The 115,343-nt window shown below is 65.0% G+C and carries 99 protein-coding genes, 1 tRNA gene and 5 pseudogenes (2 of these 105 only partly in view); 55 read left to right on the top strand and 50 right to left on the bottom strand.

The annotated features are described in order from the left end of the window. The 3 genes from G6N68_RS20520 to G6N68_RS20510 form a co-directional block, all read left to right on the top strand. On the top strand, positions 1 to 750 hold the 3' portion of the coding sequence (locus G6N68_RS20520) for a DEAD/DEAH box helicase (protein WP_069421593.1). Its footprint begins 978 nt before the window's first position; only the last 750 of its 1,728 coding nucleotides appear in the window; its start codon lies off the left edge, out of view; the stop codon is at positions 748 to 750. Continuing rightward, the gene (locus G6N68_RS20515; RefSeq protein ID WP_163716236.1) at positions 747 to 1,889 is read left to right on the top strand and encodes an acyltransferase family protein; all 1,143 of its coding nucleotides are present in this window, start codon (positions 747 to 749) and stop codon (positions 1,887 to 1,889) included. Before G6N68_RS20520 ends, G6N68_RS20515 begins: the two co-directional genes overlap by 4 nt. 62 nt (positions 1,890 to 1,951) lie before the next feature. After that, the gene (locus tag G6N68_RS20510; protein WP_069421581.1) at positions 1,952 to 2,659 is read left to right on the top strand and encodes a siderophore-interacting protein; all 708 of its coding nucleotides are present in this window, start codon (positions 1,952 to 1,954) and stop codon (positions 2,657 to 2,659) included. Between the two features lie 11 nt (positions 2,660 to 2,670). On the opposite strand, the gene G6N68_RS20505 is transcribed toward G6N68_RS20510, so the two are convergent. Together G6N68_RS20505 and G6N68_RS20500 are read right to left on the bottom strand one after the other, a co-directional pair. Then, positions 2,671 to 3,276 (bottom strand): TetR/AcrR family transcriptional regulator, encoded by a 606-nt coding sequence (locus tag G6N68_RS20505; protein WP_069421580.1) that lies wholly within the window; start codon positions 3,274 to 3,276, stop codon positions 2,671 to 2,673. Continuing rightward, on the bottom strand, positions 3,276 to 4,523 hold the full coding sequence (locus tag G6N68_RS20500; RefSeq protein WP_163716234.1) for a cytochrome P450: 1,248 nt from the start codon (positions 4,521 to 4,523) through the stop codon (positions 3,276 to 3,278). The genes G6N68_RS20505 and G6N68_RS20500 overlap by 1 nt, the downstream gene beginning before the upstream one ends. A 144-nt stretch (positions 4,524 to 4,667) precedes the next feature. Here G6N68_RS20500 and G6N68_RS20495 point away from each other — a divergent pair, with 144 nt between their 5' ends. Next, complete coding sequence (locus G6N68_RS20495) at positions 4,668 to 5,093, top strand: cellulose-binding domain-containing protein (RefSeq protein ID WP_069421578.1); 426 nt, start codon at positions 4,668 to 4,670, stop codon at positions 5,091 to 5,093. A gap of 321 nt (positions 5,094 to 5,414) precedes the next feature. On the opposite strand, the gene G6N68_RS20490 is transcribed toward G6N68_RS20495, so the two are convergent. Beyond that, on the bottom strand, positions 5,415 to 6,782 hold the full coding sequence (locus G6N68_RS20490) for an FAD-binding oxidoreductase (protein ID WP_163716232.1): 1,368 nt from the start codon (positions 6,780 to 6,782) through the stop codon (positions 5,415 to 5,417). A gap of 10 nt (positions 6,783 to 6,792) precedes the next feature. Beyond that, a complete protein-coding gene (gene tap / locus G6N68_RS20485) occupies positions 6,793 to 8,052 on the bottom strand; it encodes a multidrug efflux MFS transporter Tap (RefSeq protein ID WP_163716230.1) in 1,260 nt (419 codons plus the stop codon). A gap of 60 nt (positions 8,053 to 8,112) precedes the next feature. Between tap and G6N68_RS20480 the strand changes: the two genes are divergently transcribed. The 3 genes from G6N68_RS20480 to G6N68_RS20470 are packed head-to-tail and all read left to right on the top strand — an operon-like array spanning position 8,113 to position 11,154. Beyond that, complete coding sequence (locus tag G6N68_RS20480) at positions 8,113 to 8,940, top strand: uracil-DNA glycosylase (RefSeq protein ID WP_163716227.1); 828 nt, start codon at positions 8,113 to 8,115, stop codon at positions 8,938 to 8,940. Next, on the top strand, positions 8,937 to 10,070 hold the full coding sequence (locus G6N68_RS20475) for an FAD-binding protein (RefSeq protein ID WP_163716224.1): 1,134 nt from the start codon (positions 8,937 to 8,939) through the stop codon (positions 10,068 to 10,070). Before G6N68_RS20480 ends, G6N68_RS20475 begins: the two co-directional genes overlap by 4 nt. A 52-nt stretch (positions 10,071 to 10,122) precedes the next feature. Next, on the top strand, positions 10,123 to 11,154 hold the full coding sequence (locus G6N68_RS20470) for an LLM class flavin-dependent oxidoreductase (protein WP_163718830.1): 1,032 nt from the start codon (positions 10,123 to 10,125) through the stop codon (positions 11,152 to 11,154). Here the strand turns inward: G6N68_RS20470 and G6N68_RS20465 are convergent. Together G6N68_RS20465 and G6N68_RS20460 are read right to left on the bottom strand one after the other, a co-directional pair. Next, on the bottom strand, positions 11,151 to 15,119 hold the full coding sequence (locus G6N68_RS20465; protein WP_163716221.1) for a diguanylate cyclase domain-containing protein: 3,969 nt from the start codon (positions 15,117 to 15,119) through the stop codon (positions 11,151 to 11,153). The genes G6N68_RS20470 and G6N68_RS20465 overlap by 4 nt on opposite strands. A 105-nt stretch (positions 15,120 to 15,224) precedes the next feature. Continuing rightward, on the bottom strand, positions 15,225 to 15,668 hold the full coding sequence (locus tag G6N68_RS20460) for an HIT family protein (protein WP_163716218.1): 444 nt from the start codon (positions 15,666 to 15,668) through the stop codon (positions 15,225 to 15,227). 83 nt (positions 15,669 to 15,751) lie between these two features. Between G6N68_RS20460 and G6N68_RS20455 the strand changes: the two genes are divergently transcribed. Beyond that, a complete protein-coding gene (locus G6N68_RS20455) occupies positions 15,752 to 17,143 on the top strand; it encodes an amidase (RefSeq protein ID WP_163716215.1) in 1,392 nt (463 codons plus the stop codon). Here G6N68_RS20455 and G6N68_RS20450 read toward each other — a convergent pair. Then, a complete protein-coding gene (locus tag G6N68_RS20450; protein WP_163716212.1) occupies positions 17,138 to 17,638 on the bottom strand; it encodes a DNA-deoxyinosine glycosylase in 501 nt (166 codons plus the stop codon). The two genes, G6N68_RS20455 and G6N68_RS20450, sit on opposite strands and share 6 nt — an antisense overlap. A gap of 39 nt (positions 17,639 to 17,677) precedes the next feature. Between G6N68_RS20450 and G6N68_RS20445 the strand changes: the two genes are divergently transcribed. Continuing rightward, positions 17,678 to 18,799 (top strand): adenylate/guanylate cyclase domain-containing protein, encoded by a 1,122-nt coding sequence (locus G6N68_RS20445; protein ID WP_163716208.1) that lies wholly within the window; start codon positions 17,678 to 17,680, stop codon positions 18,797 to 18,799. Positions 18,800 to 19,100: 301 nt separating this feature from the next. After that, entirely contained in the window at positions 19,101 to 19,721 is a 621-nt protein-coding gene (gene abmR, locus G6N68_RS20440; RefSeq protein ID WP_163716206.1) for an ATP-binding transcription factor AbmR, read from the top strand. 6 nt (positions 19,722 to 19,727) lie between these two features. Here the strand turns inward: abmR and G6N68_RS20435 are convergent, their stop codons facing one another. Then, positions 19,728 to 21,764 carry a serine/threonine-protein kinase PknH/PknJ gene (locus G6N68_RS20435; RefSeq protein WP_163716203.1) on the bottom strand — a complete coding sequence of 679 codons (2,037 nt, stop codon included), beginning with the start codon at positions 21,762 to 21,764 and terminating at the stop codon, positions 19,728 to 19,730. 279 nt (positions 21,765 to 22,043) lie between these two features. Here G6N68_RS20435 and G6N68_RS20430 point away from each other — a divergent pair, with 279 nt between their 5' ends. Then, a complete protein-coding gene (locus G6N68_RS20430; RefSeq protein WP_163706424.1) occupies positions 22,044 to 22,274 on the top strand; it encodes a hypothetical protein in 231 nt (76 codons plus the stop codon). A 6-nt stretch (positions 22,275 to 22,280) separates the two neighbouring features. Here the strand turns inward: G6N68_RS20430 and G6N68_RS20425 are convergent, their stop codons facing one another. The 13 genes from G6N68_RS20425 to G6N68_RS20365 form a co-directional block, all read right to left on the bottom strand. Continuing rightward, a complete protein-coding gene (locus G6N68_RS20425) occupies positions 22,281 to 22,649 on the bottom strand; it encodes a DUF4189 domain-containing protein (RefSeq protein ID WP_163716198.1) in 369 nt (122 codons plus the stop codon). 86 nt (positions 22,650 to 22,735) lie between these two features. Beyond that, complete coding sequence (locus tag G6N68_RS31000) at positions 22,736 to 24,562, bottom strand: LppX_LprAFG lipoprotein (protein WP_163716195.1); 1,827 nt, start codon at positions 24,560 to 24,562, stop codon at positions 22,736 to 22,738. A gap of 157 nt (positions 24,563 to 24,719) precedes the next feature. Next, complete coding sequence (locus G6N68_RS20415) at positions 24,720 to 27,125, bottom strand: FHA domain-containing protein (RefSeq protein WP_163716192.1); 2,406 nt, start codon at positions 27,123 to 27,125, stop codon at positions 24,720 to 24,722. A 68-nt stretch (positions 27,126 to 27,193) separates the two neighbouring features. Further along, entirely contained in the window at positions 27,194 to 29,119 is a 1,926-nt protein-coding gene (locus G6N68_RS20410) for a serine/threonine-protein kinase (RefSeq protein WP_163716189.1), read from the bottom strand. A gap of 321 nt (positions 29,120 to 29,440) precedes the next feature. Next, the gene (locus G6N68_RS20405) at positions 29,441 to 31,267 is read right to left on the bottom strand and encodes a serine/threonine-protein kinase (protein ID WP_163716186.1); all 1,827 of its coding nucleotides are present in this window, start codon (positions 31,265 to 31,267) and stop codon (positions 29,441 to 29,443) included. A 240-nt stretch (positions 31,268 to 31,507) separates the two neighbouring features. After that, on the bottom strand, positions 31,508 to 32,668 hold the full coding sequence (embR, locus tag G6N68_RS20400) for an ATPase/transcriptional regulator EmbR (RefSeq protein ID WP_163716183.1): 1,161 nt from the start codon (positions 32,666 to 32,668) through the stop codon (positions 31,508 to 31,510). 244 nt (positions 32,669 to 32,912) lie between these two features. Then, entirely contained in the window at positions 32,913 to 33,620 is a 708-nt protein-coding gene (locus G6N68_RS20395; protein ID WP_163716180.1) for a C39 family peptidase, read from the bottom strand. 165 nt (positions 33,621 to 33,785) lie between these two features. Further along, positions 33,786 to 34,496, bottom strand: coding sequence for a C39 family peptidase (locus tag G6N68_RS20390; protein ID WP_163716177.1), 711 nt, complete (start codon positions 34,494 to 34,496; stop codon positions 33,786 to 33,788). A 311-nt stretch (positions 34,497 to 34,807) separates the two neighbouring features. After that, the gene (locus tag G6N68_RS20385) at positions 34,808 to 35,209 is read right to left on the bottom strand and encodes a DUF4189 domain-containing protein (RefSeq protein ID WP_240355539.1); all 402 of its coding nucleotides are present in this window, start codon (positions 35,207 to 35,209) and stop codon (positions 34,808 to 34,810) included. 54 nt (positions 35,210 to 35,263) lie between these two features. Beyond that, positions 35,264 to 35,986 carry an LppX_LprAFG lipoprotein gene (locus G6N68_RS20380; RefSeq protein WP_163716174.1) on the bottom strand — a complete coding sequence of 241 codons (723 nt, stop codon included), beginning with the start codon at positions 35,984 to 35,986 and terminating at the stop codon, positions 35,264 to 35,266. Between the two features lie 111 nt (positions 35,987 to 36,097). Beyond that, positions 36,098 to 36,427: a DUF732 domain-containing protein gene (locus G6N68_RS20375; RefSeq protein ID WP_163716171.1), complete on the bottom strand. Its 330-nt coding sequence runs from the start codon at positions 36,425 to 36,427 to the stop codon at positions 36,098 to 36,100. Positions 36,428 to 36,530: 103 nt separating this feature from the next. After that, a complete protein-coding gene (locus tag G6N68_RS20370; RefSeq protein WP_163716168.1) occupies positions 36,531 to 38,465 on the bottom strand; it encodes an ABC transporter ATP-binding protein in 1,935 nt (644 codons plus the stop codon). Further along, positions 38,462 to 40,201, bottom strand: a complete 1,740-nt coding sequence (locus tag G6N68_RS20365; RefSeq protein ID WP_163716165.1) for an ABC transporter ATP-binding protein — start codon at positions 40,199 to 40,201, stop codon at positions 38,462 to 38,464. Before G6N68_RS20365 ends, G6N68_RS20370 begins: the two co-directional genes overlap by 4 nt. A 152-nt stretch (positions 40,202 to 40,353) precedes the next feature. On the opposite strand from G6N68_RS20365, the gene G6N68_RS20360 reads away from it, so the two are divergent. Together G6N68_RS20360 and G6N68_RS20355 are read left to right on the top strand one after the other, a co-directional pair. Continuing rightward, entirely contained in the window at positions 40,354 to 40,920 is a 567-nt protein-coding gene (locus tag G6N68_RS20360; RefSeq protein ID WP_163716162.1) for a DUF3558 domain-containing protein, read from the top strand. A gap of 8 nt (positions 40,921 to 40,928) precedes the next feature. Further along, the gene (locus G6N68_RS20355; protein WP_163718828.1) at positions 40,929 to 41,462 is read left to right on the top strand and encodes a DUF3558 domain-containing protein; all 534 of its coding nucleotides are present in this window, start codon (positions 40,929 to 40,931) and stop codon (positions 41,460 to 41,462) included. Between the two features lie 68 nt (positions 41,463 to 41,530). On the opposite strand, the gene G6N68_RS20350 is transcribed toward G6N68_RS20355, so the two are convergent. Together G6N68_RS20350 and G6N68_RS20345 are read right to left on the bottom strand one after the other, a co-directional pair. Then, entirely contained in the window at positions 41,531 to 42,043 is a 513-nt protein-coding gene (locus G6N68_RS20350; RefSeq protein WP_205351396.1) for a SixA phosphatase family protein, read from the bottom strand. Positions 42,044 to 42,105: 62 nt separating this feature from the next. After that, complete coding sequence (locus G6N68_RS20345; protein WP_163716160.1) at positions 42,106 to 43,476, bottom strand: HNH endonuclease signature motif containing protein; 1,371 nt, start codon at positions 43,474 to 43,476, stop codon at positions 42,106 to 42,108. Positions 43,477 to 43,601: 125 nt separating this feature from the next. Between G6N68_RS20345 and G6N68_RS20340 the strand changes: the two genes are divergently transcribed. The 4 genes from G6N68_RS20340 (at position 43,602) to G6N68_RS20325 (ending at position 50,441) form a co-directional block, all read left to right on the top strand. Further along, the gene (locus tag G6N68_RS20340; RefSeq protein WP_163716155.1) at positions 43,602 to 44,765 is read left to right on the top strand and encodes a metallophosphoesterase family protein; all 1,164 of its coding nucleotides are present in this window, start codon (positions 43,602 to 43,604) and stop codon (positions 44,763 to 44,765) included. Continuing rightward, positions 44,762 to 47,392 (top strand): AAA family ATPase, encoded by a 2,631-nt coding sequence (locus G6N68_RS20335; RefSeq protein ID WP_163716153.1) that lies wholly within the window; start codon positions 44,762 to 44,764, stop codon positions 47,390 to 47,392. The genes G6N68_RS20340 and G6N68_RS20335 overlap by 4 nt, the downstream gene beginning before the upstream one ends. A 25-nt stretch (positions 47,393 to 47,417) precedes the next feature. Further along, positions 47,418 to 49,007 carry a GMC family oxidoreductase gene (locus tag G6N68_RS20330; protein ID WP_163716150.1) on the top strand — a complete coding sequence of 530 codons (1,590 nt, stop codon included), beginning with the start codon at positions 47,418 to 47,420 and terminating at the stop codon, positions 49,005 to 49,007. Between the two features lie 120 nt (positions 49,008 to 49,127). Then, positions 49,128 to 50,441 carry an alpha/beta hydrolase gene (locus G6N68_RS20325; protein WP_163716148.1) on the top strand — a complete coding sequence of 438 codons (1,314 nt, stop codon included), beginning with the start codon at positions 49,128 to 49,130 and terminating at the stop codon, positions 50,439 to 50,441. Here the strand turns inward: G6N68_RS20325 and G6N68_RS20320 are convergent. From G6N68_RS20320 to G6N68_RS20305, 4 genes are all read right to left on the bottom strand, one after another. Next, positions 50,428 to 52,074 carry an ABC transporter family substrate-binding protein gene (locus G6N68_RS20320; RefSeq protein ID WP_240355538.1) on the bottom strand — a complete coding sequence of 549 codons (1,647 nt, stop codon included), beginning with the start codon at positions 52,072 to 52,074 and terminating at the stop codon, positions 50,428 to 50,430. The two genes, G6N68_RS20325 and G6N68_RS20320, sit on opposite strands and share 14 nt — an antisense overlap. A gap of 61 nt (positions 52,075 to 52,135) precedes the next feature. Continuing rightward, positions 52,136 to 53,983, bottom strand: coding sequence for a dipeptide ABC transporter ATP-binding protein (locus G6N68_RS20315; RefSeq protein ID WP_163716145.1), 1,848 nt, complete (start codon positions 53,981 to 53,983; stop codon positions 52,136 to 52,138). Continuing rightward, on the bottom strand, positions 53,980 to 54,891 hold the full coding sequence (locus tag G6N68_RS20310) for an ABC transporter permease (RefSeq protein WP_163716142.1): 912 nt from the start codon (positions 54,889 to 54,891) through the stop codon (positions 53,980 to 53,982). The genes G6N68_RS20315 and G6N68_RS20310 overlap by 4 nt, the downstream gene beginning before the upstream one ends. Then, positions 54,888 to 55,865: an ABC transporter permease gene (locus G6N68_RS20305; protein ID WP_163716140.1), complete on the bottom strand. Its 978-nt coding sequence runs from the start codon at positions 55,863 to 55,865 to the stop codon at positions 54,888 to 54,890. The genes G6N68_RS20310 and G6N68_RS20305 overlap by 4 nt, the downstream gene beginning before the upstream one ends. A 182-nt stretch (positions 55,866 to 56,047) precedes the next feature. Between G6N68_RS20305 and G6N68_RS20300 the strand changes: the two genes are divergently transcribed. Beyond that, on the top strand, positions 56,048 to 56,548 hold the full coding sequence (locus G6N68_RS20300) for a beta-class carbonic anhydrase (RefSeq protein WP_163716137.1): 501 nt from the start codon (positions 56,048 to 56,050) through the stop codon (positions 56,546 to 56,548). A 43-nt stretch (positions 56,549 to 56,591) separates the two neighbouring features. On the opposite strand, the gene G6N68_RS20295 is transcribed toward G6N68_RS20300, so the two are convergent. Beyond that, entirely contained in the window at positions 56,592 to 57,023 is a 432-nt protein-coding gene (locus tag G6N68_RS20295) for a PaaI family thioesterase (protein ID WP_163716134.1), read from the bottom strand. A gap of 136 nt (positions 57,024 to 57,159) precedes the next feature. On the opposite strand from G6N68_RS20295, the gene cysD reads away from it, so the two are divergent. From cysD to G6N68_RS20270, 5 genes and pseudogenes are all read left to right on the top strand, one after another. Next, positions 57,160 to 58,089: a sulfate adenylyltransferase subunit CysD gene (cysD, locus tag G6N68_RS20290; protein ID WP_163716131.1), complete on the top strand. Its 930-nt coding sequence runs from the start codon at positions 57,160 to 57,162 to the stop codon at positions 58,087 to 58,089. Beyond that, positions 58,089 to 59,942, top strand: coding sequence for an adenylyl-sulfate kinase (cysC, locus tag G6N68_RS20285; protein ID WP_163716128.1), 1,854 nt, complete (start codon positions 58,089 to 58,091; stop codon positions 59,940 to 59,942). The genes cysD and cysC overlap by 1 nt, the downstream gene beginning before the upstream one ends. Further along, entirely contained in the window at positions 59,939 to 60,667 is a 729-nt protein-coding gene (locus G6N68_RS20280; RefSeq protein WP_069418840.1) for a 3'(2'),5'-bisphosphate nucleotidase CysQ, read from the top strand. Before cysC ends, G6N68_RS20280 begins: the two co-directional genes overlap by 4 nt. 17 nt (positions 60,668 to 60,684) lie before the next feature. Continuing rightward, the gene (locus G6N68_RS20275; RefSeq protein WP_069418839.1) at positions 60,685 to 61,164 is read left to right on the top strand and encodes an Rrf2 family transcriptional regulator; all 480 of its coding nucleotides are present in this window, start codon (positions 60,685 to 60,687) and stop codon (positions 61,162 to 61,164) included. A gap of 169 nt (positions 61,165 to 61,333) precedes the next feature. Further along, positions 61,334 to 62,007: pseudogene (locus G6N68_RS20270) on the top strand (IS1634 family transposase); the annotation flags it as partial. Positions 62,008 to 62,063: 56 nt separating this feature from the next. On the opposite strand, the pseudogene G6N68_RS20265 reads toward G6N68_RS20270, so the two are convergent. Then, a pseudogene (locus G6N68_RS20265) lies at positions 62,064 to 63,418 on the bottom strand (IS256 family transposase). A gap of 48 nt (positions 63,419 to 63,466) precedes the next feature. Between G6N68_RS20265 and G6N68_RS20260 the strand changes: the two are divergent. Beyond that, positions 63,467 to 64,532, top strand: a pseudogene (locus G6N68_RS20260) (IS1634 family transposase); the annotation flags it as partial. Positions 64,533 to 64,597: 65 nt separating this feature from the next. Here G6N68_RS20260 and G6N68_RS31845 read toward each other — a convergent pair. Together G6N68_RS31845 and G6N68_RS20250 are read right to left on the bottom strand one after the other, a co-directional pair. Beyond that, positions 64,598 to 64,684, bottom strand: a pseudogene (locus G6N68_RS31845) (VOC family protein); the annotation flags it as partial. Between the two features lie 64 nt (positions 64,685 to 64,748). After that, on the bottom strand, positions 64,749 to 65,162 hold the full coding sequence (locus tag G6N68_RS20250; protein ID WP_163716124.1) for a VOC family protein: 414 nt from the start codon (positions 65,160 to 65,162) through the stop codon (positions 64,749 to 64,751). A gap of 37 nt (positions 65,163 to 65,199) precedes the next feature. Between G6N68_RS20250 and G6N68_RS20245 the strand changes: the two genes are divergently transcribed. After that, positions 65,200 to 66,078, top strand: coding sequence for an LLM class flavin-dependent oxidoreductase (locus G6N68_RS20245; RefSeq protein ID WP_163718825.1), 879 nt, complete (start codon positions 65,200 to 65,202; stop codon positions 66,076 to 66,078). On the opposite strand, the gene G6N68_RS20240 is transcribed toward G6N68_RS20245, so the two are convergent. Together G6N68_RS20240 and G6N68_RS20235 are read right to left on the bottom strand one after the other, a co-directional pair. After that, complete coding sequence (locus G6N68_RS20240; RefSeq protein WP_163716121.1) at positions 66,043 to 66,960, bottom strand: alpha/beta fold hydrolase; 918 nt, start codon at positions 66,958 to 66,960, stop codon at positions 66,043 to 66,045. The two genes, G6N68_RS20245 and G6N68_RS20240, sit on opposite strands and share 36 nt — an antisense overlap. Then, positions 66,957 to 68,486 carry a flavin-containing monooxygenase gene (locus tag G6N68_RS20235; RefSeq protein WP_163716118.1) on the bottom strand — a complete coding sequence of 510 codons (1,530 nt, stop codon included), beginning with the start codon at positions 68,484 to 68,486 and terminating at the stop codon, positions 66,957 to 66,959. Before G6N68_RS20235 ends, G6N68_RS20240 begins: the two co-directional genes overlap by 4 nt. Before the next feature lie 133 nt (positions 68,487 to 68,619). Here G6N68_RS20235 and G6N68_RS20230 point away from each other — a divergent pair, with 133 nt between their 5' ends. Genes G6N68_RS20230 through G6N68_RS20215 form a run of 4 tightly spaced genes read left to right on the top strand, consistent with a single transcriptional unit; the run spans position 68,620 to position 71,505 of the window. Further along, positions 68,620 to 69,843: a PucR family transcriptional regulator gene (locus tag G6N68_RS20230; protein WP_069418867.1), complete on the top strand. Its 1,224-nt coding sequence runs from the start codon at positions 68,620 to 68,622 to the stop codon at positions 69,841 to 69,843. Positions 69,844 to 69,875: 32 nt separating this feature from the next. After that, complete coding sequence (locus G6N68_RS20225) at positions 69,876 to 70,412, top strand: NUDIX domain-containing protein (RefSeq protein WP_163716115.1); 537 nt, start codon at positions 69,876 to 69,878, stop codon at positions 70,410 to 70,412. A 30-nt stretch (positions 70,413 to 70,442) separates the two neighbouring features. Then, positions 70,443 to 70,973: a DUF447 domain-containing protein gene (locus tag G6N68_RS20220; RefSeq protein WP_163716112.1), complete on the top strand. Its 531-nt coding sequence runs from the start codon at positions 70,443 to 70,445 to the stop codon at positions 70,971 to 70,973. A 34-nt stretch (positions 70,974 to 71,007) separates the two neighbouring features. Beyond that, complete coding sequence (locus tag G6N68_RS20215) at positions 71,008 to 71,505, top strand: Rv2253 family sensor-like surface protein (protein WP_460688046.1); 498 nt, start codon at positions 71,008 to 71,010, stop codon at positions 71,503 to 71,505. Positions 71,506 to 71,530: 25 nt separating this feature from the next. Here G6N68_RS20215 and G6N68_RS20210 read toward each other — a convergent pair whose 3' ends face one another. The 3 genes from G6N68_RS20210 to G6N68_RS20200 form a co-directional block, all read right to left on the bottom strand. Then, positions 71,531 to 72,739, bottom strand: a complete 1,209-nt coding sequence (locus tag G6N68_RS20210) for a PE family protein (RefSeq protein WP_163716109.1) — start codon at positions 72,737 to 72,739, stop codon at positions 71,531 to 71,533. A 134-nt stretch (positions 72,740 to 72,873) separates the two neighbouring features. Further along, on the bottom strand, positions 72,874 to 73,554 hold the full coding sequence (locus G6N68_RS20205) for a thioesterase II family protein (protein ID WP_069418831.1): 681 nt from the start codon (positions 73,552 to 73,554) through the stop codon (positions 72,874 to 72,876). Between the two features lie 169 nt (positions 73,555 to 73,723). Further along, positions 73,724 to 74,062 carry a DUF732 domain-containing protein gene (locus G6N68_RS20200; protein WP_069418830.1) on the bottom strand — a complete coding sequence of 113 codons (339 nt, stop codon included), beginning with the start codon at positions 74,060 to 74,062 and terminating at the stop codon, positions 73,724 to 73,726. Between the two features lie 158 nt (positions 74,063 to 74,220). Here G6N68_RS20200 and G6N68_RS20195 point away from each other — a divergent pair, with 158 nt between their 5' ends. After that, positions 74,221 to 75,048 carry an alpha/beta hydrolase gene (locus tag G6N68_RS20195; RefSeq protein ID WP_240355537.1) on the top strand — a complete coding sequence of 276 codons (828 nt, stop codon included), beginning with the start codon at positions 74,221 to 74,223 and terminating at the stop codon, positions 75,046 to 75,048. Here G6N68_RS20195 and G6N68_RS20190 read toward each other — a convergent pair. From G6N68_RS20190 to G6N68_RS20170, 5 genes are all read right to left on the bottom strand, one after another. Beyond that, positions 75,034 to 75,882 carry an alpha/beta fold hydrolase gene (locus tag G6N68_RS20190; RefSeq protein ID WP_163716105.1) on the bottom strand — a complete coding sequence of 283 codons (849 nt, stop codon included), beginning with the start codon at positions 75,880 to 75,882 and terminating at the stop codon, positions 75,034 to 75,036. The genes G6N68_RS20195 and G6N68_RS20190 overlap by 15 nt on opposite strands. Continuing rightward, positions 75,879 to 76,616, bottom strand: a complete 738-nt coding sequence (locus G6N68_RS20185; RefSeq protein WP_163716102.1) for a DUF998 domain-containing protein — start codon at positions 76,614 to 76,616, stop codon at positions 75,879 to 75,881. The genes G6N68_RS20190 and G6N68_RS20185 overlap by 4 nt, the downstream gene beginning before the upstream one ends. Before the next feature lie 45 nt (positions 76,617 to 76,661). Then, a complete protein-coding gene (locus G6N68_RS20180) occupies positions 76,662 to 77,657 on the bottom strand; it encodes an alpha/beta fold hydrolase (RefSeq protein ID WP_163716099.1) in 996 nt (331 codons plus the stop codon). 140 nt (positions 77,658 to 77,797) lie between these two features. Continuing rightward, the gene (locus tag G6N68_RS20175) at positions 77,798 to 78,154 is read right to left on the bottom strand and encodes a hypothetical protein (RefSeq protein WP_069418826.1); all 357 of its coding nucleotides are present in this window, start codon (positions 78,152 to 78,154) and stop codon (positions 77,798 to 77,800) included. Between the two features lie 367 nt (positions 78,155 to 78,521). Next, a complete protein-coding gene (locus G6N68_RS20170) occupies positions 78,522 to 79,046 on the bottom strand; it encodes a PE family protein (RefSeq protein ID WP_069418825.1) in 525 nt (174 codons plus the stop codon). A 404-nt stretch (positions 79,047 to 79,450) separates the two neighbouring features. Between G6N68_RS20170 and G6N68_RS20165 the strand changes: the two genes are divergently transcribed. Both G6N68_RS20165 and G6N68_RS20160 read left to right on the top strand, forming a co-directional pair. After that, on the top strand, positions 79,451 to 80,632 hold the full coding sequence (locus G6N68_RS20165) for a glycosyltransferase family 4 protein (RefSeq protein ID WP_163716096.1): 1,182 nt from the start codon (positions 79,451 to 79,453) through the stop codon (positions 80,630 to 80,632). After that, positions 80,629 to 82,755, top strand: a complete 2,127-nt coding sequence (locus tag G6N68_RS20160; RefSeq protein ID WP_163716093.1) for an amylo-alpha-1,6-glucosidase — start codon at positions 80,629 to 80,631, stop codon at positions 82,753 to 82,755. The genes G6N68_RS20165 and G6N68_RS20160 overlap by 4 nt, the downstream gene beginning before the upstream one ends. Before the next feature lie 38 nt (positions 82,756 to 82,793). Here G6N68_RS20160 and sodN read toward each other — a convergent pair whose 3' ends face one another. Then, positions 82,794 to 83,198, bottom strand: coding sequence for a superoxide dismutase, Ni (gene sodN / locus G6N68_RS20155; protein WP_069418823.1), 405 nt, complete (start codon positions 83,196 to 83,198; stop codon positions 82,794 to 82,796). A gap of 195 nt (positions 83,199 to 83,393) precedes the next feature. On the opposite strand from sodN, the gene G6N68_RS30235 reads away from it, so the two are divergent. Continuing rightward, a complete protein-coding gene (locus G6N68_RS30235) occupies positions 83,394 to 83,780 on the top strand; it encodes a S26 family signal peptidase (protein WP_232007246.1) in 387 nt (128 codons plus the stop codon). A gap of 20 nt (positions 83,781 to 83,800) precedes the next feature. Here G6N68_RS30235 and G6N68_RS20145 read toward each other — a convergent pair whose 3' ends face one another. From G6N68_RS20145 to G6N68_RS20125, 5 genes are read right to left on the bottom strand one after another with little or no spacing between them, the layout of a single operon-like run. Continuing rightward, positions 83,801 to 84,604, bottom strand: a complete 804-nt coding sequence (locus G6N68_RS20145; RefSeq protein ID WP_163716090.1) for an SDR family NAD(P)-dependent oxidoreductase — start codon at positions 84,602 to 84,604, stop codon at positions 83,801 to 83,803. Positions 84,605 to 84,614: 10 nt separating this feature from the next. Continuing rightward, positions 84,615 to 85,376 carry an SDR family NAD(P)-dependent oxidoreductase gene (locus G6N68_RS20140; protein WP_163716087.1) on the bottom strand — a complete coding sequence of 254 codons (762 nt, stop codon included), beginning with the start codon at positions 85,374 to 85,376 and terminating at the stop codon, positions 84,615 to 84,617. Positions 85,377 to 85,410: 34 nt separating this feature from the next. Further along, a complete protein-coding gene (locus G6N68_RS20135; protein WP_163716084.1) occupies positions 85,411 to 86,823 on the bottom strand; it encodes a phytoene desaturase family protein in 1,413 nt (470 codons plus the stop codon). After that, entirely contained in the window at positions 86,820 to 88,598 is a 1,779-nt protein-coding gene (locus G6N68_RS20130; RefSeq protein WP_163716081.1) for a DUF3556 domain-containing protein, read from the bottom strand. Before G6N68_RS20130 ends, G6N68_RS20135 begins: the two co-directional genes overlap by 4 nt. A 44-nt stretch (positions 88,599 to 88,642) precedes the next feature. Continuing rightward, positions 88,643 to 90,106: a class I adenylate-forming enzyme family protein gene (locus G6N68_RS20125; protein ID WP_069418818.1), complete on the bottom strand. Its 1,464-nt coding sequence runs from the start codon at positions 90,104 to 90,106 to the stop codon at positions 88,643 to 88,645. Between the two features lie 125 nt (positions 90,107 to 90,231). Between G6N68_RS20125 and G6N68_RS20120 the strand changes: the two are divergent. After that, a pseudogene (locus tag G6N68_RS20120) lies at positions 90,232 to 91,480 on the top strand (PucR family transcriptional regulator). Between the two features lie 118 nt (positions 91,481 to 91,598). Here G6N68_RS20120 and G6N68_RS20115 read toward each other — a convergent pair. Then, complete coding sequence (locus G6N68_RS20115; protein WP_139805082.1) at positions 91,599 to 91,985, bottom strand: hypothetical protein; 387 nt, start codon at positions 91,983 to 91,985, stop codon at positions 91,599 to 91,601. Positions 91,986 to 92,093: 108 nt separating this feature from the next. Continuing rightward, positions 92,094 to 92,414 (bottom strand): hypothetical protein, encoded by a 321-nt coding sequence (locus G6N68_RS20110; RefSeq protein WP_139805081.1) that lies wholly within the window; start codon positions 92,412 to 92,414, stop codon positions 92,094 to 92,096. Positions 92,415 to 92,620: 206 nt separating this feature from the next. On the opposite strand from G6N68_RS20110, the gene G6N68_RS20105 reads away from it, so the two are divergent. The 4 genes from G6N68_RS20105 (at position 92,621) to G6N68_RS20090 (ending at position 96,654) form a co-directional block, all read left to right on the top strand. Continuing rightward, the gene (locus G6N68_RS20105; RefSeq protein ID WP_069418861.1) at positions 92,621 to 93,181 is read left to right on the top strand and encodes a hypothetical protein; all 561 of its coding nucleotides are present in this window, start codon (positions 92,621 to 92,623) and stop codon (positions 93,179 to 93,181) included. A 21-nt stretch (positions 93,182 to 93,202) separates the two neighbouring features. Then, positions 93,203 to 94,519 (top strand): Dyp-type peroxidase, encoded by a 1,317-nt coding sequence (locus tag G6N68_RS20100; RefSeq protein ID WP_069418815.1) that lies wholly within the window; start codon positions 93,203 to 93,205, stop codon positions 94,517 to 94,519. A 15-nt stretch (positions 94,520 to 94,534) separates the two neighbouring features. After that, positions 94,535 to 95,551, top strand: a complete 1,017-nt coding sequence (locus G6N68_RS20095) for a hypothetical protein (protein ID WP_069418814.1) — start codon at positions 94,535 to 94,537, stop codon at positions 95,549 to 95,551. Positions 95,552 to 96,171: 620 nt separating this feature from the next. Next, positions 96,172 to 96,654 (top strand): hypothetical protein, encoded by a 483-nt coding sequence (locus G6N68_RS20090; protein ID WP_083148445.1) that lies wholly within the window; start codon positions 96,172 to 96,174, stop codon positions 96,652 to 96,654. A 107-nt stretch (positions 96,655 to 96,761) separates the two neighbouring features. Here G6N68_RS20090 and G6N68_RS20085 read toward each other — a convergent pair. Next, a tRNA-Arg gene (locus tag G6N68_RS20085) sits at positions 96,762 to 96,834 on the bottom strand. Positions 96,835 to 96,946: 112 nt separating this feature from the next. Here G6N68_RS20085 and argS point away from each other — a divergent pair. From argS to atpA, 17 genes are all read left to right on the top strand, one after another. Then, positions 96,947 to 98,599, top strand: a complete 1,653-nt coding sequence (gene argS / locus G6N68_RS20080; RefSeq protein ID WP_069418812.1) for an arginine--tRNA ligase — start codon at positions 96,947 to 96,949, stop codon at positions 98,597 to 98,599. A gap of 89 nt (positions 98,600 to 98,688) precedes the next feature. Then, positions 98,689 to 100,014, top strand: coding sequence for a diaminopimelate decarboxylase (gene lysA / locus G6N68_RS20075; RefSeq protein ID WP_240355807.1), 1,326 nt, complete (start codon positions 98,689 to 98,691; stop codon positions 100,012 to 100,014). Positions 100,015 to 100,017: 3 nt separating this feature from the next. Beyond that, on the top strand, positions 100,018 to 101,343 hold the full coding sequence (locus tag G6N68_RS20070; protein ID WP_069418810.1) for a homoserine dehydrogenase: 1,326 nt from the start codon (positions 100,018 to 100,020) through the stop codon (positions 101,341 to 101,343). Then, positions 101,340 to 102,422, top strand: a complete 1,083-nt coding sequence (thrC, locus tag G6N68_RS20065) for a threonine synthase (protein WP_069418809.1) — start codon at positions 101,340 to 101,342, stop codon at positions 102,420 to 102,422. The genes G6N68_RS20070 and thrC overlap by 4 nt, the downstream gene beginning before the upstream one ends. 98 nt (positions 102,423 to 102,520) lie before the next feature. Then, a complete protein-coding gene (thrB, locus tag G6N68_RS20060; RefSeq protein WP_163718823.1) occupies positions 102,521 to 103,465 on the top strand; it encodes a homoserine kinase in 945 nt (314 codons plus the stop codon). 427 nt (positions 103,466 to 103,892) lie between these two features. Continuing rightward, on the top strand, positions 103,893 to 105,665 hold the full coding sequence (gene rho, locus G6N68_RS20055) for a transcription termination factor Rho (protein WP_371871710.1): 1,773 nt from the start codon (positions 103,893 to 103,895) through the stop codon (positions 105,663 to 105,665). 144 nt (positions 105,666 to 105,809) lie between these two features. Next, on the top strand, positions 105,810 to 106,049 hold the full coding sequence (gene rpmE, locus G6N68_RS20050; RefSeq protein ID WP_163716072.1) for a 50S ribosomal protein L31: 240 nt from the start codon (positions 105,810 to 105,812) through the stop codon (positions 106,047 to 106,049). A gap of 90 nt (positions 106,050 to 106,139) precedes the next feature. After that, the gene (prfA, locus tag G6N68_RS20045) at positions 106,140 to 107,213 is read left to right on the top strand and encodes a peptide chain release factor 1 (protein WP_163716069.1); all 1,074 of its coding nucleotides are present in this window, start codon (positions 106,140 to 106,142) and stop codon (positions 107,211 to 107,213) included. Then, positions 107,210 to 108,061: a peptide chain release factor N(5)-glutamine methyltransferase gene (gene prmC / locus G6N68_RS20040; RefSeq protein WP_163716066.1), complete on the top strand. Its 852-nt coding sequence runs from the start codon at positions 107,210 to 107,212 to the stop codon at positions 108,059 to 108,061. The genes prfA and prmC overlap by 4 nt, the downstream gene beginning before the upstream one ends. Then, positions 108,054 to 108,707 carry an L-threonylcarbamoyladenylate synthase gene (locus G6N68_RS20035; protein WP_163716063.1) on the top strand — a complete coding sequence of 218 codons (654 nt, stop codon included), beginning with the start codon at positions 108,054 to 108,056 and terminating at the stop codon, positions 108,705 to 108,707. Before prmC ends, G6N68_RS20035 begins: the two co-directional genes overlap by 8 nt. A gap of 169 nt (positions 108,708 to 108,876) precedes the next feature. Next, entirely contained in the window at positions 108,877 to 110,076 is a 1,200-nt protein-coding gene (locus tag G6N68_RS20030) for a glycosyltransferase family 4 protein (protein WP_163716060.1), read from the top strand. Between the two features lie 288 nt (positions 110,077 to 110,364). After that, positions 110,365 to 110,823, top strand: a complete 459-nt coding sequence (locus G6N68_RS20025; RefSeq protein ID WP_163716059.1) for an ATP synthase subunit I — start codon at positions 110,365 to 110,367, stop codon at positions 110,821 to 110,823. Further along, a complete protein-coding gene (gene atpB, locus G6N68_RS20020; protein ID WP_163716055.1) occupies positions 110,816 to 111,565 on the top strand; it encodes a F0F1 ATP synthase subunit A in 750 nt (249 codons plus the stop codon). Before G6N68_RS20025 ends, atpB begins: the two co-directional genes overlap by 8 nt. Before the next feature lie 49 nt (positions 111,566 to 111,614). After that, complete coding sequence (locus G6N68_RS20015) at positions 111,615 to 111,863, top strand: F0F1 ATP synthase subunit C (RefSeq protein ID WP_205351496.1); 249 nt, start codon at positions 111,615 to 111,617, stop codon at positions 111,861 to 111,863. Positions 111,864 to 111,872: 9 nt separating this feature from the next. Further along, positions 111,873 to 112,388, top strand: coding sequence for a F0F1 ATP synthase subunit B (locus G6N68_RS20010; RefSeq protein ID WP_163716050.1), 516 nt, complete (start codon positions 111,873 to 111,875; stop codon positions 112,386 to 112,388). 4 nt (positions 112,389 to 112,392) lie between these two features. Next, complete coding sequence (locus G6N68_RS20005) at positions 112,393 to 113,751, top strand: F0F1 ATP synthase subunit B/delta (protein WP_163716047.1); 1,359 nt, start codon at positions 112,393 to 112,395, stop codon at positions 113,749 to 113,751. 51 nt (positions 113,752 to 113,802) lie between these two features. Further along, positions 113,803 to 115,343, top strand: the 5' portion of a protein-coding gene (gene atpA, locus G6N68_RS20000) for a F0F1 ATP synthase subunit alpha (RefSeq protein ID WP_163716044.1). The gene runs 124 nt beyond the window's last position; only the first 1,541 of its 1,665 coding nucleotides appear in the window; it begins with the start codon at positions 113,803 to 113,805; the stop codon falls past the right edge of the window.

Below are 115,343 nucleotides of genomic sequence, written 5' to 3'. Positions count from 1 at the left end.
GTCAACTACGACATCCCGCACGACACCGAGTCCTATGTGCATCGCATCGGGCGCACCGGCCGGGCGGGCCGTTCGGGCAACGCGCTGCTCTTCGTCTCGCCTCGCGAGCGCCACCTGCTCAAGGCGATCGAAAAAGCCACGCGCCAAACGCTTACCGAAACCGAGCTGCCCACCGTCGAGGACGTCAACGCCCAACGGGTAGCCAAGTTCGCAGATTCGATTACCGCCGCTCTCGGCGCTCCGGGGATCGAGTTGTTTCGCCGACTGGTCGAAGATTACGAACGCGAACACAACGTCCCGATGGCTGACATCGCGGCAGCCCTGGCCTTGCAGTCGCGCGACAGCGAGGTATTCCTGCTACCTCCCGACCCGCCCGAAAGGCCCCGGGAGAAGCGGGATAAGCGCTCGGAGCGCCCCGAGAAACCGAGGCGCAATATCGACTTCGCGACTTACCGCGTCTCGGTCGGGAAGCGGCACAAGATCGGGCCCGGCGCGATCGTCGGGGCCATCGCCAACGAGGGCGGCCTGCACCGCAGCGATTTCGGCCACATCAGCATCGGGCTGGACACCTCATTGGTGGAGCTGCCGGCGAAGCTGCCCAAGGCCGTGCTGAAGAAGCTTGAGAACACTCGGATCTCGGGCGTGCTGATCGATCTGCGGCCAGAACGGCCTGACCGGGCAGACCGGCCCTCTCGGCAGGGCCGCTCGAACCGACCGGGCAAGCCGCCCCGCAGGAAACACACCGAATGACCCTGTCCGAGGAACAAGACGCTCAGGGGGGACTCGAGCAGGTCGCACACGTAGACCGGGTCGCGTCGCTCACCGGGATTCGCGCGCTGGCGGCCCTGCTGGTGGTCGGCACACACGCCGCGTACACCACCGGCAAGTACACGCACGGCTACTGGGGCCTGGTGGGTGCTCGGCTGGAGATCGGCGTCCCGATCTTCTTCGTGCTGTCGGGTTTCCTGCTGTTCCGCCCATGGGTGCACGCGGCTGCAAAAGGCGGCCCGCCACCATCGGTGAGTCGCTACGCGCGACACCGGGTTCGGCGCATCATGCCCGCCTACGTCATCACCGTGTTGTTTGCCTACGCGCTCTACCACTTCCGCGAGGCTGGGCCGAACCCTGGGCACAGCTGGTTGGGGTTGATCCGCAACCTGACCCTGACGCACATCTACACCGACGGCTATCTGGGGAAGTACCTGCACCAGGGACTGACGCAGATGTGGAGTCTGGCCGTCGAGGCCGCGTTCTATGTGACGTTGCCGTTCCTGGCGTACTTCCTGTTCGTGGTCGTCTCGCGGCGACGATGGCAGCCCAAGGTGGTGCTGGCCGCACTGATCGCGCTGACGCTGATCAGCCCAGGTTGGTTGGTGCTGGTGCACACCGATCACCTGTTCCCGGACGGCGCCCGCCTGTGGCTACCGACGTATCTGGCGTGGTTTCTCGGCGGCATGCTGCTGGCCGTGCTGCAGGCGATGGGCGTGCGCTGTTACGCCTTCGCGGCGATACCACTGGCCGTCGTCGCCTATTTCATCGTTTCCACGCCCATCGCGGGCGCACCCACAACGTCGCCGGCCTCGCTCAGCGAGGCGCTGGTCAAGACCTGCTTCTATGCCGTGATCGCCACGCTGGCGGTCGCGCCGTTGGCGTTGGGTGACCAGGGTTGGTACTGGAAGCTGCTCGCGAGTCGTCCCGTGGTGTGGCTCGGTGAGATTTCCTACGAGATCTTCCTGATCCACCTGATCACCATGGAGTTCGCCATGGTCTACATCGTGCGTGCCCACGTGTACACCGGTTCGATGCTGTACCTCTTCGTTGCCACCGTGGTGGTGACCGTCCCGCTGGCGTGGGTGCTGCACCGCTTCACCCGCGTCAAGGCCGGCTAGATCGTCGCCGCTGTCACCGGGCAGCCCACCCGCTCGACAAAGGTTAGGGTAACCTTACTCGCATGGCCGAACTGAGGACATCGCACGGTTGGCAGGGTGCGGTGATGAAGCTGATGGGCGCCGGCGACTACCGCCTCACCGTCACTGGTCGCCGCGAAATCAGCCCCCGCTACCTGCGCCTGAGCTTCGATGCCGGCGGGATGCTCGACAACCACCCGGTACACCCCACCATGTGGATTCGCCTGTGGTTCGCTGACGGGCACCAACGCGGTTACACGCTGGTCGACCCGGACCCGGCGGCCGGCACCTTTGACATCGAGTTCGCCCTGCACTGCGGCCGAGCGTCGGACTGGGCGCGGGCCGCGCAGCCGGGCGACACCATCGAGGCGACGGTGTTGGGCAGCAAATTCGCAATTCCCGAGCCGGCACCCTCGGGTTACGTGATTGTCGGCGACACGGCGTCATTGCCGGCGATCAATTCCTTGCTCGCTGCGATTGGGGACACCCCCGCACAGGTGTTTCTCGAGGCTTGTTGCGATGACGACAAATGCCTGCCGCTGGCGCGCACCGAGAACGTCACCTGGGTGGACCGGATCAACGGCGGCGGCGAACTGCTCGCGACGGTGCGCTCGGCGGCGTTCGACGCCGCCGATCACTTCGGCTGGGTGGCCTGCGACACCCGCACCACCCGATCGGTCGCCAAGGTGTTTCGCGAGGAGTTCGGCATTCCGCGCAAATGGATTAAGGCACAAGCCTATTGGATGGCCTGACTACTGCCTGACTACTGGATAGCCTCACGGGCCGACACCATGACCGGGGCGAGGAACTCCTCGATCATCGCCCGTTCGTCGGCCTCGTCGCGGCCCGGAAACATCAACAGCGAGACGATGATCCGCACCGCCCAACGGGCGCGTCGTTCGACGATGGACGGCGCCCCGTCGGTCTGCGACACGAGTCCGAGGGAGTGCAGGAACGAGGCGGCCAGAGCCGTGATCACCTCGGACTGGTCTGCCATCCGGGCGCCGATGGGGGCGCGTGTGGCGAGGAACCACGCGGCCAACGGTGGACTCTCGCGCACCATGCGCAAGGTGGCGAGGATGCTAGAGACCAGCCGTTCCCGCGGGTCCTCATCGTCGTCAGCCCCACTCAGAACCTGTCGGCCCAGTCGATGCGTCTCGCGGTGCACATACGCGATGCGCAGCGCCTCGCGGCTCTCGAAGTATCGGTAGAGGGTGGCGCGGGAACATCCTGCGGCTGCCGCGATTTCGTTCATGCCGACCGATTCCGGATCGCGCTCGGTAAACAGTCGCTCGGCGGCATCCAGTATCCGGTCGGCTGCCGCCTCGGTGCGTCGGTCGGCAAGCCAATCCTTGCTGGAGCCCGCCATCAGCGCATCCGGATCGGCACCGACAATGGTCGTCGAACATAGCCGCCCCCAGACCATACGATGCACGACTCGTCGACCTCGAAATCTGGACAGCGGGAGAGTAATTCGCTTAGGGCAACCCGTGATTGCATTCGAGCGGCAGCGGCCCCTAGGCAATGGTGGGCGCCCTGGCTGAAGGTCATGATGTTGCGCGGGCACCGCCTGACGTCGAGTTCGCCTGCGTCCGGACCGTATTGGCGCTCGTCGCGGTTGGCCGAACCGTATAGCAGCAAGACGCGGCGACCGGCGGGAATGGTGGTGTCATGGATGGTGACGTCACGGGTGGCCGTGCGGGCCAGGTTCTGCACCGGAGAGGTCAACCGCAGCAATTCATCGACGGCGTCCGGGATGAGTCCGGGCTCGTCGATCAACATCTGGCGCTGGTCGGGCCGTTCGTGCAGCAGTTGCATAGAACCTCCGAGCATGCCGGTCACGGTGTCGTTACCACCGGTGACCATCGTAAACGTAAAGCCCAAAATCGACAGCACGCCGGCGATATCACCATCGGCGCCCACTCCGGCAGAAACCAGGTGCGAGATCGTGTCGTCGCCGGGATCGGTCCGCCGTCGTTCGATCAGTGTGGTGAAGTAGGCCATGATCTCCCCGACCGCGTTCCCGGCCGGTCCCAACGCACTTGCGATGCCGCCGTCTGCGGTGTTGGCGGCGACGATGGCCTGGGTCCAGCCGTCGAACTGCACCCAATCTTCCTCGGGCACACCAAGATAATGTGCGACGACCATGGACGGGAGCGGCTTGAACAGTTCCGTGACGATGTCGCCGCGGCCGTTCGCGCGCAGCCTCTCGATCCGCTCGACGACGAACTCGCGCACCTTGGGCTCGACTGCCTCGACCTGACGCGGGGTGAATCCGCGCGACACCAACTTGCGAAATTGGGTGTGAACCGGCGGATCCTGCATCACCATGGGCAAGTTGTCTTGCAGTCCGAGCATTTCCAGGTCGCCGTAGTTCACCGTCAAGCCCTGTGCCGACGAGAATGTCTGGTGGTTCCGTGCCGCCGCCCAGACATCGGCGTGACGCGACAGCACGTAGTAGTCATGCTCGGGATTCGCCGGGGGGACGACGCGGTGCACCGGGTCGTGGTCCCGTAGCGCCCGGTACATCGGCCAGGGGTTAGACCAGGTCTCGGCGGTGGCCAGCCGGAACTTGACCGGCACTTCCTGAGACGGATGAGACAAAGCTGTCGACATGTCTTATTGGTACGACAGGTCGGGCTGAATGTCAACCGATTGACGGTGCCGGCATCTCACGACGATCTCTTTTGAGCAAACTTCCGGCAGCTTGCCCGCGATGCGCGGAGTCGCATCCCGCCTTCTGCTATAACGTTGGCTCTTATGGCCGGTCGAAGCCGTCGCGAGAACCGTTGGCGCACAGCGCTTCACGTAACTCTATCGGCATGCGTTGCGGCTGTCCTGGCGCTCGCCACCAGCCCGGTCGCTCAGGCGGCCGCCGTCACGGCGACGTTGCAGGTGCAACATACGTGGCAGGACGGGTTCATCGCCCGCTACGTCGTCACTAATTTGAGCATGGCGCAGGTGTCGGACTGGCGGCTCGAATTCGACATGCCGGTGGGGCAGTCCCTGTCGCACACCTGGAACAGCAGCTTCACGCAATACGGCACGCACTTCGTGATCACCCCGGCGAACTGGAATCGCACCATCGCACCCGGTGGTTCGGCCACCGGCGGCATGAGGGGAGTGCTGACCGGTACTTACTCGCCACCGGTGAATTGCCGGATCAACGGGGTGCCCTGCAGTTAGGTGGCGACGGCCGCTATCGGTGGTGAGCCTGTAATCCTGCAGGTCCCCACTCAACCTTCTCCTGCAGGATTTCAGGCTCGGCGATGTGCGCGGCGAGGCGGGCTTGGTGCGTCGGGATGAGGGCCGCGTCGAGCGGTGACCCTGTATTTCTGCAGGTCTTTACTCGAACTTTTTCTGCAGGATTTCAGGCTCGGCGGCGAGGCGCGAGGAGGCGAGGCGGTGAGCAGGCCGCGTCGATGCGGAGCCGGCGAGCCGGCGATTACGCAACGCCCCGACGCGCCGCTGAGACGCGTCGCAAAGCTGCACGCCCGCCGGTTACGGCTAGATACCCGAGCCGGGATTCAAAATCCCGCCCGGGTCCAACGCCTGCTTGATGCGGCGATTCAGATCCATCACGTCGGGTCCGAGGTAGTCTTCCAGCCACGGCAGCTTCAACCGGCCGACACCGTGCTCGCCGGTGATCGTGCCGCCCAAATCAATTGCCAGATCCATGATTTCGCCGTACGCGAGCTGTGCGCGCTCGGCCATCGCCGCGTCGTTAGGATCAAACACCAACAGCGGGTGGGTGTTGCCGTCACCGGCGTGCGCGATCACCGAGATCATCAGCTCTCGCTCCTCGGCGATGCGTGCGATCCCGGTGACCAAGTGGCCCAGCGCGGGCAGCGGCACCCCGACGTCTTCGAGCAACAACGATCCCTTGGCTTCGACGGCCGGGATGCAGAACCGCCGGGCGGCGACGAAAGCCTCGCCCTCGTCCGGGTCGTCGGTCGAAAACACTTCCTTTGCACCGTTTTCCGCGAACACCTCGGCTATTACTTTGGCATCCTGGCTGCCGGCCCGGCCGCGTTCGTCGGAGCCGGCCACCAGCATCGCCGCGGCGTCGCGGTCCAGGTCCATCCGCAGCGTGTCCTCGACGGCATTGATTGCTACCGAGTCCATGAACTCCAGCATGGCGGGGCGGAGCCGGGCCGTGACTCCCAAGACCGCGTCGATCGCCTGTTCCACCGAAGCAAAGCTCGCCACCACCACGCTCAACGCGTTCTGGGCGGGCAGTAGTCGCAGCGTCACCTCGGTGATGACACCGAGCGTCCCTTCGCTCCCGACGAATAGCTTCGTCAACGAAAGCCCGGCCACGTCCTTCAGCCGCGGCCCGCCCAGTCGCACGGCGGTCCCATCGGCAAGCACCACCTGCATGCCCAGCACATAGTCGGTGGTGACGCCGTACTTTACGCAGCACAGCCCGCCCGCATTGGTGGCGATGTTGCCGCCGATGCTGCAGATCTCGTACGACGAGGGATCGGGCGGATACCACAGCCCGTGCTCGGCGACGGCCTTCTTGACCTCGGCGTTGAACAGGCCCGGCTGACACACCGCGGTGCGGGTGACCGGGTCGACGGTGATGTCGCGCATCTTTTCCGTCGACAGCACGATCCCGTTGTCCACCGCGGTCGCCCCGCCCGACAACCCGGAACCTGCCCCACGCGTCACGACCGGCACCGAATGGGCCGACGCCCACCGCAGCACGGTTTGCACCTCTTCGGTACGGCGCGGCCGGACCACCGCCAGCGGCTTACCCGCCGACGGGTCAAAGGCGCGGTCTTGCCGGTAACCCTCGGTCACCGCAGGGTCGGTGACCACCATTCCCTCGGGCAGGTCGGCAATCAGCCCTGCCAGCAGATCGGCGCTCACCGGGCCGATCTTAGGCCCTTACCTCAGCGGCCGATTCAACGGCGAACTCCGGCTCCCGGTCCAGTTCGCGCAGCGACGGTAGCCGGATGCAGATCAGTCCGGTCACCAGGATCGGCACCGCCAGCGCGAAGAACGTCACCTTCAGCCCTGCCGCGTCGGTCAGTGGGCCCGCCAGCAGCAAGCCCAGCGGACCCGCGGCGTAGGCCATCGACGTCATCACACCGACGACCCGCCCGCGCAGATAGTGCGGTGCCCGCGTCTGCATCACGTAGTTGTAGATCGGCTGGATGGGTCCGTAGACCAACCCGATCACCGCACACATCACCAGGATCACCGGCAACGGCGGCAGCACCGCGATCACGAGTGTCGCCGCACCAAAACTCGACACCGCCGTCAGCATGATCAACCGCCGCGACATGTATGACGCCACTACCGCGTAACCCAGCGCGCCCAACAGGCTGCCGATCGACAGCGCCACCAGCGCCGAGCCCAGCTGCCCGGGTTGCTGGCGGTCGCTGAAGTACTTCGGGAACAGCACGCTCTCCATCGGCAGGTACAGCGCCGTCACCGTCAGGTCGATCAGCGCCAGCGCGCGCAGCACTCGCAGACTCCACACGAAACGCAGGCCCTCCACGACGCCGGACACCAGGCCCTCCGGCCGGGTGGAGTGGTGCGGCTTGCCCGCTCCCTCGAGCTGCAAGACGGCCATCGCCAGGATGGACAATCCGAATGCCCCGGCGGTGACCCACATCGTGGTGATGCCGCCGATGGTGGCGATCATCAGGCCGCCGATGCCCGGGCCCACCACAAACGCCACGTTGAGCACTGCCTCATAGATGCTGTTGGTCCGGTCCAGCGACCAACGAGCCCGGGCGGCCGCCTCGGGCAGCATCGATTGGCGGGCGGTAATCCCGGCCGGGTCGAACAGCGCTCCGCAGGCACCCAGGATGGCCAGCACCGCCACGTTCACCGCGTCGACGCCGAACGCCCACGCCACCACGGGGACGGCGGCCACCGACGCCGCAGACAGCACGTCGGAAACAATCGAGACGCAGCGGCGGCCGAAGTAGTCGACCGCGGTGCCCGCAATCAGCGTGGAGAACAGCAGCGGCAGCGTCGTCGCGCCGGCCACGATCGAGGCCTGCCCGGCGCTGCCCTGGCGCTGCAACACCAGCCACGGGAACGCGATTATCGAGATGCCGTTGCCGGCACACGACATCAGCGTGGCGAGGAGAATCAGGTAGGCCGGGCCGCGGCTGGTGGTGTTCATGGCGATCGCGGCTGAATGTAGCCCCGCGGCCCGAACGGAGCCACCGATTTTTTTGCCGCAGTGCAGGATGGTGCTGTGCTCATCCACCCGAATACCGGCCAGGCGTTCGGTTCTCCGGTAAGCCCGGGCACCGGTTGGCCGGGCGATCCGGCGACCCCGCAGACGCCGGTGGCGCGCGACGCGGCGCAGGTCGTCGCCCTGGCGAAGAAAGCAGGCTCGATCGCGGAGCTCGACGCCGTGGTCAGTGTGTGCCGAGCGTGCCCCCGGCTGGTCAGTTGGCGTGAGGAGGTCGCCGTCACCAAGCGCCGAGCCTTCGCCAACCAGCCGTATTGGGGACGACCGGTACCGGGCTGGGGATCGGAACGGCCCTGGTTGCTGATCGTCGGCCTGGCTCCCGCGGCAAACGGCGCCAATCGCACCGGGCGCATGTTCACCGGGGACCGCTCGGGTGACCAGCTCTACGCCGCGCTGCACCGTGCCGGCCTGGTAAATCAGCCGACCAGCGTCGACGCGGCGGACGGGTTGCAGGCAAACGGCATCCGGATCACGGCGCCGGTGCGCTGCGCGCCGCCGGCCAACGCCCCGACCCCGGCCGAACGCATCACGTGCTATCCGTGGCTGGAGGCCGAGTGGCACCTGATCTCCGATCACGTTCGGGTGATCGTGGCCTTGGGCGGGTTCGGCTGGCAGGTAGCGCTGGGACTGCCGGCGGCGGCCGGCATGCGCAAGCCAAAATTCGGTCATGGCGCAGTCGCGGAGCTGCCATCAGGTGTGCGGTTGCTCGGCTGTTACCACCCGAGCCAGCAAAACATGTTCACAGGTAAGTTGACTCCGGCGATGCTGGACGAGATTTTCGTCGAAGCGAAGAAGCAGGCAGGGGTTAAGTGACGAGAACGGTTCTTATATCGGGTGCCAGCGTCGCGGGTACGACCGCGGCGTACTGGCTTCAGCAGCAGGGCTTTTCCGTGACGGTGGTGGAGCGTTATCCGGGGCTGCGACCAGGCGGGCAAGCGATCGACGTGCGCGGTCCTGCACTGACTGTGCTGGACCGCATGGGGCTGTTGGCCGCCGCGGAGGAAAAGAAGACCCGAATCCGCGGCGCGTCCGTCGTCGATCGTGACGGCAACGAGCTGTCCCGCGACACCGAATCGACACTGACCGGCGGGCCGATCGACAATCCCGACATCGAGTTGTTGCGTGACGACCTCGTCCAATTGCTCTATCAGGCAACCCAACCCGACACCGAGTACGTCTTCGACGACAGCATCGTCTCGATCCGCAGTTTCGGCGAGACGGTCGAGGTGACGTTCAGGTATGGGGAGCCCCGCAATTTCGACCTGGTGATCGGTGCCGACGGCTTGCACTCCAATGTTCGGGAGTTGGTGTTCGGCCCCGAGGAGAGATTCATCAAGAGGCTGGGCACGCACGCGGCGATCTTCACCATCCCCAACTTCTTGAACCTCGACTACTGGCAAACATGGCATTACGGCGACAACAGCATGGCCGGCGTCTACAGCGCCCGCGACAACACCGAGGCGCGTGCCATGTTGGGCTTCTTGGATCCCGATCTGCACATCGATTACCGCGAGACCGAAGAGCAGTTCGCGGAGCTGGAACGGCGGATGGCCGACGACGGCTGGATACGTCCGCAGCTACTGAGCTACATGCGTTCGGCACCCGACTTCTACTTCGACGAGATGGCGCAGATCCTGATGGATCACTGGTCGATCGGCCGGGTGGTGCTGGTGGGTGACGCCGCATATTGCTGCTCGCCGCTGTCGGGTCAGGGAACCAGCGTGGCCTTGCTGGGCGCCTACATACTTGCCGGCGAGCTCAAGAAGTCCACCCGCAACACCTTCGTCGACCACGGTGAGGCGTTCACCAACTACTTCCAGCGGTTCAAGGCCTACACCGAGGGCAACCAATTCCTGGCCACCGACAACATCCCCGGCGGCGCGCCGATCTCCCAGGAACAGTTCGAATACATCATCAATTCGATCGAGCTGCCGGACTACTGACCCGGCACTAGAGCCGGGGAACGTTCCCGCAGTAAAAGGCGTTGTGGCGATCGTGCGTCTTTCCGTCCTTGATCTCGTTCCGGTCCGCACCGACCAGTCCACCGGCGACGCGCTGGCGGCGACCGTGTCGTTGGCGCAGACCGCGGACCGGCTGGGTTTCACCCGCTACTGGGTGGCCGAACACCACAACATGCCGTCCGTGGGCGCTACCAGCCCTCCGGTGTTGATCGCCTACCTGGCCGCGCAGACCTCGCAAGTGCGACTGGGCTCCGGTGGGGTGATGCTGCCCAACCACGCGCCCCTGGCGGTGGCCGAGCAGTTCGCGCTGCTGGAAGCGGCGGCGCCCGGACGCATCGACCTGGGTATCGGCCGCGCGCCCGGGTCCGACCCGGTCACGTCCTACGCCCTGCGCGGGGGCCGTGACGACCGCGACATCGAGAACTTCCCCGAGTACCTCGACGACGTGGCGGCGCTGATGAGCGCCCGCGGGGTGGTGGTGCCGCTGCGGTCGGGGGATTACCGGCTCAAGGCGACCCCGGCCGCGACAAGCGAACCGCGGCTGTGGCTGCTGGGGTCCTCGATGTATTCCGCGCACCTGGCCGCCGCCAAGGGCCTGCCGTATGTCTTCGCGCATCACTTCTCCGGCAAGGGCACCGAGGAAGCGCTCGAGGTCTATCGCACCCGCTTCAAGCCCAGCACCTTCGCCGCCGAGCCGGTGACATTCCTGACGGTCAATGCCGCGGTGGCCGACACGCACGACGAGGCGGTGGCGTTGATGCTGCCGAACCTGCAGATGATGGCGCGGCTGCGGACCGGGCAGCCGCTCGGTCCCGTGCCGCTGGTCGAAGAGGCGGCGGTAGCGCAACTCAGTCCGGCGCAGCAGCACATCGTGGACTCCGGCTTGGAGCGGGCCGTCGTCGGCGCACCCGCGGAGGCCGCCGAACAGCTGCGCGCGCTCGCCGAACGGTTCGGTGTCGACGAGGTGATGGTGCACCCGGTGGCCTCAGCGCACCGCGGCACCGATCCCGCGACCAGCCCCGCCCGGGTAGCGACACTGGAGCTGCTCGCCAAGGAGCTGTTCTAGTCGATCGCTCGCGCCTGCTTCGACGCCTCGGGGGTGTGCGTGGTGATCCACTTCAGCATCGGTCCCGCCGGCAGCGGCGGACTGTGCACGAACCCCTGGGTGATCGTGCAGCCATAGCGCCGCACCGCGCTCAGAGTCACCTCGTCCTCGACTCCCTCGGCCACTAGATCGGCCCCCAGGCTTTGCGCCAAGGCGACTGTGGACCGCACGATGGCCACCGAGCGCGGATCCTGGGCCAGCCGCGCCACAAATCGGCGATCGAGTTTGAGCTCGTCCACCGACACATCCTGGAGGCGGGCCAGCGACGACCACCCGGTGCCGTAGTCGTCCAGCGAGATCCGAACGCCCAGGCGTCGCAGCGAAGCCACGGTATTGCGAGATCGTGCCGAGTCGACGAGGGTGCTCTCGGTGATCTCGATGATCAGTGCTTCGGGGGGGAGATCGTGGGCCTGCAGTAGTCGCTCGATGGTGCCCACCAAGTCCAGGTCGAGAAGATTCGCTGTCGAGAGGTTCACCGCCACCGTCAGCGATACGCCCTGATCCCGCCAGGATCGGATCTGTTCGAGGGCCATGTTCACCGTGCGGTGGGCCACCTGGCGCATCAGGCCGGCGCGTTCGGCGGCGGGCAGGAACTCTTCTGGTAGCAACAGGCCGCGGCTGGGATGATGCCAGCGCAGCAGTGCTTCCAGGCTGTGGATGCTGCCGTCGCGCGCGTTGATCTTGGGCTGGTAATGACAGGTCAGTTCGTCGGCATCCGACAACGCGGCGCGCAGGTCCTCGATGACGTGCGGATCGTTGTCACGATAAAGCTCGAACGCAGGGTCGTACACCGCGATCTTGCCTTTGGCCGACTTGGCGTGCGGGATTGCGGTTTCGGCGTGCGTCAGCAATTCCTGCGGGTGCTCACAGTGGTCGGGATACAACACGATGGCAACGCGGGCATCGACTTGCACGGTGATCGGGTCCAATGCGAACGGTTCGCACAAGACCTCGAGCAATCGGCCGGCCTGCGCACGCGCGGCGATGAGGTCTGCGCCCTCGGACAGCAGCACCGCGAATTGGTTATCGCTTACCCGTGCAAGCAGATCGCCGCGACGAACGTTGGCCGAGAGTCGATTCGCGATGTGGCACAACAGGTCATCGCCGAAGTGCCGCCCGATCGAGTCGTTGATCTCTTGGAACTCATAGAGTTCCAACAGCAACAATGCCCGGCGGGACGGCATCCTGGCCGCCAACGAGGGCGGGTGTACGGGTGCTGTGATGAGCGCTGTGACCATCGCGCGTCGATTGGGCAAGGCCGTCAAGTCGTCGGTCATGGCCTGCTTGTGGCTTTCGGCCAAGAAACTGACATCCCGGAAGGTCACCGAGTATCGGGCAGCGACCGCGACAAGGGTCAACGCGGCCAGTGTCGTGGCCGATAGCGAATTGTGCCCGAGGATGGTGACCGCAAGCGCCACGACGGTGCACGCCACGGGTACCAGGTAAGAGTCCAGCCCACGTCTGGGTTGGGCCGGCGCGGGCGAAGACGGCGCCCAACTCGCCAACGCGATGAAATAGGCCGAGGCCGGCCAGCAGGCATCCAGCACGGTGCCGGCGCGGTAGGCACCGGCGGACGTCTCGAACAGATAGGCGGTGTCCGCGGCGGCAAACAGTACGAATCCCAGCACCAGCAGAATCCAACGACGTTCGTTGCGCCAGCCCAGGATTGGCAACATGCTGGCTGCCAACGCCAGCAGCATCAGATCGCCCCAGGGATAAAGCAACCCCACCAGGACCGTGGCCGGCGCGCGGGTAGCGGCGGCATCGATGGGCCCGGCCGTGAGCGCCGCGGCCACCGCGGCCATGGCCAATCCGCACACCACTGAATCTAGTCGCACCGGTATCGGCACGCGCTTCAGCCGCGCCCGCATGAGCAGCAGGATGCCGGCAAACGCCAGTGGGTAGAACGCCAAGTACGCCGGATCCGCCGCCGACGGCGATTGTCCGTCTGGCACCCACGCGGCGTAGATGATGTCGCCCAGCGCGGACGACGTGGCCGCAGCCGCGATCAGAATCCACCCGTATCGGTCCACGGTCACCCGCCACGCGCGTACGGCGACCACGATCGCTGGCAACAGGTTCAGCGCCGGATATACGAATTTCGCGAGAAATACGCTGTCGTCGGTCTTTTGGAAGATCACACTGGCCACCGCGAATGCCACCACGCCAATACCCAACAGCGCCAGAGTGATTCGAATGAGCGTGGGAGGCCACCGGATGCCGTGGGGGGCCTCAGTCAGCTGATCGAGTACGCGAACGGGTGCATCGACGGACGCCGCAGCTGCGTCAGTGCCTCGCCGCATGATCCGCACCTTCGCGGGCGTGTCGGTTACGTCCGCGACCACCCCGGCGTCGCGGCGGTGGGGCGGACCCGGGGATTCGTCGACCCCCGATATCGCCGTATCCGAGATCGGGACAAAACTACGAATGCATTGGCCGCCATCACGTTTCGCGGCATACATGGCAAGGTCGGCGTGCCGCAGGAGTTCGTCGACGGTGCAGTTCGACGACGCGGTGGCCACGGTGAAGCCGATGCTTGGTCGGATGGCCAACGGGACGCCGTCGATGACAATTGCCGCGCTGAAGCATTCCAGGACGCGTTGTGCCGTCGCCCACGACTCCTCTACCGACCTTTCGATCAGCACCGCGAACTCGTCACCGCCGAGGCGGGCAACAAGACCGGACTCCTGCACCGCGGTGGTAAGCCGGTCCGCGACCCGGGTCAAGAGTTCGTCGCCGGCCGGGTGGCCCAACGCGTCATTGACCGATTTGAAGTTGTCCAGGTCCAGACACAACACCGCAACCGTTGCGCCGGTCTGCCGTTGGTTGCCGACGGATTGCTCAAGGCGCCGCAAGAAGTGGGCGCGATTGGCCAGCCCGGTCAGGCTGTCTCGAAATGCTTCTTGCGACACTTCTTTCAGCAGGCCCTGGTTTTCCAGAAGGACGACGAACTGGCGGGCCAGCACGGCGGTCACCAAGATTCCCAGCTCTACGGTCAATATCGGCCGGTGCACCATCATCTGCCCTACCGCTTCACTCATGCAGACGACCGCGGCCAGTAATAGCGGCAGGTACGGCAACCACAGTCGCGCGCGGGACCTGATCACCGCCCGCGTTTCGTCCGGATAAGCCAGCACGGGCGGCTCGTTGATGCTCGCGAGGGCCGCCAGCGCGATCATGCACATCCCGACTATCCGAGTGATGTCGACGAGATCGCCGCTGTGGTAGCTGCCCATCCCGCTGTGGAACACGACCAGGAGGTCGGCAACACCGATCGTTATAACCCCCCCGGCCACCACGCTCAGGCTCAGTCGGTTTTCGGCACGAGCTCGCGAAAACGCGATGATCGCGGTCGTCATGACAACCACATCGGCGGCGACATGGGTGAGCGTCGCCGCCTTTGGGCCACTGCCCTCCATGACCAGCTTTCGCAGGACAGACACCCACGAGACCACGAACAGCGAGGTGGCAACGATGACGCCGTCCAGGACCAGGTGCCAGGGAATGCGGCGAACCGGACGGGACAGCAGCACCAGCGTCGCGATGGCGCCCAGCGGATAGAGCATCTGGACAACCTCCGCCGCGGCCGGATGAGCGGCGTGCTCGAACTCCGACCGGACCTCCACGACCGCCCAGATGACTTCGCCGACCGCCCAACCCAACAGGGCCGTCATTAGGGCCAGCCAGCCGAGCCGGTGCCGCCCCGCCCGGCGCCGGGCCGCCAATCCGGCGCATGCCGCGCCGACCACGAGGCAGAGCACCGTCACAAATTCGTTGATCGGTTCCGTCGCATAACCGCCCCGCCAGCCCAACCAGGTCGAGGCGACGACCAGCGCTATGCCCAGCCCGTAGCCCGCCACGATCAGCCAGCCGACGCGTGCGGACAGCCCGAAGCGCCGCCACGGATTCCGTGTCGAGCGTCCCATAGCCACTCCAGCCCCGGCCTGCGGTGAACACTGGAGAGCTACACCGCGCTTTAGCAGAATAGACCGCTGCGCGGGGCTGTCGAGGCTTCTAGCCGCTGGTCGTCGTCAGGAATTCTCCTCCGACTGGCTCGCGTCGATGCGCGCCAGCGCATCCCGCAGCAGCCGGCCCGTTTCCTCCCGGTCGGGATCCCGACGCAGCAGCAAGCCTTTGGCCACCGACAGCTTGTCGCCGTCGCGCCGCGGCAGCACGTGCAGGTGAATGTGCATCACCGTCTGAAAAGCGGGTCGGCCGTCGTTGATACCGATGTTCGTTGCATCGGCCAACTCAGTCGCGCGGGCGGCCAGGGCGATCCGCTGGCCGATCTGGATCATGTCGGCCAGGGTCTCCGGCGGGGTGTCGGTGAGGTCCTGGGTGTGTTCCTTGGGAATGACCAGGGTGTGACCGCGCGTGAAGGGGCGGATGTCCAGGATGGCCAGATAGTCGTCGTCTTCATAGATTCGGATGGCCGGAGCTTCACCGGCGACGATCGCACAGAACACGCAGGTCATGTCGCCACGGTACTGGTCGGCTCCGCCGCGGGGCCGCGCGGACCAGTCAGGAACACCACAGGTGAGCGGGATACGCTGCGGCAGTGGACCCTAGCGATCTCGCCTTTGCCGGTGCCGCCGAACAGGCGCGGATGTTGGCCGACGGGGAAATCACCGCGCCGATGCTGCTCGAGGTCTACCTGGAACGGATCGAACGGCTGGACTCCGATCTGCGCGCCTACCGCGTGGTGCGTTACGACGGCGCTCGCGAGGAGGCCGAGGCCGCCCAGCAGCGCCTCGACGCCGGTGAGCGGCGGCCGCTGCTTGGCGTGCCGGTCGCGATCAAGGACGATGCTGACGTCGCCGGCGAGGTGACCAGCTACGGAACCGGCGCGCACGGCCCGGCCGTGAACTCGGACTCCGAGGTGGTGCGCCGATTGCGGGCCGCGGGTGCCGTCATCATCGGCAAGACGAACGTGCCCGAGCTGATGATCATGCCGTTCACCGAGTCGCTGTCATACGGGGCAACACGCAACCCGTGGAACCTTTCTCGCACACCGGGCGGGAGCAGTGGCGGCAGCGCCGCGGCGGTGGCAGCTGGGTTAGCTCCGCTGGCACTGGGATCCGACGGCGGCGGCTCGATTCGCATCCCGTCCACCTGGTGCGGCGTATTCGGACTGAAGACGCAACGTCACCGGATATCGCAGGAACCGCACGACGACGGGTGGTACGGGCTGAGCGTGTATGGGCCCATCGCCCGGTCGGTGATGGACGCCGCGCTGTTCCTCGACGCGACGACGGCGATCCCCGGACCCGAGGGCGAGTTCGCTGCGGCGGCCGCGCGTGCGCCCGGTCGACTGCGAATTGCGTTGAGCACCAAGACGCCAACTCCGCTGCCCGTCCGGTGCGGGAAGCCGCAATTGACCGCGCTCGAGCAGGCGGGGGCATTGCTGCGCGATCTCGGACACGATGTCGTCATCCGCGATCCCGAATATCCGCCGTGGGCAATCTATTCCAACTTCCTGCCCCGCTTCCTGCGCGGAATCAGCGACGACGCCGACGGTCAGGCGCACCCGCAGTATCTGGAACCGCGTACCCGCAACATCGCGAAGATGGGGTCGTTTTTCTCCGACCGTCGCATGGCGGCGGTGCTGGCCGCCGAGAGCGCGGCGAGCACGCGGATCCAGTCGATATTCGACGACGTCGATGTCGTCGTCACGCCGGGCACCGCGACAGGCCCCTCCCGCATCGGCGCCTATCACCGCCGCGGTGGAATCGCCACCTTGCTGTTGGTGGCGCAACGGGTCCCGTACCAACAGGTCTGGAACCTCACCGGTCAGCCCGCCGCCGTCGTGCCGTGGGACTTCGACGGCGACGGGCTGCCCATGTCGGTGCAGCTCGTCGGCCGGCCCTACGACGAGGCGACGCTGTTGTCGTTGGCCGCGCAGATCGAAGTCGCCAGGCCGTGGGCGCACCGCCGGCCCCCCCTGTCATGAGGGATGTCGCGAGATCACCTGCCAGGCCGCTAATTTCTCGGCGCGCGGTATGGCATGGGCCGAGCTGGTGGACGGTAGCCGCTGGTAGTGCACCCCGTCCGTCGGCGGGACCAGCCTGCGATACAGTTCGGCCGCCTTCGCGCCGTTGAAGTACACCCGTCGCAGCGCCGGGAACTCGGCGAACAGGCGTGCAAAATCATTGACCACCAAGCTGTTTCGATCGAACGCGGAGTCCGCGCTGCCATTGCGCCGGCAGTGGTGCAACACGTCCCAGAGTGCGACGCCGTGCAATTGCATTGCCGCCAGCCGGTGTTCGTACGGCGCGGCGACGGCGAAGCCGAAAAGCTCGCTGGCGATCGGCCAGAACGCGTTCTGCGGATTGGCGTAGTACTGGCCCGCCGCCAGCGATTGCACGCTGGGAAAGGAACCGAGGATCAGCACTCGGGCACGGTTGTCGACTACCGGCGGCAGTCCATTGAGCAGCGGTGTGGTCATCACCTCCCATGATCGCGGTCGGCCATTAACGTTGGGCGGGTGGACGGAACTCCCGAGGATGCTGTCGTCGAAGATCTGCTCGATGGGCTGCAGGGCACCGCGCGAGCCGAGCGCGCCGAGCTGGTGAAGTGGTTGTTCGAACAGGGCATCACTGCCGACGAGATCAGGGCGACCAATCCGCCGCTGCTGCTGGCCACCCGGCACCTCATCGGAGACGACGGCACCTATGTGTCGACCCGCGAGATCAGCGAACGTTATGGCATCGACCTCGGGCTGCTGCAGCGGATCCAGCGGGCGATCGGCCTGGCCAGGGTGGACGATCCCGACGCGGTCATCCACATGCGCGCCGACGGCGAAGCGGCCGCCTTGGCGCAACGGTTCGTCGACCTAGGCCTGGATCCCGACCAAGTCGTCCTCGTGGTGCGGATTCTTGCCGACGGCCTCTCGCGCGTCGCCGAAGTCATGCGGTACGCGGCGCTGTCGGCGATCATCCGCCCGGGCATCACCGAGCTGGAGATCGCCAAGGCATCGAAAACCCTGGTCAGCCAGATCGCGCCACTGCTCGGGCCGATAGCCCAAGAAATGCTGTTCATGCAGCTTCGCCACATGGTGGAGACCGAAGCGGTCAATGCCGGCGAGCGGGCCGCCGGTCAACCCCTGCCGGGTGCTCGCCAGATCGCGGTCGCGTTCGCCGACCTGGTCGGCTTCACCAAGCTTGGCGAGGTGATGTCGGCCGAGGAACTCGGGCAGCTTGCCAATCGATTGGCCGACCTCGCCCGCGACATGATCGCCCCACCGGTCCGGTTGATCAAGACGATCGGCGACGCCGTGATGCTCGTCTGCCCCGAGCCGGCGCCCCTGTTGGACACGGTGCTCAAGCTGGTCGAGGTGGTCGACTCCGACGACGCTTTCCCTCGGCTCAGAGCCGGAGTCGCCGCAGGAATGGCGGTGAGTCGTGCCGGTGATTGGTTCGGCAGCCCGGTGAATGCGGCCAGCCGGATCACCGGTGTGGCGCGGCCGGGCACGGTGCTGGTCGCGGACTCATTCGTCGACGCCCTGGGGGATGAGGCGGTGTTCGACTTGAAGTTCGCCGTCGCGCGCCGACTCAAGGGCATCAAGGGTGAGACGAAGTTATATCGGGCGCGGCGGGGCGGCTCCTAGCGAACGGCCGTGCGGCCCCTCAGCGGATAAGTCCCTGAACGCATAGGGCAGGCCCGGACGGACTCTGGGGGCGTCGGACTCCGTCTTATGCGGATCGGACGCGGCCGGCTGTCACCCCTCATTCCGGCGCTTGAATCGGTCTCTTCCGGGCCTGCTTCGCTTCTAAACGTACAACTCTGTATGCGCATAAGCAATGGTCGGACCGCTGGCCGAGGGCTACCTGACGAGCCCCGGTTCGGTCGTCGTTCGCCGCCCGCGAACGCGGTTCCCATTACATGTATAACGGTGTAATCATGTAATCATGAAACATCATCACGACATGCGCGGGCGTCGATACGGGCGGCCCGGCGGTTGGCAGCAAGCCGACCAACCCGATGCCACTGACGCGGCCGAATGGTTCGCCGGGCGACTGCCGGAACACTGGTTCGACGGCGATCCGACCGTGATCGTCGATCGCGAGGAGATAACGGTCATCGGCAAGCTGCCATCCAAGAACCCAGAGAACCCCGAGAACCCCGAGAACCCCGAGGCATCCGAGGCGGAGGAAACGGAATCCCGTGCCGCAGGGCGGGTTTCGCGGTTCCGCGAGGAAACCCGGTCCGAGCGAATGAGAATCGCCGACGAAGCGGAGGCGCGTTACGGGCGCAAGGTTTCGTGGGGTGTCGACGTGAGCTCAGCCACCGGCACCAAACGAATCCTGTTCACGCACATCGCGGTTCCCGTCATGACCCGGCTCAAGCAACCGGAACGCCAAGTGCTCGACACGTTGGTCGACGCGGGCGTGGCGCGGTCGCGGGCCGACGCGCTGGCCTGGTCGGTCAAGCTGGTCGGTGAGCACACCGAAGAATGGCTGAACAAATTGCGCAGCGCGATGTCCGCCGTTGACGACCTGCGGGCGCAGGGCCCGGACCTCAAGGGCTGAGGCGCCTCATTCCTGTTCTTTTTCGACCTTTTCGGTAATCTTGTCCGCGATCTGGGCCCCATGATTGGTGATCCGGTAGCCACACGCATTGACGTCGACAACGATGTTGTTCTCTGCCCGCATCGAGTGCTGGCACTCCCAGCCGTCAGCGCCCTCTTGCGTTTCCAGGATGTCCATCTTGGGTGGAGCGCCCTCGACCTGACCGAACGTCCACCGGTACGTCTTGTTCTTACTCGTGTTCGTGACGGAGATGGTTTTTCCTTCGCAGTTCTTCCATTTGGGCGCCAATGTGTCCAGGAATGAGCGGGCTTTATTGGCGGTCGGGAACGCCACCACCGCCTGATTGACGAAGTGGTCGTAGTTGTCGCCCGGCTCCGACGACACCAACGCGTTCACCGCGGTAAAGCCGGTGCCGGCATAGACCGCCGCCTGTCGGTTGTAAAGCGCGCCCTGGCAGTCAGCCTGGGAGAACTGCAGCGATGAATTGTCCATCGAGCTAAGCGTTTTCCCGGGTGTCATGCTCGACGACCCCATCACGCTGTTCACTTCCAACGTGCTGAGTAGCAACGAGCTCAGCCGATCCTCGCCTATCGGTTTCGGCGGCGGCTTCGGTTTGTCGTCTGGAAGGAACTTGAAGATTGCCACGCCGCCGACGATGAGCACGATCACGACCGCGACCGCGGCCACGATGGGCCACGGATTGCGCTTGCGGGGTGGCGGCGCGCCCTGGTTCCAAGGGGTGGGGGCGGGGGGTTGCCCGTGCGGCGGAGGCGTGGCTGACCCGCCGCCCCATCCGCCCCCTTGATAGAACGGGGCGGGCTGATTGGGGGGCGCGGCCACTGGACCGCTCGGCGGGTTCCACGACGGCGGGTTTGGCGGACCGGGCTGCCCCGGACGCGGCTGGGCTATCGGACCCGATGCGTAGGGGATCGGCCCGGACGGCCCCATCGGCCCCGATTGCCCGATCGGCCCTGATTGTCCGATCGGCCCTGATTGCCCGATCGGCCCCGATTGACCCGAGTGGGATGACGGGGCATAAGCGGCCGGTGAATGCTGAGGCCGCGAAGCGGGCGGCGGAGTCGACGGGGTCGGCCGCGGCGGCGGAGTCGGCGTCGCAGGCAAGGTTTGTCCTGCAACCGGACCCGAGGAACCGGGCAGGGTGGTCTCCTGACTGCGGCGCAGGATGTCTTCCGCGTGATCCCTGTCGGGGGTGCTGAGCGCTTCGTGGGCTGCCAACGCGAGATCTCCGCAGCTGGCGTAGCGGTCCTCGGGCCTCTTGGCCATGCCGCGCGCGACCACCGCATCGAACGCTTTGGGAATGCCTGCTCGTGATGCGCTGGGCCGCGGGATCGGATCCATCAGGTGGGCGGTGACCAGCGTGCCGGCGCTGTCGGAACGGTACGGTGGCGACCCGGTCAGGCATTCGTGCAGCACGCAGGCCAGCGAGTAGATGTCGGCGCGGTAGGTGACCTCGTCGTTCGAAAACCGTTCGGGCGCCATGTATTTCCAGGTGCCCACCGCGGTGCCCAGCTGGGTCAGCTTCTCGTCGGTGGTGGCGCTGGCGATGCCGAAGTCGACCAGGTAGGCGAAGTCGTCGCGGGTGACCAGGATGTTGGGGGGCTTGACGTCGCGGTGCATCACCCCGGCGGCGTGGGCGGCATCGAGCGCCGAGGCGATCTGGCTGATGATGGCCACCGCGCGCGGCGGGGTCAGCGGGCCGTAGCGCTTGAGCAGGCTGTCCAGGTCGGTGCCTTCGACCAGGCGCATCTCCAGATACATCTGGCCGTCGATCTCGCCGTAGTCGTGGATGGGCACCACATGGGGCTCTTGGAGTTTGCCCGCGATACGGGCTTCGCGCTTCATCCGCTCGCGGAACACCGCGTCTTTGCTGAACTCCGCGGTCATCACCTTGACCGCGACCGTCCATTCCTTGACCGTGTGGTCAGCTTCGTAGACTTCGCCCATGCCGCCGCGGCCCAACAGCCGTTTGAGGCGGTACGGGCCGAACATCGATCCAACCCGCGAGTCTGAACCGTCGCTCATAGCTGATCCTCCCAATCAACCGCTGACACTATCAACAACCTCCCGGTCTGGGCGCCAGCTACAAGCGCACTTTCTGGCATTCACGACGGTATGCCGCAACCCCGACAAGCGCATGAGAAGCACACATTTGAATCCGAAAAAGCCGTCCCGGCCCCGGCTGTGTCCGTCGCCAAGGATCCATCCAGGATGCGGCAAGCGCGCCGGCGGAATCTTTCTTTAGACACGGGACAAATCCCAAGAGTCGAAGCGGGAAAGGGACGGGAAAGGGAAAGGAACGAGATGCTCACCACGGCCGGCGGCGACCGCAGGACTCGCCACATCGTCCAGGTCCTGATCCTGTTGGCGACGGCGCTCGGCCTTGCAGGAGTGCTGCCAGGTCGGTGGCAGGCAATCGCCCGGCGTTGGTGGTCATTTGCGGTGTACTACGTCGGGTACCGGCTGCTTTCGGTCCAGCTGTCCTGCGGTTCCCTAGCCGTCAGCGGAGTGCCCTTCGTGATAAAGCATGTCTGAACCACCTCAGTTGCAGAACCACGTCGCAATAGAGCCAGACGTACCAAGGGTTTTCAGTGCGTCGGCCTGTGCGGCGGCCAGGGTGGCCCCGTAGCCGCCGGCCAGGTCGCCGGCGCTGTTCTCGGCGACCGCACCGCACTGCCTGAAGATGACGAGCGTCTTGCAGTCCTTTTGGGCGCACGCCGCCTGCGCCGCGCTCTCGGCGGCGGCTTTCGAGGAGAGGTGCTTTACCCGGCCGAACTGATCGCTCGAAGGGGAGTAAGTGATGGCGCCCCAATAGTCTTCGTCGGCGCTTGCTACCGGGGCGAGGATCATCGCCGCCACCATTGCAACGCTGGCCACGACGGCTGCGGCAAGTGGTTGAAAAGCGGTCACATGCCTCATTGTCGTTTCCCATCGAGTGGTCCAGCGAGCCCAATGAATTGAGGTTTACCAGCTAGAGACGGCATGGCTACTGCGGGTCAAAACGGCGGTCTGTTTGCGGTGACTTCTTTGCCCCACTCGGACATCGTCATTGTCATCGTTCCGTCTTGGACGGGGGTGAATTCGATTTTGACCAGCTGGTATGACCCGTCCGACGCGATCCAGACGTTGGTGGGTGTCGGAGGGGCATCCGCGGCGTTGAGCCGCGATCCGGCCAGCGTCGCGACGTCGTCGTTGTTCGATTTGCCGGTGATCTTGTTGGTCGCGACTCCGTTGATGTCCTCACTGCCGGCTACCGCCGGATTCTGAAGGTGCTCAAGGATATTCGCCAAGCCGCGATTCGGGTCGAGGAGCGTCGAAACGTCGCAGATCGACGCACCGATGCCGTAATCGGTGAAATGCTTGCCAGGATCGGCGACGTCCGAATACAGGTGGTTGTCCACGTAGACGAACTTCGAATCAACGTTGCTTCTACCCACGGTCAGCGTCGCGGTGCCGGTGGCGGTCGTTTGCGGGGTGCTGGACACGTCGCCGTCGAGCTTGGTCACAGCCAGATTGGGCACCGCTCCTTCGACGGTGAGGCTTACGTGCATGCCGGTGACTTTGCTCATCACGTCGGCGGCTTGCTTGACCGTCGCCGGGGCGTCGAAGTCTGCACCGGGGGAGGGTCCCGGCGCGCGCTGATTTCCTACAACAGCCGAACTCACGAATATCACCGCGACGACTCCGAGAAAGGTAAGGACGGTGAAAATGGCGGCTCTTCGGCGGGTGCTCGACCGTGTAAACGGTGAACTGGCATCTGCTTCTGGGCGCCGCGTGGAGTCGGGCAGCGTTAGGGCGTTGGGGTCACGTCGGGTCGGCCCATGAACGGACGAGTTGCTTGGAAGTGGGACCGACGGTGTTGCGGGCAGCGTGGGTGCCGATGTCGGCATGATTCCCCTCGGCGGCAGGGGCTTCTCGGCCGGGAGTGTTTGATCAGGGGGTGATGTCGAGTCGCCGGCAGCGCTGCGCTGCGGCGCAATCTCTGTCGCCGACATGGGATCTGAGACAAACGTAATCACGGCGTCGTGGGCTGCGCGCGCCAATTCAATCGTGGTGACGTAGCGCTGGTTCGGGTCTTTGGCCATACCTTTGCGAATGATCTGGTCAAACTCGGCAGGCACCGCGGGTCTGCCGACGGACGGTCTAGGTGGGGGAGTATTGACGTGGGCAAGTACCAGCCCCGCCATATTGGCTGCGTCAAAGGGCGGTTCCCCAGTGAGACATTCATACAAAACACAGGCCAATGCATAGATGTCTGCTCGGGCGTCCTCCGCAGGGTCTTTGCCTAATCGTTCGGGCGCCATGTAAAGCATGGTTCCAACCAAGCCGCCCGTGCTGGTGAGCCGCGTCTCATCGAGCGCACGGGCAATCCCGAAGTCGATCAGATAGGCGAAGTCGTCCTCGTCGATTAAGACGTTTGAGGGCTTGACATCACGGTGCACCAGGCCGGTCCTGTGCGCGGCATGCAGCGCGCTTGCCACCTGCTCGATAATCCGCACTGCCCGCCCTGGTTCCAGCGGGCCACGGCGAAGCACTTCCGCCAAATCGCGGCCTTCAATGAGCCGCATATTGACGTAGAGCCGACCATTGATCTCGCCGTAATCGTGGATCGGAATAATATGCGGATTGCTTATCCGAGCGGCCGCTTCTGCTTCGCGACGAAACCGCCGTTGGAACTCGCCATCACGCGCCAGATGCTCTGGCAATACCTTGATAGCCACGACCCGCTTTGTCGCCGTGTCATAGGCACGCCACACTTCGCCCATCCCGCCGTGGCCCAACAATTCCTGCAACCGGTACCGCCCGAACGGCCCGCCCTTCACCAAACCTCCTACCAGCAGTTAGAAGAGTGCACACGTGACGCACACGATATGCCAAGGCTGACTAGCGCGACAGCATCCGGATAAGGTCTACAAGATTTGCTACGACGCTGCTGGTCCAGGATTTCCAAACATCTGCGGATCACACTAAATTGCGAAACTACTTGCGGGCGCGGCGCTGGGCATCGACGCGTTTGAGTCGGATGGCCAGCAGCGCAACCAGCACGACCGCTTGCACCACGCACATGCCGAACGCCGTCAACCAATGGGTGCGACCGTGCTCCCACAACGGGTCTTCGGAGCCCGGGTGGAGGAAATTCACACCGACGGTCGAGGCGCCCATGGCGTAGGCCCACCGTGACGGCGACAGCCATGCCAGTTGCTCCAACGGGAACCGGCCGTGTACCGCGAACATGCCGCCGCACAGCACCAATTCGGCGAAGACCACCAGGACCAGTAGCGGCATGCCGCGGTCGGCGTTGGCGATCATCGCCGAAATCAACAGGCCGATGATCATCGAGACCACGGTGACAGCGATAACGGCAACCACGACCTCGGCAGAGCCCAGACGTTGCTGCACCGTCTCTATTTCCTCGCCGGACGAAGGCCACAATGCCGAAGAGTCCGGTGGCGGGACGAACAGCGTGCCGAGGACGCCGAGGATCAGCGCCTGCAGACTGGTCAGCACGCCGAGGACGACCAACTTCGACCCCAGGTAGGCCGTGCCGGACAACCCGATGCCATGTTCGCGTTGATAGATCGCCCGTTCCTTGACGATTTCGCGAATTGAGCTGGCGCAGCCCATAAGTGCGCCGCCGATGATCAACAGCACCAGCAACTGGGAAGGCTGCGTCGACCTCTCCGAGATCGCCTTGGCCAGCGACAGCCCGGCGCTTCCCGGGACGGCATAAGCGAACAGGCTCAGCAGGAGCGGCAGGGCCAACAGGAACACCCCATATTGCCGGTCCGCTGCGATGACCGCCCAGTAGCGTCGGCACAGGATCGCGAATTGGGCGAACGCGCTCTGCTGTCCCGTGGCCTTACTCGCGGGCAACGCGCCGGGCAGCTTCTTGCCTCCCGGTTCCGGAATGAAGGCCGCGCGCAACGGCGAGGTGTTGAACCGGCCGCTCCAGTCGGTTTCGCGGTCCTGTTCGAGCAGGATGAAAAGGTCGGCGAAGTCGCTGCAACCGAAGTAGCTCAAGGCTTGTTGCGGCGGCCCGAAATAGGCCATCCGACCGCCCGGGGCCAGGATCAGCAGCCGGTCGCACATGTTCAGATGGGCGATGTTGTGGGTCACCACCACCACCGAACGTCCGTCGTCGGCCAGCGAGCGCAGCGTCTGCATGACCGACTTCTCATAGCCCGGATCGAGGCCGGAGGTTGGTTCGTCGAGAAACAGCAGTGAGGGCTTGGTCAGCAATTCCAGCGCGACGCTGGTGCGCTTGCGTTGGCCCCCCGACAGGCTGTCGATACGCTGATCGGCCTGAGTGGCCAGCCCGAGTTCGGTCAGCACTTCCTCGATGCGCTGGGTACGTTCGGCGGCCGAGACATCTTGCGGAAAACGAAGTTGTGCAGCGTAATTCAGTGCCGTTCGCACCGTCAGCTGGGTATGCAGGATGTCATCCTGCGGCACGAAGCCGATGCGGTGCCGCAGCTCGTCGTAGTTGTCGTAGAGGTCGCGGCCGTCGTAGCGGACGGTGCCGCTCGTTGCGGGTTTGAAACCGGTCAGAGCGCCGAGCAGCGTCGATTTGCCGGACCCGCTCGGACCCACCACCGCGAGCAGACTGCGTTGCGGCAGAGCGAAATCGATGTCGGCCAGCAGGACGCGGCCCTTGTCGGTTTCCACGTGTAGATCGGTCGCCTCGTAGGACACGTCACCGGTGTCGACGTATTCCACCAGTCTGTCGCCGGACAGACGCAGCAACTGGTGGCCGATCCCAACCATGTCGTCGGGCCCGATGAAGGCGCGGGTGATCCGGTTGCCATTGACGTAGGTGCCGTTGGAACTGTTCTTGTCGATCAGCTCCCAGCGGTCGCCGGTGCGGCGCAATGCGGCGTGGTATCGCGAAACCAGCAAGTCGTTGAGCACGATCGCGTTGTCCGGTGCGCGACCGATGGTGACGGTCACCTGGTCGATGGCGTGGACCGCTGTGGGAGAACGGATGCCGGTGGTCTCGGCGGGCGGTGCCTGTGGGTTTCCGGACGCGGTCACGTCGCCGGTAGTGGCCCGCGCGGGACCGCTGCCGGCCGGATGCAACTCCACCGGTTGGCCCGAGGATGCCGAGCCGAGCAGCACGGTGACGGGTCGGCTCACGGTCAGGCGCTCGGTTCGCTGTCCGTTGACGTACATCCCGTTGCTGCTGCGGTTGGTCAGCACCCAGCCTGCGGGCGTCGCCTCCAACACCGCGTGGTCTCGCGACACCCGAGGGTTGTCCAGGCGAATGTCGGCCTCGCCGGCGCGACCGAGGGTCCAGACCCGGTTCGCCGTGGCGTGCCAGGTGCGGCCGGCCGCGCGCACCTCCAGCCGGGGCGGACCCGTCGTGACCGTTTCGGTTTCGTCTGCCATGCTCAGCCTCCGGTGCGACAGCTTAGTTTTGCTCGAACCAATTTCTCAGCAAGCGAGCCGTCGAGTGGTCACGAGTGCTTGGCCCACCACTGGTAGAGCCCGTCGAGGTCAGGTCCCCCCTGCGGCTCGCCGGCGATCAGGCCAAAGACGAAGGTTTGCTCGTTGCTCCACATCACCTGGGGCTCGCTGCCCTTGTACATACCGCAGGCGATCTGGCCCAGGATGGTGTTCGGGTCCGCGGTGTGCCACCAGTTGCCCGGTGATGCCTTCCCGCCGGGACATTCCTGGATATTGAAGGTGGTGGTGAAATTCGCAAACGCTTTCTTGACTCCGGCCGCATCGGAGTACAAGCCGTAGGCGGAGACCGTCGGGCCATTGGCATCGGTGTTTCGGGTGCATTTCACCGACGCGATCGCCCCCGGCATCGGTGATTCATCCGGTGTGCATGCGCTGGACGGGTAGCCCGCGGGCAGCAGCCTCATCAGTCGAGCCTCAGCAGCGGACAAGGACGAGGTCGTCGTGGTCGTCGTCCTCGTCGTCGTCGTCGTTGTGGTCGTAGTGGTAGTAGAGCTGGGCCCGTTTGCATTGGTCGGGCTCGGTTCGTCCTCGCCTTGGCTGACCGCCCAGATGCCGATGGCGGCAATGATGAGCACGAGGACGGCGGCGGCCGCGCCGGCGACAATTGCCCAGGGGTTGCGGGTCTTCTCGGGGGCGACCGGGGCGGGCGGGTTCGGGTTGGTCCAGGCTGGGCCCCCGGCCGGAACGTTGGCAAAAGGTTGCGGCGGGGGACTCATCGGCACGCGCCCGCTGTCCCAGACGGGCGGGGGCATCGGGCTGGGGGGCGGCGGCGGGCTCGGGCGCTGCGGCGGATTCGGATACGGCGTTGGCCGCGGGGGTGTCGAGTGACTCGGCGGGGGTGTATTCGGGGGCGTGGCAGGTTGTCGCTCGGTAGGCACGGGACGGGTGCCGGGTTCCCACGCCGAAGCAGTGGGCGGAGCGACCGGCTTCGTGGGGGGTGATACCGGGGTGGTCGCCCCGGCGCCTGGCGGACCGGAACTAGGACCGCGACGTTGTTGGACGGTCGGCGGGTCGGCCAACCCCTTGGGTAGCGCGGCTTCCTGGCTGCGGCGCAGGATGGTTGCCGCTTGGTTTTGATCCGGTGCGCTGAGCGCGTCGTGTGCGGCTCGCATCAGGTCGCCGGCGGTCGGGTAGCGGTCTTCGGGTTTCTTCGCCATGCCACGGGCGACGACGTCGTCTAGCGCTCTGGGGACGGCCCGGTTCTTCGCGCTGGGCCGCGGAATCGGGTCGATCATGTGCGAGCTGACCAAAACGGCATGGTTGTCCGATTGGTACGGCGGACCCCCGGTCACGCACTCGTACAGCACGCAGGCCAGGGAGTAGACGTCGGCGGTATAGGTGACCTCGTCTTTGGTAAACCGTTCCGGGGCCATGTATTTCCAGGTCCCCACCGCGGTGCCCAGTTGCGTGATCTTCTCGTCGGTGGTGGCGCTGGCGATGCCGAAGTCGACGAGATAGGCGAAGTCGTCTCGGGTGACCAGGATGTTGGGCGGTTTGACGTCACGATGCATGACCCCGGCGGCGTGGGCGGCGTCGAGCGCCGAGGCGATTTGGGTGAGGATGGCGACCGCGCGGGGCGGCGGCATCGGGCCGCTGCGTTTGAGCAGCTTGTCGAGGTCCGTTCCCAGGATCAGCCGCATCTCCAGGAACATCTGCCCGTCGATCTCGCCGTAGTCGTGGATGGGCACCACGTGAGGTTCCTGCAGCCGGCCGGCGATGCGTGCTTCGCGTTTCATCCGCTCGCGGAACACCGGATCCTGGCTGAAGGCTTCGGACATCAGCTTGACCGCGACCGTCCACTCCTTGACGGTGTGCTCGGCCTCGTAAACCTCGCCCATGCCGCCATGGCCCAGTCGCCGCTTGAGGCGGTACGGGCCGAACATCGACCCGCTGCGCACCCCCGGCGCCTCGCCCATCGCTGACCCTCCAAAAGCCGACCCAGATGTCGCCGAGACTATCAACAATCTGGCGTCCCACCGGCCGCCGCGCGGTCCCAGCGGGCGGCGCGGCAAGCGGTCGGTCGGCGCCGCACTGCGGTTGTCGCCCGTCCTACAGCCAATGCCGTTGTATCGCTTAGGCATCCGTGGTTTCGGCAGAGCGCCGGAGTGCTGTGTGTGACGCGACCGTCAGCTATTGCACTGGCGCAGAACGAGTTCCCGTCTCCCGCCGCGCGCGAAGGCTACGCCTGACACCAAAGTGGTTGCGCAACCTGGCTTTTGAAGGGTGACGGCCGCCGGTCAGCCGTACTGGGCCCACCAGGTGTGCAGGTCTTCGAGCGTGGCCGGGTCCCCGAACACGTCACTGAGCACCAGTTTTGCCTCGTTACTCCAGATGACATTCGGGTGGTTTTTATACGTGCCACACGCGATCTGGCCGGCGGTCACGTTCGGCGTCTTCTCGTAGTGCCACGTCAACGGCGAGGGGCCTTCCCCGGGGCAGTTCAGCAAGTCCACCGCGCTGATGTCGGAGTCGAAGGCCTCCTTCAGCGCAGCGAGATCCGCGAAAAGCCCGTACAGCGCACGGCTCGGGCCGCCGGGCTTGGTGTTCTGGTCGCACTGGACCATGGTCACCGCGCTAGCCCAAATGGTGTCCGGATCCGGTGTGTACGGCTTGCATGCGCCGGTGGAGTAGCCGGTCGGTAGCGCGCTCTGCAACCTGCTCTGCGCGTCGCCGCCGGCGGTCGTGGTTGGCGAACTCGGGGCGGTGCGGGTACTTGTCACGCCACCGGTCGTCGGCGCGGTCGACGTGACGTCGTTGCCGTGCGCTTCCTTGCTGCCGTCGTCCCTGGTGAAGACCCAGATGCCAATGCCGGCCAGGATGAGAATGAACACCAGCGCCGCCGCGCCGGCGATGATCGGCCAGGGGCTGCGGCCACCTGACGGCACGGGCTGATTCCAGGCCGGCGGTCCACCCGGTTGTTGGGGCGGTGTGGGGCCGCCCGGTGGCGTGGCACCCCAAGCGCCGCCCTGGTAGTACGGCGGAGCCTGGCCGGGTTGGTTCTGGGACGGGATGGGGCCGCTGCCGGCTCCCCACGTGGGCTGGCCGGCTGGCGCCGGCGGCGGTATCGGGCCGGAGGAGTGCGCGTCGGCATACTGGGGCGCTTGCTGACTCGGCGGGGCCCCCGGCGCGGGGGTAAAGGTGGGGCGGCCGCCCGCTTGGGCCGTGACGGCGGTTCCGGGCAGCGTCGTCTCAAAACTGCGCCGCAGAATATCTTCAGCGTGATCTCTGTCGGGAGTGCTGAGCGCTTCGCGCGCGGCCCGCGCGAGATCTCCGCAGCTGGCGTAGCGGTCCTCGGGTTTCTTCGCCATGCCGCGCGCGACCACCGCGTCGAAGGCTTTGGGAATGCCCGCGCGAGCGAGGCTGGGCTGGGGGATCGGGTCCATCAAATGCGCGGTCACCACCATGCTCGCGCTGTCCGTGCGATACGGCGGGCTTCCGGTCAGCGCCTCGTACAGCACGCAGGCCAGCGAGTAGATGTCGGCGCGGTAGGTGACCTCGTCGTTCGAAAACCGTTCGGGCGCCATGTATTTCCAGGTGCCCACCGCGGTGCCCAGCTGGGTCAGCTTCTCGTCGGTGGTGGCGCTGGCGATGCCGAAGTCGACCAGGTAGGCGAAGTCGTCGCGGGTGACCAGGATGTTGGGGGGCTTGACGTCGCGGTGCATCACCCCGGCGGCGTGGGCGGCATCGAGGGCCGAGGCGATCTGGCTGATGATGGCCACCGCGCGCGGCGGGGTCAGCGGGCCGTAGCGCTTGAGCAGGCTGTCCAGGTCGGTGCCTTCGACCAGGCGCATCTCCAGATACATCTGGCCGTCGATCTCGCCGTAGTCGTGGATCGGCACCACATGGGGCTCTTGGAGTTTGCCCGCGATACGGGCTTCGCGCTTCATCCGCTCGCGGAACACCGGGTCTTTGCTGAACTCCGCGGTCATCACCTTGACCGCGACCGTCCATTCTTTGATCGTGTGGTCAGCTTCGTAGACTTCGCCCATGCCGCCGCGGCCCAACAACCGTTTGAGGCGGTACGGGCCGAAGTCCGTTCCGACCCGCGAGCCTTCCTCGCTCATCGCTGATCCTCCTCCACCAACCCGGATTCCGCAGACACTATCAACAGCCCCCGGGGATCGCATCGAGCGCAATCACCGACCCCAGCAACCATGACGGTAATCGCGACAAGGGACCCCCGCTAGCCCGGCGCACAACCCGGGTGCTCGAAAATTGCCACTTCTGGCAGCGTTAGGGAGGCATGTCGGTCGGGGTGCCCTACGTCGTCGGGCGGGTGGGTCGAATTCCCTTGCGGCAAATGGCTAACGGTGCGCATCCGCGTTGATCTGAAAAATGAATTCGTGGTCGCAGATGCGGATATGGTCGCCATCGACCAACGTCGCCGCAGAGCGGATCCGTTGGTGCTGCACATGCACACCGTTCGATGACCGGAGGTCATTGATGATGTAGTTGGTCCCGGTGTCGACGATCACCGCGTGGTGGCGGCTGACGTTCGCGCTTTCCAGGACGATGTCGTTGTCGCTGAGGCGCCCGATTCGGGTCGCCGCGGACAGCAGCGGATAGTCCTGACCGGTTGCTACGTCGTGCAGGTAGGCGGCGACCTTTTGACTCGAGGCCATGGTCCGCTGATCGAGCACGGTGACGGTGCCGGCGGCGGTGGTCTTGGCGGATTTCTTGGCGTCCAGCGGTTCCTGGCGCAGGATGCGCTCGTTGAGGGCGCGCAAGGTGGGGCCGGGATCGATGCCCAGGTCGTCGGCGAGGGTGGTCTTGACCCGCCGGTAGGCGTTCAATGCGTCCGACTGGCGGTCGGTGAGGTAGTACGCGGTGATCAGCTGCGCCCACAACGGTTCCCGGTAGGGGTGCTCGATGGTCAACGCCTCGAGTTCGGTGATCACCGAGGAAGCCCGCCCGCAAGCGATTTCGGCTTCCGCCTTTGCGGTGTGCGCCAGAATCTTGTCCTCGACAAGGGCCGTGGCAAAGGATTCGACGAACTGAAAGTCGCGCAGGTCGTCGAGCACCGGCCCGCGCCATTCCTTCAATGCGGCCGAAAGGTGCTTGCTGGCCTGTTCGAACCGGCCCGCCGCCGCCGCGTGGACACCGGCGTTCTTCTCGGCGATGAACCGGCCGAGGTCGCACGTGTCGTCGGGAATGCTCAGCCGATACCCCGGCGGTGCCGCGGCCAGGACCACGCGCGGGTCGATTCCCGCCCCGCTGAGCAGCTTGCGCAGGTTGGACACGTACGAGTGAATGCTCGCCCGGGCTCCCGACGGGGGCCACTCTTCCCACAGGGCCGTGATCAGGCCTTCGACTCCGACCGGTCGGTTGCGGTTGATGACCAGCATGGCCAACACCGCCCGCTGTTTGGGGGTGCCCAACGGCACGAGGTTGCCGTCGATCCTCATCTCCAACGGTCCGAGTAGACCGAATTCGAGACGCTTGTCCTCCATCGCGCTACCAGCCATTCCGGTCCGCCGTGGTCTCGTCTGCCACGGTGCTTATATCAATATCAATCCCTGCCATTGTGGTACTAACTTTGCGCATCCGGTAACAACCGAAGCCCCTGGCACGTCGACGTGTTGATACTCGCCACACTTCGCCGCCTGGGCCATTAGCTGCAGCAACCGGCCGAAATATTCGCCTCGCCAAAGGGATCATCGGGCTCTCGAGCGAATTGCATTGGCACTGAGAAACATAGGCGATCCATCGTCAGTGGCCGGCGGTGGTTCCGGTCGTGACGAGCAGAAAGTAGTCGCTGGTCGCCCACGCCTGCATGAACAGCTGCAACGGAATTTGCTCGTCCTTGCCCTGGGGAGTGCCGCTGTCGTTGAGGTGCACGATGTTTCTGATCGTGTCGACGCCGGTTACCACCACAGCGTGGTCCGACACAGGGTTGCCGTCACGGTCCTTGGCCTCGACGGGCTGGCCCCAGATCATCTCGGCGTTGAGGCTGATGATCACCGCATGGCCGCCGTCGAGATATTGCTCGAGCGCATCCATGCCCGTAGCGATGCCGGTTTCCGCCGCCGCGTCCGCGTCGGTCAGCTTGGCATCGACGCCGTAGTGCGCCAACAGCGTCGGCAGGTCCAGCCGGTTGGTTCCGTTCCCGTCCGTGGGGTCGGTCGGGATGACGTAGATCGAGCCGGGGTGACGGGTGCTGGGGGTGTTCTGCGCCACCTTGATGATGGCCCGCTCCGAAGGCTCCGTGCCCGTGATCTGGCCGACGACGTCAGCAGCGGCCATGATCGCGCAGTCATCGAACGCCTGCAGCCGCCAGTACTTGGCGGCGGCGGCCGGATCGCCGTGCATGGTGCGCGCCGACGACGCTTCGGCCGGGCTGGCAAGGCCGAGCGCGATGGCACCGGCGACGATGGCCATGATCGCCGCCTTGGCGGCCCGGGCGATGATGAATCTCATGAGGAAAGGTTGCGGCGGCTGCCTTTTCGTTATCTCTACGAATTCTTGGAGTGATCAGGCGCGCCCCCCGGGCCGACCAACAGAAGGCGGGCAGCCGGCCCGGTGTATTCACCAGGTGGCTGCCCGCCGATGGACGCCCATGGGCGCCCATCGGATTGGCGTGCCTCACGCCTTGCGCGATTCCTTCGTGACGGTCATGAAGTTGTGGCTGGTGGCCCACGCCTGGACGAACAGGTCCAGCGGAATCTGCTCGTCTTTGCCCTTGGGCGTGCCGCTGTCGTTGAGGTGCACGATGTTGTTGGCGGTGTCGACACCGGTGACGACGACGGCGTGGTCGGCGTACACCGTTCCGTCGTTGCCCTTGTTCTCGATGGGCTGACCCCAGATCATCTCGGCATTGACGGCGACGATCACTCCGCGGCCGGCGCCCAGGTACCGCTCGAGTGCCTCTAGGCCGGTCGTGACGCCGCTCTGTCCTTCGTGGTCGGTGTCGGTGTTCACGGCGTGAATTCCGTAGTGCGCCAGCAAGGTTGGCAGGTCGTCGGGGTCGGTTCCCATGCCCGAGTTCGGGTTGCTCTTGTTGGCGGGCTTGACGTAGACGGAGCCGGGGTGGCTGGTGCTGGGGGTGTTCTGCGCGACCTTGATGATGGCTCGCTCGGACGGCATCTTGCCGGTGATCTGACCGACGACGTCGGCGCTCGACATGAGCGCGCAGTCGTCGTATTTCTGGTGCGCCCAGTATTTCGCGAGCGCCGTCGGGTCGCCGTACATGGTGCCCGACGATGCTGCGGCCGGTCCGGCGAGGCCGAGGGTCAGCGCGCCGGCGACGGTGGCGAAGACTGCGGTCTTGGCGACGGCGAGGAAGTTGAGTTTCATCGGGGTGGTCCTTTTCTGGTTCTGCTTGGGGCGGTGGGCCTCCGGGGCGTTGAGAAAAGGTTCCGATGGAGGTCTTTTTGTTATCTGGATGAATTCTTGGAGTGATCTGACGGGCACGTGAAGCGCAGGCGGCTGCCCGCCGGCGTGCGGTTGGCGTTAGGTCCAGGCCGGTGGCGGCGTCGTCCTTGTTCGCAGCGTCAAATCCCTAGTGCGCCAACAGGGTTAGCTCGTCATCGGTGGCGGTGCCCAAACCCGAGCTAGGTAGCCACTTGCCGGCGGGCCTGACGTAGATCGAGCCGGGGTGGCTGCGGCTAGTTGCATTCCCAGACGTCGATGTAACCGCCGGGGACCTTGGACAACGCGGCCTTCATGGCCGAGCTCAGGTCGGGTCCCTCGGCACCCTTGGTCTCCCGATCGTTCTTGGCGACCGCGCCGCACGCGGTGAAACTGACCACCACTTTGCAGTCCGAGTGGCCGCAGGACTTCACGGCGGTGGCCTCAGCGGCAGCCTTGGTGGGGTAGCCCTTGGATCGACCCCAGGAACCGTCGCCGGAATAGGCGATTGCGCCATGTGAATCGGCCGCTTGGGCGGCCGGCGCCGGTGTGACGGTAGTTGCGGTGACGGCAGCGACGGCAGTGATGAAGGCCAGGCGGGCTGACTGAACCAGGCGAGTGGACGCCCGCCGTGCCCGACGGATGATCATCGTCGTCATTGGGGATAGTCCTTTCGATGAGCGCTGTGGCACCCCGGAATGGTTGATCATCGGCTAGACCGGCTTGGTTGCGGTGACTTGCTTGCCCCACTCGGACATCGTGAGTGTCACCGAACTGTTGGGTATCGGGTCGATCTGGAGTTGGACGAGGTGAGACGACCCGTCCGTGGCAATCCAGACGGTCGTCGGCACCGTGGTGATGTCCTCGTCGGTCAACCGCGTTCCGGCGAGCGTCGCGACGTCGTCGGCGGACGATTTCCCGGCGATCTTGGTGGTGGCGACGCCGTTCACCTGTTCGGTGCCGTCCACCGACGCGTTCTTCAGGTGCGCCAACAGGTTGGCCAACCCCTTGTCCGGGTCAAGCAGTACCGACACGTTGTAGATGGAGGAGCCGCCGCCAAAATCGGTATAGGACCCCGGCTGCCCGAGGTCGGAGTAGAGGTGGCCGTCGACGAAGACGAACTTCGCGACTTCGCTCTTGTCGCCCAGGACCACGGTCGCGACTCCGGTGGCGACGGTCTGCGGGGTGTTGGAGATGTCGCCCTCGACCTTGGTCACCCGGAAATTCGGCACGTTTCCCTGCACGGCCAGGTCCAAGTGCATACCGGTCACCCTGCGCATGGCCTCGGTGGCGTGGTTGACCAGCGATGTCGCCTCGGCGCTGCTACTCGAGGTGGGAGAGTTGGTGCCGGTTTCCCCGTTGCCGCCACAGCCGGCCATGACGAGGCCGACTACGAGAGCGAAGACGGCGAACACGGTACGGGGCTGCGGCTTCATCGACATCTCCTTCAGCGGGCGGTCAGCCGCTGATTGCATCCCGTGCATCCCGGGCCTCGAGGGTCAGCAGCCGAACACTGAGCTTATGAGCCGTGTTCGGGACGGGTGAGCTCAGACCGTCAAGGCCGCGAATTCCGGGCAGTACGAGTCGGTCGCGTTGTCGACGAAGGAGGTTGCCTGGATGGTGGTCAGGTCGGTCTGGCTGAGGATCTCCTCGGCGATTTGATATCTCGACCTGCCTTCGGCCAGCTCTTGGCAAACCTGATGTCCCTGCTGGATCGCCGATTGAGGTGACGAGAACGTGACGCCGACGTCCTGCATCTGCGAGATAAAGGTTTCGTCGGCGGGGGTGTTCGCCCCTGCGGTGCCTGCGGCGGCGACAGCCAACCCGATGGCGGTGGCGCCAACGATGACGGCAGCGGCGATGCGGGCAGAAAGCATGTTGTGGCCCTTCGGTAGTGGCAGCCTTGACGGCAGCCTCAGCTCTTGCCCTAGGAGAATTCTCAAAGGATTCTTGGCAACTTGTTGGAGCCGCCCGAAGTCGTCAAACGAGTGTCATCTCGTAGTACGCGCCGCGCCGAGCCAATAGTTCTGCGTGGTTGCCCTGCTCAACTATACGGCCCGCTTTGACAACCAGGATCTGATCCGCGTCGCGGATCGTGGAGAGACGGTGCGCGATGATGAAACTGGTTCGGTCGCGCCGAAGTTCGCTGGTTGCCCGCGCTATCAGCACCTCGGTGCGGGTGTCGACCGAGCTGGTCGCCTCGTCCAGTATCAGCAGCTGGGGGCGGGCAAGGAAGGCGCGGGCGATGGTGATGAGCTGCTTCTCGCCCGCACTGACGTTGCTGCCGTCGCCGCTGATCCGGGTCTGATAACCGGCCGGCAGCGTGTGGACGAAGCGGTCGACGAACGCCGCCTTGGCGGCTTCCACGATCTCTTCCTGACTGGCGTCCGGCCGTCCGTAGGCGATGTTCTCCGCGATCGTCCCGTCGAACAGCCAGGTGTCTTGCAGCACCATGCCGATCCGGGAGCGCACCGATTGCCTGCTCACCGAGGTGATGTCGACACCGTCGATCAAGATTCGGCCCGAATCGACGTCATAGAAGCGCATCAGCAGGTTCACCAGCGTCGTCTTTCCCGCTCCCGTGGGTCCGACGATGGCCACCGTGCTGCCCGGTTCGGCCACCAGCGACAGGTCATGGATCACTGGGTGACCGGGGTGGTAGGCGAAGCTCACATGCTGGAACTCGACGCGACCGGGGCCGTTCGGGGCTACCCCGGCTTCTGGGGCCTTCCTGGCCGGCCCGGCCGGGAGCGCGGGTTGGGGTAGCGGCGCTTCCTCGGGTTCGTCGAGCAGGTCGAACACCCGCTCGGCGCTGGCCACACCGGACTGCAGCATGTTGTACATCCCCGCGACCTGGCCGATGGGGGTGTTGAACTGCCGGACGTACTGAATGAAGGCCTGGATGCTGCCGAGCGTGATCTGTCCGGTGGCGACCTGCAGGCCGCCGACCACGGCCACCGCGACGTAGCCCAGATTGCCGACGAAGCCGGTCGTCGGCTGGACCAGGCCGGAGAAGAACTGCGCGCCAAAACTGGCTTGGTAGACATCGTCGTTGAGCTGGTGGAACCGAGTGCGCGCCGCGGCCTGGTGATTGAACGTCTTGACGACCGTGAAGCCGCTGTAGGTCTCTTCGATGTGGGCGTTGAGGCGGCCGGTGCTGGTCCAGTGCGCCACGAACAGGCGTTGCGAGCGCCGGGTAATGGCGCGCGTCGCCAGCAGCGACAGTGGCACCGTCAGCAGCGTGATCAGCGCCAGCAGGGGCGAGATGGAAATCATCATCGCCAGCACCGCCACCACCGTCAGAATCGCGGTCACCAACTGGCTGATCGTCATCGTCAGCGATGACTGCATGTTGTCGATGTCGTTGGTGACGCGGCTGAGCAACTCACCGCGTTGCCGCCCGTCGAAGAAGGACAGTGGGAGCCGGTGCAGCTTGTCCTCGACATCAGCACGCAACGCGGTAATGGTCCGCTGCACGGTGACGTTCAGCAACCGGGCTTGGGTCCAAATTAACAGGGCAGCAAGGACATACAGGGTAAGTGCGAGTGTCAGGGTGCGCGCGACGGCGCCGAAGTCGACACCTTGGCCGGGCACCACATTCATCCCGGACAGCAGGTCGGCAAAGGTGTTGTCGCCCCGCGCCCGGGCCGCGGCAATTGCCTGTGCCTTGCTGAGACCGGCGGGCAGTTGTCGCCCGATGACGCCGTTGAACAACAGATCGGTGGCGTGGCCGAGGATCCGCGGCACGACGACCCCGATCGCGGTGCCGGTGATGCCCAGCGTGATCACCGCGAGGCTCAGTCCCCGCTGCGGGGCAAGTCGTTTCACCAGTCGCGCGGCCGTGCCCCAGAAGTCCCGCGATCTCGTCGGCGCCGGGGCCGCGCCGCGCGGGCGGGCATTCATCGGGGCGCTCATCGTATGCCCCCGACGTCCGCGGTTATCGCCTGCGAGGCGGCGAATTCCGCATAGGTGGTGCAGTCCGTCAGCAGCGACTCGTGGGTGCCGACGCCGACGATGCTCCCGTTGTCGACGACGATCACCTGGTCGGCCTGGGCGGCGGTCCTAATCCGTTGTGTGACAACGATTATCGTGGCATCGCTGGCGTGTTCGCGCAGGGCGGTGCGCACTGTGGCGTCGGTGTGCACGTCCAGTGCGGAGAATGCGTCGTCGAACAGATAGATCGCGGGACGGCGGATCACCGCCCTGGCGATCGCCAGCCGTTGACGCTGGCCTCCCGAGAAGTTGATGCCGCCTTGGGCGACGGGCATGTGCAGGCCGTGCGTGCGTACGAAATCGTCCGCCGCGGCGATTCGCAGCGCCTCCCACATTTCCTCGTCGGTGGCGTCCGGCTTGCCGTACTTGAGATTGTCCGCGACCGTGCCCGAGAAGAGGAACCCGCGCTGCGGAACGAGTCCGATCGCGGCCCACAACAGCTCGGTGTCGTAGTCGCGGACGTCGACGTCATCGATGAAGACGGTGCCGTCGGTGGCGTCGTACAGGCGGCAGATCATCGACACCAGCGTCGACTTGCCCGAGCCGGTGCTGCCCACGATCGCCGTGGTGGTTCCCGGTCGCGCGGTGAACGAGATATCTTGCAGCACCGGGCATTCGGCTCCGGGGTAGGTGAATGTGACCTGGTCCAACCGGACCAGCCCGGTCACCCCGCCCGGCGGGTAGTGCGGGTTTGCGGGGTTGTGGACGGCCGCGGAGGTGCCCAGTACTTCGGTGATGCGGTCGGCGCACACCGATGCCCTCGGCAGCACCACCAGGGTCATCGTCGCCATCAGCACCGCCATCAGGATCTGCGCGAAGTACGCCAGAAACGCGCTCAGGGAGCCGACCTGCATTTGTCCTTTGTCGATGCGCAGCCCGCCGAACCAGATCAACGCCACACTGGACAGGTTGATGGTCAGGGTCGTCACCGGCAGCATCAGCGCCTGCCAGTTGCCCGATGCCAATGCGGTGTTCGAGAGTTCGCTGTTGGCCCGGGCGAACCTTTCCCGCTCGAAGTTCTCGCGGGTGAATGCGCGGACCACGCGCACGCCGGACAACTGGTCGCGCAGCACGCGGTTGATCCCGTCGATCAGGCTCTGCATCCGGCGGAACAGCGGCAGCATGCGCGTCATGATCAGGTAGTTGGCCCCGGTCAGGACAGGGACGCTGACCAGCAGCAGCCACGTCAGCGCCGCCTCCTGGTGAATGGCCATAATGACGCCGCCGATGCACATGATCGGCGCGGTGACCAGCACCGTGGCCGTCGTTTGGACGAGGAACACGATTTGCCGTACGTCGTTGGTGCTGCGCGTCAACAACGTAGCCGCGCCGAAACGCGCCGTCTCCCGTTCCGAGAAGGTGATGACGTGCTCGAACATCGCCGCGCGCAGGTCCCGGCCGAACCCCGTGCCGGTCCGCGAACCGAAGTACACCGCTCCCACAGCGCACAGCACCTGCAGGCCGGTGACGACGAGCATCACGATGCCCAGCCGGATGATCGTCGCGGTGTCGCCCTTGGCGATGCCGTTGTCGATGATCGCGGCGTTGACCGTCGGAAGATAGAGCGAGGCCAGCGTGCTGATCAGCTGCAGCCCCATCAGCACCATGACCAGCCGCCGGTACGGCCGGATGAACTGGCGCAGCAGGGCCAGGAGCATTGGGTAACTGTCGCACAGTGGGTTGGTCCGCGCGCGGATTACCCGGCGAGCGCGAAACGCCTGATCAAGTGGCGTGTCGCAGCCTGTTCGCCAGGGTGCCCCTACACTGCATGGCAGTAACCGGCATCCGAAGAGGTACAGAAGAGGTAGTGGTGCGCCGTAATTTGACGAGGCTTGGACCCGCGACTCGGGTGTTGGTGGCCTTGATGGCTTTGAGCCTGGTTATCGCCGGGTGCTCGGGTTCTGACGACAGCGCGCCTGGTGCGACTGATTCGTCGACCGCGACCGGCAAAGATGGCAAGCACGGCCCCTTCTTCCCGCAGTGCGGTGGCGTGAGCGACCAGACGGTGGCCGAGCAGACGAGGATTCCGAACCTGATCAATACCGCCAAGAACTCGGTCGGCTGCCAATGGCTGGCCGGCGGCGGCATCATGGGGCCGCATTTCTCCTTCTCGTGGTATCGCGGGAGTCCGATCGGTCGGGAGCGCAAGACAGAAGAGTTGTCGCGCGCAAGCGTTGAGGACATCAATATCAACGGACACAGTGGTTTCATCGCTATTGGTAACGAGTCGAGCTTGGGTGACTCGCTGTGTGAGGTCGGGATCCAATTCGGAGACGACTTCATCGAATGGTCGATCAGCTTCAGTCAGAAGCCGTTTCCGCCGCCATGCGACATCGCCAAGGAACTGACCCGCCAGTCGATTGCGAATTCGAAATGACCCGGTGGATGAGGTGCCTGGCTGCCGTGCTCTCCGTGGTGGCGGTGCTGTTGACCGGCTGTTCGAAGTCCGTCTCGGGTACTGCCGTCAAGGCGGGTGGGGCCGGCGTGCCGCGCAATGACAATTCCGAGAAGCAGTATCCAAACCTGCTCAAGGAATGCGAGGTCCTGACCACCGACGTGCTGGCGAAGACGGTGGGTGCCGATCCGCTGGACATTCAGAGCACCTTCGTCGGCGCGATCTGCCGTTGGCAGGCGGCCAACCCGGCCGGTCTGATCGACATCACCCGCTTCTGGTTCGAGCAGGGCAGTCTGAGCAACGAGCGCAAGGTTGCCGAGGGCCTGAAGTATCAGATCGAGACCCGGTCGATCCAGGGCATCGACTCCATCGTGATGCGAACGGGCGACCCCAATGGTTCCTGCGGTGTCGCCAGCGACGCGGCGGGCGTGGTCGGTTGGTGGGTAAACCCCCAGGCGCCCGGCATCGACGCGTGCGCGCAGGCGATCAAACTGATGGAGTTGACGCTGGCGACAAACGCCTAGCCGGCCACCAGCGCCTGGCTATTGGCGACCAACGCCTGCCTACTGCCACCAGCGCCAGCCCACCACGCCTAGTCCTTGCGCGGTACGTGGAACTCGATAAGCGCGGCGCTGCCGACTTCCAGATCCGCCCATCGTCCTGGGACGCGTAGCACCGCCATCGCCGACGTCGGGAACTTTTCTTCGATGCGGTCGACCGCTGCGTAGTTGGTGCCGTCGGCCCCGGCCAGCAGTATCGCCACCGAGGACGTCGTCGGCTCATGTCCGACCACCAGCAGCGTCGTGACGTCGTCGGCCACGCGGTTGATCTCCTCGATGACGGTGCCTGGGGTGCCGCCATAGAGCCGGGCGACATACTGCACCGGCGCGTCAATCCCGCTGCAGGCGAGGGTTTCTCGGGTGCGGGCGGCCGTCGAGCACAGCACGGCGTCGACGGCCGGCAGGTTGGCGCGCAGCCAGTCCCCGGCCAGCGCGGCCTCGCGGACACCGCGTGGCGCCAGCGGTCGGTCATGGTCAGCGATGCCATCCGGGTACGCGGACTTGCCGTGTCGCATCAGCACGAGGTTGCGGTCCGGTTCTGTCACCGGACTCACGTTACCGATAGGAAATTCCGCTCGTGCCACGCCGGAACGTGCAGTTATGTCGGTCAAGCCGCCTCGTCATCGTCGTCGCCGTTGCGTAGGAGTTTTTGTGGGTGGTGGAAGGTGTTGGTTCGGGGTTGGCCGTGGTCGAGGTGGGGTGGGGGGATCCATTCGGTGTCGTTGGTGGTGTTTTTGCGGGTGGTCCAGCCTTTGTCGAGCAGGCGGTGGTCGGGGCCGCAGGCGAAGGTCAGGTTGTTGACCTCGGTGGTGTGGCATTGGGCCCAGGCGGTGACGTGGTGGACTTCGCAGTAGTAGCCGGAGACCTCGCAGCCGGGTGCGGAGCAGCCGTGTTCTTTGGCGTAGAGCACGATGCGTTGTCCGGGGGAGGCCAGGCGTTTGCTGTGGTGCAGGGCGATGGCTTTGCCGTTGTCGAAGACCGCCAGGTAGTGGTGGGAGTGGCGGGCGAGGCGGATCACATCGGACATGGGTAGCAGGGTGCCGCCGCCGGTGAGGCCGGTGCCGGCGGCGGCTTCGAGTTCCTGCAGGGTGGTGGTGACGATGATGGTGGCCGGCAGCCCGTTGTGCTGGCCGAGGTCGCCGCTGGCCAGCAGGGCGCGCAAACCGGCCAGCAGCCCGTCGTGGTTGCGTTGCCCGGGGCTGCGGGTGTCGGCGGTGATGGCCTCTTGGGTGGGGGTGCCGTCAACGCAGGGTGTCTTCTCGGCGGCGTTGCACATGCCGGGGGCGGCAAGTTTGGCCAGCACGGTTTCGAAGGTGGCGCGCGCTTCGGGGCTCAGGTAGCCGCTGATCGGTGACATTTTGTCGGGGCCTTGTTTGCCGATGATGAGGCAGCGTTTGCGGGCGCGGTCTTGTTCTTCGGTGTAGTTGCCGTCGGGGTTGATGGTGTCCAGGGTTTTTGCCGCGAGTTTTTCCAGTTGATCGGGCCGGTAGTCACCACCGAGCTTCGACAGGTCGCGGTCGGCTTTGGCGCAGGTGTCCAGATCGACCCCGGTGGGCAGGTGGGCGAAGAACTTGCGGATGATGCGGACGTGGGATTCATCCAGGCGGCCGTGGCGTTGGGCTTCGGCGGTGGCCGGCAACAACGGTTCCAGGGGTTCGCCGTTGATGGCCCGGCGGGGGCCGAGGTCGGCGGCTTCGCCGATCCAGCGGTTGGCTTCCCCGCGGGTGATGCGCACCCGGTTGGCCAGCACCCGCGCCAGCTTGCCGCCCAACTCTTCTTCACTGGATTGGGTTTGCAGGTGATGGATCAACGCGTGCCGGGCCACCGGCAACCGGCGCACCTCGGTGATCAACGCCTCTAAGTACTGCAAGCTTTCCCGCCCACTCAACATCTCCGGGCACAGTTCGAGCACGGCCGACACCGCCTCATGCAGCGCGTCATACGCCGCGGCGAACGCCCCTTGGCTACTCGAACTCATGTTCGAAAGACTACGCCACCCCACCGACAAGATGACCCGTCCGATCAACGTCCCAAGACTTGTCGGCACCGAGTCATACACTCGCGTTGCCTTGATGGACACGGACTTCGGGAGGAGGGGCCAGGATGCGATTCCTGCATACCGCCGACTGGCAACTGGGTATGACGCGGCACTTCCTCGCCGGTGACGCCCAGCCCCGCTATTCGGCGGCCCGCCGCGATGCGGTCGCCGGTTTGGGAGCGCTCGCCGCCGAAACCGGTGTCGAATTCGTCGTCGTGGCCGGCGACGTGTTCGAAGACAATCAACTCGCGCCGCAGGTAATCAGCCAGTCTCTAGAAGCCATGCGCGCCATTGGGATTCCCGTGTACCTCCTGCCGGGGAACCATGACCCACTAGACGCATCGTCCGTCTACACCAGCGCCCTGTTCCGCGCCGAATGTCCCAAGAATGTCATCGTCCTAGATCGCCCTGGGGTCCACGAAGTTCGACCCGGGATCGAGATCGTCGCGGCACCTTGGCGCTCCAAATCGCCGACTACAGACTTGGTCGCCGAGGCGCTGAACGGCTTGCCCGCGACGGACGCCACCCGAGACGTCACCCGAATATTGGTCGCCCACGGCGGTGTCGACGTGCTCGATCCGGACAAGGGCAAACCTTCGCTCATCCGACTTGCCAACCTCGACAGGGCGCTGGCTGACCGCGCGATTCACTATGTGGCACTGGGGGATAAGCACTCGCTCACGCAGGTCGGTGATAGTGGTCGAGTGTGGTATTCGGGTTCGCCAGAGGTCACCAACTATGACGACGTCGAGGCCAACCCGGGGCACGTTCTGGTGGTAGACATCGACGAAAGCGACCCGCAACGCCCGGTCGCCGTGGAACCCAAACGCATCGGTCGTTGGCGTTTCGTCACGTTGACTCGTGAGGTCGACAACAACCGCGAAATCGCGGATCTGGACGTAAATTTGGATCAGATGAGCGACAAGGAACGCACGGTAGTCCGGCTGGCATTGACCGGTTCGTTGAGCGTTACCGACCGCGCCGCGCTCGACGCCTTGCTGGACAAGTACGCGCGATTATTTGCCTGGCTTTGCATTTGGGAAAGTCATTCCGACTTGGCGGTGATCCCTGCCGACGGCGAATTTAAAGACCTTGGCATCGGGGGCTTCGCGGCGTCGGCCGTCGACGAACTCGTCGAAACCGCACGCGCCGGCGACAACGAATCCGCCGAGGATGCCCAGGCGGCCCTCGCGCTCCTGCTCCGGCTCACCGATCGGGGTGCGGCGTGAAACTGCACCGGCTGGTCCTAAGCAATTACCGCGGTATCGCGCATCGCGATATCGAGTTCCCCGAACACGGCGTCGTGGTCGTCAGCGGGGCCAATGAAACCGGCAAGTCGTCCATGATTGAGGCGTTGGATCTGCTGCTGGAATGCAAAGACCGCTCGACCAAGAAAGAGATCAAGCGGGTCAAGCCAACCAACGCCGATGTCGGCTCTGAGGTCATGGCTGAGATCAGCAGCGGCCCTTATCGTTTCGTCTACCGCAAGCGCTTCAACAAGATGTGTGAGACGGAGTTGACGGTGCTGGCTCCCCGGCGCGAGCAGTTGACGGGTGACGAGGCGCATGAGCGGGTCCAGGCCATCCTCGACGAGACGGTCGATACCCAGTTGTGGCGTGCGCAACGCGTGTTGCAGGCCGAGTCGACCGGCGCAGTCGACCTGTCGGGCTGTAATGCGTTGTCCCGGGCACTGGACATCGCGGCGGGTGACGAAGCCACACTGTCCGGTACCGAACCATTGCTCATCGAGCGCATTGATAACGAGTACGGGCGCTACTTCACCCCAACCGGCCGGCCCACCGGCGAATGGGCCGCGGCCATCTCCCGGTTGGCCGAAGCCGAAGCCCGAGTAGCCCAATGCGCGGCGGCCGTGGCAGAGGTCGATGATCGCGTGCGGCGCCACGAGGAACTCACGCTGCAGGTGGCCGAGTTGTCGCAGCAACTGGATGCCGCCGGACCTCGCCTAGAAGAGGCTAAGGCAAAGGCCAAGGCCATCACGGCTCTCGCCGATCAGGAACGCGAAGCAAAACTGGTCGTCGCAGCCGCGGCGGCAACAGCGGCGGGCTCGACGGCCGCGCATGCGGCACGCCAAGCCCTGCTGAACGAAATCGGCACTCGCACAACAACGGTCACTGCGCTCGAAGCGGAAACGCAGCAAGCAGCCGCCCAGCAGGAGGCCGCGCAAACTGCCGCGAAAGCCTGCGATGCCGCCGCCGCGCAGGCTGCCCAAGCTGTTACCGCTGCACAATGCAGAGTCGACGCCGCCCGCGGGGCCCTTGAGCAGGTGAACGACCGCGAAGAAGCCGACCGGTTGAGCGCACGCCTGGCTAAGATCGATGACATCCAACGTCGCCGCGAGCAAATTGGCGTGGAGCTGTCGACCATTGCCATCACCGACGAGATCATGCGCCGCATCGAAGACGCCGCGGCCGCGGTCGACCGCGTCGACGGGCAGTTGGCCCTGATCTCGGCCGGGGTGGAATTTACTGCGGCAACGGACATCGAGTTGGTCGTAGCGGATCAACGCGTGTCGTTGACGGCGGGCCAGAGCTGGTCGCTCACGGCTACATCTGCTGCGGAAGTGGAGATCCCCGGCATCGTGACGGCGCGGATCACACCGGGCGCCACCGCGCTCGACATGCAGGCGAAATATGTTGCGGCACAGAATCAACTCGACGCGTTACTGCAAGAAGGCAAGGTGGGCGATGTAGCGGCGGCGCGTTCTACCGATCAGCGGCGTCGCGAACTGCAGAACACTCGCGACCAGCTGACTGCCACCCTCACCGGCCTGTGCGGTGACGAACAGGTGGACCAACTCCGGGAGCGGCTGGCGCAATTGCGCGCCGATCTCCCGGCAGAACCGGATCTGTTCACCGGAACAAACCTCGATGGCGCCACCGCGCGCACCGAACTTGTCGCTGCCGTGGCGGCCCGTGCCGATGCCCAGGCGGAGTGCGAAAGGCAGCGGCAGGCCGCAGCCGATGCCAACCGTGAGCTCAGCGAAATATCTACCAAGGCAGCGGTTTTACAGAACAAGCTGGCCGCCGAACGGGCCGAGCTTGAGGCAGCGACCGCCCGATTGACCGACGAGCGCGCCAAGGCCAGCGACAGTGACCTCGCCGCCAAGGTCCAAGCTGACCAAGCGGCGCTGCAGGCCGCCGAAGCAAAGGTTGCCGAACTGGCCGAAGCGCTCGCCGCCACGGCGCCCGACGCAGTGGCCGCAGAATTGAAGGAAGCCGCCGAAACGGTAGACAACCTGCGCCAAAACCACGAAACTGCCACCAATGCACTGCGCGAGGTCAGCATCGAACTTTCATGGATCGGCAGCGAAGGCCGAAGGGGCAAGTTGGACGCCGCCGAGACCGAACGTGAGCATGCCGCCGGCCAGTACGCCCGGATCGGGCGTAGGGCCCGCGCGGCAAAGTTGCTCCGAGAGGTGATGACGCGTCATCGGGAGACCACCCGGCAGCGCTATGTCGAGCCGTACCGCGCCGAGCTACACAAGCTTGGTCGTCCAGTCTTCGGTCCCACATTCGAGGTCGACGTCGACAGCAACTTGTGCATCCGCGGCCGAACCCTGGACAACGTCACCGTCCCGTACGAATCCCTGTCGGGTGGCGCCAAGGAGCAACTCGGGATTCTGGCGCGCCTGGCCGGAGCGGCGCTGGTTGCCAAGGAAGACACCGTCCCGGTGGTGGTTGACGACGCGCTGGGATTCACCGATCCCGACCGGTTGGCCAAGATGGGGGAGGTGTTCGACGCGGTCGGTGCCCACGGCCAAGTCATCGTCCTGACGTGTAGTCCTGACCGGTATGAGGGCGTCAAGGGCGCGCATCGCATCGAACTCGGCGTCTAGACTGGGCCCGAAACGGGGTAACGCGGTGGATTCTCAACACGACTATGTTGTCGTCGGTACTGGCTCGGCCGGTGCCGTCGTAGCCAGCCGACTCAGCGCCGATCAAGGCACTGAAGTGTTGGCCCTAGAGGCGGGGCCGCGCAACAAGAACAGATTCATCGGAGTCCCGGTCGCCTTCTCCAAATTGTTCCGAAGCGAAATCGACTGGGACTACCTGACCGAACCACAGCCAGCGCTAAGCGGCCGCGAAATCTATTGGCCGAGAGGAAAAGTGCTCGGTGGCTCGTCGTCGATAAACGCGATGATGTGGGTGCGCGGATTTGGCGCCGACTACGACGAGTGGGCGAAGCGGGCAGGCCCCGAGTGGTCGTATGCCGAGATGCTCGGATACTTCCGGCGGATCGAGAATGTAGCCGACGCCTGGCACTTCGTCGACGGCGACGCCAGCGGCGTTAGCGGCCCGATGCAGATTTCCCGGCAGCGCAGCCCATCCCGGTTCACCGCCGCCTGGCTGGCCGCGACTCGTGAATGTGGATTCCCCGCAACCCAGCCGAATGCGGCTGCGCCCGAAGGATTTTGCGAGACGGTCGTCACCCAGCGCAAGGGGGCGCGGTTCAGTACCGCTGACGCCTACCTCAAGCCGGCCAAAGAGCGGAAGAACCTCAACGTGATCACCGAGGCGACGGCGACGCGGGTGATCATCGAAGGCAACCAAGCGGTGGGCGTGGAATACCAGCAAGCTGGCCAAACTCATGTTGCCTACGCCCGTCGCGAAGTGGTGCTCTGCGGAGGGGCGGTCAACACCCCGCAGCTGTTGATGCTGTCCGGAATCGGCGATCGCGACCATCTCGCCGAGCACGGCATCGACATCGTCCACCACTCACCCGAAGTGGGTAAGAACCTCATCGACCACCTCGTCACGCCGATCGGCTGGTCCGTCGACGGCGACAGCCTTGCGGGCGCGGAGAAACCCAAACAGTTGATCAACTATCTGGCGCGCCGTCGCGGCATGCTCACTTCCAACGTCGGCGAGGCTTATGGTTTCCTGCGCAGCCGCCCGGACCTCGAGCTACCCGACATCGAGTTGATCTTCGCGCCCGCTCCGTTTTACGACGAGGGCTTGCTGAATGAGTCGCCCGTCCACGGCGTGGTCTTCGGGCCCGTCCTGGTGGCACCGGAAAGCACGGGGCAGATCACGCTCCGGTCGGCCGACCCGAACGACAAGCCGATCATCGAACCGCGCTACCTCACCGACCCCGAGGGGTTGGACCGTGCCGCCATGATGGCCGGCCTGCGGGTTTGCGCACAGATAGCCCAAGCTCCCGCGATCAGCGGCCTCCTCGGTCCCATCGCGCGCCCGCGCAACTGCACCGAGTTGAACGAGGAAACCCTCGAGCTGGCCCTGGAAACCTGCTCACACACCTTGTATCACCCCATCTGCACCTGCCGCATGGGTAGTGACGAAGCCAGTGTGGTTGACCCGCGGCTCCGGGTGCGGGGCGTCGACCGGCTGCGAGTCGCCGACGCCTCGGTGTTCCCCAGCACGATTCGCGGGCATACCCATGCTCCATCGGTGTTGATCGGCGAGCGCGCCGCCGACCTGCTGCGGGCGTGACGCAACACGGCAACACGGCAACGCAGCAACCTGCCGACTTCATCACACAAAGTTTGACCGCACCCCGCCTCGGCAACACCGAAGTTGAATAGCGGGGGGCCGAGTGGCGGGAAGACAACGATGGCGATAAACGCGACACGGCGCCGGATGCATCGCAGGCTGACGCGGTTGCCTGGGCTACAAACCGTGCGTAGACCGGTGTCGCCGGGATCCGACGAACAATTCGACCTTTATTACGTGCGCGACGGCCGCAAGTCGGCGCACCCGGTGGTGATCATCCCCGGCGGCCCAGGCATGGCATCGGTGCTCGCCTACCGAGGCTTCCGGCAGCGCGCGGTCGATGCCGGCTTGGACGTCATCATGGTCGAACACCGAGGCATCGGCCTTTCGCGCCTCAATGACGCCGGAGAGAACCTGCCGCCGGAGGCACTCACGGTCGAGCAGGTCGTCGACGACATCGCCGCGGTGCTCGACGATGCCCGCGTCGAATCGGCCACCATTTTCGGCAGTTCCTACGGCACTTACATCGCCGCCGGCGTCGGCGTCCGTCATCCGCATCGGGTGCAGGCAATGATCCTCGACTCGCCGCTGCTGTCCCGTCATGACGTCGAGATCGTGCGCGACACCCTTCGCCACGTGCTGCTCAAGGGCGACCGCGCCGACACCGTCACCTTGGCACCGAAAATGCGTCGCCTGGTCGATCGCGGGATCATGACTCCGGCGGCCGGACAGCTTGCGGCGACGGTGTACGGCTACGGCGGCGCCGAACTACTCGAGCGCCAGCTGGACCTGCTGCTTACCGGGCGAAAGATGCTGTGGCGGACCCTTTCTCGGGTCGGCAAGATCGTCACCCGGAAGGTTCCGTACAGCTACGAGGTCGATCTGGTGGGGCGCATCGCCTTCCGTGAACTGGACTACGGCGCCGAGCCCGACGGCCTACCGCTGGACCCGGCGGTTGCCTACCGCGAAACATTCGATACAACAGAAACTTTCGTCGCGGAGCCGTACGACTTGGTCGCTGAGATGCCGAAGTTCGACTGGCCAACGGTGGTGATCGCCGGTGGCCGCGATCTGGTGACGCCGCCCGCCGTCGCCGAACGCATTGCGACGCTGTTGCCGCACCCAGTCTTGGTGAATATGCCGACCATGGCGCACGCCGCGCTCGATTTCCGGGAGCCCGCGGCGCTGGCCATTGCCAAGTCGGTCTGCGACGGCGAAATGGACGAGCTTGCCCACCGCGCACCGGATCTGGACGCGATCCAACCGCCACTCGCGTTGCGGCTGCTGTGGGAGGCGGTCGACCTGGCCGCGAGGGCGGAGTTGGCGACACCCCGGCTACCCCAATTACCGCGAATCACCGAGCTGACACACCAGCTACTAAACCAGCTGCCTCAGCAACTGCGACCGCAGCGCCCCGGCGTCAATTCCGCATGAACCCGATTGCGGTGTAATCGTAGTCGGCTAGGCCGCGCGCGCCGAAATTGGCCAGCGTGCTGCGCACCGCGACGGTGCCCGCCGACTGGATCAGCGGCAGGCTGAACCCTTCCGCCCAAATGAGTTTGTCCACCTCGTTGGCCAGCGCGCGTGCTTTGACCGGGTCAAGTTCGGCGAGTGTGCGCTCAATGGCCTCGTCGATCTCCGGGCTACCGATCTTGCCGACGTTGCTCTCGCCGTGCATGGCATAGATCTGGGTGAGTCCGGAGAGCGGAAACGCGTCGCCCACCCAGCCGAACAACGCGATATCGAACGCTCCGACATTGACGTAGTTGCTGAAGAAGTCGCTGCCGGACCGGGCTTGGAGTTCGAGCTTCACGCCGATCTCGGCAAGACTGTGTTGCGCGACCTGGGCAAATTGTCGGCTGCGCTGCGCGTCGTAGAACAGCAGGCGTACGACGAGCTGGCGACCATTCTTCTCCCGGAACTGACCGTTCTGCTTCCAGCCCAAGGCGTCGAGGTCCCGTTTCGCCCGTTCCGGGTCGTAGGCAACGACGCCGCTGTTGTCCTGATAGCCTTCCTGGCCGGCCACGTAGATGTGGTTGTTCAACGGCTTCGGATCATTGGAGAGGCCGTACAAGGCGACCTGGGCGATAGTGCTTCGGTCGATTCCCCGCGACACGGCCAACCGCAAATCCTTGTCCTCGAGAATCGACCCCGTGGCGCCGTTGAACGTGAAATGCGTCCAGGTAGGCCCTGGCGCGCGTCGGATGGAGATGCCCTTGGTGCGCTGTGCGATCGTCAGGTCGTCGAGCGAGCCGATTCCCGTCGCGTCGATCGTGTTGTTTTGCAGTGCCGGTATGGCTGCCGTCGGGTCGAGCACCAGGTAGGTGATGGTGTCCAACCGTGGTTGCCTTCCCCACCATTTCGGGTTGCGGGACAGGGTGATTCGTTGGGCGGCCCGGTCCAGGTTGGTCACGATGAACGGCCCGGCCGTTGCGCCAGGAGCATTCAGCCACCCCGTGTTGAATGCCTCGGGCGTGGAGGTCAGGCTGGCCGGCAGCAGCATGCCGTTGCCGGCGAACATGCCCCGCCACTCGGCGTAGGGCTGGGCGAAGGTCATCACGGCCTGCCGGTCGTCCACCCCGCGGGTCACCGACGCGACTCGGTCGGAACCGCTCGACGAGGCGATCTCGAATGCCTCGTCCTTACCGCTGGTGGCATGGATCTGGCTCGCGATGTCGCGCCACGTGATGGGGGTGCCGTCGGACCAGACTGCCTTGGGGTTGATCGTGTAGGTGACGACCTGCGGATTTTCATTGGTGAGTTCGATGCTGGTGAAGTAGTCGGTGTTGACTCTCGTCGACCCGTCCGGCCCGATGATGAACGCGCTCGGCAGCGTCGCTTTCAACATCGACGCCGTCTCGGCCAGGTTGCCGTCGATGTGCAGGATGTTGAAATTGGGCGGGAAGTCACTGAGCGCTAGTCGCAGGTTTCCGCCGTCTCGCAGGGTGGCGGGATCCTGCGGGTTGATGTCGCTGGTCGTGCCGACCGCGGCGTTGCCAGGCGCCGGTGGCGGTAGCGGCGGGGCCGCCGAGCAGCCCGACACCAGCACAGTGCCGCTGATCAGCACGACTGCAACCCGACCGGCAACCCGACCGGAAACCCGACCCCAACCTCGACGCCAAGAACGCTTAGCCACGGCCACGACGGCCCCCCGGGTCCGGCTGCGGCACCGCGCCTAGCAGCCGCTGGGTGTACTCATGCTGCGGATTGTTGAAGACGTCTTCGCTGTCGCCCTGCTCGACCACGGCCCCTTTGTACAGCACAACCACCCGGTGGGCCAGGTGCTTGACCACCGAAAGGTCGTGTGAGACAAACAAGTACGACAAGCCAAACTGGTCCTGTAGATCGAGCAACAGGTTGATGATGCCGGCCTGGATCGAGACGTCCAGCGCGGATACCGGCTCGTCGAGGGCCAGGATCTTGGGCTGCAGTGCCAAGGCGCGGGCAATGCCGATGCGCTGCTTCTGGCCACCGGAGAATTCGGCTGGATAGCGGCTGGCGTCGGCGCGGCGCAATCCCACGATCTCCAGCAACTCGGCAACCCGGGCGTGCGTGTCGCTCTTGTTGAATCCGTTGGCTTGCAACGGTTCCGCCAGCAGATTGAAGACGGGTAGCCGCGGGTCCAACGATGCGACCGGGTCCTGGAAGACGACCTGAATGTCACGGCGCAGCGCGCGCCGATTCGCCGGACTCAGGGTGGCCACGTCGACACCGAGCACTTCAATCGAACCCGATTCCGGCGCAGCCAGTTCCAGGATCTGATGCAAGGTGGTCGATTTGCCCGAGCCGGATTCCCCGACGATGCCCACCGTGCGGCCTTGCTGCAGCTCGAAACTGACCCCGTCGACGGCGCGGACCTCGCCGATGGCGCGGCGCAGCAACACGCCCTTGGTCAGCGGATAGGTCTTGACCAGATCCCGCACCGCGACGATGACGGACGAGTCGGCCGGCTCCACGGCGGCGCGCTCCGTGCTGACCCCGTAGATGTCCGCCGCGCTGCGCCCGTCGACCTGATCGGTCCGAATGCAGGCGGCTCGGTGGTTCATACCGACCTCGATCAATTCCGGCTCTTCAGCAAGGCATTCGTCGATAGCCAGCGGACAGCGCGGCGCGAACGGGCATCCCGGATCGAGTCCCGCGAGCGAGGGTGGCGCGCCGGGAATGGGCACCAGTCGGGCGCCTTGTACCGCATCCAACCGGGGGACCGAGCCCAACAGTCCCACGGTGTAGGGCATCTTGCGGTCTCGGTAGAGATCCGTCACGGGTGCCGACTCGATGACCCGCCCGGCGTACATCACCAGCGCACGGTCGGCGAACTCGGCGACGACCCCGAGGTCGTGCGTGATGATCAGGACCCCCGCGCCGGTGACGTCACGGGCAGTCCTGAGTACTTCGAGAATCTGCGCCTGCACCGTAACGTCCAGTGCCGTCGTCGGCTCGTCACAGATCAACAGGTCGGGGTCGTTGGCAATCGCGATCGCGATCACCACGCGTTGCCGCTCGCCCCCGGAAAGCTCGTGCGGAAACGCGCGGGCGCGCCGCTCGGGCTGTGAGATACCCACCAGCTCAAGCAATTCCACGGCGCGTGCGCGGGCGGCCTTCTTGCCGATGCGTGGCTGATGCACTTCGATCGCCTCGGCGATCTGGTCACCCACGGTATAGACGGGGGTGAGCGCCGACATCGGATCCTGAAACACCGTGCCGATCGCCTTGCCGCGAAACCGCGACATCTCGTGGTCGGCAAGTCCCAAGAGTTCGGTGCCCTGCAGTCGCACCGAGCCACTTACCTTCGCGTACTCGGGCAACAGACCCACCACCGCCATGGCGGCGGCGGATTTCCCCGATCCGGACTCACCGACCATGGCCACCACCTCACCGGGGTCGATGCGGTAGCTGATGCCGCGCACCGCGGTCACCGCAGCGCCATCGGTGGGAAAGGTGACCGCCAGGTCGTTCACTTCCAGCAGCGAGCTCATGCGCCACCACGTCGCAGGGTTCTGCTCCCGGGATCCAACGCGTCGCGCAGACCGTCGCCGGTCAGGTTGGTGCACAACAGAATCAACACCAAGACCCCGGCGGGGAACAGGAACACCCAGGGGAACGTCGTTGCGGACTGGGTGCCGTCGGCAATCAGGGTGCCCAGCGAGGCATCTGGCGGCTGGATACCGAATCCCAGGAAGCTCAAGCCGGTTTCAGCCAGGATGGCGAAGGCAATGTTGAGGGTGGCATCGATGATGAGGATGGATGCCACGTTGGGTATCACATGACCGGTGATGATGCGGCGGCTGGAGACGCCCATGTACCTTGCGGCCCGGATGAATTCGCGTTCACGCAGGCTCATGGTCATGCCGCGCACGATGCGGGAACTGACCATCCAGCCGAAGCCGGCGAGCAACAGGACCAGCAGCATGACGTTGGCCGCGCTCTTGGTCCGCTGCGACACGATCAAGATCAGGATGAAGCTGGGCACCACCAACATCAGGTCGACCAGCCACATCAGGGCCCTGTCTCGCCAGCCCCCGAAATACCCTGCGATCGCTCCGACCGTGGCTGCGATGCCGGTGGAGAGCACCGCCACACAGACGCCGATCAGCATCGACTTCTGCATGCCGCGCAGTATCTGCGCGAGCAGGTCCTGACCCAGTGCGTTGGTGCCCAGCCAGTGGCGGCCGTCGGGCGGTTGCAGCAACGCGTCGAAATCCAGGTCCAGATACGAATACGGCAGCAGCGGAGGCAACGTGTAGCAGCCGACGAACAGCAGCACGAGTATCACCAGCGAGACCACCGCGGCGCGGTTGCGCAGGAAGCGGCGCAGCACCAGTGTTCTGCGTGAACTGAACTCGATCGCCTCGACCGGGTCGATTTCTTCGATGGACACGCTCATGACACCCGCACCCGGGGGTCGAGAGCCGCGTAGATGATGTCGGAAAGCAGGCCGGCCAGCAGCACGACGGCGCCGGAGAACAAGGTGATAGCGGCGACGATGTTGGCGTCCTGGGTTGACACACCCCGGATGGCCCATTCGCCCATGCCATGCCAGCCGAAGATCTTCTCGACGAACACGGCCCCGGCGACCAGGCCGGCGACGCTATAGGCAAACAGCGTCGCCATCGGTATCAATGCGGTTCGTAGCCCATGTTTGACCAGTGCGCGTCGGCGGGTCAGGCCCTTGGCGCGCGCGGTGCGGATGAAGTCCTGTCCGAGTACGTCGAGCATGGCGTTGCGTTGATATCGGCTGTACCCGGCGGCGCCGCCCAGCGCCAGCGTGAGTGACGGCAGGATCAGGTGCTGCACCCGGTCGCCGATGTTGTCCCAGAATCCGCCGGTCACACCCGGGGAGGTTTCTCCGGTGTAGTCGAAGAGTTGCATCCCCAGCGCCCAGTTGACCCGCAATGCACCCATGATCAGCAAGTTGGCTATGACAAAGGTCGGGGTGCTGATGATCAGCAATGCCACCGTGGTGACGACGCGGTCGCTGAGCCGATATTGCCGGATCGCCCCCCACGCGCCGAGCACGACACCCAGCACCGTGCCGACGACGGACCCCACCACCAGCAACCGAACGCTGACTCCGATGCGACGCCTGAGTTCCTCCCCGACGGGTTGCCCGGTAATGGTCTTGCCGAAATCGCCGCGCACAGCGTGTGAAGCCCAATTGGCGTAGCGGATGGGGATGGGCTTGTCCAAGCCGAGGTCGTGGGCCCTCTTGTCGATCACCGATTGCGGCGGGCGCGGACTGCGCTGCATCAGGCTTTCCAACGGCCGGAACGCCACCGAGGTCAGGCAGTACGTCAGGAACGACGCCAGCGCCAACAGAATGATGTAGTTGAGCAGCCGACGCGCCAGAAAGCGTGTCATGCCCTACCACCGTGCCGCATTGGGACAGGGTAGCGAGCACTCGTCCACGGCAACCACCGCACACGCGACCGTTTCAATCCCGCTGATCTTGATTCGTGTCATGTCGCCGGGCCATTGTTAAAATCCAGCGCGGTTCGACTCTGGTTAAGAAGCCTAATTTCCCAATAACTAAGGAGACTTGCGTGACGGTTACCGACGAATACTTGGCCAACAACGCCGAGTACGCGAGCACCTTCAAGGGGCCGCTGCCGCTGCCGCCGAGCAAGCACATCGCGGTCGTGGCGTGCATGGACGCGCGACTCGACGTCTACCGTGTGCTCGGCATCAAGGAGGGCGAGTCACACGTTATCCGCAACGCTGGGGGAGTCGTCACGGACGACGCGATCCGTTCGCTCGCCATCAGCCAGCGGTTGCTGGGGACGCAAGAGATCATCCTCATTCACCACACCGACTGCGGGATGCTCACCTTCACCGACGACGACTTCAAGCGCGGCATCCAGGACGAGATCGGGGTCAAGCCGCCGTGGGCGGCCGAGGCCTTCCCGGACATCGCTGAGGACGTCCGGCAGTCGTTGCGTCGCATCCAGAACAGCCCGTTCGTGACCAAGCACGTGTCGCTGCGCGGCTTCATCTTCGACGTGGCCACCGGCAAGCTCGAGGAGATCACCCTCGACGAGTCGTAACTCGTCAACGCACCTTGCGTCAGCCCAGTCAGCCGAGCTTGACTCAGCCCACTTTGTAAAGGGCGAGGGCTTTCGCGAGCAGTTTTCCATCGGGGTCGACGATGTCGGCCTCGCAGTTCACCAGCGATCGGCCGCGCCGTAGGGCGCGGCCGACGCCGAACACGTCGGTGGCGCGCGCGGGTGCCATGAAGTCCAGGGTCATCGAGACGGTGACCCCGCGCAGGTCGGGTGGTGCCTGCGCGCCGCACCACGCCGCCGCCATCACGGTCACGTCGGCGAGGGTTGCGATAGCCCCGCCGTGCACCATGTCGCCGATCGTCACGTTGGACGGGTCCCACGGCAGTCGCAACCTGACGCCGTCGGGCTCGAGTCGTTCGGCGACGATTCCTAACTTCGCGACGAACGGTGATGCCGGCAGAAACTGAGCAATGACGTCGCGACCGCTCGGGGGCGCGCCGGGTTCGGGGTCAGCCATTCGTCCATGCTGTCGCACGCCATGTAGCGGCAAAACCCTTTCGTTGACATGACCGGCCCAGGACTGGTTCTATAACTGGTAATGATCATAAATATGGTCAAATCTACCAACTTTGCGAACAAATCGATAGGCCCATATGACCAGCGCGGTGAACGCCGGCCCCGCGGCCGGCCAGTACGAATTGAGCCATTTGCGCTCACTGGAGGCGGAGGCCATCCACATCATCCGGGAGGTGGCGGCGGAGTTTGAGCGGCCAGTCCTGCTGTTCTCCGGCGGCAAGGACTCCATCGTCATGCTGCACTTGGCGCTCAAGGCATTCCGTCCGGGGCGGCTGCCCTTCCCGGTGATGCATGTCGACACCGGCCACAACTTCGACGAGGTCCTGGCCACCCGCGACGAGCTGGTTGCCGAATCCGGGGTGCGCCTGGTGGTGGCGTCCGTGCAGGACGACATCGACGCCGGCCGCGTGGTCGAGACCATCCCGTCGCGCAATCCGCTGCAGACCGTGACGCTGCTGCGGGCGATCCGGGAGAACAAGTTCGACGCCGCCTTCGGGGGAGCCCGCCGCGACGAGGAAAAGGCGCGCGCGAAGGAACGGGTGTTCAGCTTCCGCGACGAGTTCGGCCAGTGGGACCCGAAGAACCAACGGCCCGAGCTGTGGAGTCTGTACAACGGGCGCCACCACAAGGGTGAGCACATCCGCGTCTTTCCCCTGTCCAATTGGACCGAATTCGACATCTGGTCCTACATCGGCGCCGAAAACGTCAAGTTGCCCTCGATCTATTTCGCCCACCGGCGCAAGGTCTTTCAGCGTGACGGGATGCTGCTGGCGGTACACCGCTACCTGCAGCCTCGACCCGACGAAAAAATATTCGAGGCGACCGTGCGGTTCCGCACCGTCGGTGACGTCACCTGCACCGGGTGCGTGGAGTCAGAGGCCGCCACCGTCTCGGAGGTCATTGCCGAAACCGCGGTGTCCCGCTTGACCGAGCGTGGCGCCACCAGGGCCGACGACCGGATCTCGGAGGCAGGCATGGAAGACCGTAAACGGCAGGGGTATTTCTGATGGCTGCTCCCACCACACTGCTGCGTCTGGCCACCGCCGGCTCCGTCGACGACGGTAAGTCCACGTTGATCGGGCGCCTGCTCTATGACTCCAAAGCGGTCATGGAAGACCAGTGGGCCGCCGTGGAGAAAACGTCCAAGGAACGAGGTCACGACTACACCGATCTGGCGTTGGTCACCGACGGGCTGCGGGCCGAGCGGGAACAAGGCATCACCATCGACGTCGCCTACCGCTATTTCGCCACGCCCAAGCGGAAATTCATCATCGCCGACACCCCGGGCCACATCCAGTACACGCGCAACATGGTCACCGGCGCGTCGACCGCTCAGCTGGTGATCGTCCTGGTCGACGCGCGGCACGGCTTGCTGGAGCAGTCCCGCCGGCACGCGTTCCTGGCCTCTCTCCTGGGCATCCGCCACCTGGTGCTGGCGGTCAACAAGATGGACCTGATCGACTGGGACAAAGAGAAATTCGAGGCGATCCGCGACGAGTTCCACGCGTTTGCGGCGCGCCTCGACGTGCAGGACGTGACGTCCATCCCGCTTTCGGCGCTGCACGGCGACAACGTGGTCACCAAATCGGACCAGACGCCGTGGTACGAAGGGCCTTCGCTGCTGTCGCACCTCGAAGAGGTCTACATCGGCGGTGACCGCAACCTGGTGGACGTGCGGTTCCCGGTGCAGTACGTCATCCGCCCGCACACACTTGATCATCAGGACCACCGCAGCTACGCAGGCACGGTGGCCAGCGGAGTGATGCGGCCGGGCGACGAGGTGGTGGTACTGCCGGTCGGCAAGACCACCCGGATCACGGCCATCGACGGTCCGACCGGTCCTGTGGCGGAAGCGTTTCCGCCGATGGCCGTGTCGATCAGCCTGGCCGACGACATCGACATCTCGCGCGGCGACATGATCGCGCGTGCCAACAATCAGCCCAGAATCGCGCAGTCTTTCGACGCCACCGTCTGTTGGATGGCGGACGACTCCGCGCTCGAACCCGGCCGCGACTACATCATCAAGCACACCACCCGAACCACGCGGGCGCGGATCACCGCGCTGGACTATCGCCTCGATGTCAACACCCTGCACCGGGACAAGACGGCGGCGGCGCTGAAACTCAATGAGCTGGGCCGGGTTTCGCTGCGCACCCAGTCGCCCTTGCTCCTCGACGAGTACACCCGTAATGCCACCACCGGCTCGTTCATCCTCATCGACCCCGACACCAACGGCACGGTGGCCGCGGGCATGATCCTGCGCGACGTCTCGACACACACCGCCAGCCCCAACACGGTGCGGCACAAGTCGTTGGTGACGGCCGAAGACCGGGCCACCAAGGGCAAGACTCTGTGGCTCACCGGGCTGTCGGGTGCCGGCAAGTCGTCGGTGGCCATGCTGGTCGAGCAGAAGCTGCTCGAAAGGGGTATTCCCGCTTATGTTCTCGATGGTGATAACTTGCGGCACGGCTTGAATGCCGATCTCGGTTTCAGCATGGCCGACCGCGCGGAGAACCTGCGCCGGCTGGCGCATGTCGCCACGCTGCTCGCCGACTCCGGACAAATCGTGCTGGTGCCCGCGATCAGCCCGCTGGCCGAGCACCGCGAGATGGCCCGTAAAGTCCACGTGGACGCGGGATTTCCGTTCTTCGAAGTGTTCTGCGACACGCCGATCGAGGAATGTGAGCGCCGGGACCCCAAGGGGCTGTACGCCAAAGCGCGGGCTGGCGAGATCACCCATTTCACCGGGATCGACAGCCCCTATCAGCGCCCGAAGAACCCCGACCTGCGGCTCACTGTGGACCACACGCTCGAGGAACAAGCGCAGGCCGTGCTCGACCTGATTGAATCGTTTTCATGAGCGATCACCAGCTGGCCGCCGAATTGGCGACGCAGGCCGGGGAGCTGTTGCTCGGTGTGCGCACCGAGTTGGCCGACGCGACCGAAGCCGAGCGAAAGGCCGCGGGGGACAAGCGGTCGCATGACTTCCTGATGGCCGCGCTGGCAAAGCGTCGCCCCGACGATGCCGTGCTGTCCGAAGAGGGCGCCGACGACCCCGTGCGCCTGCGGTCCGAGCGCGTGTGGATCGTCGACCCACTGGACGGCACCCGGGAATTCTCCGAACTCGGGCGGCAGGACTGGGCCGTGCACGTGGCGCTGTGGGAATCCGGTGAGCTCGTCGCGGGCGCCGTCGCGCTTCCGGCGCAAGGTGTTACGTTGTCGACCCCCGACGTCGACCCACCGGCCCCGAATCCCGCCCCGCCGCGGATCGTGGTGTCGCGTACTCGGCCGCCGGCAATCGCTCTGCAGGTTCGCGACAGCCTCGGCGGAACGCTGGTCGAGATGGGATCGGCCGGGGCCAAGGTGTCGGCGGTCATCCAAGGACTGGCCGACATCTACGTACACGCCGGCGGTCAATATGAATGGGATTCCGCCGCACCGGTGGCGGTGGCGCGCGCTGCCGGTCTGCACACGTCGCGGCTAGACGGGTCTCCGCTGCAATACAACCGGCCCGATCCGCTGTTGCCCGATCTGGTGGTGTGCCGGCCAGAGTACGCCGACGCGGTGCTGAGTGTGACCGGCTAGCTGGCAGAATTCTTGGCATGCGGATGTCGGCCAAGGCGGAGTATGCAGTGCGGGCGATGGTTCAGCTCGCCACCGCCGAGCCCGGCACGCTGGTAAAGACCGACGATATTGCGCAGGCGCAAGGAATACCGCCGCAATTCCTCGTCGACATCCTCACCAACTTGCGCACGGACCGTTTGGTGCGCAGTCACCGCGGCCGCGAGGGCGGCTACGAATTAGCCCGTCCAGCAAACGAAATCAGCATCGCTGACGTGCTGCGCTGCATCGACGGACCGCTGGCCAGCGTCCGCGACATCGGACTCGGTGACCTGCCTTATTCCGGCCCCACCGTGGCGTTGACCGACGTCTGGCGGGCGTTGCGGGCCAGCATGCGCTCGGTGCTGGAGGAAACCACGCTGGCCGACGTCGCCGCCGATGCGTTGCCGGCGCATGTGGCGAAAATGGCCGACGACTATCGCGATCAGGAGAGCAAGCGGCACCGCAGTACGGGCGGTTAGCCCGTAGTTCCCCCCGCTGAGTGGGTTCTGAATCCCCGATGTTGTTCGTGAGCAGGTGTTTGGCGTTCATGCGGGCGTACTAATGTAGTCATGTATTATCATGGCATTGCTCGGCGTGTTAACTTGGCATATCGTAGATATAGCGCGGATAAGTTGATATAAAGTAATCATGTACGTGACTCGGGTTCCCAACCGTGGGTCACCGCCAGCGGTGCTGTTGCGGGAGTCCTACCGCGACAACGGCAAAGTCAAAACACGCACCCTGGCCAACTTGTCACACTGGCCCGAGCGCAAGGTGGAAAAGCTACAGCGTGCCCTCAAAGGCCTGCCGGCCACGCGGGATCTGGCCGAGTCGTTTGAGGTCTCCCGCAGCCTGCCCCATGGGCACGTGGCCGCAGTGCTGGGCACCGCCGGACCCTGGGCGTCGAAGATCTCATCGACGCGACACCATCGCGGCGGCGCGACCTGGTCACCGCGATGCTGGTAGCCCAGGTCATCGCCCCGGAATCCAAGCTGGCCACCGCACGCGGTTTGCGCACCCAGACCGCCACCAGCTCACTGGGCGAGGTGCTGGGGGTCAGTGGGGCCGATGAGGACGACCTGTACGCGGCGATGGACTGGGCGCTGGCCCGCAAAGATGCCATCGAAACCGCGCTGGCCGCCCGGCATCTGAACGATGGCACCCTAGTGCTCTACGACGTGTCCTCGGCGGCCTTTGAGGGCCGCACCTGCCCCCTGGGCAAGATCGGACACGCCCGTGACGGGGTCAAAGGACGTTTGCAGATCGTCTACGGGCTGCTGGCCACCACCGCCGGGATACCGGTTGCCATCGAAGTGTTCGAGAGCGTGTCAAGTTTTCTGTGTAAGTCGCCTGTTTGGTTTTCTTGTTAGTCGTCGAGTTATAGGTACCGCTCGATGCGGTCTGGGTAGACCAGCGAGAGTTGTTCGAGTGCCTTCTTCCAGTTGGTGACCACCTGTCCTTCCACGAGACGTCCGGGCGCTGTTCGGCAACGTTTCTGGGCGTATTTTTTGGCCCGTTCGGCGGCGCGTTTGTCCTCGATGTTGCAGATGGCCAGCCAGAGGAGTTTGACCACGGCGGCATCGTTGGGGAACTGGCCTCGGGTCTTGATGACCTTGCGCAACTGGTAGTTCAGCGATTCGATCGCGTTCGTCGTGTAAATGACCCGGCGCAACTCGGGCGCAAACGCCAGGAAGGGGGTGAACTGCTCCCACGAACGATCGAAAACCCTGGTCACCGTCGGATTTTTCTTGCCTAACTCCGACGTGGTGAACGCATCGAGTTCGGCACGGGCAGCCTCAGCATCCGCCGCGGTGTAGACCGGTTTGAGGGCTGCGGCCACGGCTTTGCGGTCGCTGTAGGACACGAACCGCAGCGCGTTGCGCAGCAGATGCACCACACAGGTCTGCACGGCGGCCTGCGACCAGGTGGCCGCGATCGCCTCGGGAAAGCCGGTCAGCCCGTCGCAGCACACGATCAGCACGTCGCGAACGCCGCGATTGGCCAGATCGGCACACACTGAGGCCCAAAACGCCGCTCCTTCGTTCTGCTGGACCCAGATGCCCAGCACGTGCTTGATCCCGGCCATATCGACGCCTACGGCGATATGAGCGGCCTTGTTGCGGGTGTGGCCGCCGTCTTTGACCTTGACCACGATCGCGTCGAGGTAGACCACCGGGTAAATCGGGTCCAGCGGCCGACGCTGCCAGGCCAGGACCTCCTCGGAGATCTCATCGACGATCTTGGAGATCGTCTCGTGCGAAACATCGGTTCCGATCGTCGAGGCAAGATGAAATTGAATGTCGCGCAACGTCATTCCACCGGCGTACAGCGAGATGATCATGTCATCGAGCCCGCCGAGACGGCGGGCGCCCTTGGGCACCAGCCGTGGAGTGAACGAGCCGTCGCGATCGCGCGGCACCTCCAACGGGACGGGCCGGCCTCGGTCTGCACCGTCTTCGGTGAGGTGCCATTGCGGGCATTGGGCAGCGCACGCCCCGCCGGGTCGCCCTTCTCATAACCCAGATGATCAGTCAGCTCAGCAGCCAGCCCACGCTCCAAGGCGAGCTTGATCAACCCTGGCAACAAACCACCCTCACCGGTCAACGCAACCTCGCCGGAATCGACCTGAGCCAGCAAATCGTCCACCACGCCCGACGCCCGAAGCGCCTCGGCCATCTCCACCGTGGACTCCACCTCACCTAGCGCCAAATCTTCGTCCTTGCCCGTCGCCATGTCCTGAGATCCTTCCGTCAGGACTTACACAGACGATCTGACACCCCCGTGTTCGACGGCAACACCGCTGACCCGAAAACGTTGACCGCCCAAATCAATAAGCTGAAAAACCGGTTCGGACTGTCGCGGGTGGCCCTTGTCGGCGATCGCGGCATGATCACCAGCGCGCGCATCACCGAGGAACTACGCCCTGCCGGTCTGGACTGGATCACCGCGCTGCGCGCCCCGCAGATCAAGGCCCTTGTGCAAGCCGACGCCCTGCAGCTGAGCTTGTTCGACGAACACGACCTCGCTGAGATCAACTCCCCGGACTATCCCGGCGAACGCCTGGTCTGCTGCCACAACCCCGCTCTAGCTCAAAAGCGCACCCAAAAACGCCAAGACCTGTTGGCCGCCACCGAAAAACAACTCACCGCCATTACCGACGCCACCACCCGAACCCGCCGACCCTTGCGCGGCAAAGACGATATCGCGCTACGGGTAGGCAAGGTGATCAACCACTACAAGATGGCCAAACACTTCCACATCACCATCACCGACAACTCATTCACCTTCACCCGCAACGAAGACGCCATCGCCGCCGAAGCCGCCCTCGACGGCATCTACGTGCTGCGTACCAACCTGCCCAAATCCGCCCTGGGCCGTGACGATGTGGTGTTGCGCTACAAGGGACTCGAAGACGTCGAACGCTTCTTCCGGACCCTCAACAGTGAACTTGACGTGCGACCCATCCGCCACCACCTCGCCGACCGGGTCCGCGCCCACATGTTCCTACGCATGCTGTCCTACTACATCAGCTGGCACATGAAACAAGCCCTGGCCCCTGCTGTTTCGCGACCACGACAAACCCGCAGCCGCCGCCAAACGCACCAACCCCGTTGCCCCCGCTCAACGTTCCGATGCCGCCCTAGCCAAAGCCTCCCGCAAACGCACCACCGACGACACCCCGGTGCACAGCTTCACCAGCCTGCTCGCCGACCTAGCCACCATCTGCGCCAGCCACATCCAGCCCGCCGACGACATGCCCACGTTCACCAAATTCACCACCCCCACCGCACTACAACACCACGCCTTCGAACTACTCGGCCTCACCCACCGCCTGGGCTACAAGTAGTCATGCAGACAACACAAAACCCCAGGTCACGGCACACTCATCACCAAACCAGGGGGAACTACGGGTTAGCCGCCCGAGCCGTAGGGGCGGGTGAGGATCTCCATCGAATGTCCGGCGGGATCGGGGAAGTAGACTCGGCGAGCGTGCGTGTTGGTACAGCGACACGCCGTATCCGCCGTCATTCTGCGCACGCTCGCGGCGAGCCCTACGCGCGCTCTACTTGGACGCCGTCAGCTCCAGCGCGATGTTGTCGGGGTCGCGGAACTCCAAGATGTACAGCGGCCCAATGTCTTTGACCGGCTCATGCGAAATGCCCAGAGCGTCGAGATGCGCAGCGGCAGCGTCCAATTCGGCCTTACTGCCTAGCCGAAACGCGATGTGGTCGAGCCCGGTGCGGTTCTCGTCAAAGGGCTCGGTGCCCACCGGCCGAAGTCCCAGCAGCGCGCCGCCCAGGTCGTAAATGACGCCGCCGAACAGGAAGCCGAGCTGCTCCCGCGTCGCCTCGTCGGCGCCCTCGGGAAACTCGATCAGCACCGGCCAATCAAACACGCTCTCGTAGAACCGTCGCGATCGCTCGATGTCGGTGACCGTGAGCCTGACATGCGCAATCGACGTGCTCGCTACACCCATCACCCCATGCTGCCAGAATCGCTTTGTGCAGATAGGTATGACCATGCCGGTGATGGAGCCCGCCCTCGACGCCACGGTGTTGCACAGCTGGGCCCGTGCGATCGATGAGGGCCCGTTCTCTTCGCTGTGCTGGGGCGAACGCATCGCCTTCGAAAACCCCGACAGCCTGACGCTGCTCGGGGCGTTGGCCGCCTGGACGCAGCGGGTGCGTTTGGTGACGACGGTGATCGTGCCCCAGCTGCACGATCCGGTCATGCTGGCCAAGGCCCTGGCTACGGGAGACATGCTCAGCGGCGGGCGGCTGACCGTCGGTGTCGGCGTCGGAGGCAGACATGAGGACTATCACGCCGTCGGCGCCGATCCCAAGACGCAGACGATCCGCGGCATGGCCGAACGGGTGGCGGTGCTGAAGCGGGTCTGGGCCGGAGAAAAGGTGACCGACTCGACGCTGCCGGTGGGACCGTTGCCGGTCCAGGCCGGCGGCCCGCCACTGTTCGTGGGCACCATCGGACCCAAGACCGTCCGCAGCGCCGCCGCGTGGGCCGACGGCATGGCGGGTACCACCCTGGATCTCGACGTCGCCAAGCAAAACGAGCTGTTCGACGTGGCGCGCGCGGCCTGGGCCGAGGCGGGCAAGCCCAAACCCCAGTTGACGACATCCTTCTGGTTCGCGTTCGGATCGCCCGACGATGCGCGCGCGCAGGTGCATCGGCACCTGCGCCGCTACATGAACTGGATACCCGCGGAGTACGTCGACGCCATGGCGCCGATGACCGGCTGGGCCGGCAGCGAAGACGAGCTGCTGCAGGTATTTCGGAAGTTCGAGGCGATCGGTACCGACGAAATCCAGCTCATCCCAACCAGTTCCGACCTCGAGCAACTACACCGCGCGGCTGACGTTGCTGCACGGCTCTGAGCTGCACCGCGAGACTTCCGCAATCAACCTCACGACGCGGTCGATGACCCCCGGTGCCAAGTCGTGACCCATGCCGGCGATGGTGACATGTCGGGCGCCGCTGATGGCCGCCGCGGTGGCCCGCCCCCCGTTGGGATGCACGATGGGATCGCGATCGCCGTGAATCACTAACGTGGGGGCGGTGATTCGGCGTAGTTCCGCGGTGCGGTCGCCCGACTTGTAGATGGCGTTGATCTGCCGAGCGACGCCGTCTCCGGCCGCCTGACGCAGACCGCGATCCCAGGCCCTTGCCGCGTACTCGGCCGCAGCGGCCCTGTCGGGTGCAAACCCGTTGCCCGCCAGGTGTTCCACCAGCCTCAGGTGCTTGCGGATGAATTCCGCCCGGGTACGTGCGCCCGGATTGGCCAGTTGCAGTTGCGTCGACAACGCTGCCTGCCCGACCCGTCGGCTTCCGGTGGTGGAGAAGATCGACGTCAGTGACAAGGTCCGGGTCGGGTATCGGGCCGCGAGCGTCTGGGCGATCATGCCTCCCATCGACATTCCGGCCACGTGGGTCCGCTGGACTCCGAGGTGGTTAAGCACGGCGACGCCGTCGCCGGCCATGTCGGCCAGGTCGTAACCGTCTTGGCGGGGACGCTGTAGCGCCCGGCGCCACAGGCTCGGTGGCGGGGTGGTGGCCGGGGTGGTGCGGCCGACGTCGCGGTTGTCGAAGCGGATCAGGTAAAACCCTTGGGCGACAAGGCCGTCGATCATCTCCCGAGGCCACGAGGTCAGGTCCAGCGTCAGGCCGGCGATCAGGAGCAGGGGTGTACCGGACGGATCGCCGTCCGTCCGGTAGCACACCTCCCTGCCGGCGCCGACCGGGCAGAATCGATCGGTCATGCCGGCACCGCCACCGGGGCCGTGCGGGAGGCGCGGGCAGTGCTGAAGCGCAGGTTGCGATCCACTACCGGGGCGCCACGCAGCAACTTGACGTCGTCGTAGTAGCTCGAGGACATCAGCCACGGTGCGTCATTGCCCTGCTTGGGCATCAGGTGTACCGCGCGCTGAACGTATCCGGCGGAAAAGTCCAGCAGCGGACGTGCTTCCATGTCCGGATCGTCGACCTCGGGACGGGCGGTGTCGTAACCGTGGGCGTCCATGTGGGCCAGCAGTCGGCAGAAGTGTTCGCACAGCAGCCCGACCTTGAGCGTCCACGACGAGTTCGTGTACCCGACGGCGAACGCGAAGTTCGGTACACCGGAGAGCATCATGCCCTTGTAGGCGAACGACTTGGTGAGGTCCACCGGCTCGCCATCGATACTCAACGACATCCCTCCGAGCAACTGCAGGTTCAAACCCGTTGCGGTGACAATGATGTCGGCATCCAGGTGTTTGCCCGACTCCAGCTCGATGCCAGTTTCGGTGAACGTCGCGATGCGATCGGTCACCACCGAGGCGCTGCCGTCGCGGATGGCTTTGAACATGTCACCGTCGGGAACGGCGCACAGTCGCTGGTCCCACGGGTTGTAGGTCGGGTTGAAGTGCTCGTCGATCGGATAGCCCGCGGGCAATTGCTTGGCGTTGAGGTAGCGGATCGCCTTCCTGGCCGCGCCGGGGAACGTCTGGCAGAACTGGTACACCACACGCTGCCGCAGGATGTTCTTCCGTCGCGAGAGCGCGTACCCGCGCTTGTCGCCGAGCAACTTCTTGGCGGTGTTGGCGAATGTGTCCTTCGCCGGCACCGGCATGATGTAGGTCGGTGAGCGCTGCAGCATGGTCACGTGTCCGGCCGTGCCGGCCATCGCTGGCACCAGGGTGACCGCGGTCGCCCCGCTGCCGATGATGACCACCTTTTTGCCGGTGTAGTCCAGGTCCTCGGGCCAGTGCTGCGGGTGCACGATCTGCCCTCCGCCGGCGACGAAGCGGTCACGGCCCTTGAACTCCGGGGAGTAGCCCTGGTCGTACCGGTAGTAGCCGCCGGCCATGAAGATCCAGTTGGCGCTGAACTGCACGAGATGGCCGGTCTGCACGTTCTCTGCGTCGACGGTCCAGCGCGCGTCGGCGCTGGACCACTGCGCACCCAGCACCTTGTGGTGGAAGCGGATCTTCTCGTCGATCCCGTTCTCGGCAGCGGTCTGACGCAGGTAGGCAAGAATCTTGTCGGCGCTCGCGATGGCGTCGTCGTCCTGCCACGGCTTGAACTCGTAGCCGAAGGTGTGCAGGTCGGAGTCCGACCGGATGCCCGGGTAGCGGAACAGGTCCCAGGTGCCACCGGTGGCGCCGCGCGCCTCGAGGATCGCGTAGGTCCGACCCGGGTGGTCTTTCTGCAGGTAGTAGGCGGCGCCGATGCCGGAGATCCCGGCGCCGACGATCAACACGTCGACGTGCTCGACCTGACTGGCGACATTGCCTGCGGTGCGGTCCATTGGTGGCTCCTTGGGGTGATGCTGGATTCGATACTCAAATGGTCCCGTTTCCAGGCCCCGTCGCGATAGCGCAAAATGACTCAAAATCACGCTGTAATGGTGCATAATGCACCACCGGGGCTATCCTGAGCCGATGCCGTGGAAACCGCCATCACCTCGGTGTAAAGAGCTGATCCGGCAGATCGCGCAGATCGTCGTCAGCCCGCAGCGGGAGTGGCTCGAGCAGTTCGACCGTGCGGTGCTTGCGGCCAGCCCGATGATCGCGGCCGACCCGGAGCTGGCGGCTGCCGTGAGCCGAAGCAACCGGGACAACCTCTACTGCTGGGGAACGGCCAACGTGCGCGACCCCGGTGCGCCGGTGCCGGCGAACACCGGGCCCGAAGTCATGAACGTCGCACGCGAGCTCGTCCGCAGGGGGCTCACGGCTTACACGCTCGACGCCTACCGAGTGGGCGAAGGGGTGGCCTGGCGGCGACTGATGGAGATCGCGTTCGAGCTGACCTCCGATCCCAACGAACTCCACGAGGCGCTCGATGTGTGCTCGCGCTCGATCAGTGCGTTCGTCGACACGACGCTGGCCGCCATCGCCGCCCAGATCGAGTCGGAGCGGGACGAACTCACCCGTGGCAGCCACGCCGATCGTCGCGAGACCGTCGCACTCATCCTCGATGGCGCGCCCATACCCCGGCGGCGGGCCGAGGACCGCCTCGGCTATGCCCTGACGGGCACCCACACCGCCGCCGTCATCTGGAGCGACACCCCGGCCGGTGATCTTTCTCGGCTGGACAAGGTCGCCGAGGCGTTCGGTCATGCCACCCGCGCGCGGCCGCTGATCGTGCTGGCCAGCACGGCTACCCGTTGGGTCTGGGTGCCCGGCAACAAGGCCGGTGACCAGCCAGATATCGGTCCGCTGAGGCAGGCGGTCGAGGCGCTGCCCGACGTCCGGGTGGCCGTCGGACCGACCGCCGCCGGTATCGACGGATTTCGACGCAGCCATTTCGACGCCGTCACCACCCAGCAGATGATGGCGCGCTTGCAGTCACCGCAGCGCATTGCGCTGTTCGGCGAGGTTTATCTGACCGCGCTCATCACCGCCGACACCAACCGGGCCGCCGAGTTCGTCCATTACGCTTTGGGTGACCTCGAATCTGCCGACAGCGAATTGCAGGACACAGTAAGGGTTTTCGTCAACGAGCAGTGCAACGCTTCCCGCGCGGCGGCGCGTCTGTTCACCCACCGCAATACCCTGTTCCGGCGGCTGGCCCGCGCCGACGAGCTGCTGCCCAGGCCGCTGTCGGAATGCAGCGTCATGGTCGCCGCCGCGTTGGATGTGCTGCGCTGGCGCGGGCAGCCGTGATGCCCGGCTCACGCTAAGCCCACACTAGGAGGGTGCCCTTCATCGAACCCGTAGCGTCCCGCGAGATCTACCGAAATCCGTGGATGGTGCTCCGCGAGGACGACATCCGCCGACCCGACGGCAGTAGTGGCATCTACGCCGTGGTGGACAAGCCCACCTATGCCCTGGTGATCCCGTATGACGGGCGACGCTTCCGGCTGGTGGAACAGTTCCGGTATCCCGTGGGCGCGCGGCGCTGGGAGTTCCCACAGGGGACCGCACCCGGCCTGGCCGAGCTCGAACCGGCCGAACTGGCCCGGCGTGAGCTGCGCGAGGAAACGGGGTTGCTCGCGGCGTCCATGGAGGCATTGGGTCAGGTGGACATTGCACCCGGGATGACCAGCCAGCGCGGGTGGGTGTTCCTGGCTACCGGGATCTCGGAGGGCGAGGCCGCACGCGAGCATGAAGAACAGGACATGCGCAGCGAGTGGTTTGCCCGCGACGAGGTCGAGCAGATGATGCGCTCGGGGGTGATCGTCGATTCGCAGTCCATCGCGGCCTACGGCCTGTTTCTGCTGCGCGGCCGATGAAATCTGACGCCGCCCTCGGTCTGTAGGTGTATGACCATCACAGAGTGCAATCTCGACGGGTACGGGGCGCCGACCATTGAATGGACCCGTGTCGAATCGGTGCTGGCGAGTCAGCTGCCGCAAGCGCCGGGAACTGGGGGACCGCAGCGTCACACCATGTGGCTGAGCACGATCAACCCAGACGGCCGCCCTCATGTGGTGCCCGTCGGGGTGATCGTGTCCGGAAGTCGTTGGTACTTCACATCGGGCCCGGCAACGCGGAAGTCCCGCAACCTGACTCGCGATGCCCGTTGCGTGATCAGTGTCGCGACCGAGCCTTTCGACCTCGTTCTCGAAGGTCAAGCCGATCGCGTTACCGACTCCGATGAATTGCGCACTGCAGCTGAAGCTCTCGCTGCTGACGGCTGGCCCGCTCGGGTCGAGGGCCATGCGCTGACGGCGGGCTACAGCGCCCCGTCGGCGGGCCCACCGCCGTGGTACCTCTACCGCCTGACGGTGTCGACCGTATTCGCATTCGGGACATCCGAACCGCTGGGTGCCGCCAAATTTCAACTGGACTGATACCCGGTTGCGTCATGCGCTCAGCAAGATGTAGTTGGTGCGATCCTCTTGTGTAGCTGCGCTGCTCGGCACCTTGGTGGTCGTGATGCTCGCCGCTGCCGCGCCGGCGCATGCAACGGCACCGGTGTGGAATGTCAAGTACTCGCTGGTGCGCTACGCCGTCGAAAAGACCGGCACCAGCGTTGCCGCCAGTCAGGCGGAACCGAGCTTCAGCGCCGACTACGTTTTTCAGACGACGTGTTCGGCCTCGGCGTGTGTTGCGACGGCCACCAACGGACCGAAACCCAAGAATCCGACGCTGCCCCAACCGTCGCATTACACCTGGGATGGGACCAGGTGGGTCGAGCGCTTCGACTTCCAATGGGATTGCTACATGGGGGAGGGCGTCCCGAAAGTCTGGGCGCCCGCACGGTCATGGGCTTTCTACACACCGCAATCCGACGGGACGTTGCGCGGGATCTGGCACACCGACATTGCCAGTGGGCCGTGCCGTGGCAGCGTCGAGATGCCGGTCGCGGCCATGCCGTCCTGACGCCGGGCCCGGCGCCCCCGACTGGTCACATTTGAACGGTCGGAATGGCTACCGGCGGTTGCGGAGGTATCGGCGCGCCGATCGCCTGAGCGAGTTGTTGCGGAGCCCAATTCAGCAGCGCGGGGAGGATTCCGCCAATGCCCGTCCCGCCGAGCGGAATCGTCAGCTGAGGCTCGACTAGGAGGCCGTCGGCCGGCCCGATAATGACGCTCGTCGTCGACATCGGCGTGAGGAGTCCGCCGAGCGGAATGGCGAGTGCCATCGGTGCCTGACCAAGAGGCAAGGACAGCGGTGGCAGGCTCATGCCCAGCATCACCTGGCCGTTCAAGAATCCGTTGGCGACAACGGCCGGCGCTGTGAAGAGTGCCGCCGCGGCCCCAATGAAGTCGCCCGTTTGCACCGCCGCCGAGAATGCCGCTGCGCTGGCACCAATTGCGCTGATTGTGGTGACCGGCGACCCGATGAGGCTGAGCCCCAGCGCCACGGGGAACCCGAAGAATGCCGGTCCGACGGCGGGTGTCGCAGTGTCGACGCCGACCGAGTAGGAGAAGTCGAAGATTGTCTTGACCAGGTTCGCAGCGTTTTGCCCCAGGTAACCCGGGATGGTGCCGATAGGAAGCAGATGGGTCAAGGCGGCTTGCGGCCCGGCGCCCCCAGTGCCCATCTCCTGCATCGCATTACCGAATGCGGTGGAGACGATCTCACCGTAGCCCGTGTGGTTGGCGATGACCTGGCGCAGGAACGGCACAGGGTTTGACGTCCAGCCGTTGCCGAGGCTTTGGAGGTTCGCGGTGGTGTTGATGACGAGTTGTTCATAGGGACCGGTAAAGGCACTCCACCCGGTACCGCTCGAGCTGAAGCCGAACCCCGGCACCGTCGGGAGGCCCGGAAACCCCGGGAACTCCGGCAATCCGGATATCGGGTTCGCGGGAAGCGCGACGGCGGCGCGCGCGTTGGCGAGTTCAGTGCCGAGATAGGCTCCCGCACTTGACTTCAGCACGTTGACGAACTCCCCGTGAAACGCCTGGGCCAGGGTGTTCACGCGTTGATACTCGCGGCCGAAGTTGCCGAACAGCGCGGCGATCGCCGACGACACTTCGTCGGCCGCGGCCGGCGTGATCGTTGCGGTCGAATATGCGGCGGCAGCGGATGCCTCGGTCAAGGCCGAGCGAATGCTTGCCAGATCCTGAGCCGCAGACCGGATCCATTCCGGTGCAGTGATGACAAATGACATCGGTCAACTCCCCTCGGACTATTCGACATCCGTAGAAGGGGAGGTCGGCCCGAGTTGACCGCATTAAACATCCGGTGAACGGTTTCGTTAATTTTTCTTCAGCAATTGGATACTTGTCCGATTGCCGAACCGCTTCAGGCGGCCGCGACCGTCGACAGCAATGGCTGCAGGGTCTGCAGCAACGGCTGGCGGTCCCGCAGGTAAAAGTGGCCGCCGCGGAGGATCTGCACCGAGAAGTCCGCAGAGGTCCGCCCACGCCATTCGCGCAAGTCGGCCTCGCTGACGAGCGGGTCCTCATCACCGCCGAAGACATGAATAGGGCACGGCAGTTCGGGGGCGAACTCTTCCTCGTCGGTCATGCAAAGCCGGAAGTCGTGGCGAGCGGTCATCAGAGCCCGTTCCTGCAGGGTCGGCCAACGCGTCAAACCCGAAGGCATCCCGCCGATGTGGGACAGGAAGGTCGCGAGCTGGCTGTCGTCGAGTTCGTCCACCATGTGCAGCGGAGGCGGCAGGTGCGGTGGCGAGTAGGCGGACAGGAACACCGCGCGGGGCAGGACGGCGCCGGCTTCGGCCCGCGCGCACGCCAGGCGGTACGCCAACAGGGCGCCGAAGCTGTGACCGAAGAACATGTGCGGCTCGTCGAGCAGCGGGCCAAGTTGTTCGTTCACCTCGGCAACCAGCTCCCGCAGCGTGGCAAACCGCTCCCGGTTGGCGATTTCAACCGGAACGACCTCGACGTCCGGCGCCAGCACCTTGCTCCAAGACTTGAACACCAACCCGCCGCCGCCGGCGTGGTGAAAGCAAAACAGCCTCACGGTACTTGCCTTCCTAATCCATGTTTGCTGAATTCACGATCACGCACGGCCCTTGATGGATCCTTGGCGGATCCTTGCGTATTTCTTGCGTCGCCTAGGCCCGCGCGCGTCGACCCCGCACAAGCAAATGCGGGACCCATTTCGGGTCCCGCATCGTGGGTGGTTGGTCCTAGGTGGAGGTGACGTACTGCGGGCAGTAAGCCTTGGCGGCGTCGACGGCGAATGTCTTGGATCCCTTGGCGCTCAAGCCGGTCCGCTCGGCGACTCCGGCGTAAACCTCCGAGGGGGACTGGCCCGCGTCGAGGGCCTTGCAGACGGCGTGGGCTTCGCTGATGGCGCGCGCCGCGCTCGGCGGCGTGATTCCGTCCGCCTGGATCTCGGCGAGGAAGGCGTCATCCGTGGTGGTAGTTGCGCCGGCACTTCCGGCGAAGCCGAGTGCGGCCAAGCCGAGCGTGGCGGCGGTCAAGGTGGTGCCTGCCAGGGAAGCAGCGAAACGGCGGTTGAACATTTTGGTCTCCGTGTACTGATGTGGTGGTGGTTGACGCGGGATTGCGTTGTCCAAAGAATCGGCCCCGGCTCTTGAGGGATTCTCAATGGATCCTTGTCGGAATTGATATGCCGCTGTGATGGCGCTCCCGCCGTCATAACCGCTGGTCAACTGAGAGGATGGCGGCGGCCAATGCCGTAGTGAATCGAGGGTTTGACCACATGCTCGAAGTGATTGACAAAGGCCGGAGCACCGATGAGCACCCGCTGCCATTGCTGTTTGTTCATGGGGCCTGGCACGCCGCTTGGTGCTGGGATGAGCACTTTCTCGACTTCTTCGCGGCCCGCGGATACCGCGCGGTGGCCCTGAGTCTGCGCGGCCACGGGGGAAGCTCTGGTCGTGAACGTCTGCGCTGGAACCGCATTGGCGACTACGTCGACGACGTCGCCGAGGTGGCTGCGCAACTCCCGAAAAAGCCGATCCTGGTGGGACATTCGATGGGGGGCTTCGTCGTTCAGCACTATCTGGAACGCGACGGCGCCCCCGGCGCCATCCTTCTCGCGCCCATTCCGCCCAACGGCGTACTTCGGGTTACCAGTTACATAGCAACCCACCATCCGGTTGAGTTCGCGCAGGTGAACGCCAGGCTGAGACTGGCTCCGCTGGTTGCGAACCCGAAAATTGCTCGAGCCCTACTGTTTTCCGATGCGGTGCCGGATGCGCAGGTCAACTCTTATCAGCAACGATTGCAGGACGAGGGTTATCTGGGCTTTCTCGACATGCTCGTCCTCGATCTGGTCAAGACGCACCGGGTCCACCAGATCCCGACGCTGGTGCTGGGCGCCGAGCACGACAAGATCGTTGCGCAAAGCCAAATCCAGCGCACTGCATCGACTTACGGCGCGGAGATGACGATCTTTCCAGGCATGGGCCACGACATGATGTTGGAACCCGGATGGCGGCAAGTCGCCGAACGAATGGACAACTGGCTTTCAATCCTGGGTTAGAACGCGGATGAGGTCGGCCGTGCGCCGGGGGTGTTCGATCATCACCAGATGTCCGGCGGGAGAAATCGTAACGTGTTCTGCTTCAAGGGTTTTAGCCAGTCGAATCTGCTGATTGCGCCAGAAGTGGGTGCGCAAGCCGGTGTGGGCCGTCGCCACCATGCGTCGTATCGGGGGCAGCGGGTGGCGGGCTCGCAGCCCGCACAGCTCGGCGGCCAGGTCGGGATAGGCGACTTCCTCGGTGAGCAATGCCAGTAGGAATCCGGGTTCGGTTGCCGCGTTTCGTATTTCCGACCTCATCCGGGCATCGAGACCGCCGGGACGCCGCCGTTGCACCAGGGTGAGGCCGGCGTGCGCCAGGGGGCGGTCCAGGCGCAGTTTGCTCAGCAACGTCGCGGTGCCGTCGGCGGCGGCCAGCTTCACCGGGCTCGGCAACGTGAGCCGCCGGGGGTTGGCGACGCTGGAATCCAGGAGTAACAGCGCGCCGGTTCGCCCGGGGTACAAACGGGCGAACGCCTCGGCGAAGAAGCCGCCGACGGAATGTCCCACCAGCACTGCACCTTCCGACCGCGGCACCGCGTCCAGAACGGCGGCAATGCGGTCTGCCTCGCCTCGGACCGTGCAGCGGCGATTTCTGGCCGGCGCTGGCGTCACGGGAGTGCCCGGGCGGTCGAATCGCACGACCCTGTGGTCATCCGCAAGGTGTGCGACCGTGTCGCTCCAGTGCAGCGCGCGACCGCCGAGGCCGCTGCACAACAGCACGACCGGGCCGCTGTTCCCGTCGATGCGGATCTGCTCGCGGTAGCCGTCGACTTCGACATCGACGCGTTCGATCATGGGCCGGAGTCGATCCTTATCCGAGCCGTGCGGATCGCGACGTAGATCAGCCAGCCGGCGAACGCGGCCAACTCGGCGCGCTGCGCGACCCCCACCATCCCAATCACGTGAGCGTTTTCGATGAGGATCGCGATGCCGGTCGCTATCGCAGTGCCCACCAGGGCTCCCAACATGGACAGACCGAGTTTGCGCACCCCTGCCGGCGCGAATTCGCGGCGGTCGGCCACGGCGAAGGCCAGCAACGATGCGATGGCGCCGACCAGCACGACCCCACTGCTGAGCCAGTGCAGTTGATGGCCTATCGGCACTGTGTTCGAGGCTTCGCGGGCTGCGCACGCGGCATCCGAACTTGGCGCGCACACCAGCCTCCACACGGTGCTGTCCAGGGCTGTGGCCACGGCGAAAGCGCCGAGCGCCATCCATCCCCGTCTGGTCCACGGCGTGCCTCCGACGCCGATGAGGGCCGCCGTCGTCGCGATGAGCAGGACGATCGCCGCGCCCAGATCGCAGGCCCGAAACCACTCCCCGTACGGCTGGTCGGCGGCGGCGAATTCACTGATGTACAAGTCCGGATCGGGCAGCAACGTGCGGGTGAAAACACATTCGAGCAACCAGTTGGAGTACAGCACCGCGCCCACCGCGGCGCCGACAGTGGCGACCCATCGCAGGGTGAGCGACAGCGACCACCGCTTCGGGGTATGCGGCGCCAAGTCGGTGCGTTGGGGCACGGCCATTAAGCCATAATGCCCCGTTTACGGACTTCTATTACATAAACGTTACTAAGCGAGGTCGGACTCGTTGCCATCCCGCTCGTAGTCCGGGACCTGGCGGACGCCGGTTTGCAGCGCGAGGCGGTGGAGGTCGGGGTCGTAGGTGAAGGGTTCGGTGCTGTCGATGAATTGTTCGACGATGCGCACGAAACGGTCGGGGTGGTCGGCGTGGGGCATGTGTCCGGAGTCTTCGAAGATTTCCAGCCGGGAGCCCGGGATGTGCTGGTGGGCGAGGTGGGCGTGCTTGACGGGAATGATCATGTCGTCGTTGCCCCAGATGATCTGGATGGGCAGGTCTTGGGTGAGGTAGGTGCGGTCGAGCATGGTGATGTATTGGCCGCGGGTGTCGACCACCGAGCGCAGGGTGCGGGCGAAGGCGTCGACGGCGCCGGGTTTGGCCAGGCCGCGGGCCAGGCGGGGCAGGCTGGGTAGGTCGCGGGTGAATTTGTTGGCGCCCAAGAGTTTTCCGACGGTGCGGCCGATCAGTTCGACGGCGGGCAGGGCGCCGGGCAGTTGCAGGGCGGTGAGGGCTTCGGCGGGGCCGGGCAGGGCGGCCAGGCGTAGCGCGGTGCTGACGTCGGTGCTGACGCCGCCGGCGCTGACGAGCACGACGCGTTCGACCATTTCGGGGTATTGGTAGGTGAACTGTGCGGCGATGCCACCGCCCAGGGAGTGCCCGATCAGGGTGACGCGGGCGATCTCGAGGGCGGTGAGTAGGTCGCGTAGTCCGTTGGCGAAGGCGGCCAGGGAGTAGTCGGCGCGGGGCTTGTCGGATTCGCCGTGGCCGAGCAGGTCAGGGGCGATGACGGTGAAGCGTTGGGCGAGTTTGGTGTGGATGGGTTGCCAGGTGGTGGAGTTGTCGCCGACGCCGTGCAGTAGCACGATCACCGGGCCGGATCCGGCGATGCGGAAGGCGCGGCGGTGGCCGTGGATGGTGATGTGGTGCAGTGTGGGTGCGCTGATGTCGCGTACTGGCCGCAGGTGGCGGCGTGTCGTGGTGCCCATGGTGGTCGGTCCCTTTCTTCCCCCGGGAAGGCCGACATGCCGGCCTGTTAGAGAGAAGCTTCCACGGCAGCGCTTGCGGAATCCTTGTAGAGATCTTGAGGCCCTCGGTCCGCGGCGGCGCCGCGCCGGCACCTCAGTCGTCAGCCGATGCGCGTGAGGGTGAATGTGTCATGCGGGTCGGGAATGCCGCACCACGCTGAGCTGCTCAAAAAGTCGGCTTCGCCGCGAAGCGAGGCCGGATCCCACCACTGGTGGACGGTGACCGGATACACGCCGCCATCCCACAACGAACCGTTGTCGCCAAGCATGTAGGCGGGACATGTGATGCCGTCCGGGACCGTCCTTGTCACGGTGTGCCGACCGTTGACCAGGGGAGCGGCGAAACCATGGCCCGGCGTCGTTGTCACATGGGCGACGCACTGAGGGGAGCACACCGTCCGGATGGTCCATGTCGAGGTGTCCCCGTCCTCGTCCAGGTAGGTATAGACACCTTCCATGACCGGGACCTCGGCTCTGGCTGATGGTTGTGCCCCGGCGCTCGCGCTGAGCAAAAGGCTGGATAGTAGTGCAGCGGTCGCGGCGAGCCTGTTGAACCTCATCTACCAGCCTTTCGCCAAGTTAATTGCGCATGCGCAACTTATGTATAGAGGATCAGCGGGGCGGCGGACAACTCCGCATGTCCAAGCACGCTCATGGACGACTCCTATGGATCGAAACCATGTGGAGTGGTTGATCAGCAAATTACGCTCACGCTGCGCAAATAGTATCTGCGGCGCGCGTCGCGGAAGCTGTGAATTGGATAAGTGTCAGCGGCCGTCAACGACCGATTCGGGGTAGCGGCTTATCGCCGCCACCTATGTCTGCTCAAGCAGTCGGCACGGTGAAGGTGATCCCGCCGATCGCGGCAATGAGGGTCCGGAGAACGAGCGAAATGACGATTTCGACCGCTGCAGCGATGATCGGCCCAATAAAAAAGCCGAACGGATTCTGCAGGATGGTGAGCAGTAGATTCAGCGCGGCAACGAAGCTGTTCAGCGCTGGGATCTGGATGGCGGCGGCGGTGGGAATCGTGCTGGCAATCTCAAGAGCGGGTTGCAACGCGGCGGTGTTAGCCGACTCGGCGCTGCCATACGCGGCCGCGCCGGCGGTCAATCTATCGACAAACTGCTGGTGAAATGTGGCCGCTCGCCCGGCCAGGTCCTGGTAGTCCTGGGCGTGCGCCGAGAACAGTTGAGCGATGTTTGCCGAGATCTCATCAGCGGCCGCGGGTGGCAGTGTGCTCGTCGAGGGGGCGGCGGCCGCATGCGCTGCACTCAGGGTCGAACCGATATTTGCCAAATCCGCTGCCGCCGTGGCCATCAGACCAGGTATTGCAATCACATTCGACATGTCTGCCCCCGCTCATCATCGGGCCGCCAAAGTGGCAAGAGTATCGCGTGGGCTAGCCGTATCCAGCAATTTTGCTCCAAGTCGTCGCCGAACACTCAAATAAATTGCACCGCAGATGTTTTCAATAATCCCTATCGGGTGACCTGCATCGAAGGGCGCTCGCACCGAGTTCGCCGAAGGTGGGGCAGGTTGCCCGCCGAAGGCGATTCCGAGTGCACGCGCCACACATTCGGCGTCGGGTGGAGGCCCCACTCGTTCATCAGCCGCCGAAGACGGAGAGGTCCCTGTATGGGGAGGGCGGCCCCACCGGTGGGGACTTGCGAACTGCGCCCTTCTGACCATAATTGGCACTCATAGAGGGAGAGTGCTAACGCGTGTGGTGAAGCGGAGGGAGGGAAATGTCCATGCGCGGTGCTGATTTCGTGTTTTGGTCTGATGGTGCGGAGTCCGCTCGTCCACTGCGGATCGTGATGGTCGCACCGCCGTATTTCGACATCCCGCCGACCGGCTACGGCGGTGTCGAGGCCGTCGTCGCCGACCTCGCCGACACCCTCGTCGCGCGCGGCCACCACGTCACCGTGATCGGTGCCGGAAAGGGGCGGACCGCGGCGCAGTTCGTGCCGTTGTGGAGCCGCACGATGCCGGAGCGGTTGGGGGAGCCCTACCCCGAGGTGATGCACGCGTTGAAGGTGCGCAGCGCGATCGCCCGAATCGCGGCGGACCAAGGTGTCGATGTCGTGCACGACCACACCTTTGCCGGCCCGTTGAACGCACCGGCCTATCAGGCCATGGGGCTGCCGGTGGTGGCGACCGTGCACGGGCCCGTCGATGACGACCTGTACCCGTACTACCGCGAACTCGGCCCGGACGTGGGTCTGGTGGCCATCAGTGATCGTCAGCGCGAACTGGCACCCGACCTGAATTGGGTTGGGCGCGTACACAATGCGTTGCGGATCAACGATTGGCCGTATCAGCCGGACAAGGGTGACTACGCCTTGTTCCTGGGGCGGTTCGCGCCGTACAAGGGCGCGCATCTGGCCGTGCAGGCCGCGCACGAGGCGGGTATTCCGCTCGTCCTCGCCGGCAAGTGCAGCGAGCCCGCGGAGAAGGAGTACTTCGAGGAATGTGTGCGACCGCTGCTCACTGACACCGACCATCTGTTCGGCGAGGCCGACGCGGTCAGCAAGCGCAAGCTGTTGGCCGAAGCGCGGTGCCTGCTGTTCCCGGTGCAGTGGGAGGAACCGTTCGGGATCGTGATGATCGAAGCGATGGCGTGCGGTACCCCGGTTGTCGCGCTGCGCGGTGGCGCGGTGCCAGAGGTGGTTGTCGACGGTGTGACGGGCTTCGTCCGCGACGATCCCGCCGACCTGCCGGCCGCGATCGAACAGGCGTCCACCATCGATCCGCAGGCCTGCCGCCACCATGTCGCAACCAACTTCGACGTCGTGCGACTGGGTAGCGGCTACGAGCGGATCTATCGAAAGGTCAAGCGGCAGCACGTGATTCAGTCCGGAACATCAGGAATGGTGGAACCGACGGCGCAGCGCTCGCTGGTCCGGGAACTGAGTGACAAGGCCACTGCATGACTGCTTCGGGCGGGTTCAACACCGGTGCCCCCGCCCAGATCGGCTCGGGCGCCGAGAACGTGACACTGGTCGAAGGGGCGACATTCTGCCTCTCCGACCGGCGTGGCGACGTGCTGCTCGGCACGTCACACGGACTGTTCTTCCGTGACGCGCGGGTGCTGTCACGTTGGGAACTGCGGGTCGACGGCCAGGCCCCCGAGTCGTTGTCCGTGGAGCCGACGGAAGCCTTTGCGGCCCAATTCATTCTGCGTCGGGCACCGCGCGCCGGACGAGCCGACAGCACGTTGCTCGTGGTTCGCGAGCGGTTGATCGCCGACGGGCTCCGCGAAACCATTTCGCTGCACAACCTCGACGACGAGAGCACTGTGGTGTCGCTGGAGCTGCATGCCGACGCCGACTTCGCCGATCTATTCGAGGTCAAGGCGGGGCGTGTCGCGGTGCCCGGTGCCGACATGGCCGTCGTCGACGGCGAGCTCGTCTTGCGTGAGCCGGGTGATCAGGTGCGAGGCCTGACGGTCGCGGCGACCGGTGACCCCATCGTGCTGCCCGGTTCGCTGAACTGGCGGGTGGTGGTGCCGCCGCGGGGGCGCTGGCAGACCGAGATTGTGGTGCAGCCGACGTGGGCCAACCAGAAGATCACTACGCGGTTCACGCGCGGCGAGGACGTGCATTCCAGTGCTCCGGCCCGCAAGATCAAGGCGTGGCGGAGCACGGCGACCACCGTCGTCACCGACTACCCGCTGCTGACGCAGGTTTTGCGCCAGACCGAAAGCGACCTGGGCGCGTTGCTCATGCACGACGAAACCGGCCGTGGCCGCTCGTTCGTCGCCGCGGGGGCCCCGTGGTTCATGACGCTGTTCGGCCGCGACAGCATTCTGACCGCATGGATGGCCCTGCCCTTGGAGGTCGGGTTATCGATAGGCACGCTGCAGCGACTCGCCGACTTGCAGGGCCGGCGCGTCGACCCGATCACCGAGGAAGAACCGGGCCGGATCATGCACGAGATCCGCCGCGGCCCTGCCAGTGACGATGTCCTGGGCGGCAGCATTTATTACGGGTCGATCGACGTCACGCCCTTGTTCGTGATGCTGCTGGCGGAAAGCTGGCGATGGGGCGCCGACGAATCAGCCGTGCGATCGCTGTTGCCCGCGGCCGACGCGGCACTGGCCTGGGCGGAACGCTACGGCGACCGTGACGGCGACGGCTTCATCGAATATCAGCGCGCCACCGACCGTGGCCTGATCAACCAGGGGTGGAAGGACAGCTTCAACGCCCTCGCGGACGCCGCCGGGCGTGCGGCCGACCCGCCGATCGCGCTGTGTGAAGCCCAGGGCTACCTCTATGCCGCGTTGCTCGGGCGGGCCGAGCTCGCCGACGCGTTCGGCGACGCGGCCGCGGCGGCGCTGTTGCGCGAGCGCGCGCAAACCTTGCGCAGGGAGTTTCACAACGCCTTCTGGCTGCCCGAACAGGGCTGGTACGCGTTCGCCCTGGACGGCCGAAAACGCCCGGTTGATGCACTGACCAGCAATGTCGGCCATTGCCTGTGGACGGGGATTGCGTCGGACGAGCATGCCGCGGTGCTCATCGAACGGCTCTCGGGCCTCGAGATGGACTCCGGGTTCGGTTTGCGCACGTTGGCGACGACGATGGGCGCCTACAACCCGATGAGTTACCACAACGGCTCGGTGTGGCCGCACGACACCGCAATCGCGGTGGCCGGACTGCTGCGGTACCGCCATTTGCCCGGCGCCGTCGCACTCGCCGAACGGCTGACCACCGGCCTGCTCGACGCGGCGGAGGCGTTCGGCGGGCGATTACCCGAGTTGTTCTGCGGCTTCCCCCGCTCCCAGTTCCGCACCCCGGTGCCCTATCCCACGTCGTGTTCCCCGCAAGCCTGGGCGAGCGCCGCGCCGCTGCTGTTGCTGCGATCGTTTTTGGGTCTGGACCCCGACGTGCCACACCGACGTTTGTCCGTGGCGGCCCAATTGCCTGCCGCCTGGGGACGCGTCGTACTCACCGATCTGCGACTCGGCAACCTGACGGTGCACATCGAGGCCGAGGGACAGCAGGTCAAGACGCAAGGGTTGCCCGCCGACTGGGAACTCGTGACCGGTTCTGACTGACCCGGCCGACCGCGCCGCAACAAGACAACAGGTGCCGATCAGGCTTGCTTGGTCTCCCAGAAGATCTTGGCGATCTCGTCGATCTTGTCGAGGAGTTGCTGCGCAACCTGCGGGTCGATGGAGCCCTTGGTACCGCCGGCGCCGGCGAGCTTGGTCGCTTCGTTCACCAACTGGTGAAGCTGGGGGTACTTCTCGAAGTGAGGCGGCTTGAAGTAGTCGGTCCACAGCACCCACAGGTGGTGCTTGACGAGTTCGGAACGCTGCTCCTTGATGATCAGCGCCCGGGTGCGGAACTCGGGGTCCTCGTTCGCCTGGTACTTCTCGGCGATGGCCTTGATCGACTCGGCCTCGATTCGCGCCTGGGCCGGGTCGTACACACCGCAAGGCAGGTCGCAGTGCGCACGAGCGATGAGGTTAGGGGCGAGAAAGCTCGGCAGTCGCATTCGATCCTCCAACAACGCAAACTTCGGTGTGGCTGCGCGAATGTCTGTTCGCGCACGGAGAGCGGTGTTCGGTCTCCTTACTGGCGACCCTACCGCTAAAACACCAGATAAACCGATGCAGAACCTGGACGGAATTTCGGGCGGCGGCTGACATCGCGGCCTGGTGGTCTCGTAAGCGGACGGTACGGTTCGGCTGTGACCCCGGTGCGGCGCAGGACGGTCGTGGTAGTACTTGCCGCCGCGGGCGCGGCGGTCGGGTGGCTGGTGTCGCGGGCGTTGCGAGTCGGAGTGTCCGGGCCCTCGATGGTGCCGACGCTGCGTGACGGTGACGCGCTGGTGGCTTACCCGGTGCGCCGAGTGCGGCCGGGCGACGTGGTGATCGCGCGATTCCGCAGCCGACCGGACCTGCTCGTCGTCAAACGGGCGATACGGCCACATGGGGACGGCTGGTGGATCGAGGGCGACAATCCGCTCGTCACGGACGACTCGCGGAAATACGGTGAAGCGATCGTGTTGGGTCGCGTCCTCTTCCGGTACTGGCGTTCCGATGCTGGCGGCGTCCCCGGTCGACGCGGTCCGTAGATGTCGTCCACCCGTGTCGCTCAGAAAAGACTTGCCGAGAGCCCCCCGTCGACCACAAACGCACCGCCGGTGCTGAATTGTGCGCGATCACCAGCCAGGAAGACGGCCAGATCCGCGACGTCGTCGACTGTGACGTAACCGCCCTGTGTCTGGGCCAGCAGGTCGTCGAAATCGATGCCCAGGGCCTGGTTGTACAGTTCGCGGTTCCCGGTCACCAGCTCCGTCTCCACGAAGCCCGGCAGTATCGCGTTGACCCGGATCCCGGCGGGCCGCAGCTCGAGCGCTGCTGTTTTGGTCAGGTTGACCACGCCGGCCTTCGCCGCGGCGTAGTGCCCAGCCAGCGGCACTGCGGCCAGGGCGGTCACCGACGCCATCGTGATGATGGATCCCGCCACCTGCGAGGCGATCATCGCGCGGGCGCCATGTTGCACGGTGAGGAAGACGCCATCGAGGTTGATCGACATCATCTGCCGCCACATGTCAAACGGCATGTCGAGCAGCGGTGCAAGAGTAGCGATTCCGGCGTTCGCCACAACGATGTCGATCTTGCCGTGCTCGGTGAGCACGTGATCGAACAGGGCTGCGGTGGTGACTTCGTCGCGGACGTCGCACCTCACGGCGGTGGCGTTGGGCAACGTCTGTGCGGCCGAGGCGGCCGCATCCTCGTTGATGTCGGACACGACGACCACCGCACCGTGAGCTGCGTATTTCTTGGCGACTTCGTAGCCGATGCCGCGGGCGGCGCCGGTGATGACGGCCACCTTGCCGGCCAGGGAGCCGGACGTGCTGATTGTGGAGCGTTCAGGTGAAGTTGTGATTGTCATTTGTGTTCTCCTAGAAAAGGTTTGCGGTGAGTCCACCGTCGAGCAGGTAGTGAGATCCATTGACGAAGCGGGCTTCGTCAGAGGCAAGGAAGGCGACGGTTTCGGCGACCTCGGCGGGGGTGCCGTAGCGGCCCTGCTTGAGGTTGACCAGGTCGTCGAAGGGGATCGGTGCGATCGCCTCGACGGCTGTGCCCAGTCGGTCGCCCATGTCGGTTTGGATGATTCCGGGACAGACCGCGTTGACGCGGATGCCGACCTGGCGAAGCTCGATGGCGGCCGACTCCGTGAAGCGCACGACCGCTCCCTTTGATGCGCAGTACGCACTGAGCAGTGGCCCACCCGCGGTGCCGGCGGCGGAGGCCAGGTTGACGATCGCGCCCCCTCCGGACGCGGCCATCACGGGGACCACCGCCTTGGTGCAGCGGAACGTGCCGACGACGTTGATGTCCAATATGTGGCGGAATTCCTCGTCGGTGAGTTCCGTGATGGGCTTGGCGATTTCGATGCCGGCGTTGTTGACCAGCAGGTCGAGGCCGCCGAATGCTTTCACGGTGGCTTCGACGGCGGCCTGCACATCGTCGGTGGAGCGCACATCGCAGCCCAGGCCGATGCATCCGTTGCCGAGTTCGTTGGCGGCGGCGACGGCCCCATCGGCGTTGAGATCGGCCAGTGCCACGCGGGCACCGCCCTGGACCAGGCGGCGCGCGATGGCCAGGCCGATGCCGCGTGCAGCGCCGGTGACGAGTGCGCGTCGCCCTGAGAGATCATTCATTTCCGTTTCCTCGAGTTGTCATTTGATTTGTCGTTCAACGCAGTTCGTCAAGCGCGAGCTGCGCGGCATTGGCCCCGCACATGCCGTGTGCACCCGGGCCCGGCGGTGTGGCCGCCGAGCAGATGAACATTCCGGGTATCCCTACGCGGTAGGGCGAGAGTGTGGTGCGCGGACCGAAGACGAGCCGGCGGACGTCCTTCGAGCCAGTCATGATGTCTCCGCCGACGTAGTTGAGGTTGTAGGACGCCATCTGCGTGGTCGATCGGACCGTGTATCCGACGATCCGTTCCCGGAAACCCGGTGCGAATCGCTCGATCTGGCAGACGATCGCCTCCGTCGCATCACCGGTGTAGCCGCTCGGGACGTGGGCATAGGTCCATAGCGGATGGACGTTGCCGACGGAGCGCTGCGGGTCGGCGAGATACTGCTGCCCGACCAGCACGAAAGGACGCTCGGGCATCCGGCCGGCGTGAACGTCCCGTTCGGCGGCGGCCAGCTCGGGGAATTCGCCGACCACGTGGACCGTCCCAGCGTGGCGCGCGGCAGGATTGGTCCATGGGACGCTGTCCTCGACGGCGAAGTCGACCTTGAATGCACCCGGTCCGCGCCGGAATCGCCGATAGGCCCGGGAAACCCTGCGCGGCAACCGATCTCCGAGGATTCCCGCTATCGCCTCCGGGGCCAGATCGAACATCGTGACGTCGTTGGGCGGGAGCTGCGACGCCGTTTCGATACGCACGCCGGTCTCGATCTTGCCACCGAGGTCGACCAACAGCGATGCCATCGCGTTGGCAATGGATTGCGAGCCGCCGGCAGCGACCGGCCAGCCGTGGCGATGGCCGGCGGTGAGTATCCCGAGTCCGATCGCCGACGTCATGGGATGGTGCAAAGGCCGGAATGTGTGGGCGGCAACACCTCCGAACAGGGCGCGGGCTTCGGGGGTACGAAAGCAGCGGGCCAGCGTTGACGCGGGCAGCACGGTCGGAACGCCAAAGCGGGCCAGTGTCAAGGGATGTGAGGGAATCCGCAGCAGCGGACCCATGATGTCGTCGGACAGCGCATCGTATTTCGAGGATGGACCACTGAACAGTGCGCGCCAGCGCGATCCATCACCACCCAGACCGTCCGCCGTCTGATCCACCGAGCGGTAGAGCACGCCGGCGCTGCCGTCGTCGAGCGGATGGGCACAGTCGACCTCGGACCACCGCCAGGACAATCCGTAGCGCTCCAATGGCAGCCCACTAAGAAACGGCGATCCCACGGCCATCGGGTGTATGGCGGAGCAGTGATCATGCAACAGTCCCGGAATGATCGCCTCGCTGCTCCTGGTACCGCCGCCGATCTCGTCGGCGGCCTCCAGCACGGTCACCTGGACTCCCGCTTGAGCGAGTGTGATCGCGGCGGCGAGCCCGTTGGGCCCGGCTCCGACGACGATCGCGGTGCTCATGGCAGGGCCTCAACGCGGTGGTTCTGCCTAGTCCAGCTCACCTCGGTCGGGATAGGGCCGTTGGGCAGCCACGGCTGCTCGGCAACTGCGTCGGCGACCTTCCAAGTGCCACGCTCGATCACGCCCAGGGCGGCGTCGATGACCTTGTAGTGCTGTACCTTGCTGCCCCAGGCCTGCGACTCGACCCACGCGACCACCAGTTCGCCCGGCTCGAAGGCCGCTTCCCGCTGCACAGCGGCGATCAGGTCCTCGTTATGCAGGTGACCGTCACCGAAGTTGAACCCGATCAACGAATTGCAGACGAACTCAGCCTCACGCACGGTGCGGGTGTCGATGTCGGGCAAGTTGTTCAGTAGCACCGACAACAGGCCGCGGCCCTGGCTGTGCATGGTCCGAAACGCAACGGGTTGGTGCATCGTGATTTCGGCCCACCGCGGTTCGTACCCGAAGTCGACAAACTGGTCGACCAGGTTCTTCGTCGAGCGCGTGACCTTGTCGAGCTTCTTCTCCCCACCTGGCGCGAACGCCCAGACGGCCGAGGCCCAGTTGCCGGAGTACTGCCGCAGCGACGGCAGAAACGACACCTTGTCGGGTCGGAAGCTGCCGAGGATCGGGAAGAACAGCAGACCAACGACGATCCCTGCCAACAACCACGGCGACGACATGTCCGTGGTCGCGTATCCGTTCCAGTTCGGGAAGCCGAGGAACAGGAAAATGGTTGTGTAGGCGAACATCACGTTCCACTCCAGCGGTACCGCCAGGGGGAACGTCGAGATGATGAACAGGTGGAACCCAACCATCAGGACCACAGCGGCGACCGTCAGCCATTTGTTGGTGGAGAACAGCAGGATCAGCGGGGCGATGATTTCGACGGTGGTGCCCAACACGTGGGCCATCCCATCGGCGAGCCGTGACGGGCGCAGGTCGCGGGGGAAATCGCGGTAGTGCGCCCGCTTCAGCCACTTGAACCGGACCAACGGGCTGTTACTCACCATCGGCGGGATGACGTTGGAAAAGTGCTTGCCGAACTTCGACACTCCCGCACCGACCCACACCGCGACGATCAGCAGCTTGAGCGCGATGATCATGTCGATGAACGGCAGGACCGTGAAGAAAAGGATCGCGGGCAGGTACTGCTCGCTGCGTGCAGCCAGGAAGATGATTTTGTCCCGCAGACCGAGCACTACCAGCAGCACCATCGGTGCGACGAGTAGAACCGGACTCACCAGACCCGAGACGTTGTGGGGCATGACCGCAGACAGTGAGTCGCTGTGCACGCCGGGTGAAAGCAGCGGAACGGCAACGGCGATGAGCAGCGCGACATAGAGCACCACGTCGAACCAGGTACGGCGGTCTCCGCCGGTGAATGGCACCCACCTGAAGGGACGTAACCGGATGGTGCCCGGTCGTGCCCAGAAACGGGCTCCACCAGTCATCGGTTTGACCTTGCCGCACAACGGTCCCCATGCGCCCGCGACGTTCAAGCACTCGAGCAGCACGGTCCAGAGCACGAACTTTTGATACACGATCGGCTGGTTCCACCATTCGGAGATGTGCCAGAACGCCGGCAGATCCGACGTCAACGTGGCGACGAGGACACCGCCCAGCGCGTAGCAGAAGATCAGTTTGACGATGTAGATCGCGTGGACCATCGTCGGCGAGCCGAACCCGTTGTCAACCCAGTTGGTCGTGAGCAGGCGCATCCGCTCCGTAAATGTCTTCTGCAGAAACGTGTCCGGATCGACGTCCGGGAACACCGGTGTAGTAAATCCCATTTGAGTGAATCCTGGTTCGTTGGATGGGTGTTGGAGGTTGGGTGTTACGCGGTGTGCGGAACGGTCTGCAAGTTCTTCCGGAGCGACGGCTTGTCGATTTTGCCGACGGGGTTCTTCGGAAGTTCGTCAAGAATCGTGATCTCAACGGGCAGCTTGTATTTCGCTATGGCACCGGAGAGGTACTCGCGAATCTGATCGGGCTCGATTGTCATACCCGGGGTCGTCCCGACGAACAGGACGGGCTCTTCGCCGTAGACCGGATGGGCGCGGCCGACTACGGCCGCCTCGGCGATTTCCGGCAACTGGTAGACGACGGTCTCGATTTCCTTCGGATAGATGTTCTCGCCGCCACGGATGATCATGTCCTTGGCCCGGTCGACGAGAACGAGGTAGCCGTCCTCGTCGAACCGGCCGATGTCGCCGGTATGCAGCCAGCCGCCGACCAGCGCCTTGGCGGTCTCCTCCGGCCGATTTAGATACCCGCGCATGACATTTGGTCCTTGTATTAGGACTTCGCCGGCCTGACCGTCGGGGACGGGTTGACCGCTTGCGTCGGCGATGCGGATCGTCTGCCCGGGCAGCGGCAGTCCGACCGTGCCCGCCTTGCGCGTACCGTGGAGCGGGTTGATAGTGCTCGCACAGGACCCTTCGGACAGTCCGTACCCTTCGATAAGTGGTATGCCATAACGGTTTTCAAACTTGTTCAGCAGCTGGACGCTGGCTGGGGCGGCACCGCAGACGGCGAACCGTACCGAGGATGCATCCGGGCGGATCTCGGCGGGCAGGTCGGCCAGCATCGCGTAGATGGTTGGGACGGCCGAGAAGTACGTGGCGCGGCTCCGCTCGATCCGATTCCAGAATGTCTTCGGGCTGAACCGGCCGGCGATGGTCGTGCGACCGCCTGCGAGCAGCGGTGAAAGCGTGCCCGCCACAATGCCGTTGGCGTGGAACAGGGGCAGGATCAGCAGGCTGTGGTCGGCTTCGGTGAGTTTGAACGCATCGATCGCCATGGCGCACATCGCATCCAGGTTGGCGTGGTCGAGCATGACTCCTTTGGGGCGCCCCGTCGTTCCGCTGGTGTAGATCAGCAGTGCGAGCGCATCACCGACGACCGGGGTGGCAGCCGCGGACCCGGCGGAGGTCAGCTCATCGGTCAGGAGCACCTCCGCAGAAACCTCGAAATCGATGGGATAGTCAACAATCACGACCTTCGCCGCGGCGTCGGCCACCTGATAGACCGCCTCCGCCGGCGCGAGCGCGGGATTGATCGGGGTCACCGCCGCGCCCAGACGCCATGCTGCGAAAAGGGATACGACAAGGCTGGCGGTGTTGGGCAGCATGACGGCAACGACATCGCCGGCGCGAACGCCGTGCGCCTGCAGGGTCGCGGCGGCGCCGGTGACCGCGTCGAGGAACTGTGCGTTGTTGAGGTCAAACCGGTCGTCGGCGATGGCCGGCGCGCCGGGGTCCTGCTGTGCGCGAAGGTCGGGGAGGGTAGGCAAGTTCATGTGATGAACGTACGAATCGGCGGCGCTCAAAACACCGTCGCGACGCCATGAACTTCATTCCCGCTTTTGTCGCCGGAAGACAGTATTTCCCACAGTCGGGTCCCGAGACGTTCTACAGTTTGTTCATGCCGGATCCGAACCGGTGCGACGAGGCGGCCGTCACCGAGACAGCCGCCGCGGTGGTCGATCGGCTCGCCGCCCGGCTACCCAGCCTGACGCGGGCCGTGGTGGACACCTTGACGAGGGGTATCTCGGAGCTCCCTGGCGACGCCCAACTGATGGGCCTGCTCGCCGCCAGTACCGCAGGAAACGTGGATACGGTCTTTCGCGCCTTCCAGCACGACATTCCGATCGATCGAGTCGAGCCCCCTACTGCGGCGCTCGAATACGCCAGGCGGCTGGCGCAGCGCGGCGTGCCGATGCATGCAATGGTGCGTGCATATCGGTTGGGGCATCAGGCGATGGTGGGGATGATTGCCGACGAGGTCCGCACGCTCAACCTCGATCCGGCGCTTGGCCGCGACGTCTTCGAGTGGATGACCGAGGTGACCTTCCGGTATATCGACTGGATTTCCCAACAAGTCGTTGAGGTATACGAGGCCGAGCGGGACCTTTGGCTGGAGAACCGCAGCCGCGTGCGTGCCGTCCGCGTTGCCGAGATCCTCACCGGCGGCGACGTCGACGTGGACGCGATGACGACGGCCATCGGCTACCCGCTGCGGCGAACGCATTTGGCGCTCATCCTCTGGCTGCCCGACAAGGCTGGAACGCTATCTCAACGAAATCGCCGACACCGCGCAGGCCAGCAATGCGTTGTTCATCGCGGCCGATCGGCTCACCGGATGGGGCTGGATCGCACTCGGGGCCGACGCCGGTGCCAACCCGATCGGGCGCATCCGCGCACTGCTAGCCGATAAGTCCGACGGACCGCGTGTCGCGCTCGGGACGGCGCTGCCCGGCGTCGACGGGTTCCGGCGCTCGCACGGCCAGGCGCAGAATGCCCGCCGCGTGGCAATCGCCGCCGGATCCGCGTCGCCCCGCATTGTCGCCGCAAGCGAGCCGGGATTGACCCCGGCGGCACTGTTGAGCGGCGATATCGGCGAAACGCGCGCGTGGGTGCGTGAGACTCTCGGCCCGCTGGCGAACGATTCCAAAAACGATCGACTCCTGCGCGAAACGCTGCGGGTGTTTCTTCGGGAGGGCGGCAGCTACAAGGCGGCGGCCGAGGAGCTCAACCTGCATTTCAACTCGGTGAAATATCGCGTGCAGCGGGCGATCAGTCGCCGGGGATGCCCGATCGAGGACGACAGGCTCGACGTCGAGCTGGCATTGCTCGTCTGCCACCGGCTTGGTACTGCAGTCCTCGAGGGTTAACCAGAAGATCGCCACGCGGTTCCTGCGCGAAGTTCGCGAGCGACCGCGTTTGTACGGCGACACGCCGCAGATTACGTACAAATGCGCGCGCTCGCGCCGGGCTCGGCGGCCAACGCCGCTATCGACGTGACCAGATCCTGCGGAGCTTGCCTCCGCGCTCCCCGCCCGAACCTGGAGTCCGACCGGAAGCCTGCGCGGGCACGGTGTGCACCTTGAGGTCCTCCGCGCAGTCGCATTCGGCGATCACCTTGCGGAATCCGGCGCCATCGCCCTCGATAGCACGGCGTTGAAATTCCATCAGCAGCTCGATGGCTTCAGGCAGCACGGGCACCGGCAGGGTGTCCGAGCCGACCACCGCCCATCCCCGGGCGAAAGGCGGATCGGCGGCCGAGATGAATTCCACACGCACGCGCTGCCAACCGACTGGTGCCGCCTCGCGAACATGACCGAGAGCGTCCTCGATCAGCGACCGGTTGCCGGCATCGTGGCGTTGCGTCCTTGTCACGTTGACCACCTCATTGGAATTGGATCGAAGGGTATCCGTCAGGACCGCGAACAACCCGTCGGCATGGGGACAAGACTGCCGCATTTGCGGCGTCTGCGGAATTCACGTCTAGCACGGTGGCGGACTGGTGTTCGACTCGCGGCAAGCCGTGCCATGACTGGGCGCATCTGCACTGGGACCCGCGGCTTCGTGCTCGAGTTCCGGTTCGGAAATCCTCGATGCCTGGTAGAAACTGCGCTCGACCATCCAGCACAACATGCGCGCCGAAGCGGGCGCGTCGTCGGGTCCGTCGCCGAATGTCAGTCCGCCACGCACCAGTAATGCGGTAAAAGCCTCGGCGACAGCGTGCACGTCGCCGCCGGACGGGCCGACATGCTCGCCGCTCCGGTGCCGGGCGCGCGCCGGCGTCGGGCTGAATCCCACACTCACGCAACGAGCTTTACCGGGCGGTGACCTCGCCGCCTGGGGGGAACACCGCCGACCCAACGATCACCCGGCCAGTACAGCCGACCAGCGAAAACGGCACTGGGCATAGCTTGAATGTGAACAGAGTTCGGTGTCGCGCCGATTATGCAGACGTGGACAAGATCGAGTGCTAGCGTCCGGCCCATCAGAAGGTGATGGAAGGGATGAAGATGGCTGCGTTCGATCAGGATTGGAGTAAGCCGGCGGCGATGGCCATCCCCAAGGAGGGCTACTTCGAACCGCAACGCGGCCGTTACGGCCCGGTTTATCCGCGAACTCCGGCTTGCTACGGATTTTCCATCATCGCAAAGGTCAAGGAGGGCCGTGAGGAGGCGCTTCGTGCCTACGGCAAGCAGATCGAGGAGACGATCAAAGCCAGTCCGGACGCGCTAGCCGTCTTGCGCCTGCACTACCTGCGCTGGGTGCTTTTCGATGTGGGGTTCGGCTTGTACTTCCAATACCAAGGCATCTTCGACACCGACTTCGACAAGTACACCGAAGACGCGGTGCAGTTGTTCAGCCAGACCGGAATCACGACGGCTTTCGTGAACTTGGAGGGCTTCCCCGAGGACTGGAAGGAGAATCCGGAAGCATTTGTGCAGTTCGTGCGCGACCACCACTTCCCGAGCTTCTTGGAATACGGTGAATACCCGTACGTCACAGCGGACGAGGTCAAGAAAGCTCTGCGGCTCAAGGCGGCATTCTCCACGATGCTCGATCAGATGCAGTGAACGCCGCAGTCTGTGGCAAACATGCTTGAACTCGATGACATCCAGCACATTCTGCTGACCCGCACGCCGGCGATGACCGGTCGCTACGAGTTCCTGTCCTTCGACACGGCCGTCGGCGGCCGGGCGTGGCTGTCCGAAATGGTGGAAGTCGTGGAGTCGGCGGCATCGGTGCCGAGCACGATGGACGACACCAAGCGGTGGGTCACGCTGGGGTTCACGTGGACGGGTCTTCGAGCGTTGGGAGTGCCCGAGGAGTCACTGGACACCTTCCCCGAGGCCTTTCGCCAAGGGATGGCTGCACGCGCTGACATCTTGGGTGATACCGGCCCCAACCACCCCGACAACTGGGTCGGCGGTTTGGCCGGCGAGGATCTGCACGCGATTGCGATCCTGTTCGCCCGTGATGACGCCGAGCAGGCCAGGGCCACCGGCGTCCACGACGACCTTCTCGCGCGTATCGGTGGTGTGCGGCGGCTATCGTATCTGGACCTGAATGCCACACCGCCGTTCAACTATGCCCACGACCACTTCGGCTTCCGGGATCGCCTGTCTCAACCGGTGATCGAGGGGACCGGCGAGGAGCCCACTCCGGGCTCCGGCGACCCGCTGAAGGCGGGCGAGTTCATCCTCGGCTATCCCGACGAATTGGGTCCGGTAGTTAATCTGCCGCAACCGGACGTGCTGTCCCGGAACGGCACATACGCCGCGTACCGACGGCTGCAGGAACATGTCGGCCTCTTCCGAGAGTACTTGAGCGACAACGCCGAGACCCCCGAGGAACAGGAGTTGCTTGCGGCGAAGTTCATGGGTCGCTGGCGCAGCGGCGCCCCGCTTGTGCTGGCGCCCGATAAGGATGACCCCGAGTTGGGTGCCGATCCCATGCGCAACAACGACTTCAACTACAAAGAGATGGACCCGCATGGGTACGCATGCCCGCTCGGCGCTCACGCGAGGCGGCTCAACCCTAGGGACACCGCGCACAACATGAACCGACGGCGGATGATCCGCCGCGGGGCTACCTACGGTCCTGCGCTTCCAGACGGAGCTGCCGACGACGGCGCCGACCGCGGCATCGCCGCGTTCATCATCTGCGCAAACCTGATGCGGCAGTTCGAGTTCGCCCAGAACGTCTGGATCAACGACCGGACCTTTCACGAGTTGGGCAACGAACACGATCCGATCTGCGGCACGCAGGACGGCACGCTCGAATTCAAGATCCCCAAGCGTCCGATACGAAAGGTCCTCAAAGGACTTCCAGCATTTACGACCCTGACCGGCGGGGCGTACTTCTTCTTGCCCGGCATCAAGGCAATGCGTTATCTCGCCCAACTCAGTTGAACAGCAGGAAAACTCATGACCGCTACACGACGCGGAGCTCGCACCTACAACCAACTGCACGTTCCACGAACACATTCGGGTGGGCGGCGCATCAGCATCTACTGGACGTGGAGCTATCCCTGGGAGTCGCAACGCGATATTGAAGAACTGGACAACAGGTTCTCCACCATGACCGAGGTGCGCAGGGCGGCATGGCCGAACTACGAAGGCGAGGATTGGGACGAAGCCAACTTCCTGCAAGGCGTCGCAGGCACTCTGGAGCTGTTTCACCGCTCGACGCTGGCGTTTCAAGAGTTGGCCGGTGAAGCGACGGGCCATCCGGTGGCGGTGTTTCAGCGCATTGATCAGGCGGGCTACAAGCAGCTGATCGACGAGCGGATCCTCGCTGACACCGACACCATGATGGTGTTCGGGCTGGATCATCTGGTTGGGCAGGAGGAAGCGGCACCGGAGGAAATTTCAGCCATTCAAGAATGGCTGAAGCGGGAAGGCACCTGCCTGCTGCTGGCTCCGCATCATGACGTCGGTTTCACCGACGACATGCAGCAGCGGCAGGTCGAGTACCTACACCATGGCGACCCGTTGGTGCCACGCCAGCAACGCTTCACCGCCTACACCCGCTCACTGATGAAGGCGCTCGACGTTCCCGTCTACAACAAATGGGGACTTCGCCCTGCCGTCGTGGACGGCACCGATGAAATCGCTCCGCTCAGCGCGTGTCGCGACTTGGACACTCCGCGGCTGCTCGACAACGTCACCACCCTCAATTTCCATCCCCACCTGCCGCACTACGAACTGACCGCACCAGAAAGCGACTCCTTGCGCGTACTGGGCCGTCAACGCGTTGACCCCAACCGGCCTCATCCCTTCACCGCCGACGGCAACACCGAGTTCAACGCGCTGATCTGGATGCCGCCCAGCGGGCAACGGGCCGGTGACATCGTCCTGATCGACTCAACGAACTTCACCACCCTCTTCGGAGGCACAGACAGTCTCAAAAACCTCTGGCACAACCTCGCCACAATGAAGTAATCGCCGACGGGCGCACTGCAGAAAGCCGTTCCGATCGCGACCCTGATCTTCGTCATGTCGAGAATGGTCGCGATGGGCATTCCGGTGTCCGCGCTGCCGCCCTTGGCCCGCTCCGAGGGCGGGGTGCGCTGGTGGCACTGGGCGGCGGGTGAGCGCGGACGGTGCCGTGGTGTTCTGTTGAGGACAACGGCGAGTGGGCGGCCGAGCAGGAGCTGTAGCGCGCTTCAGGTAGCTGGCTCGATACGAAACTGCGCTTCAGCTAGTCACCCTCCGCCGCTACGGTGGCCCTATGGCAGGGAGCCGTCTGGAAGTGCGCCTACACCAGGGACGGGATCGAGCCGAGCTCTCGCAGTTCACGCGCACCCTCGACGAGATCCGATGATCGCTGCGGGATATCGACGAGGTCTACCTCCTACAGGGCACCCCGGCCACGTGGGTGGTCGACTCAAGCGGACCGAAATGGTATGGACCGCGACGCTCTACGACGAATGAACCTCGCCGTGCAAGCAATAGCCCTGCCTACACCTTTGCGAGACCGACACAGGCTCGCGAACAACGGGAGCGCTGGACCGGCGTGGCATCCAGTGAAGCGGCGCGGCAACGCGGAATGATGGGCCACCGTGGTGGAGGAAGCGAAAGACCTAGACGATGAAGACGTTGGCCAATACGGGGGCATGAGCACGGCCAACAAGATCCGCGTGGTGCAGACGGTGCTTGCCGCCACCGTTGCGGCCTTCGCCATATCGGTCGTGGTGGCCGGACACTGGTGGACCACCCCGCCACCGCCGCCGCCGCCGCCCCTGCCGCCGCCGTCGGTCAACGTTCCGTTGGTGAAGCAGCAGGTCGTCGAATTGCTGCAGAATCAGATGAACACTCTCGATGCGTTCAAGGATTACGGAATCACGGTTGCGGACGACTTGACGCTGATCAACACCGGCCTCAACAAATACGACGGGCTTGCCACCGTTCACACGCGCAAGGGCACCCAGAAATACCTGAGTGTCACCGTGTGGGCAGATCCCACTGGCGCGATGTTCTACCAGATGGACCCCACGTCGGCGGCCAACCTGGTCGAGGCGGCCCGCAAGGAGGGCGGTGGCTGACCAGGGGTTTGCTGTCCGCCGCCGCCGCGCCGCGACAATCGCGCTGATCGCACGCAGGCCGTTGAGCTATCACCCAAAAATCGAGTCTGAGCTGCAAAAAAAGCTTGTGCCCCCGGCAGGATTCGAACCTGCGGCCTTCTGCTCCGGAGGCAGACGCTCTATCCCCTGAGCTACGGGGGCGCACAAACCAGATGCACCGATGGGGCTCGCCCAGAGTAACGCATCACAATGGAGGCCTGACCACCGCAATGGATTCGGGGGGCAAGCACCCCAGCCAATAGGATGGACGATCGTGACCCCCGCTGACCTCGCTGAGCTGCTCAAAGCCACCGCTACTGCGGTGCTGGCCGAGCACGGCCTCGACGTGTCCGCATTGCCGGCAACGGTCACGGTGGAGCGGCCGCGCAACCCTGAGCACGGTGATTACGCCAGCAACCTGGCCCTGCAGCTGGGCAAGAAGGTCGGCGCCAACCCCCGTGAGCTGGCCGGATGGCTCGCCGAGGCCCTGGCAGGCGCCGACGGTATCGCCTCCGCAGAGGTGGCCGGACCGGGTTTCATCAACATGCGCCTGGAGACCTCGGCGCAGGCGCAGATCGTCAAGAGTGTCATCGAGGCCGGTGACGCCTTCGGCACCTCTGACCTGCTGGCCGGGCACAAGATCAATCTGGAATTCGTCTCGGCCAACCCCACCGGGCCGATCCACATCGGCGGCACCCGCTGGGCCGCGGTCGGTGACGCCCTGGGTCGGCTGTTGACCAGCCAGGGCGCGGACGTGGTCCGCGAGTACTACTTCAACGACCACGGCGCCCAGATCGACCGGTTCGCCAACTCCTTGATCGCGGCGGCCAAGGGCGAACCGACGCCCGAAGACGGCTACGCGGGCACCTACATCAACGACATCGCCGCCCAGGTCCTGCAGAAGGCGCCGGACGCGCTGAGCCTGCCCGACGACGAGATGCACGAGACCTTCCGTGAAATCGGTGTCGACCTGATGTTCAGCCACATCAAGGAGTCGTTGCACGAATTCGGCACCGACTTCGACGTCTACACCCATGAAGACTCGATGCACACCAGCGGCCGGGTCGACCAGGCCATCGCCCGATTGCGCGAAACGGGCAACATCTACGAAAAGGACGGCGCAACCTGGTTGCGCAGCAGCGCTTTTGGTGACGACAAGGACCGCGTCGTGATCAAGAGCGACGGCAAGCCGGCGTATATCGCCGGCGACCTCGCATACTACCTGGACAAGCGCGAACGCGGCTTCGACCTGTGCATCTACATGCTCGGTGCCGACCACCACGGATACATCTCGCGGCTCAAGGCGGCGGCGGCCGCGTTCGGGGAGGACCCGGCCACGGTCGAGGTGCTCATCGGGCAGATGGTCAACCTGGTCCGTGACGGTCAACCGGTCCGGATGAGCAAGCGCGCGGGCACCGTGATCACCCTCGACGACCTGGTCGAGGCGCTGGGCGTCGACGCCGCGCGCTACAGCCTGATCCGTTCGTCGGTGGACACCGCGATCGACATCGATCTGGAACTGTGGTCCTCCGCCTCGAACGAAAACCCGGTGTATTACGTGCAATACGCGCACGCCCGGCTCTCGGCCTTGGCGCGCAACGCCGCCGAACTCGGCCTCGCCCCGGACACCGAACACCTCGATCTGCTCAGCCACGACAAAGAGGGCACGTTGCTGCGCACCATCGGGGAGTTTCCGCGGGTGCTCAAGACGGCCGCGTCGCTGCGCGAACCACACCGGATCACCCGCTACCTGGAAGACCTGGCCGGCGACTACCACCGGTTCTACGACTCGTGCCGGGTGCTGCCGCAGGGTGACGAGGAACCCACCGACCTCAATGCCGCACGTCTCGCGCTGTGCCAGGCGACCCGTCAGGTCATCGCCAACGGGCTGGCAATCCTCGGAGTGAGTGCCCCGGAGCGCATGTGAACGTTCATCCCGCCGGTCCTCGCCACGCCGAAGAGACCCGACCCGCGCCCAGCCCCCCGCGTCCGCAGTCCACGGACGAGCTACTACGGCTGGCGCCAAATGTATGGCCGCGCAACACCACTCGTGACGAATCCGGTGTTGTCAGCATCGGTGGCCTCAAGCTGACCGACCTCGCGCACGAGTACGGCACGCCGCTGTTCGTCATCGACGAAGACGACTTCCGCTCCCGCTGCCGCGAGACCGCCTCGGCATTCGGCGGTGGCGAGCATGTGCACTATGCGGCAAAGGCGTTCCTGTGTACCGAAATAGCGAGATGGATCGAGCAAGAGGGCCTGTCGCTGGACGTGTGCACCGGCGGTGAGCTCGCGGTGGCGCTGCATGCGAACTTCCCCCCGGGCCGAATTGCCCTGCACGGCAACAATAAATCGGTCGCCGAATTGACCGCGGCCGTCAAAGCCGGTGTGGGCCATGTCGTCGTGGACTCGATGCAGGAAATCGAGCGTCTGGACGCGATCGCGGGGGAGGCGGGAGTCGTCCAGGACGTTCTCGTGCGGCTCACTGTCGGAGTCGAGGCGCACACCCACGAGTTCATCTCCACCGCCCACGAGGACCAGAAGTTCGGGTTGTCCATTGCCAGCGGTGCGGCCATGGCCGCGATCCGCCGGGTTTTCGCCACCGATCACCTGCGTCTGGTTGGCTTGCACAGCCACATCGGTTCGCAGATCTTCGATGTCGCGGGCTTCGAGATCGCCGCGCACCGCGTCATCGGCCTGTTGCGCGAGGTCGTCCGCGAGTTCGGCGCGGAAAAGACCGCGCAGCTTGCCACGATCGACCTCGGTGGGGGATTGGGTATCTCGTACCTACCGTCCGACGATCCGCCCCCGATAGCCGACCTGGCCGCCAAGCTGAGCACCATCGTCAGCAACGAATCGGCGGCCGCCGGCCTGCCCACGCCCAAGCTGGTCGTTGAGCCTGGACGCGCCATCGCCGGACCCGGGACCGTCACGCTCTATGAGGTCGGCACCGTCAAGGATGTCGACGTCAGCTCCACCGCGAACCGGCGCTATGTCAGCGTCGACGGCGGCATGAGTGACAACATCCGGCCCGCTCTCTATGACGCGCAATACGACGTCAGACTGGTATCCCGGCTCAGCGATGCGCCCGCGGTGTCGGCCCGGGTTGTCGGAAAGCATTGTGAGACCGGCGATATCATCGTTCGCGACACCTGGGTGCCCGACGACCTGCGGCCCGGCGACCTGATCGCCGTCGCAGCGACCGGAGCGTACTGCTATTCATTGTCGAGCCGTTACAACCTGCTTGGCCGCCCTGCGGTGGTAGCCGTCAACGCAGGCAAGTCTCGCCTGATTCTGCGCCGGGAGACGGTCGACGATCTGCTGAGTTTGGAAGTGAGGTGACCTGTGCCGGATGACGAAAAGCCGGTCGGCGTAGCGGTACTGGGGTTGGGTGTCGTCGGCAGTGAAGTCGTGCGCATCATCAACGAGAGCGCCGACGATCTTGCCGGCCGCATCGGGGCCCCATTGGTGCTGCGCGGCGTGGGAGTGCGCCGCGTCTCCGCCGACCGAGGCGTACCGATCGAACTGCTGACCGACGACATTGACGAGCTGGTGTCACGCGATGACGTCGACATCGTCGTCGAAGTGATGGGCCCGGTCGAACCGGCCCGCAAGGCGATCCTCTCCGCGATCAAGCACGGCAAGTCCGTTGTGACAGCCAACAAGGCGCTACTGTCGACCTCCACCGGCGAGTTGGCCAAGGCCGCCGAAAGCGCGTTCGTCGACCTGTATTTCGAGGCGGCGGTCGCCGGCGCGATCCCGGTGATCCGCCCGCTGACCCAGTCGCTTGCCGGCGACACGGTCCTACGCGTGGCCGGCATCGTCAACGGCACCACCAACTACATCCTGTCCGCCATGGACAGCACCGGTGCCGACTACGAAAGCGCCCTGGCCGACGCGAGCGCGCTGGGGTACGCCGAGGCCGACCCCACCGCGGACGTGGAAGGTTACGACGCGGCGGCCAAAGCCGCCATTCTGGCGTCCATCGCCTTTCACACCCGGGTGACCGCGGATGACGTGTACCGCGAAGGCATCACCAAGATCACCCCGGCGGATTTCGCGTCCGCACGGTCGCTGGGCTGCACCATCAAACTGCTCTCGATTTGCGAGCGCATCACCACCGACGAAGGACAGCAACGGGTTTCGGCCCGGGTCTATCCCGCTCTGGTGCCCTTGTCGCATCCGCTCGCCTCGGTCAACGGGGCGTTCAACGCCGTCGTGGTCGAGGCCGAGGCGGCCGGGCGCCTGATGTTCTACGGCCAGGGTGCCGGCGGCGCACCCACCGCCTCGGCGGTCACCGGTGATCTGGTGATGGCGGCGCGTAACAGGGTCCTGGGCAGCCGCGGCCCACGCGAGTCCCAGTACGCCCAATTGCCGGTGGCTCCAATGGGCTTCATCCCCACCCGCTACTACGTCAGCATGAACGTCGCCGATAAACCCGGCGTACTGTCCGCCGTCGCAGCCGAATTCGCCAAACGTGAGGTGAGCATCGCCGAAGTTCGCCAGGAAGGCGTGGTGGACGAGGGCGGCCGATGGGTGGGCGCACGCATCGTTGTGGTCACCCACCAAGCGACCGATGCCGCGCTCTCGGAAACCGTTGATGCACTGGCCGACTTGGACGTTGTCTCGGGGGTGGCAAGCGTGCTGCGATTGGAAGGAACCAGCATATGAGTACCCCGAGGACCACGGTCCACCAGCCCTGGCCCGGTCTTATTGCGGCATACCGCGACCGGCTGCCAGTGGGCGACGACTGGACTCCGGTCACCCTGCTCGAGGGTGGCACCCCGCTGATCGCGGCGACCAAGCTCTCGAAGAAGACCGGTTGCACCATCCACCTCAAGGTGGAAGGTCTCAACCCCACCGGTTCGTTCAAGGACCGCGGGATGACCATGGCGGTCACCGACGCGGTGGCTCGTGGGCAACAGGCAGTGCTGTGCGCTTCGACCGGCAACACGTCGGCGTCGGCGGCCGCCTACGCCGCCCGGGCCGGCATCACCTGCGCGGTGCTCATTCCGCAGGGCAAGATCGCAATGGGCAAGCTGGCGCAGGCGGTTATCCACGGCGCCAAGATCATTCAGATCGACGGCAACTTCGACGACTGCCTGGAACTGGCCCGCAAGATGGCGGCAGATTTCCCGACGATCTCGCTGGTGAACTCGGTCAACCCGGTGCGCATCGAGGGGCAGAAGACCGCGGCATTCGAGATTGTCGACGCGTTGGGTTACGCGCCGGACATCCATGCCCTTCCGGTGGGCAACGCCGGCAACATCACCGCGTACTGGAAGGGTTACACCGAGTATCACCGAGACGGGCTGATCGACAAGCTGCCCCGCATGCTCGGCACCCAGGCGGCCGGCGCGGCGCCATTGGTGCTCGGCGAACCCGTCAGCCACCCCGAGACCATCGCCACCGCCATCCGCATCGGTTCACCCGCATCGTGGACGTCAGCCGTTGAGGCACAACAACAGTCCAAAGGGCGCTTTCTGGCCGCGACCGACGAGGAGATTCTGGCGGCTTACCACCTGGTGGCCAGCACCGAGGGTGTGTTCGTCGAGCCCGCGTCGGCGGCCAGCATCGCGGGCCTGCTCAAGGCTATTGACGACGGCTGGGTGGCGCGCGGGTCGACCGTGGTCTGCACGGTGACGGGTAACGGTCTCAAAGACCCCGATACTGCGCTCAAAGACATGCCAATTGTGTCTCCGCTGCCGGTGGATCCGGTATTGGTGGTGGAAAACCTGGGGCTGGCCTAGTGGCGTTCGCGAGCGCGGCGGAGTCGGACGAAGCGGGACGCCACTCATCCGACCTGGTGTTCGCGAATGCGGCGGAGTCGAGCGCCGCGGGCGCCGCATTGGCCCGGCCGCTGCCCGTAGGGCTGGTCGGAAGCGCCGTGGTCTCGGCGTCGAGCGCCAATCTCGGCCCCGGCTTCGACAGCCTCGGCCTGGCGTTGAGTCTTGTCGACGAGATCGTGGTCGAGACAACGGAATCCGGCCTAAGGGTGGAGGTCGAAGGCGAGGGCGCCGGCCAGGTGCCGTTGAACGCTGACCACCTGGTGGTGCGTGCCGTTCATCGCGGCCTGGAGGCCGCAGGAGTCAGCGCCTCGGGCCTGGTGGTGCGCTGTCGCAACTACATTCCGCATTCGCGTGGGCTCGGCTCCTCTGCGGCAGCCGTTGTCGGCGGGCTCGCCGCAGTCAACGGTCTTGTCGCACAGACGGATTCGGAACCACTGAGCGAGGCGCAGCTAATCCAGCTGTCCTCGGAGTTCGAGGGCCATCCGGACAACGCCGCCGCCGCAGTTCTAGGCGGCGCGGTGGTGTCCTGGACCGATGCGACCCGGGATCGGCCTAGATATCTGGCGGCCCCACTGCAGCTCCACCCGGATATTCACCTGTTCTCGTTGATTCCGGACGTGCGGTCGTCGACCGCGGAAACTCGGGTACTGCTGCCCGTGCAGGTCACCCACGAGGACGCGCGATTCAACATCAGTCGCGCTGCGTTGCTGGTCGTCGCGCTCACCCAGCGCCCTGATTTGCTGCTGGCCGCCACGGAAGACGTATTGCATCAGCCGCAACGCGCCCCGGCAATGCCGGCATCGGCGGAATATTTGCGCTTGCTGCGGCGTCTTAATGTTGCGACAGCCCTATCCGGGGCTGGGCCCGCATTAATCGCACTCACAACGGAGCCGGAATTGCCGCCGGAAGCCATGGGGTACGGGGCGGCAAATGGATTCAAGATCGCTGCGATGACCGCCGGCGAAGGAGTTCGCTGGAGTCCGGGACTCACAGTTCGGGATTGATCCGCAACGTTGCCGGGGGGTTGCTTGCTTCCCGCCAGGAAGCGGGCTATCCTCGGAGCCGTCCAGCAATCGCAGCACCTGCATCTGCATACACTGCATTGCCGCTAGGACAAACCACCAATTCTTCTCGTACGAGGTTCGCCGCTTACTCCGCCCTCATTGGCGATCACCGTTGCAGAGTCGACTATTGGGCATTCGGCCATCTAGCTGATTGCACGAACCCCCCGCATGACCTGATCAGCAGGGGAAAGAAAGGAAATCCGTGTCTGATACGGACCTCATCACGGCTAGCGACAGCACCGACGTCACGTCGGTTTCCGCCGCCACCGAGTCCCGCGAAAGTCGAGCGACTCAAGAAACCAAGGACACCCCAGCCACTTCGGATGTAAAGACCACTGCATCGGCCGGCTCGGGCTCCCTATCCACCATGGTGCTGCCCGAGTTGCGTGCACTGGCCAACCAGGTTGGCGTCAAGGGCACCTCGGGCATGCGCAAGAGCGAACTGATCGCCGCGATCCAGGAAATCAGAAGCCAGTCCAACGGTGTGTCGGCCGCCAAAGCGCCCGCAGCAGAGGCCGCAGAAACCACCGCAGACGCCTCCAAGACCGAGGCGCCGACCGCGACCGAGGCACCTGCCAAGGACGAGCAGAGCGATCAGCCCTCCGAACCGCGACGTCGGGAGCGTCGCGGCGCATCGCGAGAAGGCGGGTCATCCCCCCGCGCGGACGGCGCCGCCGACGACAAAGCCGACCAAGCTGACAAAGGCGAAAAGCCCGACAAAAGCGATAAGTCCGACAAAAGCGAAAAGGGCGAAAAGTCCGCAAAGGCCGAGAACCGCCAGGACTCCGGGCAGGACACCAAGACCGCCGAACGCAATGACTCCGACCAGGACCAAAGCGGTGACCAGCAAGGCTCGGGTGGTCAGCAGGCCCGTGGTGGCGACGACGACGGCGAAGGACGTCAGGGCCGTCGTGGCCGCCGATTCCGCGACCGACGCCGCCGCGGCGAGCGAACCGGCGACGGTGGTACCGAAGCCGAACTGCGCGAGGACGACGTCGTCCAGCCGGTAGCCGGGATCCTCGATGTGCTCGACAACTACGCGTTCGTCCGCACGTCCGGTTACTTGCCCGGTCCGCACGACGTCTACGTGTCGATGAACATGGTGCGCAAGTACGGCCTACGTCGCGGCGACGCCGTGACCGGCGCCGTGCGGGTGCCCAAAGACGGTGAACAGCCCAACCAGCGGCAGAAATTCAACCCTCTGGTGCGCTTGGACAGCGTCAATGGCGGACCGGTCGAGGACGCCAAGAAGCGGCCCGATTTCGGCAAGCTGACGCCGTTGTATCCGAACCAGCGGCTTCGCCTGGAGACGACCCCCGATCGCCTGACGACGCGCGTCATCGACCTGATCATGCCGATCGGCAAGGGCCAGCGCGCGTTGATCGTGTCGCCGCCCAAGGCGGGTAAGACGACCATTCTGCAGGACATCGCCAACGCGATCACCAGGAACAACCCCGAATGCCACCTCATGGTCGTGCTCGTCGACGAGCGGCCTGAAGAGGTCACCGACATGACGCGCTCGGTCAAGGGAGAGGTCATCGCCTCGACGTTCGACCGGCCTCCGTCAGACCACACCACGGTCGCCGAGTTGGCGATCGAGCGGGCCAAGCGGCTGGTGGAGCAGGGCAAGGACGTTGTCGTGCTGCTCGACTCGATTACCCGGCTGGGCCGCGCGTACAACAACGCGTCGCCGGCGTCGGGCCGGATCCTGTCCGGTGGTGTCGACTCCACCGCGCTGTACCCGCCCAAGCGCTTCCTGGGCGCCGCCCGCAACATCGAAGAAGGCGGGTCGCTGACCATAATCGCGACGGCGATGGTGGAGACGGGCTCTACCGGTGACACCGTCATCTTCGAGGAGTTCAAGGGCACCGGTAACGCCGAGCTCAAGTTGGACCGCAAGATCTCTGAGCGCCGGGTGTTCCCCGCGGTTGACGTGAACCCGTCGGGTACCCGCAAGGACGAGCTCCTGCTCTCGCCCGACGAGTTCGCCATCGTGCACAAGCTGCGCCGGGTGCTGTCGGGCTTGGATTCCCACCAAGCCATCGACCTGCTCATTTCGCAGCTGCGCAAGACGAAGACCAACTACGAGTTCCTGGTCCAGGTCTCCAAGACGACACCTGGCAACATGGACAACGACTGACACGAACTCGCGCCGGGAATGTTTGAGCCTTAATAGGTGTTTTGGGCTCATGGCGGTTGACCTGGCATAATCGACCCTCGACTACAAGCCGGACAGCCGCGTCACGAGCCGGGGGCCCACGAGCGAAAGATCGAAGAGGACAGCATGAAGACCGACATTCATCCCGCCTACGAGGAGACCACGGTGGTCTGCGGTTGCGGGAACAGCTTCCAGACGCGCAGCACCAAGCCGGGCGGTCGCATCGTGGTCGAGGTTTGCTCACAGTGCCACCCCTTCTACACCGGCAAGCAGAAGATCCTCGACAGCGGCGGCCGGGTCGCCCGCTTCGAGCGGCGGTACGGCAAGCGCAAGGCCGCAGCTGACAAGGCCGAAACCGACAAGTAGCTGGCATACCGACGCCCGAACTGTGCACAACGCTGCACAGGCCGGGCGTCGGTTCGCGTTTACGGGTAAGCAGGCGGCAGGAGGTGTGACATGACGCAACCGGTACAGACGATTGACGTCTTGCTCGCCGAACACGCCGAGCTCGAGCGCGCCCTGGCCGATCCCGAACTGCACAGCAAGCCCGACGAAGCGCGCAAAGCCGGGCGCCGGTTTGCCCGGTTGGCCCCCATCGTCGCGACCCACCGCAAGCTGGTGGCCGCGCGCGAGGATCTCGAGACCGCGCGTGAGCTTGCCGCCGACGACCCGTCGTTCGTCGACGAGGTAGCCGAACTGGAGGAGCGGGTCGCCGAACTGGACACCCAACTCACAGACATGCTGGCCCCGCGCGATCCGCACGACGCCGACGACATCGTGCTCGAGGTCAAATCCGGTGAGGGAGGGGAAGAGTCGGCGCTGTTCGCCGCCGACCTGGCCAGAATGTACATCCGGTACGCCGAGCGCCATGGCTGGACCGTGACGGTGCTGGATGAGACCACCTCCGATCTCGGCGGCTACAAGGACGCGACGCTGTCGATCGCCAGTAAGGGCGATACGGCCGACGGTGTCTGGTCGAGGATGAAGTTCGAGGGCGGCGTGCACCGGGTGCAGCGCGTGCCGGTCACGGAATCTCAAGGCCGCGTGCATACTTCGGCCGCGGGCGTGCTGGTCTACCCGGAACCCGAAGAAGTCGGCGAGGTCCACATCGACGAGTCGGATCTGCGCATCGACGTTTACCGTTCGTCGGGCAAAGGCGGCCAAGGTGTCAACACCACCGACTCCGCGGTGCGAATCACCCACTTGCCCACCGGAATCGTCGTCACCTGCCAGAACGAGCGGTCGCAACTGCAGAACAAGACGCGCGCGTTGCAGGTGTTGGCGGCCCGTCTGCAGGCCCTGGCCGAAGAGCAGGCGCTGGCCGACGCCTCGGCGGACCGGGCGAGCCAGATCCGCACGGTGGACCGCAGCGAACGTATTCGCACCTACAACTTCCCGGAAAACCGCATCACCGATCACCGAATCGGTTTCAAGGCGCACAACCTCGACCAGGTGCTGGACGGCGACCTCGATGCGCTTTTCGACGCACTGGCCGCCGCCGACAAACAATCTCGCCTGCAACAGACATGACCTCGCTGCGGCACGCGATCGACTCCGCTGCGACGTTGCTCGCCGAAGCGGGAATCGACTCTGCGCGCAACGATGCCGAGCAGTTGGCCGCCCACCTGGCCGGCACCGAGCGCGGTCGGTTGACCTTGCTGGACGCGCCCGGCGAGGATTTCTTCGGACATTACCGCGACGTGGTGGCCCAACGGGCTCGTCGGATTCCGTTGCAGCATCTCATCGGAACGGTCTCGTTCGGACCGGTCGTGCTACACGTCGGCCCCGGTGTGTTCACCCCCCGTCCGGAAACCGAGGCGATCCTGGAGTGGGCTGTCGCCCAGCAACTTCCAGCGCGACCGGTAATCGTCGACATATGCACCGGATCTGGCGCGTTGGCGGTCGCCCTCGCCAGGTATTTGCCGACGGCTCGAATCTACGGAATCGACGATTCCGACACCGCCCTCGAGTACGCCCGCCGCAACGCCGCGGGCGGCAGCGTGCAGCTAGTACGAGGCGACGTCACTGAACCCGACCTGCTTCCCGATCTAGACGGCGGGGTCGACCTCGTCGTGGCCAACCCGCCCTACGTTCCCGACGGGACCTTTGTCGAACCCGAAGTGGCGCAGCATGATCCGCACCACGCCGTCTTCGGCGGAGCGGACGGCATGGCGGTGATCCCGGCCGTCGTCCGCCTCGCCGCCCGCTGGCTGCGTCCCGGTGGCCTGGTCGCCATCGAGCACGATGACACCACCTCCCGGTCGACCGTCGAATGCTTCGAGGGCGCAGCGGTTTTCGAGGACATCGTGCCGCGCAGCGATCTCGCCGGACGACCGCGATTCGTAACGGCCAGGAGGGGGCGCGGCGCAAGTGAGTGAGATCTTCGACTGCGCGGACCCCGACCAGCGTGCGCGCGGCCTCGAGACCGCCGCGGCGCAGCTCAAGGCCGGACGTCTGGTCGTCATGCCCACGGACACCGTCTACGGACTCGGTGCGGACGCCTTTGACAGCGTTGGCGTGAATGCCCTGCTGGCGGCCAAAGGGCGGGGCCGCGACATGCCCGTCGGCGTGCTGGTCGGTTCCTGGCACACCATCGAGGGCCTGGTCTACTCGATGCCCAACGGGGCCCGGGAACTGATCCGAGCCTTCTGGCCCGGCGCGCTCAGTCTGGTGGTGGTGCAAGCGCCGTCGTTGCAATGGGACCTCGGCGATGCACGCGGCACTGTCATGCTGCGAATGCCGTTGCACCCCGTCGCCATTGAGTTGCTGCGACAGGTCGGGCCGATGGCGGTCTCCAGCGCCAACGTGTCCGGTCAACCGCCCGCGGTCGATATCGCCGAGGCGCATCGTCAACTCGGCGAGCGTGTCGACGTCTACCTCGACGCCGGCCCTTCCGCGCAGCAGGCAGCGTCGACGATCGTCGACTTGACCGGCGCCACCCCGCGCATCCTGCGGCCGGGACCGGTGAGCGCCGAGCAGATCGCGTCGGTCCTCGGCGTGGATGCCGAGAGTTTGATCGCCTAGGCGCAGTTACGCCGGTGCTATCGCCGGCGATAGCGTATTTCGAAGTCACTTGCTGCCCGGCTCACGGGACAGGTGTGGCTCCTGTGAAAGGCTCGAAGCCGGCGCGGCACGCGCCGCTCGGTGCCCATCCGCAGGCAGACCTCTCAGGTTGGTGAAGTAGGGTCTCGAGGTGTCCAGCGACGTGGCCAGCCTTGCCGGTGGCTTGCTAGCACTCAACGATCGCAGCGCCGGTGTCCCACTGCGCGAACTGGCCCTCGTCGGCCTGACCGCCGCCATCATCACGTATTTCGCCACCGGACCGGTGCGCGTCCTTGCCACCCGACTGGGTGCGGTGGCCTACCCACGAGAACGGGATGTGCACGTCACGCCGACCCCGCGGATGGGTGGGCTGGCCATGTTCCTCGGCGTCGTCTCGGCGGTGTTTCTCGCATCGCAGCTTCCGGCGCTCACGCGCGGCTTCGTCTACTCAACCGGCATGCCCGCCGTGCTGGTGGCCGGAGCGGTCATCATGGGCATCGGGCTGATCGATGACCGGTGGGGGCTAGACGCCCTGACAAAGTTTGCTGGCCAGATTACGGCGGCCAGCGTGCTGGTCACCATGGGCGTTGCCTGGAGCGTGCTCTACATCCCCTTCGGCGGCGTCGGAACCATCGTGTTGGACCAGGCCTCGTCGATCCTGCTCACCTTGGCGCTGACGGTTTCGATCGTCAACGCAATGAACTTCGTCGACGGACTCGACGGCCTTGCCGCCGGACTTGGCCTCATCACGGCACTGGCCATCTGCATGTTCTCGGTCGGTCTGCTCCGCGATCATGGCGGTGACGTGCTGTTTTATCCGCCCGCAGTGATTTCGGTGGTGCTCGCGGGCGCCTGCCTCGGCTTTTTGCCGCACAACTTCCACCGGGCCAAGATCTTCATGGGTGACTCCGGATCGATGCTCATCGGCCTGATGCTCGCTGCGGCGTCGACCACCGCCGCCGGTCCCGTCTCGCAGAACGCCTACGGCGCTCGCGACGTGTTTGCTCTGCTGTCGCCGTTCCTACTGGTGATAGCGGTCATGTTCGTGCCGATGCTCGACCTGCTGCTGGCCATCGTTCGTCGCACCCGGGCCGGCCGTAGCGCCTTCACCCCGGACAAAATGCATCTGCACCACCGATTGCTGCAGATCGGGCATTCGCATCGTCGGGTGGTGCTGCTGATTTATCTCTGGGTGGGCATCGTGGCCTTCGGTGCCGCCAGCACGATCTTTTTCGACCCCCGACATACGGGGGCGGTGATGCTCGGCGCGATTTTCGTGGCCGGGGTCGCGACGGTGATACCTCTCTTGCGCCGCGATGAAGAGGACGACGAGTACCTCGACTACGACTAGCCGAGGGGACTAGCCGAGGGCTGATCGGAACCCGTCCGGCGGAGCCTACGACAGCCAGTAGTAGTAGCACATTTCGTGTGGTACGGTGCTGGTAGAACCCCGAAATAAACTTCGCGGGTTGCCGGCCCCCCGGCCCGTCGGATGCACATTCGAGCGTGCCGATAAAAGACCGACACAGGGAGTGACCCCTTGGGTGATTCCGCCATGAGCCTTGCGATACGCTCGGCGGGCTACAAAACAGTCAGTCGAGTGTTTCCCACGACATCAACCCCGGATTGAGGTACCGCAGTGACGACACCAGCGCAGGACGCGCCGTTGGTGTTTCCGTCCGTTGCTTTTCGTCCAGTTCTTCTGCTGGTCATCAGCGCTGGCGTGACGGCGGTGGCGCTGCTCCTCACCGGACTGAATGGTCAAGTGAAGATCGGTGCGTTCTTCGGCCTCGGGATGCTGCTGGGTTTGCTCAACGCGCTCCTGGTGCGGCGGTCGGTAACCTCGATTACCGCGAAAGACCATCCGTTGAAAAGCACGATGGCTCTGAACTCGGCGTCGCGGCTCGCGATTATCACCGTCATCGCGTTGGTCATCGCCTACATCTTCCGGCCTTCCGGATTGGGCGTGATGTTTGGACTGGCACTCTTCCAGGTGTTACTAGTGGCAGCGACCGCATTGCCGGTCTGGAAGAAACTGCGAACGGGGCGACCGGCAGCGGAAGCGGTAGGGACGGAGGGACGCAGCAGCGATGACTGAATCGATCGTGGCCGCTGAAATCGAGGTTGGTCACCACCGCACGGCCGAATTGCTTGGGTTCACCGTCAACATTGACACGATCCTGTCGACAGCCATCGCCGCGGCGATCGTGATCGCACTGGCCTTTTATTTGCGGTCCAAGGTCACCTCGACGGACGTGCCGAGTGGAGTGCAGCTGTTCTTCGAGGCAATCACCATTCAGCTTCGTGGCCAGGTCGAAAGTGCCATCGGCATGCGGATCGCACCGTTTGTCCTCCCGCTCGCGGTCACCATTTTCGTGTTCATCCTGATCTCGAACTGGCTTGCTGTTCTCCCGGTGCAGTACGAGGAAGACGGCAAGTCGACCGAATTGCTGTCATCGGCGGCAGCGGACATCAACTACGTGCTGGCGCTGGCCCTGTTCGTCTTCATCTGCTATCACGCGGCGGGCATTTGGCGCCGGGGAATTATCGGACACCCCGTGAAGGTCGTGAAGGGACACGTCACGCTGCTTGCGCCGATCAACATCGTCGAAGAGCTTGCGAAGCCGATCTCGTTGTCGCTCCGTCTTTTTGGCAACATCTTCGCCGGCGGGATTCTGGTTGCTCTGATCGCAATGTTCCCGTGGTACATCATGTGGCTGCCAAATGCGATCTGGAAATCGTTCGACCTGTTCGTCGGTGCCATCCAGGCGTTCATTTTCGCGCTGCTGACGATCCTGTACTTCAGCCAGGCCATGGAGCTCGAAGAAGACCATCACTAAAAATCCTGGTAGACCGCTACCAGAGTTATCAAGGAGGATAAGAATGGCTGTGGATCCCCAAATCCTTTCCGGCGCCCTCATCGGCGGTGGGATCATCATGGGTGGCGGCGCCATTGGTGCCGGTATCGGTGACGGTATCGCCGGTAACGCGCTGATTTCCGGGGTTGCCCGCCAGCCCGAGGCGCAGGGACGGTTGTTTACGCCGTTCTTCATCACCGTTGGTCTGGTTGAGGCAGCCTACTTCATCAATTTGGCGTTCATGGCGTTGTTTGTCTTTGCCACTCCGGGCGCCCAGTAATTCGTAGTGATGGGTCCTGAAGGCGAAGTGCGCGGTCTTGCTTCGGCTGTTGACGTCCTAGCGGAAGGCCAGAAGAACTTCCTCATTCCCGACGCCACGTTCTTCTTTGTGCTGGCGATCTTCCTGGTCGTGCTCGGCGTCATCAGCACCTGGGTGGTGCCACCGATCCTGCGGGTGCTGCGGGAACGCGATGCCATGGTTGCCAAGACGGTCTCGGACAGCAAGAAGGCGTCCGATCAGTTCGCCGCCGCGGAGTCCGACTACGAAGCAGCCATGAAGGAAGCCCGAGCTCAGGCGGGTACGTTCCGCGACAACGCCCGGACCGAGGGTCGCAAGGTGATCGAGCAGGCGCGCTCCCGGGCGGAGCAGGAAGTGGCATCGACATTGGCAACGGCCAACGAGCAATTGAAGCGGGAAAGGGACTCCGTCGAAATGGACTTGCGTGCCAACGTCGGAACCATGTCGGCCACGCTGGCCAGTCGAATCCTCGGAGTCGACGTCGCCCCGTCAGGTACGACTAGGTAGCACGATGCCTAATATTATCGGGCCTACTTTTATTGGCCAACTAATCGGATTTGCGCTCATCGTGCTGCTGGTTGTGCGGTATGTCGTTCCGCCGGTGCGTCGCTTGATGTCTGACCGGCAGGAGATGGTGCGTCGGCAGTTGGAAGATTCGCTGAAGGCCACCAAGCGGCTGACCGAGTCGACCACAGCGCACAGCCAAGCCGTCCAACGGGCAAAGGAAGAGGCGGAGCGCCTCGTCGAAGAGGCCAAGGCCGACTCCGAGCGGATTTCCGAGCAGCTACAGGCGCAGGCTGAGTCTGACGCGGAACGCATCAAGGCACAGGGCGTGCGCCAGGTGGAACTGCTCCGGATCCAGATGACTCGTCAGCTCCGGCTGGAGCTGGGCCACGAATCCGTGCGCCAGGCAAAGGAATTGGTGCGCGACTACGTGGCCGACGAGGAACGGCGTTCGGCCACCGTGGACCGGTTCCTCGATGAGCTGGACGACATGGCGCCCGAGCCGTCCGACGTCGAGTCACCCGTGCTGGCAAGAATGCGCTCTGCGAGTCGGCGCGCTCTGGGTAACCTCGTCGACCGGTTCGACACCATCGCCAAAGATCTCGACGAGTCTGCGCTGGAAAAGCTGGCCGACGAGCTGGTTTCGGTCGCGGCGATGCTGAACCGCGAAGTTGTCGTGACGCGGTACCTCACCACGCCTGCCGAAGAGGCCTCGCCGCGAGTCAAACTCATCGAGCGCCTGGTATCGGGCAAGGTTGCCGATTCCACGCTCGACATCCTCAAGACAGCGGTTTCCGAGCGTTGGTCGGCTAACGGCGATCTGATCGATGCCCTCGAGCACGTCTCGCGACAAGCGCTGCTAGAGGTCGCCCAACGCCAGGATCGGGTCGACGAGGTCGAGGACCAGCTGTTCCGTTTCTCGCGCATCGTCGACACGCAGCCGCGCCTGGCCATCCTGCTGGGCGACCAGACCACCCCGGCCGAGCGCCGCGTCGAATTGCTACGCAACGTGCTCGACAGCGCCAGCGGCGACGTTAACAAGATCGCCGCGGCATTGCTGTCCCACACGGTCGAGCTGTTGAGGGGTCACCAGCCGGCGAATGAAGCCATCTTGTTCCTGGCAGAAGTCGCCGTAGCGCGCCGCGGCGAGATCGTCGCCCAGGTCAGCGCGGCCGCCGAACTCAGCGATGCGCAACGCACCCGTCTTGGCGAGGTGCTGAGCCGCATCTACGGGCATCCGGTGGCGGTGCAGCTTCAGGTGGATGCCGATGTGCTTGGCGGCCTTCTGATTTCGGTGGGCGACGAGGTGATCGACGGCACGTTGAAGTCACGCTTGGCCGCCGCCGAAGCCCAGTTGCCCGACTAACCCCAATACCAACTAGTCACCACAAACTCCGAAATAGGAAGACGAAAAGCCATGGCCGACTTGACAATCTCCGCTGATGACATTCAGAGCGCGATTGAAGAGTACGTAAGTTCGTTCACCTCCGACACCTCCCGCGAAGAGGTGGGCACCGTCGTCGACGCGGGGGACGGTATCGCTCACGTCGAGGGTTTGCCCTCTGTGATGACGCAGGAGCTGCTCGAGTTCGAGGGCGGAGTCCTCGGTGTCGCCCTCAACCTGGACGAGCACAACATCGGCGCGGTCATCCTCGGTGACTTCGACAAAATCCAACAGGGCCAGCAGGTCAAGCGCACCGGCGACGTGCTGTCCGTGCCGGTCGGTGACGCGTTCCTGGGCCGCGTGGTCAACCCGCTGGGCCAGCCGATCGATGGGGGCGGTGATATCGACACCGACATCCGGCGCGCGCTCGAGTTGCAGGCGCCGTCGGTGGTGCAGCGCCAGGGCGTTAAGGAGCCGCTGCAGACCGGCATCAAGGCGATCGACGCCATGACGCCGATCGGCCGCGGGCAGCGTCAGCTGATCATCGGTGACCGCAAGACCGGCAAGACTGCGGTCTGCGTGGACACGATCCTCAACCAGCGCAAGAACTGGGAGACCGGCGACGAGAAGAAGCAGGTGCGCTGCGTCTACGTGGCCATCGGTCAGAAGGGCACCACGATCGCCGCCGTGCGCCAGGCCCTGGAGGAGGGCGGCGCGATGGACTACACCACCATCGTCGCGGCCCCGGCTTCCGACTCGGCCGGCTTCAAATGGCTTGCGCCGTACACAGGTTCGGCGATCGCGCAGCACTGGATGTACGACGGCAAGCATGTGCTGATCGTTTTTGACGACCTGACCAAGCAGGCCGAGGCCTACCGTGCGATCTCGCTGCTGCTGCGCCGCCCGCCGGGTCGCGAGGCTTACCCGGGCGACGTCTTCTACCTGCATTCCCGGTTGTTGGAGCGCTGCGCCAAGCTGTCCGACGAGCTCGGTGGCGGTTCGTTGACCGGGCTGCCGATCATCGAGACGAAGGCCAACGACATCTCGGCCTACATTCCGACCAACGTCATCTCGATCACCGACGGGCAGTGCTTCCTGGAGAGCGACCTGTTCAACCAGGGCGTCCGGCCGGCCATCAATGTCGGTGTGTCGGTTTCCCGCGTCGGTGGCGCCGCGCAGATCAAGGCGATGAAGGAAGTGGCCGGTTCGCTGCGTCTGGACCTGTCTCAGTACCGCGAACTGGAATCCTTCGCAGCGTTCGCTTCGGACCTCGACGAAACGTCGAAGAAGCAGCTGGCACGCGGCGAGCGTCTGGTCGAGCTGCTCAAGCAACCGCAGTTCCAGCCGATGGCCGTTGAGGAGCAGGTCGTTTCGATCTTCCTGGGTACCGGCGGCCACCTGGACTCGGTGCCTGTCGAGGACGTCAAGCGCTTCGAAGCCGAGCTGCTGGACCACATACGGGCCTCCGAGGAAGGGTTCCTCGAAGAGATTCGCAAGACCGAAAAGCTCGGCGAGGAAGCCGAAAACAAGCTCGTTGACATCATCAACCACTTCAAGAAGGGCTTCTCGACCAG

Source organism: Mycobacterium bourgelatii (genome assembly GCF_010723575.1).
GTDB lineage: Bacteria > Actinomycetota > Actinomycetes > Mycobacteriales > Mycobacteriaceae > Mycobacterium > Mycobacterium bourgelatii.
The sequence above is the reverse complement of the archived record's forward strand: the minus strand, read 5'-3'. Positions and strand labels throughout refer to the sequence as shown.

Coding starts and splice junctions, on each gene's coding strand:
- G6N68_RS20145 (WP_163716090.1), bottom strand. CDS start 84,604: ATGACAATCACAACTTCACCTGAACGCTCCACAATCAGCACGTCCGGC.
- G6N68_RS20510 (WP_069421581.1), top strand. CDS start 1,952: ATGGCCGAACTGAGGACATCGCACGGTTGGCAGGGTGCGGTGATGAAG.
- G6N68_RS20095 (WP_069418814.1), top strand. CDS start 94,535: ATGACCGCTACACGACGCGGAGCTCGCACCTACAACCAACTGCACGTT.
- G6N68_RS20305 (WP_163716140.1), bottom strand. CDS start 55,865: ATGACACGCTTTCTGGCGCGTCGGCTGCTCAACTACATCATTCTGTTG.
- G6N68_RS20495 (WP_069421578.1), top strand. CDS start 4,668: ATGGCCGGTCGAAGCCGTCGCGAGAACCGTTGGCGCACAGCGCTTCAC.
- G6N68_RS20355 (WP_163718828.1), top strand. CDS start 40,929: ATGAGGTGCCTGGCTGCCGTGCTCTCCGTGGTGGCGGTGCTGTTGACC.
- G6N68_RS20460 (WP_163716218.1), bottom strand. CDS start 15,668: ATGACCTGCGTGTTCTGTGCGATCGTCGCCGGTGAAGCTCCGGCCATC.
- G6N68_RS20180 (WP_163716099.1), bottom strand. CDS start 77,657: ATGGGCACCACGACACGCCGCCACCTGCGGCCAGTACGCGACATCAGC.
- G6N68_RS20430 (WP_163706424.1), top strand. CDS start 22,044: ATGCTCACCACGGCCGGCGGCGACCGCAGGACTCGCCACATCGTCCAG.
- G6N68_RS20365 (WP_163716165.1), bottom strand. CDS start 40,201: ATGCTCCTGGCCCTGCTGCGCCAGTTCATCCGGCCGTACCGGCGGCTG.
- G6N68_RS20415 (WP_163716192.1), bottom strand. CDS start 27,125: ATGGCAGACGAAACCGAAACGGTCACGACGGGTCCGCCCCGGCTGGAG.
- G6N68_RS20325 (WP_163716148.1), top strand. CDS start 49,128: ATGGCGATAAACGCGACACGGCGCCGGATGCATCGCAGGCTGACGCGG.
- embR (WP_163716183.1), bottom strand. CDS start 32,668: ATGGCTGGTAGCGCGATGGAGGACAAGCGTCTCGAATTCGGTCTACTC.
- G6N68_RS20275 (WP_069418839.1), top strand. CDS start 60,685: ATGCGGATGTCGGCCAAGGCGGAGTATGCAGTGCGGGCGATGGTTCAG.
- G6N68_RS20235 (WP_163716118.1), bottom strand. CDS start 68,486: ATGGACCGCACCGCAGGCAATGTCGCCAGTCAGGTCGAGCACGTCGAC.
- G6N68_RS20195 (WP_240355537.1), top strand. CDS start 74,221: ATGGCGGCGGCCAATGCCGTAGTGAATCGAGGGTTTGACCACATGCTC.
- G6N68_RS20410 (WP_163716189.1), bottom strand. CDS start 29,119: ATGGGCGAGGCGCCGGGGGTGCGCAGCGGGTCGATGTTCGGCCCGTAC.
- G6N68_RS20405 (WP_163716186.1), bottom strand. CDS start 31,267: ATGAGCGAGGAAGGCTCGCGGGTCGGAACGGACTTCGGCCCGTACCGC.
- G6N68_RS20395 (WP_163716180.1), bottom strand. CDS start 33,620: ATGAGATTCATCATCGCCCGGGCCGCCAAGGCGGCGATCATGGCCATC.
- atpB (WP_163716055.1), top strand. CDS start 110,816: ATGACTGAATCGATCGTGGCCGCTGAAATCGAGGTTGGTCACCACCGC.
- G6N68_RS20435 (WP_163716203.1), bottom strand. CDS start 21,764: ATGAGCGACGGTTCAGACTCGCGGGTTGGATCGATGTTCGGCCCGTAC.
- G6N68_RS20310 (WP_163716142.1), bottom strand. CDS start 54,891: ATGAGCGTGTCCATCGAAGAAATCGACCCGGTCGAGGCGATCGAGTTC.
- G6N68_RS20160 (WP_163716093.1), top strand. CDS start 80,629: ATGACTGCTTCGGGCGGGTTCAACACCGGTGCCCCCGCCCAGATCGGC.
- G6N68_RS20165 (WP_163716096.1), top strand. CDS start 79,451: ATGCGCGGTGCTGATTTCGTGTTTTGGTCTGATGGTGCGGAGTCCGCT.
- G6N68_RS20135 (WP_163716084.1), bottom strand. CDS start 86,823: ATGAGCACCGCGATCGTCGTCGGAGCCGGGCCCAACGGGCTCGCCGCC.
- rho (WP_371871710.1), top strand. CDS start 103,893: ATGGTGCTGCCCGAGTTGCGTGCACTGGCCAACCAGGTTGGCGTCAAG.
- G6N68_RS20505 (WP_069421580.1), bottom strand. CDS start 3,276: ATGGCGGGCTCCAGCAAGGATTGGCTTGCCGACCGACGCACCGAGGCG.
- G6N68_RS20190 (WP_163716105.1), bottom strand. CDS start 75,882: ATGATCGAACGCGTCGATGTCGAAGTCGACGGCTACCGCGAGCAGATC.
- G6N68_RS20200 (WP_069418830.1), bottom strand. CDS start 74,062: ATGTTCAACCGCCGTTTCGCTGCTTCCCTGGCAGGCACCACCTTGACC.
- G6N68_RS20230 (WP_069418867.1), top strand. CDS start 68,620: ATGCCGTGGAAACCGCCATCACCTCGGTGTAAAGAGCTGATCCGGCAG.
- G6N68_RS20170 (WP_069418825.1), bottom strand. CDS start 79,046: ATGTCGAATGTGATTGCAATACCTGGTCTGATGGCCACGGCGGCAGCG.
- G6N68_RS20345 (WP_163716160.1), bottom strand. CDS start 43,476: ATGAGTTCGAGTAGCCAAGGGGCGTTCGCCGCGGCGTATGACGCGCTG.
- cysC (WP_163716128.1), top strand. CDS start 58,089: ATGGCTGCTCCCACCACACTGCTGCGTCTGGCCACCGCCGGCTCCGTC.
- G6N68_RS20500 (WP_163716234.1), bottom strand. CDS start 4,523: ATGTCGACAGCTTTGTCTCATCCGTCTCAGGAAGTGCCGGTCAAGTTC.
- G6N68_RS20220 (WP_163716112.1), top strand. CDS start 70,443: ATGACCATCACAGAGTGCAATCTCGACGGGTACGGGGCGCCGACCATT.
- G6N68_RS20380 (WP_163716174.1), bottom strand. CDS start 35,986: ATGAAGCCGCAGCCCCGTACCGTGTTCGCCGTCTTCGCTCTCGTAGTC.
- sodN (WP_069418823.1), bottom strand. CDS start 83,198: ATGCGACTGCCGAGCTTTCTCGCCCCTAACCTCATCGCTCGTGCGCAC.
- G6N68_RS20140 (WP_163716087.1), bottom strand. CDS start 85,376: ATGAATGATCTCTCAGGGCGACGCGCACTCGTCACCGGCGCTGCACGC.
- G6N68_RS20390 (WP_163716177.1), bottom strand. CDS start 34,496: ATGAAACTCAACTTCCTCGCCGTCGCCAAGACCGCAGTCTTCGCCACC.
- G6N68_RS20210 (WP_163716109.1), bottom strand. CDS start 72,739: ATGTCATTTGTCATCACTGCACCGGAATGGATCCGGTCTGCGGCTCAG.
- G6N68_RS20175 (WP_069418826.1), bottom strand. CDS start 78,154: ATGGAAGGTGTCTATACCTACCTGGACGAGGACGGGGACACCTCGACA.
- abmR (WP_163716206.1), top strand. CDS start 19,101: ATGAAACATCATCACGACATGCGCGGGCGTCGATACGGGCGGCCCGGC.
- G6N68_RS20450 (WP_163716212.1), bottom strand. CDS start 17,638: ATGACCACACCGCTGCTCAATGGACTGCCGCCGGTAGTCGACAACCGT.
- G6N68_RS20185 (WP_163716102.1), bottom strand. CDS start 76,616: ATGGCCGTGCCCCAACGCACCGACTTGGCGCCGCATACCCCGAAGCGG.
- G6N68_RS20005 (WP_163716047.1), top strand. CDS start 112,393: ATGCCTAATATTATCGGGCCTACTTTTATTGGCCAACTAATCGGATTT.
- G6N68_RS20315 (WP_163716145.1), bottom strand. CDS start 53,983: ATGAGCTCGCTGCTGGAAGTGAACGACCTGGCGGTCACCTTTCCCACC.
- G6N68_RS20280 (WP_069418840.1), top strand. CDS start 59,939: ATGAGCGATCACCAGCTGGCCGCCGAATTGGCGACGCAGGCCGGGGAG.
- G6N68_RS20240 (WP_163716121.1), bottom strand. CDS start 66,960: ATGACCGATCGATTCTGCCCGGTCGGCGCCGGCAGGGAGGTGTGCTAC.
- G6N68_RS20385 (WP_240355539.1), bottom strand. CDS start 35,209: ATGACGACGATGATCATCCGTCGGGCACGGCGGGCGTCCACTCGCCTG.
- G6N68_RS20245 (WP_163718825.1), top strand. CDS start 65,200: ATGACCATGCCGGTGATGGAGCCCGCCCTCGACGCCACGGTGTTGCAC.
- G6N68_RS20105 (WP_069418861.1), top strand. CDS start 92,621: ATGGCTGCGTTCGATCAGGATTGGAGTAAGCCGGCGGCGATGGCCATC.
- G6N68_RS20370 (WP_163716168.1), bottom strand. CDS start 38,465: ATGAGCGCCCCGATGAATGCCCGCCCGCGCGGCGCGGCCCCGGCGCCG.
- rpmE (WP_163716072.1), top strand. CDS start 105,810: ATGAAGACCGACATTCATCCCGCCTACGAGGAGACCACGGTGGTCTGC.
- G6N68_RS20250 (WP_163716124.1), bottom strand. CDS start 65,162: ATGGGTGTAGCGAGCACGTCGATTGCGCATGTCAGGCTCACGGTCACC.
- prmC (WP_163716066.1), top strand. CDS start 107,210: ATGACCTCGCTGCGGCACGCGATCGACTCCGCTGCGACGTTGCTCGCC.
- G6N68_RS20100 (WP_069418815.1), top strand. CDS start 93,203: ATGCTTGAACTCGATGACATCCAGCACATTCTGCTGACCCGCACGCCG.
- G6N68_RS20375 (WP_163716171.1), bottom strand. CDS start 36,427: ATGCTTTCTGCCCGCATCGCCGCTGCCGTCATCGTTGGCGCCACCGCC.
- prfA (WP_163716069.1), top strand. CDS start 106,140: ATGACGCAACCGGTACAGACGATTGACGTCTTGCTCGCCGAACACGCC.
- G6N68_RS20465 (WP_163716221.1), bottom strand. CDS start 15,119: ATGGGACGCTCGACACGGAATCCGTGGCGGCGCTTCGGGCTGTCCGCA.
- G6N68_RS20295 (WP_163716134.1), bottom strand. CDS start 57,023: ATGGCTGACCCCGAACCCGGCGCGCCCCCGAGCGGTCGCGACGTCATT.
- G6N68_RS20130 (WP_163716081.1), bottom strand. CDS start 88,598: ATGGGATTTACTACACCGGTGTTCCCGGACGTCGATCCGGACACGTTT.
- G6N68_RS20515 (WP_163716236.1), top strand. CDS start 747: ATGACCCTGTCCGAGGAACAAGACGCTCAGGGGGGACTCGAGCAGGTC.
- thrC (WP_069418809.1), top strand. CDS start 101,340: ATGAGTACCCCGAGGACCACGGTCCACCAGCCCTGGCCCGGTCTTATT.
- cysD (WP_163716131.1), top strand. CDS start 57,160: ATGACCAGCGCGGTGAACGCCGGCCCCGCGGCCGGCCAGTACGAATTG.
- G6N68_RS20125 (WP_069418818.1), bottom strand. CDS start 90,106: ATGAACTTGCCTACCCTCCCCGACCTTCGCGCACAGCAGGACCCCGGC.
- G6N68_RS20010 (WP_163716050.1), top strand. CDS start 111,873: ATGGGTCCTGAAGGCGAAGTGCGCGGTCTTGCTTCGGCTGTTGACGTC.
- G6N68_RS20340 (WP_163716155.1), top strand. CDS start 43,602: ATGCGATTCCTGCATACCGCCGACTGGCAACTGGGTATGACGCGGCAC.
- tap (WP_163716230.1), bottom strand. CDS start 8,052: ATGAACACCACCAGCCGCGGCCCGGCCTACCTGATTCTCCTCGCCACG.